The 109259-nt window shown below is 68.2% G+C and carries 112 protein-coding genes and 1 tRNA gene (2 of these 113 running past the window's edge); 68 read left to right on the top strand and 45 right to left on the bottom strand.

The genetic code is table 11. From position 1 onward, the window contains the following. Nucleotides 1-392, top strand: the 3' portion of a protein-coding gene (locus tag C1O66_RS17860) for a Crp/Fnr family transcriptional regulator (protein WP_102769126.1). Its footprint begins 226 nt before the window's first position; only the last 392 of its 618 coding nucleotides appear in the window; the start codon falls outside the window, past its left edge; its stop codon occupies nucleotides 390-392. On the opposite strand, the gene C1O66_RS17855 is transcribed toward C1O66_RS17860, so the two are convergent. Both C1O66_RS17855 and C1O66_RS17850 read right to left on the bottom strand, forming a co-directional pair. Then, on the bottom strand, nucleotides 382-870 hold the full coding sequence (locus C1O66_RS17855; RefSeq protein ID WP_102769125.1) for a glutathione peroxidase: 489 nt from the start codon (nucleotides 868-870) through the stop codon (nucleotides 382-384). The two genes, C1O66_RS17860 and C1O66_RS17855, sit on opposite strands and share 11 nt — an antisense overlap. 40 nt (nucleotides 871-910) lie before the next feature. After that, nucleotides 911-1813: a DMT family transporter gene (locus tag C1O66_RS17850; protein WP_102769124.1), complete on the bottom strand. Its 903-nt coding sequence runs from the start codon at nucleotides 1811-1813 to the stop codon at nucleotides 911-913. A gap of 370 nt (nucleotides 1814-2183) precedes the next feature. Between C1O66_RS17850 and C1O66_RS17845 the strand changes: the two genes are divergently transcribed. Next, nucleotides 2184-3119, top strand: a complete 936-nt coding sequence (locus tag C1O66_RS17845; protein ID WP_102769123.1) for a hypothetical protein — start codon at nucleotides 2184-2186, stop codon at nucleotides 3117-3119. Nucleotides 3120-3208: 89 nt separating this feature from the next. Here C1O66_RS17845 and lplT read toward each other — a convergent pair whose 3' ends face one another. Then, nucleotides 3209-4489, bottom strand: a complete 1281-nt coding sequence (gene lplT, locus C1O66_RS17840) for a lysophospholipid transporter LplT (RefSeq protein WP_102769122.1) — start codon at nucleotides 4487-4489, stop codon at nucleotides 3209-3211. A 202-nt stretch (nucleotides 4490-4691) separates the two neighbouring features. Between lplT and alr the strand changes: the two genes are divergently transcribed. The 3 genes from alr (at nucleotide 4692) to C1O66_RS17825 (ending at nucleotide 6794) form a co-directional block, all read left to right on the top strand. Beyond that, nucleotides 4692-5807: an alanine racemase gene (gene alr / locus C1O66_RS17835; RefSeq protein ID WP_102769121.1), complete on the top strand. Its 1116-nt coding sequence runs from the start codon at nucleotides 4692-4694 to the stop codon at nucleotides 5805-5807. 21 nt (nucleotides 5808-5828) lie between these two features. After that, nucleotides 5829-6236: an alternative ribosome rescue aminoacyl-tRNA hydrolase ArfB gene (gene arfB, locus C1O66_RS17830; protein WP_102769120.1), complete on the top strand. Its 408-nt coding sequence runs from the start codon at nucleotides 5829-5831 to the stop codon at nucleotides 6234-6236. 141 nt (nucleotides 6237-6377) lie between these two features. Beyond that, nucleotides 6378-6794 (top strand): PspC domain-containing protein, encoded by a 417-nt coding sequence (locus C1O66_RS17825; protein WP_102769119.1) that lies wholly within the window; start codon nucleotides 6378-6380, stop codon nucleotides 6792-6794. An 8-nt stretch (nucleotides 6795-6802) separates the two neighbouring features. On the opposite strand, the gene C1O66_RS17820 is transcribed toward C1O66_RS17825, so the two are convergent. Continuing rightward, nucleotides 6803-7519 carry a hypothetical protein gene (locus C1O66_RS17820; protein WP_133155280.1) on the bottom strand — a complete coding sequence of 239 codons (717 nt, stop codon included), beginning with the start codon at nucleotides 7517-7519 and terminating at the stop codon, nucleotides 6803-6805. A 262-nt stretch (nucleotides 7520-7781) separates the two neighbouring features. Between C1O66_RS17820 and fumC the strand changes: the two genes are divergently transcribed. Further along, complete coding sequence (gene fumC, locus C1O66_RS17815; protein WP_102769117.1) at nucleotides 7782-9185, top strand: class II fumarate hydratase; 1404 nt, start codon at nucleotides 7782-7784, stop codon at nucleotides 9183-9185. Nucleotides 9186-9268: 83 nt separating this feature from the next. On the opposite strand, the gene C1O66_RS17810 is transcribed toward fumC, so the two are convergent. The 4 genes from C1O66_RS17810 to C1O66_RS17795 form a co-directional block, all read right to left on the bottom strand. Continuing rightward, on the bottom strand, nucleotides 9269-9784 hold the full coding sequence (locus C1O66_RS17810) for a PEP-CTERM sorting domain-containing protein (RefSeq protein WP_133155279.1): 516 nt from the start codon (nucleotides 9782-9784) through the stop codon (nucleotides 9269-9271). A gap of 135 nt (nucleotides 9785-9919) precedes the next feature. Further along, complete coding sequence (locus C1O66_RS17805) at nucleotides 9920-10576, bottom strand: PEP-CTERM sorting domain-containing protein (protein ID WP_102769115.1); 657 nt, start codon at nucleotides 10574-10576, stop codon at nucleotides 9920-9922. A gap of 177 nt (nucleotides 10577-10753) precedes the next feature. Next, nucleotides 10754-11644, bottom strand: a complete 891-nt coding sequence (locus tag C1O66_RS17800) for a DMT family transporter (protein ID WP_102769114.1) — start codon at nucleotides 11642-11644, stop codon at nucleotides 10754-10756. A gap of 91 nt (nucleotides 11645-11735) precedes the next feature. Then, nucleotides 11736-12365, bottom strand: a complete 630-nt coding sequence (locus C1O66_RS17795; RefSeq protein ID WP_102769113.1) for a LysE family transporter — start codon at nucleotides 12363-12365, stop codon at nucleotides 11736-11738. Nucleotides 12366-12500: 135 nt separating this feature from the next. Here C1O66_RS17795 and radA point away from each other — a divergent pair, with 135 nt between their 5' ends. Beyond that, a complete protein-coding gene (gene radA, locus C1O66_RS17790) occupies nucleotides 12501-13868 on the top strand; it encodes a DNA repair protein RadA (RefSeq protein WP_102769724.1) in 1368 nt (455 codons plus the stop codon). A gap of 10 nt (nucleotides 13869-13878) precedes the next feature. On the opposite strand, the gene C1O66_RS17785 is transcribed toward radA, so the two are convergent. The 3 genes from C1O66_RS17785 to C1O66_RS17775 are packed head-to-tail and all read right to left on the bottom strand — an operon-like array spanning nucleotide 13879 to nucleotide 17172. Next, the gene (locus C1O66_RS17785) at nucleotides 13879-14406 is read right to left on the bottom strand and encodes a hypothetical protein (protein ID WP_133155278.1); all 528 of its coding nucleotides are present in this window, start codon (nucleotides 14404-14406) and stop codon (nucleotides 13879-13881) included. A gap of 34 nt (nucleotides 14407-14440) precedes the next feature. Next, complete coding sequence (locus C1O66_RS17780) at nucleotides 14441-16393, bottom strand: sensor domain-containing diguanylate cyclase (protein ID WP_102769111.1); 1953 nt, start codon at nucleotides 16391-16393, stop codon at nucleotides 14441-14443. Next, on the bottom strand, nucleotides 16390-17172 hold the full coding sequence (locus tag C1O66_RS17775) for a substrate-binding periplasmic protein (protein WP_207795982.1): 783 nt from the start codon (nucleotides 17170-17172) through the stop codon (nucleotides 16390-16392). The genes C1O66_RS17780 and C1O66_RS17775 overlap by 4 nt, the downstream gene beginning before the upstream one ends. 227 nt (nucleotides 17173-17399) lie before the next feature. On the opposite strand from C1O66_RS17775, the gene C1O66_RS17770 reads away from it, so the two are divergent. The 11 genes from C1O66_RS17770 (at nucleotide 17400) to C1O66_RS17720 (ending at nucleotide 25383) form a co-directional block, all read left to right on the top strand. Next, nucleotides 17400-17801: a hypothetical protein gene (locus C1O66_RS17770; protein WP_102769109.1), complete on the top strand. Its 402-nt coding sequence runs from the start codon at nucleotides 17400-17402 to the stop codon at nucleotides 17799-17801. 85 nt (nucleotides 17802-17886) lie between these two features. Then, nucleotides 17887-18093 (top strand): zinc-finger domain-containing protein, encoded by a 207-nt coding sequence (locus tag C1O66_RS17765; RefSeq protein WP_102769108.1) that lies wholly within the window; start codon nucleotides 17887-17889, stop codon nucleotides 18091-18093. 5 nt (nucleotides 18094-18098) lie between these two features. After that, nucleotides 18099-18551: a YybH family protein gene (locus tag C1O66_RS17760; protein ID WP_102769107.1), complete on the top strand. Its 453-nt coding sequence runs from the start codon at nucleotides 18099-18101 to the stop codon at nucleotides 18549-18551. 26 nt (nucleotides 18552-18577) lie between these two features. Then, a complete protein-coding gene (locus tag C1O66_RS17755) occupies nucleotides 18578-19603 on the top strand; it encodes a YheT family hydrolase (protein WP_102769106.1) in 1026 nt (341 codons plus the stop codon). A gap of 136 nt (nucleotides 19604-19739) precedes the next feature. After that, complete coding sequence (locus tag C1O66_RS17750) at nucleotides 19740-20741, top strand: ABC transporter ATP-binding protein (protein WP_102769105.1); 1002 nt, start codon at nucleotides 19740-19742, stop codon at nucleotides 20739-20741. Continuing rightward, the gene (locus C1O66_RS17745; protein ID WP_102769104.1) at nucleotides 20738-21508 is read left to right on the top strand and encodes an ABC transporter permease; all 771 of its coding nucleotides are present in this window, start codon (nucleotides 20738-20740) and stop codon (nucleotides 21506-21508) included. Before C1O66_RS17750 ends, C1O66_RS17745 begins: the two co-directional genes overlap by 4 nt. Before the next feature lie 39 nt (nucleotides 21509-21547). After that, nucleotides 21548-22108, top strand: a complete 561-nt coding sequence (locus C1O66_RS17740; protein WP_102769103.1) for a DUF2946 family protein — start codon at nucleotides 21548-21550, stop codon at nucleotides 22106-22108. Nucleotides 22109-22230: 122 nt separating this feature from the next. Further along, on the top strand, nucleotides 22231-23106 hold the full coding sequence (locus C1O66_RS17735) for a TraB/GumN family protein (RefSeq protein WP_102769102.1): 876 nt from the start codon (nucleotides 22231-22233) through the stop codon (nucleotides 23104-23106). Further along, complete coding sequence (locus C1O66_RS17730) at nucleotides 23093-24187, top strand: sensor histidine kinase (RefSeq protein WP_102769101.1); 1095 nt, start codon at nucleotides 23093-23095, stop codon at nucleotides 24185-24187. Before C1O66_RS17735 ends, C1O66_RS17730 begins: the two co-directional genes overlap by 14 nt. Further along, the gene (locus C1O66_RS17725; RefSeq protein ID WP_102769100.1) at nucleotides 24184-24915 is read left to right on the top strand and encodes a LytR/AlgR family response regulator transcription factor; all 732 of its coding nucleotides are present in this window, start codon (nucleotides 24184-24186) and stop codon (nucleotides 24913-24915) included. The genes C1O66_RS17730 and C1O66_RS17725 overlap by 4 nt, the downstream gene beginning before the upstream one ends. A gap of 78 nt (nucleotides 24916-24993) precedes the next feature. Then, nucleotides 24994-25383: a DUF2845 domain-containing protein gene (locus C1O66_RS17720; RefSeq protein ID WP_102769099.1), complete on the top strand. Its 390-nt coding sequence runs from the start codon at nucleotides 24994-24996 to the stop codon at nucleotides 25381-25383. 15 nt (nucleotides 25384-25398) lie between these two features. On the opposite strand, the gene C1O66_RS17715 is transcribed toward C1O66_RS17720, so the two are convergent. Then, entirely contained in the window at nucleotides 25399-26190 is a 792-nt protein-coding gene (locus tag C1O66_RS17715; protein ID WP_133155277.1) for a type 2 periplasmic-binding domain-containing protein, read from the bottom strand. Between the two features lie 196 nt (nucleotides 26191-26386). After that, nucleotides 26387-26941: a c-type cytochrome gene (locus C1O66_RS17710; RefSeq protein WP_102769097.1), complete on the bottom strand. Its 555-nt coding sequence runs from the start codon at nucleotides 26939-26941 to the stop codon at nucleotides 26387-26389. Nucleotides 26942-27097: 156 nt separating this feature from the next. Here C1O66_RS17710 and C1O66_RS17705 point away from each other — a divergent pair. Further along, nucleotides 27098-27172: transfer RNA gene (locus C1O66_RS17705), tRNA-Arg, on the top strand. 106 nt (nucleotides 27173-27278) lie between these two features. On the opposite strand, the gene C1O66_RS17700 is transcribed toward C1O66_RS17705, so the two are convergent. Together C1O66_RS17700 and C1O66_RS17695 are read right to left on the bottom strand one after the other, a co-directional pair. Next, the gene (locus tag C1O66_RS17700; RefSeq protein ID WP_102769096.1) at nucleotides 27279-27944 is read right to left on the bottom strand and encodes a hypothetical protein; all 666 of its coding nucleotides are present in this window, start codon (nucleotides 27942-27944) and stop codon (nucleotides 27279-27281) included. Nucleotides 27945-27950: 6 nt separating this feature from the next. Beyond that, complete coding sequence (locus tag C1O66_RS17695) at nucleotides 27951-28172, bottom strand: hypothetical protein (protein WP_102769095.1); 222 nt, start codon at nucleotides 28170-28172, stop codon at nucleotides 27951-27953. Between the two features lie 346 nt (nucleotides 28173-28518). On the opposite strand from C1O66_RS17695, the gene C1O66_RS17690 reads away from it, so the two are divergent. Continuing rightward, a complete protein-coding gene (locus C1O66_RS17690) occupies nucleotides 28519-29394 on the top strand; it encodes a DUF1521 domain-containing protein (RefSeq protein ID WP_102769094.1) in 876 nt (291 codons plus the stop codon). A 189-nt stretch (nucleotides 29395-29583) separates the two neighbouring features. Here the strand turns inward: C1O66_RS17690 and C1O66_RS17685 are convergent, their stop codons facing one another. Then, nucleotides 29584-30279, bottom strand: coding sequence for a hypothetical protein (locus tag C1O66_RS17685; protein WP_102769093.1), 696 nt, complete (start codon nucleotides 30277-30279; stop codon nucleotides 29584-29586). A gap of 64 nt (nucleotides 30280-30343) precedes the next feature. Continuing rightward, entirely contained in the window at nucleotides 30344-31444 is a 1101-nt protein-coding gene (locus C1O66_RS17680; RefSeq protein WP_102769092.1) for a hypothetical protein, read from the bottom strand. 253 nt (nucleotides 31445-31697) lie between these two features. Here C1O66_RS17680 and C1O66_RS17675 point away from each other — a divergent pair, with 253 nt between their 5' ends. Beyond that, entirely contained in the window at nucleotides 31698-32786 is a 1089-nt protein-coding gene (locus tag C1O66_RS17675; protein ID WP_165794665.1) for a LysM peptidoglycan-binding domain-containing protein, read from the top strand. Nucleotides 32787-32910: 124 nt separating this feature from the next. After that, on the top strand, nucleotides 32911-33612 hold the full coding sequence (locus C1O66_RS17670; protein WP_165794664.1) for a lysozyme inhibitor LprI family protein: 702 nt from the start codon (nucleotides 32911-32913) through the stop codon (nucleotides 33610-33612). Between the two features lie 20 nt (nucleotides 33613-33632). On the opposite strand, the gene C1O66_RS17665 is transcribed toward C1O66_RS17670, so the two are convergent. The 4 genes from C1O66_RS17665 to sctU all read right to left on the bottom strand — a co-directional run bounded on the left by C1O66_RS17665 (nucleotide 33633) and on the right by sctU (nucleotide 38118). Further along, nucleotides 33633-34277, bottom strand: coding sequence for a DUF6683 family protein (locus C1O66_RS17665; protein ID WP_102769089.1), 645 nt, complete (start codon nucleotides 34275-34277; stop codon nucleotides 33633-33635). 246 nt (nucleotides 34278-34523) lie between these two features. Then, a complete protein-coding gene (locus C1O66_RS23975; protein ID WP_165794453.1) occupies nucleotides 34524-35720 on the bottom strand; it encodes a hypothetical protein in 1197 nt (398 codons plus the stop codon). Nucleotides 35721-35891: 171 nt separating this feature from the next. Beyond that, nucleotides 35892-36584 carry a hypothetical protein gene (locus tag C1O66_RS17655; RefSeq protein WP_133155276.1) on the bottom strand — a complete coding sequence of 231 codons (693 nt, stop codon included), beginning with the start codon at nucleotides 36582-36584 and terminating at the stop codon, nucleotides 35892-35894. Nucleotides 36585-36810: 226 nt separating this feature from the next. Beyond that, nucleotides 36811-38118: a type III secretion system export apparatus subunit SctU gene (gene sctU / locus C1O66_RS17650; protein WP_243392841.1), complete on the bottom strand. Its 1308-nt coding sequence runs from the start codon at nucleotides 38116-38118 to the stop codon at nucleotides 36811-36813. A 272-nt stretch (nucleotides 38119-38390) separates the two neighbouring features. On the opposite strand from sctU, the gene C1O66_RS17645 reads away from it, so the two are divergent. From C1O66_RS17645 to C1O66_RS17550, 21 genes are all read left to right on the top strand, one after another. Beyond that, nucleotides 38391-39293 carry a lytic transglycosylase domain-containing protein gene (locus tag C1O66_RS17645; RefSeq protein ID WP_102769087.1) on the top strand — a complete coding sequence of 301 codons (903 nt, stop codon included), beginning with the start codon at nucleotides 38391-38393 and terminating at the stop codon, nucleotides 39291-39293. Further along, nucleotides 39290-41320, top strand: a complete 2031-nt coding sequence (locus tag C1O66_RS17640) for an FHIPEP family type III secretion protein (protein ID WP_102769086.1) — start codon at nucleotides 39290-39292, stop codon at nucleotides 41318-41320. Before C1O66_RS17645 ends, C1O66_RS17640 begins: the two co-directional genes overlap by 4 nt. A 15-nt stretch (nucleotides 41321-41335) precedes the next feature. Beyond that, nucleotides 41336-43174 (top strand): type III secretion system outer membrane ring subunit SctC, encoded by a 1839-nt coding sequence (gene sctC, locus C1O66_RS17635; RefSeq protein ID WP_133155275.1) that lies wholly within the window; start codon nucleotides 41336-41338, stop codon nucleotides 43172-43174. Next, complete coding sequence (locus C1O66_RS17630) at nucleotides 43171-44433, top strand: SctD/MshK family protein (RefSeq protein WP_102769084.1); 1263 nt, start codon at nucleotides 43171-43173, stop codon at nucleotides 44431-44433. Before sctC ends, C1O66_RS17630 begins: the two co-directional genes overlap by 4 nt. A 51-nt stretch (nucleotides 44434-44484) precedes the next feature. Next, a complete protein-coding gene (locus tag C1O66_RS17625) occupies nucleotides 44485-44781 on the top strand; it encodes a hypothetical protein (RefSeq protein WP_207795981.1) in 297 nt (98 codons plus the stop codon). After that, on the top strand, nucleotides 44778-45230 hold the full coding sequence (locus tag C1O66_RS17620; protein WP_102769083.1) for a hypothetical protein: 453 nt from the start codon (nucleotides 44778-44780) through the stop codon (nucleotides 45228-45230). The genes C1O66_RS17625 and C1O66_RS17620 overlap by 4 nt, the downstream gene beginning before the upstream one ends. Nucleotides 45231-45239: 9 nt before the next feature. Continuing rightward, nucleotides 45240-46019: a type III secretion system inner membrane ring lipoprotein SctJ gene (gene sctJ / locus C1O66_RS17615; protein ID WP_102769082.1), complete on the top strand. Its 780-nt coding sequence runs from the start codon at nucleotides 45240-45242 to the stop codon at nucleotides 46017-46019. Then, nucleotides 46012-46608, top strand: a complete 597-nt coding sequence (locus C1O66_RS23765; protein ID WP_133155274.1) for a hypothetical protein — start codon at nucleotides 46012-46014, stop codon at nucleotides 46606-46608. The genes sctJ and C1O66_RS23765 overlap by 8 nt, the downstream gene beginning before the upstream one ends. Continuing rightward, nucleotides 46605-47252 carry a FliH/SctL family protein gene (locus tag C1O66_RS23760; protein ID WP_133155273.1) on the top strand — a complete coding sequence of 216 codons (648 nt, stop codon included), beginning with the start codon at nucleotides 46605-46607 and terminating at the stop codon, nucleotides 47250-47252. The genes C1O66_RS23765 and C1O66_RS23760 overlap by 4 nt, the downstream gene beginning before the upstream one ends. Further along, nucleotides 47252-48595, top strand: a complete 1344-nt coding sequence (locus tag C1O66_RS17605) for a FliI/YscN family ATPase (protein WP_102769080.1) — start codon at nucleotides 47252-47254, stop codon at nucleotides 48593-48595. The genes C1O66_RS23760 and C1O66_RS17605 overlap by 1 nt, the downstream gene beginning before the upstream one ends. Then, the gene (locus C1O66_RS17600) at nucleotides 48592-49107 is read left to right on the top strand and encodes a hypothetical protein (RefSeq protein ID WP_102769079.1); all 516 of its coding nucleotides are present in this window, start codon (nucleotides 48592-48594) and stop codon (nucleotides 49105-49107) included. Before C1O66_RS17605 ends, C1O66_RS17600 begins: the two co-directional genes overlap by 4 nt. Continuing rightward, nucleotides 49098-49835 carry a hypothetical protein gene (locus tag C1O66_RS17595; protein WP_102769078.1) on the top strand — a complete coding sequence of 246 codons (738 nt, stop codon included), beginning with the start codon at nucleotides 49098-49100 and terminating at the stop codon, nucleotides 49833-49835. The genes C1O66_RS17600 and C1O66_RS17595 overlap by 10 nt, the downstream gene beginning before the upstream one ends. After that, complete coding sequence (locus C1O66_RS17590; protein ID WP_165794663.1) at nucleotides 49822-50508, top strand: GNAT family N-acetyltransferase; 687 nt, start codon at nucleotides 49822-49824, stop codon at nucleotides 50506-50508. The genes C1O66_RS17595 and C1O66_RS17590 overlap by 14 nt, the downstream gene beginning before the upstream one ends. Further along, the gene (locus C1O66_RS17585; protein ID WP_102769076.1) at nucleotides 50505-51443 is read left to right on the top strand and encodes a hypothetical protein; all 939 of its coding nucleotides are present in this window, start codon (nucleotides 50505-50507) and stop codon (nucleotides 51441-51443) included. The genes C1O66_RS17590 and C1O66_RS17585 overlap by 4 nt, the downstream gene beginning before the upstream one ends. Before the next feature lie 12 nt (nucleotides 51444-51455). Continuing rightward, on the top strand, nucleotides 51456-52628 hold the full coding sequence (locus C1O66_RS17580; RefSeq protein ID WP_165794662.1) for a sensor histidine kinase: 1173 nt from the start codon (nucleotides 51456-51458) through the stop codon (nucleotides 52626-52628). Between the two features lie 6 nt (nucleotides 52629-52634). Further along, entirely contained in the window at nucleotides 52635-53327 is a 693-nt protein-coding gene (locus tag C1O66_RS17575) for a response regulator transcription factor (protein ID WP_102769074.1), read from the top strand. Further along, complete coding sequence (locus C1O66_RS17570; protein WP_102769073.1) at nucleotides 53321-54223, top strand: hypothetical protein; 903 nt, start codon at nucleotides 53321-53323, stop codon at nucleotides 54221-54223. Before C1O66_RS17575 ends, C1O66_RS17570 begins: the two co-directional genes overlap by 7 nt. Beyond that, a complete protein-coding gene (gene sctR, locus C1O66_RS17565) occupies nucleotides 54220-54864 on the top strand; it encodes a type III secretion system export apparatus subunit SctR (protein WP_271010004.1) in 645 nt (214 codons plus the stop codon). The genes C1O66_RS17570 and sctR overlap by 4 nt, the downstream gene beginning before the upstream one ends. Nucleotides 54865-54875: 11 nt before the next feature. Next, nucleotides 54876-55145: a type III secretion system export apparatus subunit SctS gene (sctS, locus tag C1O66_RS17560; protein WP_102769071.1), complete on the top strand. Its 270-nt coding sequence runs from the start codon at nucleotides 54876-54878 to the stop codon at nucleotides 55143-55145. A 15-nt stretch (nucleotides 55146-55160) separates the two neighbouring features. Continuing rightward, nucleotides 55161-55964, top strand: coding sequence for a type III secretion system export apparatus subunit SctT (sctT, locus tag C1O66_RS17555; RefSeq protein WP_102769070.1), 804 nt, complete (start codon nucleotides 55161-55163; stop codon nucleotides 55962-55964). Nucleotides 55965-56108: 144 nt separating this feature from the next. Beyond that, the gene (locus C1O66_RS17550) at nucleotides 56109-59021 is read left to right on the top strand and encodes a serine/threonine-protein kinase (protein ID WP_102769069.1); all 2913 of its coding nucleotides are present in this window, start codon (nucleotides 56109-56111) and stop codon (nucleotides 59019-59021) included. Between the two features lie 18 nt (nucleotides 59022-59039). On the opposite strand, the gene C1O66_RS17545 is transcribed toward C1O66_RS17550, so the two are convergent. After that, nucleotides 59040-60473 (bottom strand): M56 family metallopeptidase, encoded by a 1434-nt coding sequence (locus C1O66_RS17545; protein WP_165794661.1) that lies wholly within the window; start codon nucleotides 60471-60473, stop codon nucleotides 59040-59042. Then, nucleotides 60466-60864 (bottom strand): BlaI/MecI/CopY family transcriptional regulator, encoded by a 399-nt coding sequence (locus tag C1O66_RS17540; protein ID WP_102769067.1) that lies wholly within the window; start codon nucleotides 60862-60864, stop codon nucleotides 60466-60468. The genes C1O66_RS17545 and C1O66_RS17540 overlap by 8 nt, the downstream gene beginning before the upstream one ends. A gap of 309 nt (nucleotides 60865-61173) precedes the next feature. Here C1O66_RS17540 and C1O66_RS17535 point away from each other — a divergent pair, with 309 nt between their 5' ends. Then, a complete protein-coding gene (locus C1O66_RS17535; RefSeq protein ID WP_102769066.1) occupies nucleotides 61174-61794 on the top strand; it encodes a hypothetical protein in 621 nt (206 codons plus the stop codon). A gap of 12 nt (nucleotides 61795-61806) precedes the next feature. Here C1O66_RS17535 and C1O66_RS17530 read toward each other — a convergent pair whose 3' ends face one another. Further along, a complete protein-coding gene (locus tag C1O66_RS17530) occupies nucleotides 61807-63408 on the bottom strand; it encodes a mechanosensitive ion channel family protein (protein ID WP_207795980.1) in 1602 nt (533 codons plus the stop codon). A 304-nt stretch (nucleotides 63409-63712) separates the two neighbouring features. Here C1O66_RS17530 and C1O66_RS17525 point away from each other — a divergent pair, with 304 nt between their 5' ends. The 4 genes from C1O66_RS17525 (at nucleotide 63713) to C1O66_RS17510 (ending at nucleotide 67880) form a co-directional block, all read left to right on the top strand. Further along, the gene (locus C1O66_RS17525) at nucleotides 63713-65140 is read left to right on the top strand and encodes a circularly permuted type 2 ATP-grasp protein (protein WP_102769065.1); all 1428 of its coding nucleotides are present in this window, start codon (nucleotides 63713-63715) and stop codon (nucleotides 65138-65140) included. Between the two features lies 1 nt (nucleotide 65141). Then, nucleotides 65142-66110, top strand: coding sequence for an alpha-E domain-containing protein (locus C1O66_RS17520; RefSeq protein WP_102769064.1), 969 nt, complete (start codon nucleotides 65142-65144; stop codon nucleotides 66108-66110). Nucleotides 66111-66263: 153 nt separating this feature from the next. Next, the gene (locus C1O66_RS17515) at nucleotides 66264-67094 is read left to right on the top strand and encodes a transglutaminase family protein (RefSeq protein ID WP_102769063.1); all 831 of its coding nucleotides are present in this window, start codon (nucleotides 66264-66266) and stop codon (nucleotides 67092-67094) included. Between the two features lie 54 nt (nucleotides 67095-67148). Further along, complete coding sequence (locus C1O66_RS17510; protein WP_102769062.1) at nucleotides 67149-67880, top strand: proteasome-type protease; 732 nt, start codon at nucleotides 67149-67151, stop codon at nucleotides 67878-67880. A gap of 22 nt (nucleotides 67881-67902) precedes the next feature. On the opposite strand, the gene C1O66_RS17505 is transcribed toward C1O66_RS17510, so the two are convergent. Then, on the bottom strand, nucleotides 67903-68622 hold the full coding sequence (locus tag C1O66_RS17505; protein WP_102769061.1) for a YebC/PmpR family DNA-binding transcriptional regulator: 720 nt from the start codon (nucleotides 68620-68622) through the stop codon (nucleotides 67903-67905). A 23-nt stretch (nucleotides 68623-68645) separates the two neighbouring features. Here C1O66_RS17505 and C1O66_RS17500 point away from each other — a divergent pair, with 23 nt between their 5' ends. Both C1O66_RS17500 and C1O66_RS17495 read left to right on the top strand, forming a co-directional pair. Then, on the top strand, nucleotides 68646-68843 hold the full coding sequence (locus C1O66_RS17500; RefSeq protein ID WP_102769060.1) for a hypothetical protein: 198 nt from the start codon (nucleotides 68646-68648) through the stop codon (nucleotides 68841-68843). Between the two features lie 95 nt (nucleotides 68844-68938). Next, nucleotides 68939-69133, top strand: coding sequence for a hypothetical protein (locus tag C1O66_RS17495; RefSeq protein ID WP_102769059.1), 195 nt, complete (start codon nucleotides 68939-68941; stop codon nucleotides 69131-69133). A gap of 91 nt (nucleotides 69134-69224) precedes the next feature. On the opposite strand, the gene C1O66_RS17490 is transcribed toward C1O66_RS17495, so the two are convergent. Further along, a complete protein-coding gene (locus C1O66_RS17490) occupies nucleotides 69225-70259 on the bottom strand; it encodes an SdiA-regulated domain-containing protein (protein ID WP_102769720.1) in 1035 nt (344 codons plus the stop codon). Between the two features lie 48 nt (nucleotides 70260-70307). Next, the gene (locus C1O66_RS24480) at nucleotides 70308-71015 is read right to left on the bottom strand and encodes a lamin tail domain-containing protein (protein ID WP_102769058.1); all 708 of its coding nucleotides are present in this window, start codon (nucleotides 71013-71015) and stop codon (nucleotides 70308-70310) included. 199 nt (nucleotides 71016-71214) lie between these two features. Between C1O66_RS24480 and C1O66_RS17480 the strand changes: the two genes are divergently transcribed. The 3 genes from C1O66_RS17480 (at nucleotide 71215) to C1O66_RS17470 (ending at nucleotide 74541) form a co-directional block, all read left to right on the top strand. Further along, entirely contained in the window at nucleotides 71215-71979 is a 765-nt protein-coding gene (locus tag C1O66_RS17480) for a ParA family protein (protein ID WP_102769057.1), read from the top strand. Between the two features lie 177 nt (nucleotides 71980-72156). After that, on the top strand, nucleotides 72157-72948 hold the full coding sequence (locus C1O66_RS17475) for a substrate-binding domain-containing protein (protein WP_102769056.1): 792 nt from the start codon (nucleotides 72157-72159) through the stop codon (nucleotides 72946-72948). Nucleotides 72949-72987: 39 nt separating this feature from the next. Then, the gene (locus C1O66_RS17470) at nucleotides 72988-74541 is read left to right on the top strand and encodes a methyl-accepting chemotaxis protein (RefSeq protein ID WP_102769055.1); all 1554 of its coding nucleotides are present in this window, start codon (nucleotides 72988-72990) and stop codon (nucleotides 74539-74541) included. A gap of 103 nt (nucleotides 74542-74644) precedes the next feature. On the opposite strand, the gene C1O66_RS17465 is transcribed toward C1O66_RS17470, so the two are convergent. From C1O66_RS17465 to C1O66_RS17455, 3 genes are all read right to left on the bottom strand, one after another. Further along, entirely contained in the window at nucleotides 74645-75145 is a 501-nt protein-coding gene (locus C1O66_RS17465; RefSeq protein ID WP_102769054.1) for an FxDxF family PEP-CTERM protein, read from the bottom strand. Nucleotides 75146-75324: 179 nt separating this feature from the next. Beyond that, nucleotides 75325-76191, bottom strand: a complete 867-nt coding sequence (gene nadC / locus C1O66_RS17460) for a carboxylating nicotinate-nucleotide diphosphorylase (protein WP_102769053.1) — start codon at nucleotides 76189-76191, stop codon at nucleotides 75325-75327. A 44-nt stretch (nucleotides 76192-76235) separates the two neighbouring features. Beyond that, entirely contained in the window at nucleotides 76236-76937 is a 702-nt protein-coding gene (locus C1O66_RS17455; RefSeq protein WP_102769719.1) for a fumarylacetoacetate hydrolase family protein, read from the bottom strand. A gap of 109 nt (nucleotides 76938-77046) precedes the next feature. Between C1O66_RS17455 and C1O66_RS17450 the strand changes: the two genes are divergently transcribed. The 6 genes from C1O66_RS17450 to C1O66_RS24475 all read left to right on the top strand — a co-directional run bounded on the left by C1O66_RS17450 (nucleotide 77047) and on the right by C1O66_RS24475 (nucleotide 83623). Then, entirely contained in the window at nucleotides 77047-78096 is a 1050-nt protein-coding gene (locus C1O66_RS17450; protein WP_341476785.1) for a septal ring lytic transglycosylase RlpA family protein, read from the top strand. Between the two features lie 123 nt (nucleotides 78097-78219). Further along, the gene (locus tag C1O66_RS17445) at nucleotides 78220-79419 is read left to right on the top strand and encodes a GGDEF domain-containing protein (RefSeq protein WP_102769051.1); all 1200 of its coding nucleotides are present in this window, start codon (nucleotides 78220-78222) and stop codon (nucleotides 79417-79419) included. After that, nucleotides 79416-80591, top strand: coding sequence for a GGDEF domain-containing protein (locus tag C1O66_RS17440; RefSeq protein WP_102769050.1), 1176 nt, complete (start codon nucleotides 79416-79418; stop codon nucleotides 80589-80591). The genes C1O66_RS17445 and C1O66_RS17440 overlap by 4 nt, the downstream gene beginning before the upstream one ends. A gap of 118 nt (nucleotides 80592-80709) precedes the next feature. After that, on the top strand, nucleotides 80710-82197 hold the full coding sequence (locus C1O66_RS17435; RefSeq protein WP_102769718.1) for a PhoX family protein: 1488 nt from the start codon (nucleotides 80710-80712) through the stop codon (nucleotides 82195-82197). Nucleotides 82198-82234: 37 nt separating this feature from the next. Then, entirely contained in the window at nucleotides 82235-82822 is a 588-nt protein-coding gene (locus C1O66_RS17430) for a PEP-CTERM sorting domain-containing protein (protein WP_102769049.1), read from the top strand. Between the two features lie 33 nt (nucleotides 82823-82855). Next, nucleotides 82856-83623, top strand: coding sequence for a DNRLRE domain-containing protein (locus tag C1O66_RS24475; RefSeq protein ID WP_102769048.1), 768 nt, complete (start codon nucleotides 82856-82858; stop codon nucleotides 83621-83623). 42 nt (nucleotides 83624-83665) lie between these two features. On the opposite strand, the gene C1O66_RS17420 is transcribed toward C1O66_RS24475, so the two are convergent. The 3 genes from C1O66_RS17420 to C1O66_RS17410 form a co-directional block, all read right to left on the bottom strand. Next, a complete protein-coding gene (locus C1O66_RS17420) occupies nucleotides 83666-85339 on the bottom strand; it encodes a tetratricopeptide repeat-containing diguanylate cyclase (RefSeq protein ID WP_102769047.1) in 1674 nt (557 codons plus the stop codon). A 58-nt stretch (nucleotides 85340-85397) separates the two neighbouring features. Beyond that, nucleotides 85398-85892, bottom strand: a complete 495-nt coding sequence (locus C1O66_RS17415; protein ID WP_102769046.1) for a GrpB family protein — start codon at nucleotides 85890-85892, stop codon at nucleotides 85398-85400. Between the two features lie 76 nt (nucleotides 85893-85968). Further along, complete coding sequence (locus C1O66_RS17410; RefSeq protein ID WP_102769045.1) at nucleotides 85969-87495, bottom strand: CoA-acylating methylmalonate-semialdehyde dehydrogenase; 1527 nt, start codon at nucleotides 87493-87495, stop codon at nucleotides 85969-85971. A 95-nt stretch (nucleotides 87496-87590) separates the two neighbouring features. Here C1O66_RS17410 and C1O66_RS17405 point away from each other — a divergent pair, with 95 nt between their 5' ends. Next, entirely contained in the window at nucleotides 87591-88598 is a 1008-nt protein-coding gene (locus tag C1O66_RS17405) for a LysR family transcriptional regulator (protein WP_102769044.1), read from the top strand. A gap of 169 nt (nucleotides 88599-88767) precedes the next feature. After that, nucleotides 88768-89607: a YecA/YgfB family protein gene (locus C1O66_RS17400; protein WP_133155272.1), complete on the top strand. Its 840-nt coding sequence runs from the start codon at nucleotides 88768-88770 to the stop codon at nucleotides 89605-89607. Nucleotides 89608-89617: 10 nt separating this feature from the next. Here C1O66_RS17400 and C1O66_RS17395 read toward each other — a convergent pair whose 3' ends face one another. The 4 genes from C1O66_RS17395 to C1O66_RS17380 all read right to left on the bottom strand — a co-directional run bounded on the left by C1O66_RS17395 (nucleotide 89618) and on the right by C1O66_RS17380 (nucleotide 95417). Further along, on the bottom strand, nucleotides 89618-92077 hold the full coding sequence (locus C1O66_RS17395) for a S9 family peptidase (RefSeq protein ID WP_133155271.1): 2460 nt from the start codon (nucleotides 92075-92077) through the stop codon (nucleotides 89618-89620). A 72-nt stretch (nucleotides 92078-92149) separates the two neighbouring features. Beyond that, nucleotides 92150-93460: an Hsp70 family protein gene (locus C1O66_RS17390; RefSeq protein ID WP_102769042.1), complete on the bottom strand. Its 1311-nt coding sequence runs from the start codon at nucleotides 93458-93460 to the stop codon at nucleotides 92150-92152. Between the two features lie 85 nt (nucleotides 93461-93545). Then, nucleotides 93546-94826, bottom strand: a complete 1281-nt coding sequence (locus C1O66_RS17385) for a D-amino acid dehydrogenase (RefSeq protein ID WP_102769041.1) — start codon at nucleotides 94824-94826, stop codon at nucleotides 93546-93548. 24 nt (nucleotides 94827-94850) lie between these two features. Then, a complete protein-coding gene (locus C1O66_RS17380; protein WP_243392840.1) occupies nucleotides 94851-95417 on the bottom strand; it encodes a LysE/ArgO family amino acid transporter in 567 nt (188 codons plus the stop codon). A gap of 145 nt (nucleotides 95418-95562) precedes the next feature. On the opposite strand from C1O66_RS17380, the gene C1O66_RS17375 reads away from it, so the two are divergent. Continuing rightward, nucleotides 95563-96489 carry a LysR family transcriptional regulator ArgP gene (locus C1O66_RS17375; RefSeq protein WP_102769040.1) on the top strand — a complete coding sequence of 309 codons (927 nt, stop codon included), beginning with the start codon at nucleotides 95563-95565 and terminating at the stop codon, nucleotides 96487-96489. Nucleotides 96490-96499: 10 nt separating this feature from the next. Here the strand turns inward: C1O66_RS17375 and C1O66_RS23755 are convergent, their stop codons facing one another. Beyond that, nucleotides 96500-96685, bottom strand: a complete 186-nt coding sequence (locus tag C1O66_RS23755; RefSeq protein ID WP_133155270.1) for a hypothetical protein — start codon at nucleotides 96683-96685, stop codon at nucleotides 96500-96502. Between the two features lie 290 nt (nucleotides 96686-96975). Between C1O66_RS23755 and C1O66_RS17370 the strand changes: the two genes are divergently transcribed. Further along, complete coding sequence (locus C1O66_RS17370) at nucleotides 96976-97191, top strand: hypothetical protein (protein WP_133155269.1); 216 nt, start codon at nucleotides 96976-96978, stop codon at nucleotides 97189-97191. A 14-nt stretch (nucleotides 97192-97205) separates the two neighbouring features. Here the strand turns inward: C1O66_RS17370 and C1O66_RS17365 are convergent, their stop codons facing one another. The 4 genes from C1O66_RS17365 to C1O66_RS17350 form a co-directional block, all read right to left on the bottom strand. Further along, nucleotides 97206-97628 (bottom strand): universal stress protein, encoded by a 423-nt coding sequence (locus tag C1O66_RS17365; RefSeq protein ID WP_102769038.1) that lies wholly within the window; start codon nucleotides 97626-97628, stop codon nucleotides 97206-97208. Between the two features lie 91 nt (nucleotides 97629-97719). After that, nucleotides 97720-98517 (bottom strand): metallophosphoesterase, encoded by a 798-nt coding sequence (locus C1O66_RS17360; protein WP_102769037.1) that lies wholly within the window; start codon nucleotides 98515-98517, stop codon nucleotides 97720-97722. A 35-nt stretch (nucleotides 98518-98552) separates the two neighbouring features. Then, nucleotides 98553-99332, bottom strand: coding sequence for a YecA/YgfB family protein (locus C1O66_RS17355; RefSeq protein ID WP_102769036.1), 780 nt, complete (start codon nucleotides 99330-99332; stop codon nucleotides 98553-98555). Next, complete coding sequence (locus tag C1O66_RS17350) at nucleotides 99329-100309, bottom strand: LysR family transcriptional regulator (RefSeq protein ID WP_102769035.1); 981 nt, start codon at nucleotides 100307-100309, stop codon at nucleotides 99329-99331. The genes C1O66_RS17355 and C1O66_RS17350 overlap by 4 nt, the downstream gene beginning before the upstream one ends. 128 nt (nucleotides 100310-100437) lie before the next feature. On the opposite strand from C1O66_RS17350, the gene C1O66_RS17345 reads away from it, so the two are divergent. Next, a complete protein-coding gene (locus tag C1O66_RS17345) occupies nucleotides 100438-100686 on the top strand; it encodes a hypothetical protein (protein ID WP_102769034.1) in 249 nt (82 codons plus the stop codon). Between the two features lie 117 nt (nucleotides 100687-100803). On the opposite strand, the gene C1O66_RS17340 is transcribed toward C1O66_RS17345, so the two are convergent. Beyond that, nucleotides 100804-102672: a phosphoenolpyruvate carboxykinase (GTP) gene (locus tag C1O66_RS17340; protein WP_102769033.1), complete on the bottom strand. Its 1869-nt coding sequence runs from the start codon at nucleotides 102670-102672 to the stop codon at nucleotides 100804-100806. Nucleotides 102673-103014: 342 nt separating this feature from the next. On the opposite strand from C1O66_RS17340, the gene C1O66_RS17335 reads away from it, so the two are divergent. Together C1O66_RS17335 and C1O66_RS17330 are read left to right on the top strand one after the other, a co-directional pair. Beyond that, nucleotides 103015-103587, top strand: coding sequence for an MOSC domain-containing protein (locus C1O66_RS17335; protein WP_102769032.1), 573 nt, complete (start codon nucleotides 103015-103017; stop codon nucleotides 103585-103587). Nucleotides 103588-103717: 130 nt separating this feature from the next. Further along, nucleotides 103718-105721: a S9 family peptidase gene (locus C1O66_RS17330; RefSeq protein ID WP_102769031.1), complete on the top strand. Its 2004-nt coding sequence runs from the start codon at nucleotides 103718-103720 to the stop codon at nucleotides 105719-105721. 3 nt (nucleotides 105722-105724) lie between these two features. Here the strand turns inward: C1O66_RS17330 and C1O66_RS17325 are convergent, their stop codons facing one another. Beyond that, nucleotides 105725-106801: an alkene reductase gene (locus C1O66_RS17325; protein WP_102769715.1), complete on the bottom strand. Its 1077-nt coding sequence runs from the start codon at nucleotides 106799-106801 to the stop codon at nucleotides 105725-105727. A gap of 134 nt (nucleotides 106802-106935) precedes the next feature. Between C1O66_RS17325 and C1O66_RS17320 the strand changes: the two genes are divergently transcribed. Then, a complete protein-coding gene (locus C1O66_RS17320) occupies nucleotides 106936-108174 on the top strand; it encodes a hypothetical protein (RefSeq protein ID WP_102769030.1) in 1239 nt (412 codons plus the stop codon). 70 nt (nucleotides 108175-108244) lie between these two features. Next, nucleotides 108245-109102: a 23S rRNA (adenine(2030)-N(6))-methyltransferase RlmJ gene (locus C1O66_RS17315; protein ID WP_102769029.1), complete on the top strand. Its 858-nt coding sequence runs from the start codon at nucleotides 108245-108247 to the stop codon at nucleotides 109100-109102. Nucleotides 109103-109115: 13 nt separating this feature from the next. On the opposite strand, the gene C1O66_RS17310 is transcribed toward C1O66_RS17315, so the two are convergent. After that, nucleotides 109116-109259, bottom strand: partial view of an NAD(P)-dependent oxidoreductase gene (locus C1O66_RS17310; RefSeq protein ID WP_102769028.1) — the 3' end only. 498 nt of this gene lie beyond the right edge of the window; 144 of the gene's 642 nt are visible here — the last part of the coding sequence; its start codon lies beyond the right edge, outside the window — the gene reads right to left on this strand; its stop codon occupies nucleotides 109116-109118.

The raw sequence follows: 109259 nt of genomic DNA, 5'->3' as shown, positions 1-109259 counted from the left end.
GCGAGCGCAATCTGGCGTTCTACCCGGAGCAGCAATGGCTGGGGCTGCCGGGCGCGCCACAAGCCAGCGCAGTCACCCTGGAGGCGCTGGAGCCCAGCCGGGTCTGCGTCCTGCCCTATGCCGAGCTGCAGCGCTGGCAGGCCGAGGAGCCGACCCTGGCCGAGCTGCTCTGGCAGGGTTTGAACGCCCAGCTGCAAGGCCAGCTGCGGCGGGAACAGCAATGGCTGATGCTGGACGCGAGCCAGCGCTATCTGCGCTTTCTGGCCGAGCAACCCGCACTGGCCCGGCGCCTCAAGCAGCGCCAGCTGGCCAGCCATCTGGGCATCACCGATGTGGCCCTGTCACGCATCCGACGGCGCCTGCGCGAGCAGGCCGAGGGTCTCAAGCCTTGAGCGCAGCCTCGATGTCGGCGCTGATCTTCTCGGGTGCGTCATTGGGCGCATAGCGCTTGATGACCTGGCCATCGCGGCCGACCAGGAACTTGGTGAAGTTCCATTTGATGCCCTCGGTGCCCAGCAGGCCGGGCTTCTCGGACTTGAGCCACTGCCACAGGGGGTGGGCTTCGGCGCCATTGACCTTGACCTTGGCCATCATGGGAAAGCTGACGCCGTAGTTCAGCTGGCAGAAGGAGGCGATCTCGCTGTTCTCGCCCGGATCCTGGCCGCCGAATTCATTGCTCGGGAAGCCCACCACCACCAGGCCCTGGTCGCGGTAGCGCTGCCACAAGGCTTCCAGGCCGCCGAACTGGGGCGTGAAGCCGCAGGCGCTGGCGGTGTTGACGATCAGCAGCACCTTGCCGCGCTGGCTGGCCAGGTCGGCGGGTTTGCCGTCGATGGAGAGGGCCTGAAAGTCGTAGACGCTGGCGGCCATGGCGAGGTTCCTTGTGATTCTTGGAAGGCGGAAATTCGCCTCAAGCCTGCATGGTAGCCGGGCTGGCCGGCGCTTGCTGAGCCGGCTTTTGCGAGCGCTCCAGGGCCGAGAGCAGGGCAGCCGCCAGGATGCAGGCGCCACCCACCGCGGTCTTGAAATCCAGCTGCCCGCCGCCCAGCCACAGCGCCGACAAGGCCGCCACCGGCACCTCGATCAGCATGACGATGGCGGTGACATTGGCCGGCAGACGCCCGGCGCCGTACTGCAGCGAGAGGTTGGACAGACAGAACAGCACGGCCATGCCCGCCAGCGGCAACAACCAACCGACATGCGGCAAAGCCGGCCAGGCCACCAGGCCCGCGCCCGCCATGGCCGCGGCCGCGCCGCCGGCCACAAACACCCCGCCGCTGAACATGGCCAGGGCCCGGGCATGGGCGCCGCGGGCCGCCTCGCGGCGCAGCATCACATTGTTGAGGGCAAAGCAGAAGCCACCGAACAGGCCCAGGCCGTCGGCCAGGCTGCGCGGCCAGGGTAGGCCGCCGCCCTCGGGCGCCAGCACAAAGGCCGCGCCACCCAGGGCCAGGGCCATGCGCAGGCCGGCCAACAGGGTCAGGCGCTCACCCAGGATCAGGCGCGCCAGCAGCACCGCCCAGAGCGGCATCAAATAGAAGAGCAGCACCACGCGCAGCACATCACCCAGGGCCACGCCCCAGTTGAAGGCGGTGTTGGTCAGGCCGGCCGCCAGCATCACCAGCCAGAGCGAGGGCGTGCCCAGGAACTCACGCCAGGCCTGGCGCTGGCTGAAGGACACGGCCAGCAAGGACAGCAGGTAGAGGCAGACCGTGGTCCACAAGGGGTGCAGGCCGGCTGCCTGGAACTGGCGGAAGGGCCACCAGGACAGGCCCCAGACCAGGGCGTTGAACATCAGGGCAAGAACGGGCATGGCAAGGAGAGCGGGCCGCGGTCAGGGCGGCCGAGAGGGGTCGGAATGAGGGAGAGGGAGGCGGCCGCGGGCGCAGCTTTCATGACAAGCCGGCGACGCAGCGCGGCAGGAGGGCCAGGCGAACACAGGCTCGGTTGGGCGGCCGCAACAGGCCGGGAAAAAAGGGCTGGAAAGCGCCGAAAACAACTGGCAAGAAGACCGCTCGCCAGCCAACAATGCCCAGGGTTTATAGCATGGCGAAACAAGGCCGCCTGGCTTTCAATCGCAAGCAATCCGCAGGGGGTGTTTCACGCGTTGGAAGCCACCGTCTGCCCGTCCGCAAGCTCGAGTTTTCTTGTTGTCGTTGTTCGCTACAAAGGGAGAGTCTTCCTTGGATCATCTGGCCTGCTTCAAGCCGGGGGACCTGTCGTCCACCTCGGCGCCCGACCTGACAAGCTACCGCTGGCGCCTGCTGGCCCAGGGCGACTCCTGGTTCTCCACCTCAGCCGCCAAGCTGAACGCCCATGCCAATCTGCTCCAGGAAATGGTGTTCAAGGACCCGGCCTGTGCCGTCAACTGCGCCGGCTCGGGCGAGGCGCTCAGCCATATGGTGGACCTGGAATCGGCCGCCGATTTCGTCAGCCTGCTCAGCGACGATGGCGCGCCGGTCTGGGACGGCGTGCTGCTTTCGGTCGGCGGCAATGACCTGATTGCCGCCGCCCAGACCCCTGCCCATGCGGCCGACGGCAGCGATGTGCCTCTGCACCTGCGCCTGATCCGCCACCAGACCGAGTGGGGGGCCCCATCCGCCGGGGTGGCGCGTTATTTTTCAGAGCCCGGCTGGCAGACCTACAGCGACTACCTGCGCACCAATGTCCGCCACCTGCTGACCCTGCGCGACCAGGGCCCTTCGGCCGGCAAGCCGGTCTTCATGCACTGCTATGCCGTGCCCATGCCACGCCCGGCCGGCGCCGACGACAGCGGCCTGGGCGCTTCCGGCCCCTGGCTCTACCCGGCCCTCAAGGCCTATGCCCTGCCCAGCGCCGACTGGGCCGCGGTCAGCCGACTGATGGTCTTCCACCTGGCCCAGCTGCTCAAGAGTATGGCCGCGGACAAGGAGCAGTTCCCGGGCCTGCATGTGTTTGACTCGACCACCGTGCCCCTGGCCCCGGCAACACCCGGCACCAGCGGCAGCAGCGGCGACTGGCACAACGAGATCCACCTCAACCACAGCGGCTGCTTCAAGATTGCCCGTGCCTGGTCGGAGCACATCGAGGCCGTGCTCAGCGGCGTCAAGACCGTCGAACCCGTGCGCAAGCGGCCCTGAGCAAACTCGCCCGCCAGGGCGCCGCACAAAAAAATCCCGCCGGGGCGTACAGCCTGCGGCGGGATTGTTCTTTTCAGCCTTCCGGCGACTCAGTGGCACTCGTCACAGCGCGCCAGCACCAGCAGGCGCTCCACCTCTTCGCGGTGCTCCACGCAGTTGCGCTCATGCCAGCGCTTCACCAGCCACATGGTCACGGCCACGATCAGGCCGAGGATGGAAATGGCGATATAGGCCGACAAGCCGATGCGGGTCATGCCGGTGTAGAGCGCGCCCAGGCCCAGGATGCAGGCCTGTTCGTTGAAGTTCTGCACCGCGATGGAGCGGCCGGCGCCCATCAGGTTGTGGCCGCGGTGCTGCAGCAGCGCATTCATGGGCACGACCAGGTAGCCGCCGATCATGCCCAGCACGATCAGGAAGGGAATCGCCGCCCACAGATGCGTGATGCCGTTCAGCACGATGATGAGCACGCCCATCAAAATGCCCAGCGGAATGACCTTGGTCGCACGGTCCAGGCGCATGTAGATGGAGGCCACCACAGCACCCACCGCCGTGCCCACCGCCACCACGCCGCCCAGATTGGAAGCCTGCGTGGTGCTGTAACCCAGGGCCAGCGCCGCCCACGAAAACACAATGATGCGCAGATTGGCCGACACGCCCCAGAACAAGGTCGTGGTGGCCAAGGAGATCTGGCCCAGTTTGTCCTGCCAAAGGCGGGAGTTGCAGGAGGCGAAATCACGCACCAGTTCCACCGGGCTGTGCGCCAACGGCTGCAGCGGGGCCTGGGTGCGGGGGATGCTCAGATTGAAGAAGGCCGCGATCAGGTACAGGATCACCAGGCTGCTGATGGCCGCCTCGGGCGCGGTGTCAATGCCGGTGTTGATAAATGGCAGATCCAGGCTCAGCAAGATCGGCGAGAGATGCGGCCCCACCAGCTGTCCGCCGAGCAAAATGCCCAGGATGATGGATGCGATGGTCAGGCCCTCGATCCAGCCATTGGCCTTGACCAGCTGCGAAGGCGGCAGAAGCTCGGTCAGGATGCCGTACTTGGCCGGCGAGTAGGCCGCAGCACCCAGGCCCACCACGGCATAGGCCAGCAGCGGGTGGGCGCCGAACAACATCATCAAGCAGCCAAAGATCTTGATCAGGTTCGAATAGAACATGACCTTGCCCTTGGGCACTGCATCGGCAAACGCGCCCACAAACGGCGCCAGCACCACATAGAACAGCGCAAACATCGGGCCCAGAGCCGGAATCTGCCAGGCCGGCGCAGCCGTGCTCTTCAACAACTCGATGGCGCCGACCAGCAAGGCCTGGTCCGCCAGCGAGCTGAAGAACTGCGCCGACATGATGGAAAAGAAGCCTTTTTTCATGAACCCAATCGGTACTGCGGGGAAATGTCGAGCAATGAGCGAGACGACGGATGCGCGCCGACGGTCAAGCTGGGACGGTTGATTCCGGGTTTTCCCCAGGCTGCAGCCACGCCCGTGGCCGCGCCCGGTTTATAGCACGCAGCACTTTCACCGAACTTTTGCCATCCCGCGAAGCACAGGCGCGGGTGCCACAATATCGGGCATGCCACGTCCGATCGAAGCCCTCATCCACCTCCCCCACCTGGCCCACAACCTGGCCCGCGCCCGCGCCTGCGCGCCGGACGCCCAGGTCTGGGCCGTTGTCAAAGCCAATGCCTACGGCCACGGCATCGAAAACGTCTTCGAGGCCTTCCGGGCCGCCGACGGCATTGCCCTGCTGGACCTGGACGAAGCCCAGCGCGTGCGCGCCCTCGGCTGGCGCGGGCCCATCCTGCTGCTGGAGGGTTGCTTCGAAGCGCGCGACCTGGAGCTGTGCTCCCGCCTCAAGCTCTGGCACGCCGTGCACTGCGAGCAACAGATCGACTGGCTGGCCATGCACAAGACGCACGAGCCGCACCGCGTGTTCCTGAAGATGAACAGCGGCATGAACCGCTTGGGCTTCACCCCGCAAGCCTTCCGCGCCGCCTGGACCCGGCTCAACGCCCTGCCCCAGGTGGACGAGATTTCTCTGATGACCCACTTCTCCGACGCCGATGCCCAGCGCTTCGGCCAGGACGGCATCGCCCATCAGGTGGCCGCCTTTCAAACGGCCACCGCCGACCTGCCCGGTGAGCGTTCACTCTCCAACAGCGCCGCCACCCTGCGTTACAACCAGCTGGGCCATGTGCGGGCTGACTGGGTGCGCGCCGGCATCATGAGCTATGGCGGAGTGCCCGATTACCCCGAGCATGACGCCACACACTGGGACCTGAAGCCCGGCATGAGCTTGCGCGCCAAGGTCATCGGCGTCCAGCAATTGCAGCCCGGCGACACGGTCGGCTACGGCAGCAGCTTCACCGCCGACAAAGCCATGCGCATCGGCACCGTGGCCTGCGGCTATGCCGACGGCTACCCTCGCCATGCTGGCACCGGAACCCCGGTGCTGGTCGATGGCCTGCGCAGCCGCACGGTCGGCCGGGTCTCCATGGACATGCTGGCGGTGGACCTCAGCGATCTGCCCCAGGCCGGATTCGGCAGCGAAGTGACGCTTTGGGGCCAGAGCAGCCGAGGCGCCGTGCTGGGCATCGACGAGGTGGCCAAGGCCGCCGGCACCATCGGCTATGAACTGATGTGCGCCCTGACCAAGCGCGTGCCCGTCACCGTGGTGCACGGTGACTGAGGCCCAGCAGGCGGGGCAGCGATGAACCTCGCCTGGACACCCGCCGACTGGGAGCTGGATTTCAGCTTCATCCGCGCCAGCGGCCCGGGTGGGCAGAACGTCAACAAGGTGTCGAGCGCCGTGCATCTGCGTTTTGACATCCAGCGCTCCAGCTTGCCACCGCTGATCAAGCAGCGCTTGATGGCTCTGTCGGACCAGCGCATCAACGGCGAGGGCGTGGTGGTCATCAAGGCCCAGGACTCGCGCAGCCAGGAGGCCAACCGCGCCGAGGCCGTGGCCCGGCTGCAGGAGCTGGTGCAGAGCGTGGCCCACACGCCCAAAGCCCGCAGGGCCACCAAGCCCACCTGGGGCTCGCAGCAGCGCCGCCTGGCCGGCAAGGCCTTGCGCAGCGGCGTCAAGGCGGGGCGGGGGCGGGTCCAGGGCGACTGATACCTAGGGTTCACCCTCGGTGCGTGCAGCTGGGTCGACGCAGTTTGCAGTTCGTCGCAGCCCTCTGGCCCGGGGCGGGCTGCTTGCGCACACTGGCTTCCATGGCAGCTCGCCATGCAAGCAAGACCGGAGCCCACCATCATGTCCCTCAGCAACGAACTCGAACGCCTGGCCGAACTCCATCAACGCGGCCAACTGTCCGACGAAGAGTTTCAGCGCGCCAAGGAGCGGCTGTTGCAGGGTCAAGCGGCCAGCCCCGAAGCTGGCGCACAGAACCGCAGCTCGTCCGCGGCCGACGCCGGCCTGGGCTCAGCCATCAACCGCCTGCAACGCAGCCGCGAGGAACGCTGGCTGGGCGGCGTCTGCGGTGGCCTGATGGTCGTCAGCGGCACGGCCGCCTGGATCTGGCGCCTGCTCTTCCTGGCCTTGCTGTTCTGCCACGGCGCCGGCCTGATCACCTACCTGGTGCTCTGGCTGCTGGTGCCCGAAGCACCCAAGCCCGTCCCGGGCCTGGGCTGGCACAACGACGAGAGCACTCGCAAGGCGCCCTCGCTCTGAGCCCCAACTCAGTCGACGCGGAAGGCGAACTCCTGCTCGAAACGATGGTTGCCCGGGCAGACGTAATGCTCACGCAACGTGCCATCCACCGCCGCCATCAGCAGGCGGCGGGTCTTGGCATCCATCGCGCCGCGCGCGAGCAGGACTTCGGTGGCCACCACCCGGCCCTCGCGCACGGTGGCCAGGATTTTGAACACCGCCTCACCCGTCCAACTGACGGCCGGCAGCTCGGGCCGGGCCATCTGGGTGCAGACCATGCCGGCCTGGCGAATCGCCGGCTCGGCCACCGGCGGGTTCAGGACCGGCTCGACCACGGCCGGCCGCGGCGTGAAGTCCACCACCGGCGGTCCGTCGTAGCGGGTCACGATGTCGTTGGGGCTGGGGTCGCGCTGGATCACGAATTCAGGCACCGGCACCTGGGGCGGCAAAGGGATGTCGCGCAGCTGCTGAGGCAGATCCACCGGCACCGGCTGCCGCACGGGGTCGGGCGGCTTGGGCGTGTCGATCAGCACCTGCACATCGGTCTGGGCCGGTGGCTTGGGCAGGCCGGGCCGGGCAAAGCCCTGGATCAGACCCACCACCAGGGCCACGTGCACCAGGGCCGCAAACCCCAAGCCGGTGTAGCGGGCCAGACCGGGCTGAGGCTTCAGCCCCGCGTCGAACACCGTCAAGGTGGAAGAGGACGTAGAAGAGGAATCGAACTGCGGGGCATGCTGCGGAATCATGAGAGCCATCCTTTCGATCAAAGCAAACGCGTCTTCAAGCCAGGGCCGCGGCTCTTCGGAACCGCCGGCCTGAACCCAGGCTAAAGACCCGCCCGGCCTGGCGTCAACGGCGAAAGCGGCCGCGCGCTGCGTCTGTAGCCGCACACAAACAAGCGCGGCCATGACCTCCGGGACCCTGGCGCCCCTGTGCCAAGCTCGGGGGTGCGCCGCCCCCGCTTTCGCTGCCGCAAAGCCCGTGGCGCCCATTTCTGGAGCGCCCACCATGCCCGACACCCACACCGCAGCCCAGCGGCTTGAGCACGACAGCTTTGGCGACATCGCCGTGCCGGCCGATCACCTCTGGGGCGCGCAGACACAGCGCTCGCTGCAGTTCTTCGCCATCTCCACCGAACGCCAGGCCCCCGAGCTGATCCATGCACTGGTGCTGGTGAAGAAGATCAGCGCCCGCGTCAATGGGGAGTTAGGTCTGCTGAGCGCCGACAAGGCCGCCGCCATCGTCGCGGCCGCCGATGAAGTGCTGGCCGGGCGCTGGGCCGAGGAGTTTCCACTCTCGGTCTGGCAGACCGGCTCGGGCACGCAGACGAATATGAATGTCAACGAGGTGCTGGCCAACCGGGCCAGCGAGCTGCTCGGCGGCGTGCGCGGGCCGGCGCGGCGGGTGCACCCGAACGACGAGGTCAACCTCGGCCAGTCCTCCAACGATGTCTTTCCCACGGCCATGCACATCGCTGCCGCGCTGGCCATCGAGCAGCAGCTGATGCCGGCCCTGGACGAGTTGCGCGGCCAGCTCGACCTCAAGGCCCAGGCCTTTGCCGACATCATCAAGATCGGCCGCACCCATCTGCAAGACGCCACGCCGCTGACCCTGGGCCAGGAGTTCTCGGGCTATGTTGCCCAGCTGGAGCAGGGCCGCTTGCATCTGCAGGCCGCCCTGCCCCACCTCTACCAGCTGGCCCTGGGCGGCACGGCAGTTGGCATCGGCCTGAACGCCCACCCGGCCTTTGCCGCCCGGGCCGCGGCCGGCATCGCCGAGGCGACCGGCCTGCCCTTTGTCAGTGCGCCCAACAAGTTTGAGGTGATGGCGGCGGCCGATGCGCTGGTGCACGGCCACGGCGTGCTCAAGACGGTGGCCGCGAGCCTGATGAAAATTGCCAACGACATCCGCTGGCTGGCGAGCGGCCCGCGCTGCGGCATCGGCGAGCTGCAGATTCCGGAGAACGAGCCGGGCTCCTCCATCATGCCGGGCAAGGTCAACCCGACCCAGAGCGAGGCGCTGACCATGATCTGCTGCCAGGTCTTCGGCAATGACGTGGCGCTCAATATCGGCGGCGCCAGCGGCAACTTCGAGCTCAACGTCTTCCGGCCCATGATGGCCCACAACTTCCTGCAAAGCGCCCGCCTGCTCAGCGACGGCGCGCGCAGCTTCGCCCGCCACTGCGTGGCCGGCATCGCGCCGCGACGTGCGCGCATCGAGCAGCTGCTGAACGAATCCTTGATGCTGGTGACGGCGCTGGCGCCGCACATCGGCTACGACCGGGCCAGCGCCATCGCCAAACACGCGCACGCGCATGGCCTGAGCCTGCGCGAGGCGGCCCTGCAACTGGGCGAGCTCAGCGGCGAACAGTTCGACCAATGGGTGCGGGTCGAGGACATGGTGGGGCGCTGAGCTGAAACGAAAAAGGCGAGCCGCCCGGTGCGGGCGCTCGCCTCGTGGCCTGCGATCGGCAGGCTTGAATGCAGGTTTCTCGATCAGGCCGAGGTGGCGACGCCACGGCGACGACGGCTCAGTGCACCCAGACCTGCCAGGCCCAGGGCCATGTAGACATAAGTGGCAGCTTCAGGCACGGCCGTGACGGAGAAACTGATCGGAATCTCGATCGCCTGACCGTCGATCACTTGCAAGTCGAAGTGCTGGCCTTCGAAAAAGTACACATTGAAGTGGCCGGCATCGCCGCCGCCCACGTCGAACAGCAGACCCGCTTCGCTGAAGTAAGCGCCATCGTTGACGAACTTGTTGTCGTAGAGGAAGTTGCTGTCTTCCCCCAGCGGCACCAGGCCGAGGATGGTCTGGCCATTGCGCGTGCCGCTGATGCTGAGGATGTCCTCGGGCACCAGGGCGGCACCGCCGGTGGTCAGGGTGCCGGACGCGGTCACGCCCGAGCCGCTGTAGGACCAGGCCCAGACCGTGTCCGCGTGGGCCAGGCTCGAGGCCAGCAACGCGGCACCACTCAGCAGCAGAGCTGCAGCTTGCTTGAACAATCTCATGACTTTTCCTTTGTTTCAGACGGCCTCACGGCCCGTGAGCACTCAACAACAAAAACCCCGGTCCCAAGGTAGGCCGGGGCATGGGCAGCGTCAAGCGGGCAAAGCCGGAGAGGGCTTGCCCGGGGGTGTCGGCGATCAGCCTTCGCGGCGGCGGCGTGCCATGAAGCCGAGCACGCCCAGACCCGACAGCAACAGGGCATAGGTGCCCGGCTCCGGCACTGCGGCGACCGCGGCCAGGGTCAGGTTGTCGGCCGTGGGCCAGAGGAAGCCGGAGGCCGGTTGCACTGCCGCCAGGGTGGCCGACAGCAGCGGGCCATCGGACACAAAGCCGAGGAAGCTGCTGGTGGTGGCGCCGGTGATGGACTGGGTGTAGGTGCCGCTGGCATCGGTGGCGGTCAGCACCACATCGCCGGCCGCGAACAGACCCGCGATGTTGGAGCCAAAGAAGTTGCCACCAAAGGCGCTGACGCCGCCGGTGAAGTTGTTGAAGGTGATGGTGTCGGTGGCGGTGTTGGTGGACAGCCAGGGATTGGCCGTGGTGCCGGCGCCGAAGAAGGAGGTGGTGGTGACCGAGGCGGTGTAGCCGTAGGCGCCCGCACTGCGGGTGATGGGGCTGGGCGTAGAGCCGGTGATGGAGAAGCCGGTGAAGGTGTCGACGCCGGGCGCAGTCACCGCCGCCAGAAAGGCGGCCTGCGAGGTGTAGACGGTCACGGAAGCTTGCGCAGCGCCGGCGGCGGCGACCAGTGCGGCCAAAGCCAGAGGCTTGATCAGGAATTTGGAGGTGAGCGACATGGACAGTTCCCTTGAAGTCATTGCGTGGTGTTCGCGATCCGAGGCGTCACAGGCAAGCGGCGCTTCGTGGCTTCAGTGTCAGCAGCGTGACAGGCGCTCACAAGACTGCGAGCTAGGGGGAACTGTCCCGGTCAAGAGGCTCGGGCCAACCCTGTGTGCCAGAGTGGCACGAGCCCTTTAGCGCACGGGTCGCGTGGCCAGATAGATGCTGCCCAGGCACAAAGCCATGCCGGCCAGCGAGAGCAGGCTGGGCGCCCAGCCCTCCAGCGCCGCCGAGATCACGAGGGCGATCACCGGGATCACCACCCCGGTCAGCGCGGCGCGCGCCGGCCCTTGCAACTGCGCCAGCTTGAAATACAGAACAAAGGCGGTGACCGAGCCGAACACCGCCAGGTAAAGCAGGCTCAGCACATAGGGTGCATGCCAGTCGAAATGCAGGCCCTGACCGCTGAACAGCGACATCAGCAACAGAAAGACGGCGCCATAGCCCATGCTCCAGGCGAGGATGGGCACCAGGGGCAGGCCGCGCCGCGTCAGCGTCAGGGTCAGCACATTGCCGATGCAGGCGGCCAGCACGGCCAGCAGCCCCAAGCCCAAGCCCAGGGCGGCCGTGGGGCGCGCGCCGGTCTCGGCGATCTCGGGCCAGAAAATCAACACCACGCCGACCACGCCACCGCTGGCGCAGAGCAAGAAGCGGCGGGTCACCGTCTGACCGAAGAAGATTCGGCCGCTCAGCGCGTTGCCGAACACCATCAGGCAGAACAGCACTGCCACCAGGCCGCTGGGGATGTGACGCTCGGCCTCGTAGACCGAGTAGTAATTGCCGCTGTACTGCACGATGCCGGTGGCCAGCATCAGCAGATGGGCCGAGCCTGGCATGGCCAGGGACTCGCGCCGCCAACGCGCCAGCGCGAACAGCAAGGCCGACGCGATGGCAAAACGCCAGCCCACCGAATTGAGCACCGGCACGCCGCTGTCCAGCTGGTAGAGGATCACATGCCAGGTGCTGGCCCAGATCAGCGTGGGGCCCCAGAACAGCCAGCGGGTGGAAATCGCAGAAGTCGACATGACAGCTCGCCAAAAAAGCAAAGGCCGCCCGGAACAGGCGGCCTGCGGAAGATGAATCGGAGCAGAGGTGGCTCAGGGCAGGCGCGGCGCCTCAGACACTGCGCTTGAAGCTGGCCAGCAAGGCCCCGGCGGCGACAAAGAGGCCGCCGAAGGTGCGGTTCATGGCCTTGATATGCGCCGGTGAACGCAGGGCCGAGAGCACCCTTGCGGCCAGCACCGTGTAGCCGGCCATCACCACCAGATCGGTGAAGCCCAGGGTGGCCGCAATCACCAGGTACTGCTGCACAAGGCTGGCCTTGAGATCCAGAAACTGCGGCACCACCGCCAGCAGGAAGACCGTGCCCTTGGGGTTGACCGCGTTGATGGCCCAGCCGCGCAGCACCAGTTGGCGTCGCGTCACCTGGGCCGCGTCGTTGTCGGCCGCCACCATGGGCGTGGCTGGCGCGCGCCATTGCTGGATGCCGAGGTAGACGAGGTAGGCCACGCCCAGCCATTTGACGATGGCAAAGCCGATGCTGGAGGTGGCGATCAGGGCGCCCAAGCCCGCGCCCACCAGCAGGATCTGGGTCAGGATGCCCAGGATCAGACCGAAGGTGGTGAAGTAGCCGCGCCGAAAACCGTGGTTGAGGCCCGAGCTCATGGCCGCGATCGCGCCGGCACCCGGCGACAGGCTGATGGCCCAGGAGGCGGCAAAAAATGCCAACCAGGTCGAAAACTCCATTGACTGCTCCTTCGGGCCTGCACACGACGTCGGCCAGGCCGACATTCTGGCACCACGGGCCAGCGCCTGCTTGGGGCGAGCATCGCCCGCGCAAGCGCCGCCGAGGTGGCGACGGTGAACGAGGACAATCGCACCATGGCCAAAGAAAAATCCATCTACACCTGCTCGGACTGCGGCGGCATCAGCCCCAAATGGCTGGGCAAATGCCCCAGCTGCGGCGCCTGGAACACCTTGATCGAGGGCGTGGCCGAGGCGCCCGGCGCGGGCGGCAAGAACAACCGCTACCAGGCCCTGGCCAAGAGCCAGCCGGTGGCCACGCTGAGCGAGATCGAGGCCACCGATTTCGAGCGCACCCCCACGGGCCAGGACGAGCTGGACCGCGTGCTCGGCGGCGGCATCGTCGCTGGCGGCGTGGTGCTGATCGGCGGCGACCCGGGCATCGGCAAGTCCACCCTGCTGCTGCAAGCGGTGGAAGACCTGTCGCAGAAGCTGCCCGTGCTCTACGTCACTGGCGAAGAGTCGGGCGCGCAGATCGCCATGCGCTCGCGCCGCCTGGGCCTCTCGGGCCACAAGGTGCGCGTGCTGGCCGAGATCAGCCTGGAAAAAATCCTGGCCACGCTGGAGGCCGAGACGCCGGCCTTCTGCGTCATCGACTCGATCCAGACCCTGTACTCCGAACACCTGAGCTCGGCCCCCGGCTCGGTGGCCCAAGTGCGTGAATGCGCGGCCCAGCTGACGCGCACGGCCAAGGCCAGCGGCTGCGCCATGGTGCTGGTCGGCCATGTCACCAAGGAAGGCTCACTGGCCGGGCCGCGCGTGCTGGAGCACATCGTCGACACGGTGCTGTACTTCGAGGGCGACACCCACAGCAGCTTCCGCCTGGTGCGGGCGATCAAGAACCGCTTTGGTGCCGTCAACGAGATCGGCGTCTTCGCCATGACCGAGAAAGGCCTCAAGGGCGTGGCCAACCCCAGCGCCATCTTCCTGAGCACCCACGGCGAGCCGGTGCCCGGCAGCTGTGTGCTGGTGACGCTGGAGGGCACACGGCCCCTGCTGGTCGAGCTGCAAGCCCTGGTCGATGGCGGCGGGCCCAGCCCGCGCCGGCTCTCGGTCGGCCTGGACCGCGACCGCCTGGCCATGCTGCTGGCCGTGCTGCACCGCCATGCCGGCGTGGCCACCCAGGATCAGGATGTCTTCATCAACGCCGTCGGCGGCGTGCGCATCAACGAGCCGGCGGCCGACCTGGCCGTGCTGCTGGCCATCCAGAGCTCGCTGCGCGGCCGTCCCCTTCCCAAGGGCTTCATCGCCTTCGGCGAGGTCGGTCTGGCCGGTGAGGTGCGCCCCGCACCGCGGGGCCAGGAGCGCTTGAAAGAAGCCGCCAAGCTGGGCTTCAGCGTCGCCGTCGTGCCGAAGGCCAATGCGCCCAAGAAGCCCATCGAAGGCCTGACCGTGCATGCGGTCGAGCGCATCGAGGAAGCGATGGACTGCGTCAGGGGGCTATAAAGCTCTTGAGTCAAGAACTCTGCAACACCATGTCAACGTATTCCCAGTAGCTTTGAGTTGGGTTGGGAGGTCTTTTCCGCAGTACCTCTTTACACGACTCGCGATAGCTCTGATCCGCTGTGCTGCTATCTACGGGAATTCCGAGCCGAGCAAAAAAACTCTCTCGACCCTTTTTATCGAAATAGATTGGCAACAAGCAGAATTTCGACCAATCGTTGGTAGGCTCATAGCTCAAGAACGCAACTTTCCGCTTTAGGGTTGCAGCCTTGATCTCGTTCTTCCAGATCAAGTCTTCTCCCTCGCCCAGCCCGATCTCTCGAACTGCCTGAATCAAGTCCGGTATCGCTTCCCGATACATATCAAGCTTGTTTTCGACCCCATTTTTTGCTTTTGTGTCGGGACTGACTCCCAAACCCCGAACTTCAAATACTGCCTGTAAGAAGTCGCGTGTTTCATCCGCACCCCATGGACCAGGAGTGGACATTAGCTCACCCCAACTCGCCCGAAATGCACTCCAAACCGCTTCTGCTGAACTCATTGACCCTCCGCTCCTTGGTCTGCGCATTGTAGGGTTATGTTTGAAAACGGCCTCGATTCAGCGGGCGCGCCAAGTCGTCTCGCAGCCAGGGACGGCCCGCCCGTTTGTTGCGGTACATGGCGTCGTCGGCGCTCTTGGCCAGGCTCAGCTCGTCCTGGCCGTCCTCGGGGAACAGGGCCAGGCCCAGTGAGCAGGTGATCTCCAGACGCACGCCGCCCAGCTCCATGGGCTGGGCCACCTGGGTGTAGATCTTGTCCGCCACGCCCTGAGCCGATTCGCGGCTGAGGGCCCCGCTGAGCAAGACCACGAACTCATCGCCGCCGATGCGGCCCACGGTGTCGGTCTCGCGCACCGCAGCCTTGATGCGGCGCGCCACCGTCTGCAAGAGCTGGTCGCCCACAGCATGGCCGAACTGGTCGTTGATGGGCTTGAAGCGATCCAGGTCCAGCAGGATCAGGCCCACCGGCTCGTGGTAGCGCCGGGCATGGGCCAGGGCGAAGCGCAGGCGCTCGTCGAAATGCGCGCGGTTGGCCAGCTCGGTCAGCGGGTCGTGCAAGGCCATGAAGCGCACTCGCTCCTCGGACTGGCGGCGGGCATTGATGTCCGACAGCGTGCCGATCATGCGCAGGGGCTGCTGCTGGCGATTGCGCTCGACCACGGTGCCGCGAGCCAGCACCCAGTTCCAGCGGCCCACACCGCCAGCCACCCGGTACTCGGTGGAGAACTGCGCCTGGCTGCCGTCCAGGCAGGCCTGGGCCTCGCTGCGCACGCGCGGCAGGTCCTCGGGGTGGATCAGGCTCCAGAACTGCTCCATGGGCAAATCGGCCGGCAGCGGTGGCAAACCCATCAGCTGCTTCCAGCGCACCGAGCTGCTGAGCCGGCCGTGCGGCAGGTCCCAATCCCAGACACCATCGCCCGCACCTTCTACCGCAAAAGCCCAGCGCTGCTCGCTCTCGCGCAGGGCGCGGGTCATCTGCTCGGCCAGGGCCTGGGCGCGCTCGCGGGCATGACCCAGCATCCAGGCCAGCAGGCTCAGCAGCACGCTCAGCAGCACGCCCATGCGCAAGACATTGGGCGCGTAGTCGGCGCCATGGCGGGCAGCGAAAGCCGGGCCGGCGGACAGTTGCAGGGTCCAGGTGCGACCGCCCAGCACCAGATACTCACGCGCCTGGCGATCACTTGCCGGCGGCGCCTGCACGCCGGCTTGGGCACTGCGCTGCCAACTGGCGTCGGCACGCCGGTAAAGCAGATGGCGTTCCAACAAATCCTGGCCGTCGTACAGCGCCAGCGAGAGCGCGGCCGGCAGCTCACCGTAGAGGCTGGCCATCAGCTCGCCTGCCGCCACCGGCGCCAGCACCCAGGCCTTGAGCGCCTCGCGGCGGGCAGCGGGCGTGTCGGGCAAGGCCACACCGCGGTAGACCGGCAGCGCCAGCACAAAGCCGGGCTGGGCGGGCAGCCCCAGATCGGCCAGATTGAGACGGGCCGACAAGGCCAGGTGGCCGGACTCCTGCGCCTGCTGCAGCAGCTCGCGCAGCGCCGGCTGGGCAGCCAGATCCAGCTGCAAGAGGGCCTGGTTGCGCGCCACGCCGGGCTCCATCTGCATCACCCGGTAGGCGGGTCCGCGCGGCCCGGGCTGGGCCTGCACCCAGGCCAGACCTTGCACCCCGGCGAAATCCGCCCCCAGGGGCAGGGCCTCGACATAACGCCGAAAAGCCTGAGCATCGACTTGAGGGCTGGCCGCGAGAAAGCCCTGTGCACCTTGCAACAGGTGAGCATGGGCGGCCATGCGCTGCTCGATGCGTTCGCTGACGTCGCGCAGGCTGGCGTCAAAAGCCTGGCGCTGCACGGCCTGCTCACGCCTTTGCTCGGAATGCCAGAAGCTCAAGGTCAGGCCCAGACTGATCAGGAACACGGCCAGCGGCAGGCCGCGCCAACGCAGCCAGCGCGCTTGCGAATTCAGTCCCGGCAGGGTCCAGCGCAGCTTCATGGTCGCGCCACCATGGCCCGCGCCAGCTCGGGCTTGAAGTACTTTTCAAAGATGCGCAGCAAACTGCCGTCGGCCTGCATGTCCTGGATCAAGGCGCGCCAGCGTGCTTGCTCGGCGTCGCTCAAACTGGCGCGCGACATGATCAAGCCATGCTGCACCGGCGCATCGCCGAACTCCAGCACCTGGGTCTGCTCGCGTATCCGGGCTGACTCCAAGCTCGGCAGGTCAAAGGGCTCAACGATCATGGCTTGGATCTGGCCGGCCACCAGAGCATCGAACAGTGCCGTCAAGCCGTTGGCGTGAACCAGACGCTGCTGCTCGGCCAGGCGGTCGACCAGATGGTTGGCGCTCTCGCTGTAACGAAAGCTGCGGATCACACCCAGCTGCAGCTTGCGCTGGCGTTCAAAGTCTTCGAGCGTGCGCACCTGAGCGTCACGCCGCAGCAGCAGCTGGTAACGGTTGCGAAAGCACCAGGCAAAGCTGGCGAACTTCTCGCGCTGCGGATTGCTGATGCCGGAAAGGCTGAAATCGAGCGCCCCGCTTTCGATCAGCTGCCAGATGCGCGCACGTGGCATCAGCGAGACGAAGAACTTGCAACCGCTGCGCCGGGCCATTTCGTCGGCGATGTCCTTGTCGATGCCGCTGCCGGTGGCCGCCGAGTAGAGCAAGCCGTGCTCATGCAAGGCCAGGCTGAATGGGCGCGAACAATCCGGCCCCGGGGTCGGTGCTTGGGCCTGCACGGCCTGCCCGATCAGGCCGAAACCGAGGGCCGCAAACAAGCCGTCGGCCCACAGCCGGCGCCGCTGCCTCGACCCTGAACTCCGTAAGCGCCACCTCACCGTGCGGACTCCCTCATGCCGTCGTTCCCGTGGTCGCTCTTTTCCTGCCGGCGCCTGGATTCGGGATTTCCCTTAGGGGGACTGAGGATACGCCAAAGCCATGACTTGCCCAAGCAGCTTGTGCGAAATCACGGCCGTCCGGGCGCCTTGCACTACCATGCCGGCCCATGAATACATGGATTGGAAGCGCCCTGGCCCTGGTGGCCCTGGTAGGCGGTGGCTTGTTGTACGGCTGGCAAGGGGTGATCCTGGCCCTGACGGTCGTGGTGTTCTGGCTGCTGCTGCAGTTCTCGCGCCTGATGCGGGTGATGCGCGCCGCCTCGGAGGCGCCGGTCGGTCGGGTCGAGAGCGCCGTCATGCTCAATGCCAAGCTGCGCGCCGGCATGAAGCTGGTCGATGTGCTGCCGCTGACGCGCAGCCTGGGCCAGAAGATCAGCGAGCAGCCCGAGGTCTATGGCTGGACCGACGCCGGCGGCGTGCGGGTCGAGCTGCACATGGAAGGCGGCACGGTGCGCAGCTGGAGCTTGCTCCGCCCGGAGGACGCTCCGAAAGAGCAACAAGCCTCGTAAAATCAGGGTCTTTGCCGCCGGCGCCCGGGTGCGCTGGCCCGGCCCTCACCTCCCGCCCCTGTTGTTGACACGAAAGAAACCTCCCATGAGCGAAGCCAAATCCATCGTCGAAGTCACGGCTCAGGATGTGCAGGGCCCGGGCGTTGTGGCCTGCCCCAACCCCAAGATGACGCAGTGGAGCAGCCACCCCAAGGTCTTCATCGACCTGAGCCATGAAGGCCAGGGCAAGTGCCCCTACTGCGGCACCGTCTACAAGCTGAAAGCCGGCGAAACCCTGCACAGCCACCACTGAGCCGCATGCAGTCGCGCAGCAAAGCTCAGGCCGCCGCCCTGCTGGCCTCGCCCGAGGACACCGAACAGCAGTTCTACGAAGCCCTGCAGCAGGCCGATCTGGACCGGCTGATGGAGGTCTGGGCCGACGAGGAGGAAATCTCCTGTGTCCACCCCGGCGGCCCGCGCGTCGTGGGCCTGGGCGCGATCCGCGCCGCCTTCGAGACCGTCTTTCTGCAAGGCGCCATCCCAGCCCACCCCGAGCGCGTGCGGCGCCTGCACACCGGCGACACCGCCATCCACCAGGTGCTGGAGCGCGTGCAGGTGGACGGCCCGGACGGCCAGCAAAGCGCCTGGGTGATCGCCACCAATGTCTACCTCAAGACCGCCTTCGGCTGGCGCATGGTGCTGCACCACGCCAGCCCGGGCAGCGCGCATGACATCCAGGAAGTGATCGAAGAGCCTTCGGTGCTGCACTGAAGGCCGACACCCCGAACCGTTCCGAGATGCAGTACTCCGCGCCGCGCTGGCTGCCCGGCGGCCACGCCCAGACCATCTGGTCTGCCCTCTGGGCCCGCCACCACGGCGGCCCGGCCCTGCGCTTCCAGCGCCAGCGCTGGGACACACCGGACGGCGATTTCATCGACGTCGACTGGCTCAACTACGCCCCGCCCGAAGCCGGCGACGACGCCTTCTGGCCCCTGCCCGCCATCCCGCCCGAGGGCACGCCACGGCCGCCGCTGCTGGTGCTCTTCCATGGCCTGGAGGGCAGCTCGCAAAGCCAGTACGCCCAAGCCTTTGCCACCGTCGCGCGCTCGCGCGGCTGGGCCTGCGCCCTGCCGCATTTCCGCGGCTGCTCGGGCGAGCTGAACCATGCGCCACGCGCCTACCACTCGGGCGATTTCGAAGAGATCGCCTGGATCCTGGCCCGTTGCAAGCAGCAGCATGGCGGCCCGGTGCTGGCCGTGGGCATCTCGCTGGGCGGCAATGCCTTGCTGCGCTGGGCCGAGGAGCATGGCCAGAGCGCCGCCCTGACCGCCCGCGCCGTGGCCGCCGTCTGCTCGCCCATCGACCTGGCCGCCTCGGGCCGGGCCATCGGCAGCGGCTTCAGCCGCCTGGTCTACACCCGCATGTTCCTCAAGACCATGGTGCCCAAGGCCCTGCGCAAGCTGGAGCAGCACCCGGGCCTGTTCGATGGCGAACGCCTGCGCCGCGCCCGCGATCTCTACGAGTTCGACAACATCTTCACCGCCCCGCTGCACGGCTTCCGCGACACCGAGGACTACTGGGCGCGCGCCTCGGCCAAGCCGCATCTGCGCCGCATCGGCATCCCGGCCCTGGTGCTCAATGCCCGCAACGACCCCTTTGTGCCGGCGCACAGCCTGCCGCAGGCGCGCGATGTCGGCGCCTTCGTCACGCTCTGGCAGCCGGCCCACGGCGGCCATGTCGGATTCACCCACGGCAAGCCGCCGGGCGAGGTCTTCACCATGCCCGAGCAGGTCTGCGACTGGCTGAGCCGGGCGCTGGGTTGAGTCGCCACGGCAGCCATTCATTGCGGACTTCCTGCCATTCAACGGCGTAGCAGCCTGCTCGTCCGGCCCAGGCTGACACCGTCAAGTTGCGCCCTTATGCTGCCTCCGACCCGATCAAGGGCAGGAGGAACAGGGCATGGACCCAGAACGGTCGACGAACGACACAACAGCCGGACTCTTGCTGCAGCTCCAGCAGGCCAGCAAGCACTACACACGGGGCGGCGGCTCGGTCCAAGCGCTGGACCAATTTGACCTGGAGCTGAAAGCCGGCGAAGTGATCGGCCTGCTCGGGCCGAATGGCTCGGGCAAGACCACCTTGGTCAAGATCCTGACCGGACTCTGCGACGCCGACCAGGGCGAGCTGCGCTGGCGCAAAGACCCCGCTCGGGCGGCTGGTCAGCCCGGCCCCCATTTGCGCGAGATCGGCGTGTTGCTGGAGGGCCGCGGCGCCGCCTACGAGCGCCTGACCACCCTGGAGAACGCGCGTTACTTCTGCGAGCTGCGCGAGCAGCGCTTCAGTCTCGATCGCTGCCGGCAGATGGCCGATCTGCTGGGCCTGAGTGATCTCGACACACCGATCCGCCAGCTTTCCACCGGCAACAAGCTGCGCGCCGCCCTGATCGGGGCCCTGATCCACCGGCCGGCCCTGGTGCTGCTGGACGAGCCGACGCTGGGCCTGGACCTGGAAGGCGTGGAGCGCCTGCACGCGCTGGTGCACCAGGGCGCGGCCGAAGGCCAGACCTTTCTGATCGGCTCGCACGATCTGCATTTCATCGAGCGCCTGTGCCCGCGCATCGTCTGCATCCACCGCGGGCGCAAGCGCTTTGACGGCGCTCGTGAGGCCTTTGTGCACCAGGACTACCGCTACCGCTTGGTGGTGCGCAGCGAGCAGGCCTGCCCGCCGCCGCCCGAATGGCTGGGCCCGAGGGACTGGCAAGCAGCGCCGGGCGAGGCCGGCGGCTGGAGCCTGCCCTTGCGCGACCCGCCCGAGGCGGCCCGACTGATGGCCGAATGGGCCGCCTGGCTGGGCCGCTGCAGCGCGCTGCAGCTGCGCGCGATCGAGCTGCGCGAGCATTACCTGGAACACCTCGGCCTGTCCGCCACTGAAGCCTCCATCGAGGGAGCACCCACCCCATGAGCACCCGCCGCCCCTGGATTCGCCATGGCCTCAACGAGGCCCGCCGCAGCCTGGCCCTGGCGCGGCGCTACTGGGTCGAGGCCGTGCTGGGCATCGGCTTCATCTTCAGCCTGTTCGGCGGCCTGGTCTTCGCCGTGCTCAAGGCCAGCGGCCAGTCCCTGGATTCGGGCCAGGCCGATGGGCTGATCATCGGCTTTGCCCTGTGGATGTTTGCCAGCGGCCTGGCCCATGGCAGCGCCCAAGAGATCGTCGAAGAGACGCAGCAGCGCACGCTGGAGCAGCTGCAGCTGGCACCAATGAGCCTGGGCCAGCTGTTGACCGTACGACTGTTGCTGCAAAGCGTGGTGGGCCTGATCTTGCTGGTGCTCACGCTCGGTGTGATCGCCTGGCTGACCGACGGGCGCGTGCAGCTGAGCCTGCCTGCCCTGGGCCTGGCCGTGCTGGGTGCACCGTCCATGGCCGGCCTGGGCTATGCGCTGGCGGGCCTGAGCCTGCTGGTCAAGCGCGGCGAGCTGCTGATGATGGCGGCCTATCCTTTGGTGATCGGCCTGGTGTCACTACCGGCGCTGCCGCTCTCGGGCTTGTCGGCCCTGCCCTATGCCCTGGCCGCCGCCGCAGCACGCGCGGCCGCGGGCGGCCAGACCTTTCCGGTCGAGGTCTGGGCCTGGGTGGCGCTGAACAGCGCCGTGTTCCTGGCCGCGGGTCTGGCGATCTTTCGGGCCTGCCTGCGACAGGCGCGCCATCTGGGCGTGCTGGGTCACATCTGAACGAGGCGCGGGCCAGTCCGCCGAACCTACACTGGCGGCATGGATGCAATCGTCGAAGCGGCCCTGAAAAAATGGCCCAATGTGCCGCACTGCTACGGCTGGCTAGCCCTGGATGCCCGGGGCGATTGGTATATGCGCGACGAGCGCTGCCAGGCGGCGGGCCCGTTTCCGCAGGTCAAGGGCAGCCGCGTCACGCACGAGAAGCTGCGCGAGTTCATCGCCCGCAATTACGCGGCCGACGCGCGCGGCGCCTGGTTCTTTCAGAACGGCCCGCAGCGCGTGTACCTGCAGCTGGAGGCCGCGCCCTGGGTCTGGCGCGTCGATGCCGCAGCCCTGCAGCCGGGCGGCACGGTGCAGAGCCACACCGGCTTGAGCACCACCGTCAGCGCCAGCTGGCTGGATGAGCAGGACCGCCTGTTCCTGAGCACGCCGCTGGGCCTGGGCCTGGTGCACAGCCTGGACATGGACTGGGCCGCCCAGGCCGTGGAGCAGGGCCTGTGGGCACCCGAGTTCTGCCGCCATGCCGATTTGCTGCAGCGCTGTGGCGTGTGCCTGGCGCCCGAGGTGAATGTGGCCGCAGGGGCCGCAGCGGCCGGCTGACCGTTCGGCCTGGCTTTGCTGCCGCTGGCCCTGAAAGCAGGCGACAGGCGCGAAGGTGACCGGCACAGTGCAGCCGGCTGACACCCCCACAGCGCCATGTTCGACCCTCTTTCACTGCCTGATTGACCGCACGATTCACCGCCCATGAAACCGCTCCGCCTCGCCATCGCCTGCCTGCTGCCCCCGACACCCCGCCTGCCGCGCAGGCCGATTACCGACCCGCCCTGTGGTCGGTGGAGCATCAGGGCCGGCGCTCCTGGCTGTTCGGCGCCCTGCCCTGGAGCGAAGCCGGCGTGACGGCACTGCCCGGCCCGGTCCAGCAGGCGCTGACCGAGAGCGATCAGCTGGCCAGTGAGCTGCGCATGCCGGTGGCACCCAGCGAGGCCGCCCCCTTGCTGGCCGCCCTGCGCAAGCCCGACGCTTCCTTCCGCACCACCCTGCCGGCCGATCTGCTCGGCGACTTTGATCAGCTGTGCAAGCAGCAAGGCCTGCCCTGCAACGCCCTGGACAGCCTGCCCCCCTTCTTCGTGGTGGCTGCCCTGCACAAGCTGATGGCCCAGAAAGCCGGCCTGCAAAGCCAGGAACAGCACAGCAGCATGAACCTGGTGCACCGGGCCATGAAGGACAAGCCCTTGCTGGAGCTCGAAGGGCTGCAGGCCGGATTCCAGCTGCTGCAGTCCATCCCCGAGGCCGACCAGCAAGCCCTGCTACGCCGCCTGCTGATCAGCCAGGGCCAGGACAGCGTGCAAAGCTACGCCGCCTGGCGCCGCGGCGATATGGCGGCCATGCAAGCCAGCTTCGAGAGCTCGGCCTTCACACCGGCCACGCGCGAGCGCATCCAGCGCGAACGCGACCAGGCCTGGAGCCTCAAGATCGCCCAACGCCTGCGAGAAGGCCAGCGCCTGTTCGTGGCCGTGGCGCCCGCCCATCTGGGCAGCGAGGGCCTGCCGGCCCTGCTGCAGGCCCAGGGTTTCAAGGTGACGCGTGTCGCGTACTGAGACCCTCACTCGCGACACCGCCTCCAGGGCCTGGCCCCTGTGGCGCCAGGCCGGTTTGCTGCTGTCCTTGTGCGGACTGCAGGCGCTGCTGATCCTGCTGATCCAGTTCGCCCTGTTCGGCGACCCGGGGCTGCGCCCGGGCACGGTGCAGCGCGTCGGCCTGATGGCCTTGCTGCGCTGGGGCCTGCTGGGCCTGCTGGTCAGCCAGGCACGGCCAGGGCAGCCCTGGGCGCACCGCCTGCCTTTGCTGGCCGCCCTGGCCGCCATCGACGCGCTGTGCATCCACGCCCTGACCCAGTGGCTGGGCAGCGGCGTGCCCCTGGACCCCCAGGCCCTGAACCTGAGCCCCGTGCAGCTGCGTTGGATCAGCCAGGGCGGCAGCTGGGTGGTGGCGCTGGCCCAGTACCTGCTGTTCAGCCTGGCCTGGCAAAGCCACCTGGACCGCCGGCAGCGCACCGCGCTGGAGCAGCAGGCGCGCGCGGCCCAGCTGCAGGCCTTGCAGAACCAGCTCAAGCCGCACTTTCTGTTCAATGCCATGAACACCGTGCGCGGCCTGATCTTCGAGAACCCCGAGCGCGCCGCCCATTTGCTGACCGAGCTGTCCACCCTCTTGCGCGCCAGCCTCGAACAAAGTGGCAGCCTTTGCCGCCTCGACGAGGAGTGGCAGCTCTGCCAGCGCTACCTGGCCCTGGAAGCGAGCCGGCTCGAAGATCGATTGCAGCTGGACATCCGCCTGCCGCCCGCGCTGATGGCCCAGCGCCTGCCGCGCTTTGCCCTGCTGGGCCTGTGCGAGAACGCGATCAAGCATGGCATTGGCGCTCGCCGTGAGGGCGGCTGCCTGCGCATCCATGCGGCGCATGAGGCCAGCAGCCCGCTGTGGACCCTGCGGGTAGAGAACCCGCTGGCACCGCAGGCCGGCCCTGCCGCGCGCACCGGCCTGGGCAGCGGTTTGGCCCATCTGAGCGAAAGCCTGCGCCTGCAGCTGGGCAGCACGGCCACATTGCATGCCGGCCCGGAGGCCTCGGGCCCGCACTTCCGCGTTGAACTGCGCCTGCCCTGGCAGGACGCCTGCACCCCATGACGATGATGAAGCCCTCTCACTTGCGCCTGCTGCTGGTGGACGACGAACGCCTGGCTCGGCTGGAACTGCGCCGCCTGCTGGCCGCGCATGACGATGTCGAGGTGCTGGCCGAGGCCAGCAGTGGCGAAGAGGCCCTGGCCCTGCACGCCCAGCTGCAGCCCCATGCCCTGCTGCTCGATGTGCAGATGCCCGAGCAGGATGGCCTGGCGGTGGCCCGTGCCCTCAACGCCGAGGCGCGCATCATCTTCTGCACCGCCCATGCCAGCTTTGCGGTCGAGGCCTTCGACCTCAATGCCCTGGACTATCTGGTCAAGCCGGTCGCGGCCGAACGCCTGGCCCAGGCGCTGCAGCGCCTGCGTGCCGAGCTGCACCACGCCAGCGGCCCCTATCTGCCCGACGAGCACCGCGTGCTGCTGCGCCGCGGCGATCAGATGGCCCTGATCCGCCTGGGCGACATCGCCCTGATCGAAAGCCGCGACAACTACCTGGAGCTGCACACGCCACAAGGCGTCTTTCTGCTGGCCGGCAGCCTCAGCCGCCTGCTGCCGCGCCTGGACCCGCAGCGCTACCAGCAGATCAACCGCCAGGCCCTGGTGCGCCTGGATGCCATCGCCCGCCTGCAGCCCGGCGACGACAGCAGCCTGCAGCTGCAACTGCACAGCGGCCCCTGGTTGACCGTGTCGCGCCGGCAAAGCCAGGCGCTGCGGCAGCGCTTCAGCCTTGGTTGAGGAGGCCCAAGGCCGGCCTCGGTCAACGCCCGCAGCCTGGCGCGCGTTGCACAGGACTGCCGCTTCCCGGGGATTGCCATGCCACCGCTGTTTCGCTCGCCCATGCACGCCCGCAAACCCTGCCTGGCCGCGCTGGCCTTCAGTGCGCTGCTGCTGACCCCCTCGGCCTGGGCCTTTCGCTGCAACTCTTTTGTCATTGACGCCGGCATGGCCAAGCCCGAGGTGCTGCGCAAATGCGGCACGCCCAGCCTGCAGGAGCAACGCCTCGACCGCCGCGTCATCCGTCTGCGCGTGCCCGCCGCGCCCAACAGCGGCCTGCCACCCGGCAGCACGGTGGAGTTGGAGCGCGAACGCCAGGTGCTGATCGAAGAATGGGTCTACAACTTCGGACCCCAGCAGTTCATGCAGCAGCTGGTGTTCGAGGACGGCCGTTTGGTGTCCGTCAAGGACCTCGGTTACGGCAGCTGATCCTGTTGCACCGACTCAGGGCGCTGTGCGATGCGCCTCGGCCTCGCGCAGCTGGGCAATCGCCGCCCACCAACGCTCCATCAGTGCCGCCCGCTCGGCACCGGCATCCTTGCGCTGCACGAGGTAAATGTCCATCTGCAGCAAGGGCTTGCTCAAGACGGCCAGGCCGTGCAGGCTTTGCGCATCGGGTGACAGATTGAGCTCTGGCGCTGCAACTACCGCCAGATCGACGCGACCGGCGCGCAACTTGGCCAGCAACTGCGCCATGCTGTGCGCGGAATCCTCGACGCGCAGGCCGAGACCGAGCAGGGGCTCCGCGGTGATGCGCACCCCAGCCCGCACGCCGATCACGGGCACCTTCCCGCCAGCGCCGAGTCCCCGCAGAGCCTGGCCATCCCAGTCGAGCGTGGAATCCTCGCGCTTGAGCCAGACCAGATGGAGTTGCATCAGGCTGCGTGACGCATCCAGCTGCCCGGCCCGCAGAGGGAACTGCAGTTCCTGCAGATTGACCGGCGTGGGGCCGGCGAGCGCTGCCTCGATCTGCCCCTGATCCAGCATCAGGCGGCAACGACGCGGTGGCAGCCGCAGCAACTCCAGCTCCAAGCCCTGCTGGCGCGCACTGTCCTGCAGCATGCGCTCTACCGTGCCGGGATGCTCCGCCTGGTTGTTCAGGAACGGAGGCGCTTGAAGGTCGGTGACACACACCCGCCAGCGCGTGGGCAGGCCCGCCGATTCGGCCGCCCGAACGGCGGCCGGCCCAGCCGCACACAAGGCCAGGATCAGCATGAGCGGAGCAAGCCGGTTCATGGCCTTGAGCTTACTGCAGGCTACCACCGGCAGGCCAGCCGCCCCGGCACAAGGCGTCGCGCGCAAGACCTGGCCCCGCGGCCCGAACGGCAGGCGCGCACAAAGCCAAAAACACGCGGCGAAAAAAAGCCGACCCGAGGGTCGGCTGTCGGTGCGGCGCATGCTCGGGACATGCCCGAGCTCGCCACATTGCGCATCAGTTGGCGGCCGAAGCTGCCGCGGCCGGGGCCTTGGGCTCGTCGAACTTGGCACCGCCCTGGTTGGCCATGTAGACCACGGCGCGGGAGATTTCGAAATCGCTGAAATCGCCACCGCCCTGTGCGCCCATGGCGCCCTTGCCCTTGAGGGCCGAGGTCAGCAGTGCGTCATAACCAGTCTTCACGCGCGGGCCCCAGGCGGCTTCGTCGCCCAGCTTGGGGGCGCCGGCAGCGCCGGTCGAGTGGCAGGCCGCGCACTGGGCCTGGAACACCTGCTCGCCGGTCTTCAGGGCGGCGACATTGTTCATGTCCTTCAGCTCGATCGCGCCGATGGGCTGGATGCGGGCGGCCACAGCCTGTGCTTCCAGGGCCTCGGTACCGGCAGACGGCTTGGAGTCGCTGGTCACATAGTTGGCCAGCAGAATGATGACGATGACAGGAACGACAAAGGCAAAGAACACGGCCCAGGCCAGTTGCTTGGGCGTCTTGATCGGGCCTTCATGGGCTTCGTCAGCATGATCGTGCTCGTGTGCGTGATTCTGGTTTCCGCTCATGAAATCCTCGTTGGCGTCGGCAAGGGAAGATGCAATGCCCGGCGGTTCACCGGACGCAAAACCGGCAGATTATATCTGTCAGCACCTGGGGCTGACTGCAAGGATTGACGCTCGTCACGGCGGGCGCGGCCGCTGAGGTTAGAATGCGCGCTCCCGGCGACCGTGGTGAAGTGGATATCATTGGGCCCTCCGAAGGCTTAGGCGCAAGTTCGATTCTTGCCGGTCGCACCACCGGATACCTCTCCCTGTCAGCAAGCCCCGATATTGCGGCGCTTGCTGAAGACCCGCCGCAAGCTGCGGCGCGGCCCCGATCTCCCCCACACCCAGAACCCAATGTTCAGCGCGAGCCCCAGCCGGCCAGTGCGCTGAGCCCATGAGCTCGCGCCGGCATGGCGCCAAGCACCTGCTGGCACAAGGCATCGGGCGACTGGCCCTGGGCCCAGGCTTCGGCGAACCGCGTCAGCATTTGGCGTGCATGACGGGACAGGCCGCCTTCCACCGGATCGGCCGCCAAGGCCTGCAGGCGTTGAATGTAAAGCTGCCGAGCCGCCTCGCTGCTGTTGATCAGGCGCAGCAAAGCCTGCCCCTGGCGCAGGAACTCAGGCTCAGCCAAGCCCGCCCCCCGAGGCTCATCCTGGCTCAGACAGACCCAATACTCCAAGGGCCCCAGGGAACGCCAGGCACCAAACTGTTGAGCAGCCAGCGAGGCGGCCGAGCCGGAGTGGCTCGGCGCGCCCCAGGCCTGGCGGCGGCCGCTGGGCAGGCGGCCGGTCTGCAGCCCGGCCAACAAGGTCTGGGCCAGCACCGCGCAGGCCTGGGCATCGCCGCGCTCCCCGACTACGGCCAGCAGGTTCAAGAAATCGGGATACAGGGCATCGCCCAAGCTGCGGCAGACCTGGTCCAGCAAAGCCAGACGCAACTCCTCGTCAGGCAGATCCACACATCCGGACAGCAGGGCTTGGGCTGCGGCCGTCCAGTCGGGCTCGCGGCGCGCGTCGGCCATGGACGCTCAACCCTGAGTCCGCATGGCCGCCAGCACGCGCTCGGCATGGGCTTGCACCGAGAGCCCGCGCGCCTGCGGCTCGACCTCGGCGCGCAAGAGTGCCGCAGCCCCACCCATGGACGGAGTCGAAGGCGAACCCAGGGAGGCCAACCCTGCCGCGGGCGCAGCCACAGGCAGCGCCCCGTGAGGGAGGCTGAAGGCAAACGCAGAGCTGGCAAGCGTGTTCATGAATGAAGAGGGGCTGGGTGCATCGTTCGAGGCCCGAAGCCTAAGCCGGCAGAGCTGCTTTGGAAATTGCGGCTGTTCCTAATCGCCCGCCGCTGCGGCACTGCATTCGATCGATTGCGGACAGCCCTAGTTGCGGTCATCCGCATTGCGAACGCCCCCAACTTACGCGTCGGCTTGCAAATCGTTTCAATGACCAGGCAGTTGATCGCGGGTGGCTACTGATGCCACTGCGACGCCCAAACCTTGCATCCCGACGGATGCAAAACGGGCGAGGTTCCAAAAACCATGAGTCATTTCACGCACTCATTCATCCATCCACTGAACTTATTGCAAGGAGAGCCCGACCATGTTCACCAACTCTGTTTCGTCGGCCAGCGCCGGTATCGCCATCGGCGGCTGCGGCCCCGTCGACCGCAGCAACCCCAGCCACGCCAGCACCTCGATGCAGGGCGGCAAGGCGGTGTTCGAGAACGACAACTACCGCATCACCGCGGCCGATGCCAACCGTGTGGAGATCACCAACAAGAAGACCGGTGAAAACTATGTGGTCTGGGGCGACCCGCATGTCAATGTCGATGGCCAGCATGCCTTTGACTTCTGGGGCACCACCACCTTCAAGCTCGATGACGGCACCAAGCTGACCTTCGAAACCGTGCCGGCCGGCAACGACATGACCCTGCCCAGCAAGCTGACCATCACGAATGGCGACTACGGCGTGCGCATCAGCGGCATCGACACCAACCAGCGCGGCGACCTCAAGATCGACGAAGCCAAGGGCTGGGGCCAGACCCTGGACGGCGTCACCGACGACGGCAATGTGCTGCTCGAGAACGCCAACGGCAAGGGCTTTGTCGCCGTGGACGGCAATGGCAAGCTGGTGCAGGTGAACCAGAACTACATCAACGGCACCGACCTGCAAAAAGGCGGCGCCGCCGCCGCAGCGGCGGCCCAGCAACAGCAGCAGTTGCAGCATCTGGCCCAGATCTTCCAGGGCGCCTTCCAGGCCATGAGCAGCATCCTCAGCATCAGCCTCAGCGGCGCCCTGCTGCGCAATCTGCTGGGCCAGGACAGCGAAGGCTCGCGCGCCAACACCGGCGTGGCCGGCGGCGGCCGCGCCTGGACCGGCGGCACGGTCAACTTCAACGAAGCCGCCAACCCGCAGGGCTGGGCCCTGAGCGCGCAGCTGAGCTTGAACCTGACGCTTACCCGCTGGCAGGCCTGAGCCGCCATACCGGCCCCGCGGCCGCCAGCCTTCGTCGGCGGCCTTCATCGGCGATATTCACGGGGCTTGCAGCCCGCTCACCGCACTGGGGAGCGGGCGTTTGCGTTTGGATGGGCGAACCCGCAAGACTTGAGGATGGGCAGCCCCTTCATTTCAGGTGCAAGCCCGAACACCGGCGGCCGCAGCGCTCTAGAACACGCGTTCGTAGGCCCCGCTGCGCGCCTCATGGACGAGTTGGGCCCAGCCATTCATCCACTGCAGACTGGGGCTGTCGGGCTCGCGGTAGCGATGGACGACGAGGGCCTCGACATCCAGCTGCACCGGGGGCATCGAGGCATCACCGGCAGCGGTCGAGGTTGGCAGGAACTGCAGCACCGGCCGGCGCACGCTGTCCATGCCGTCCAGCAGATTGCCCTCATCCAGATCCAGCGCCCACTGAAAGGCCGGGCGGCGGATCAGGATCAGCTCGCCCAACAGCAGCGCCAGATCCATCAGCAGGGAATACACGATCTCCGGGCCACGCCGATCGCTGGCCAGCCAGACCTCGTCACGCGCCAGCTGCGGCGCGGCTTTCTGGAGCGCGGGAAACACACGCAAGCTCCAGCGGTGCAGGCCATCCAGCAGCGCCGCCGGCTCAGCACCGGCCAGAGCCACCGCCACATCGACCCCGGCCTCGGTGTGCAGGAAGTCGCTGGCGATGCGCAGCCGCGTCGGGCGCTGAGTCTGCAGATATTCGAGGTTCTCCTGAGCCTGAGCCAGACTCAGCAACTGCCCATCTCGACGGTAAGCATGGGGCGCCGCATAGACGGGATAGCGCTCACGCAGGCGCTGCAGCAGCGCCTGGCCTTCAGAACGCTCGGTTTTTCGTGTGAGCCAGGACCACATGGAAGGCATCATGCCATGGGGTGCGCGGCGCGGGACCCGGCTCCGATGCAAGCGAATCGCGGCATCAGAACCAGGACTTGAGCGTGTCGAACAGCCCGCGGCCGGCCTGGTCGCCGACCACAGCGCCGGCGATGCCGCCGACAAGGCCGCCGATCACCGTGCCCACGCCGGGGAAGATGGCTGTGCCCAGGGCTGCGCCGCCGACGGCCCCGCCCCAGCCGCCAGCCGCCCCACCGGCCAGGCCGGAAGCGGCGCGGCCGGTGTGAACCCCGACGCGGTCGCCATCCTTGCGGAAGGCGCTGCCGACCTCGACGGCGTCCATCACCAGACCAAGCGGTCGTGCCACCTTGCCCACGCCCTCGAGCACGTGGCCGGCGCCACGCAGCAGGCGGTTCTCGCGAAGGGCTTGACCGTCCAGCGCGGCCTGGCGGGCCAGGTCGGAGTCCATGCTGTTGCGACCGACCTTGGATTCGATCTCCAGACGCTGGCTCCGGCGCGGATCCGCAGCCGGGCGATCCACCACCACATCGACCACCCGTGCGCCACCCTGGCGCGGCTGCTCGATCTCCACCGGCATGCCCTGGGCACGCCAGCGGTCCGCAATCGCATCGCGTGCCAGGTCGCCGTTGCGGTTGTTGGCCAGGGAGGCTGGGACCCCGGAGCTCTTGCCGAGCGAGCCCGGCGGCACCGGGTTGGCCAGGCGTTCCACGGTGATGCCATGACCCTCGAGCATGGCACGCAGGCCATCGGTGAAACCGCTCTTGCCCGTCCAGGCACTGGTGGTGGACACCCACTGCTTGACGAGGATGGGGTTGTCGACCAACAAGCGTCGGCCCTCGCTGGCCCAGGCATGGCCTGCGGCCGCCAGACCGTTCGGCGTGGCCTCAGCCAAGCCCGCCACCGCGGCCACCACGTCCTGGTTGAAGCGCGCGAGCTCGCCGGCATCGCGGCCGGTCAGTTCGGTCTCGATCGCGGCATGGGCGGCCGAGGCCTTGCCAAAGTCCTGCTGGCTGGCCTGCGCCACCCAGCCGGCCAGGCGCCGCGTGTCCAGCTGACCGCTGGCAGAGTCGCGGGCCAGGCTCAGCAGTTCACCGGCGGAGCCGGTTGCCGACGCGGCGCTGCCGGACCTGCCAGCACTGCGGCCGGTGTCGATGGTGGTACTCATGATGATGGACCCTTCTTGCGTGTGCGTGTGTGTTGGCATGTCACTGACCGAAGTCAGCTCGCATCGCTGCGATTGCAGCCCGTCTCGCTGACTCGCGATAGCCGGGGCCGCTCCCAGCTAGTAACGCCCCTAATCGGCGGCATGGGCTCCAGACCCGATTGCGGATGGTCCCGTCTTTCGCCGGCAGCGCACTTCTTCTCCAATGCATGGCATCGGGGCACCGCCCCAAGAGCCAAGGCCAAGGAGCCCAGACATGAACCTCACGAACCCGAGCTACCGCGTGCACAGCGGCGACACCCTCAGCCGCATTGCCAAAAACCATGGCATCAGTGCCGAAGCCTTGATGCAAGCCAATGGCATGGATCCGAAGCTGGCCGACGGCCGTGTGGGCAGCAGCCCCCGCGACCCGGACCGCCTGCGCGTCGGCCAGGTCTTGCGCATCCCGGTGGCCACGCCGGGGCTGGAGCGTGAGCACCGCGTCGTGCCCGGAGAAACCTTGCCCGGCATTGCCGAGCACTGGGGTGTGGATCTCAAGAAGCTGCTGCTGGCCAACCCCTTGGTCGAAGCCGTCAATTCCCTGCTGGCAGGGCTGGAGGCCCCGGCTGCCTCGGCACAGGCAGCAGCAGCGCCGTCTGCCGAACGACCCGCGGCAAACAACAACGGCGGCGGCCTCAACGCCGATACCGAGCTGGGCAAACTCAGCGCTCGCTACGAATCGGGTCGCCGTGGCAGCGCGGCCATTGGCTACGACAACACCGGCGGCTGGTCCTACGGCAAGTACCAGATCGAAACCCAGCGCGGCACCATGGCCAAGTTCCTCGACCACGCCGCCACGCACGCGCCCGAGATGCATCAGGCGCTGACAGCGGCAGGCGGCCTGGAGGCCGCTCGTGCGGGCACGGCAGAGTTCAAGAAGGCCTGGGTGAGCTTGGCCGCGGACCCGGGCTTCGCAGCCCTGCAGCACAGCTTCATTGCCAGCCGGCACTACGAGCCACTGGCGGCCCGACTCAAGACGGAGCAGGGCCTGGACCTGTCGCAGCGCTCAGCAGCGCTGCGCGATGTGGTCTGGTCGGTGGCGGTCCAGCATGGTTCGGGCTCCTCGGTCATCGCCAAGGCGCTGGCGGGACGTGATGTCAGTCAGCTCAAAGATGCCGACATCATCAATGCCATTTACGATGAGCGTGGCGCCGAGAAGCTGGACAAGTCCGGCAAGACGGTGCTGAAGTACTTCTCCAAATCCACGGATGATGTGCAGGCCGGCGTGCGCCATCGCTTCGAGCAGGAGCGCAAGCAGGCCTTGCAGATGCTGTCGCCTTTCCCGGCGGCGCCGCATCGTCCTTGACCCCGGCGATCGCCGCTTCCCACACATGCTTCTCACTGCCGCCCGCCCTTCTGCCTCCAGCTCAGCCCGATCGTGTCGCTGGGGATCACCGCTCAGCCGGAGCTGGCGCCTGAAGCCACTGGGTTTGCTGCTGCTCGCGCATGCCGCTGCCCTCTCGGCTTCGGCCGTGGGGGCCGCTGCAGAGTCAAGCGCGAGCTCAGGCCCGGCCTTCGACTGCCGCAAGGCCAGCAGCGCAACCGAAAAAGCCATCTGCGCCAGCGCCGAGCTGAGTCGGCTGGACCGGCAGCAGCAGAAGGCCTGGAAGGCCATGAACAGCGCCCTGCAAGAGCATCCGCAGCATGGCGCGCTCAAACAGGACCAGCTGGCCTGGCTGAAGGCGCGTGATCGCTGCGCGGCCGATGCGGCCTGCATCACCGAGGCCTACCAGGGGCGCCTGAGCCAGCTGCAGGGCGGCGGCTCGCTGCCCTGGGCGGGGGTGTTCGAGCTGCCCGGCACGGGCAGCCTGGCCCTCTACCCGGTGCTGGCCACGCCAACCGGGCCGGCGGCTGCGACGCGCTACCGCGTCAGCCTGCAGACGGCCGAGCCCAAGACCGCGCGCTGGACTTGCGAATGGCAGGGCGAGGCCGATCTGCTGCCTGCCAGCGCCACGCAGCCTGCCCGGCTGCATCTGCTCATGCCCGGCGCCAAGCCGGTGGCCGCCAGCCTCCAGGCTGACGGCACGCTGGAGATCGCCAACGACGCGGCCACCCAAGCCGCGGCCGATTCGCTGTGCGGCAACGGCGGCAGCTTTGCGTTTCGCTACCGCCGCAGTTCAGCGGCTCGCTGACGAGTCGCCCCGCCCAACAGTCACTGCCACACCAAACCGTTCGGCCCCAAGCTGAGGCGCTCGGGCTCGCGGCCCAGCACCCGCTGCAGATTGGCGCGGGCGGCATCGCGCAGATGCTGTTGCTGCGCCGCGGGTTGGGGGTTGGCCTTCTGGCTCAGCTGGGCCAGGGCCATGAAGGTGCCGACCATGGCGCATTGCTCGTAGAGGCCGCGCAGGGCTTGCGGCGTCTGGGCGCCCAGGCGGGTCACCATGTCCGGCTGAGCCGCCAGCTGCTCGGCCAGGGCCTGGGTGTGGGCATCGCTGACCTCGACGCCCCGCATCACCATGTAGTTGCCCACGATGAACGCCGCCATCGCACCAGCCACATCGTTGCGCGGCCAGCCCAGGCGCTGCTCGATCTGCACGAACACATCCTTGCTCTGCAGATAGGCCTTGCGCATGCGGTCCTGATGGGCGGCCGGGAACACCTTGGACAGCTGCTCGGCATTGCTGTGCCACTGCTCGGCGCCATCGGCCGCCAGGCGCAGGCCCGAGGAGATCGAGAAACCAGCAATGGGCATGCGCGAATCCGCGCCAGCCTCGGCGGGCGCCACTGGAATCAAGACCTGGGCCTGGGCCTGCTGTGCCAGCAGCACCGGCAACGCGAGGGCCAGGCGCCAAATCAAGGCGTGGGCTCGAAGCTGGAGACGAAGAGGCCTGACTTGCCGAGACCTTGGACTGGCGGAAGGCTTCAAAAAACGCATGGACAACATGATGGGGCTTCCCTCTCGCGCTGGCGGGCTTGTTCAATTCGTGGGCGTCTGCATAGGTGCCGACACTCAGCGGTACGCTGCCTCGGCCGCAGCGCGCCTGGGCTCGGCATCCAGGCTCAAACCCTGGCTCCCGAGACGCAGCCGATTCAAGCGCAGGGATCAGAACCAGCTCAACAGGCCACAGCTGTACACCGCCTCGCGCCCGCCTCCCGTGCTGGCGGCACGCAAAGCCTTGTCGCTGTCACGAACGCCATCGATCAAGGTGGGCGTGGAGGCCGTGGCAGACACGGCATAGGCCAAGGGGCATCCGCTGACGCCCAGGCCGCCGCCGTAGCGGTCATCGCCCACCTGCGCGACAAAGCTCAGCCATTGACCGTCCGCCGACCAGGACAGGTCGAGCATGGACAGACGCACCGGATCATCGATCCGCTCCGGGCTGGCTTGAGCGACCACGCTCACAGCACCACCCAACACCGGTGCACGATAGAGCACCGGCACCTCACGGGTCTCACCCTTGCTGTTGCGCAGACCCGCCCATTTGACGACGGCCAGGGTCTTGCCGTCCGGGCTGACCGCCAGGTTCTCATTGCCGGCACGCGCCTCCGGCGGAAACTGGATGGCCACAGCGGCCGACTGATTCTGAACCGGGTCGTAGATCAAAACCTGGCCCTTCTCGAAGTACGCGAGGCGACCGTCCGGCAACCAGTCAAAGCCACCGCCACCATCCGCCTCTTGATAGGAGCCGGTCAACAGAATCTGGCCCTGACGATTGAAGACCAGCGCCCGCGTCTTGCGAGAGGAGTTGGTGGCAAATTCATAGGCCGCCAGGTACTTGCCATCGTGCGACATGCGCAGGCGCAAGAGCTTGGCCTTTTCGTCGGGGCTGGTCTGCGTCGCGAGCTTGAAACTGGCACCGAGTGTGAGCGCGGGCCAGTTGAAGATGTCCACAGTTTCGGCCCCGTCTTCACGGATCAGTTCCCGTGTGGGCCGACTGACCGCCCAGGCATCTGACACGCCAAGCGCCTGCGCCCGCGCGCTGCGCGGCAGGTCGATCTGTTGCCCCGTCGCCAGATCCAGCACCTGCGCATCGACACGCGTGTCCGCCGGGTCACGCACCAGCAGGCCAAGCACACTGGGCGAAGCAGGATCGGGCGCAGGCGCAGGCGCAGGCGCGGGTGCGGGTGCGGGTGCGGGTGCGGGTGCAGGAGCTGGGGCAGGGGCCTCGCCGCCACCGCCGCCTCCACAGGCGCTCAGGGCCGCGAGCAGGGCGACGACCACCAGCCGCGAACCCGGCTTGTTGGGCATCGAGGTGCCCTGCCTGGGCGCTGGGGCTGAACCGAAGGCTTGGACTTGCATGACAAAACTCCCTCACTCTGGATTGAAACGGAACCACAGCACACACATGAAACCGCGGCCACACGCGCGCCACAAACACCAACGGCGAAGAGAGCCAAAGCTCCCTCCGCCGCAGGGCCCCCTCGCGGGCGCCCACACCCGGGGCCAAGAGCCCCGGGCTTGCTCGCAGACTTACTGCTTGCGAGCCATCGAAGACAGGGCTTCGCCCAGCGACTTGATCGCGGTCGAGAACACGCTGTTCAACATGCTGTATTCCTGACCGGTGGCCTGGAACTCGGTCATGGTCTTGTTGAACTCTTGAGCGTTCTTGCCGTCTTCTTCCTGCTTGACCTTGGGGTCGGTGGCCGTGGACTTGGCTTGCTGCAGATCGGTCATCTTGGCCGACAGCTCCACCAAGTGCTTGGCCTTGTCGCCCAGGGCTTGGCCCATGGCCTTGGCAATGGCTTGCAGCCAGCCGCCGGCGCCGTCGGACTCTTCGCCACTGCCCTGGGCCTTGCGGTTGCCCAGCACGGACTGCACGAAATCCTGCTGGAAGTCAGCCTTGAACTTGGCAATCGCGCCGCCGAACTGCTGCTGAGCCAGGCTCTGCATATCGGCCGGAACGGCGTTGTTGCGCAGGCCGCCGAGGACGTTGTCGGCACGGTCCTTGATCAGGTCGCCCAGGAACTTGGGCATGCCGTGCTGCTGTTGCAGCTGGTTGATGCCGTCCTTGATGGCATCGCCGATGGCCGACTGGACCAGGTTGCCCACGGCTTGGCCGATCATGGCGCCCAGCGGGCCGCCAAACGCACCACCGATGACGCTGCCGATGCTGCTCAGCAGACCACCACCGCCACCCACCACGCTGTTCAAAGCTCCAGACATTGCAATTCTCCTGAGGGGGCCTTGGCCGGTCGTTTGCTTAAGAAGACCTGGTGGCAAGGCCGGGTTTGAAAACAAAGGTTCACTTCCTGTCGGAAGCGAGCTGCTTGAGGGCCGCTGCCTTGAGTCCACGGATCGCCGGTTGGTGACTCGTGGGCTTGGCTTGCAGTGCCGACGGAATGAATTTCACGCCTTTCAACTCGCTTTCGTAAGTCAGGACCATCGGCAGTCAGGAACGGCCCCAACTAGGGTTGTCCGCATTCGCAGCAGCGGCAGCAGGCTCCGGTCGATAACGGCCACGCAGTGCGGCATAGGGCGTCAGGTCTTCACCGGGGACCGGGCTGCGCCTCGCGGTGGCGTCGGCCTCGGCGCCCGGCCCGGTCTGTGCGCCTGCGGCCGGCTCCGAAGCCCGCGCCAGGTCCTCACGCACCTCGGCGGCCCAGAGGATGACCTCGGCGATGATGTCGAACAGATCGGGCGGGATGGCCTCGCCCACTTCGGCGCGGGCCAGCAGATCGCGGGCCAGGGGCACATTGCGCACGATGGGCACACCCGCCTGCTCGGCGGCGGCGCGCATGCCGGCGGCCACATCGCCCTCGCCCTTGGCGCTGATCAGGGGCACGGGGCAGCGCTCGCGCTCGTAGTCGATGGCGATGGCCACATGGGTGGGGTTGACGATCAGCGCATTGGCCGTGCGGGCGGCCTGGTTCGAGTTCTGCTGCGCCCACTCGGCATGGGCCTGGCGCCGCTGGGCCTTGATCATGGGATCGCCCTCGTTGTCCTTGTACTCCTGCTTGATGTCGCGCAGGCTCATGCGCATCTTCTTGGTGAAGGAGTGGCGCTGCCACAGCAGGTCCAGCAAGGCCACGATCAAGAAGGCGCACAAGGCCCAGGCACACAGCCGCCAGCTGGCATCCCAGAGCAGGGCCGCCAGGGGCCGCGGGTCTTCGCCGCCCTGGCGTGCCAGGCCCAGCCACTGCGGCAGACGTGAGCGCAGCAGCAGCCAGGCGAGAAACAGCAGCAGGCTGGCCTTGATGATGTTCTTGAGCAGCTCGATCAGGCTGTCCATCGAGAACATGCGCTTGATGCCGGCCGCCGGGTTCAGGTGCTCCATCTTGGGCGTGACCTTGTCCATGGCCCAGATCGCGCCCACCTGCAGAAACTCGCTGAGCAGACCCACCGCCACCACGGGCAGCAGCAGGAGCAGGCAGATCCAGAGCAGGCTCTCCAGCGCCGCCCCGCCAAGGGAGCGCGCCACCAGGATGAAGCCACCAGCATCCCAGCCCTGTGCGAGGGCATGGAAGAGCTGCTCGCTGAGCGCCTGCAGGCGCTGGGCTGCAGGGTGCAAGAGAGCGGCAAACAAACCCAGCCACACCAGCAGGGTCAGCGTCGTGCCCAGGTCGCGGCTCTTGGGCACATCGCCCTTCTTGCGCGCGTCCTGCAATCGCTTGGGTGTGGGCTTCTCGGTCTTGTCGCCGCCGCTCTCGGCCATCTCATGCTTTCTGTGCGCTTGCCAGGGGCTGTTGTCGCTGCTCAAGCGAGGCAGAGCCAGGACCGACCCCGCGCAGAAGCGCGTGAACAAACGCACACTTTGAAGCAGGGCCGACAGGCTGCCGATGACAGATCCGTATCTTTTGTAAGCAACTATGTCCTAGGGGGGATGTACAGCTAACCCGCTATTTACACACCTGAAGGCGAAGTCTCGACCCATCCGCTGACGCTCACACTTGATTACAAACTCCGCTTCCGGGTCTTGAAGCCAGCACATCGCGCCGGGATAGTGCGAGGCATTCAGGGAGTGGTCAAAAAATGCAGTACCCACAAGACAGCGGTCACCCGGTGGACCGCGAGCATGGTCGCCTGGCCATGCCGGAAATGCCTTCAGCCTCCAGCGCACGACGCTGCGGTCTGCAGCCATTGCGAGCCCTGCTCGCTGTGTGTCTGGGTGTCACCCCACTGACCCTCCAAGCCATGAGCTGCAGCCTGCCTTCGACGGCCGATGCCATCGCCGCGCCCAGCCGCCGCCAGTTCCACGCCGGCAGCAAATTCCGCCTGATCGAACAAAGCTGTACCGAACTGGCACAGACCGAGCCCACGCCCGCATCGGCCGCTGCGGCCAGCCGTTCGGCCCAGCTGGACCTGTATGAGGGCGGCCCGGTCTCCGGCATCTTGCAGCTGGGTTCCTTGCAGACGAACACCCAGCCCCAGTCCGAGGCCCCCGTCGCCGCGACCACGCACCTCAGCCGCCGCGCGCCCATCACCACCAGGAACGGCCATTCCGGCCAGACACAGCGCATCGTCGGTGTGGCCGGCACCCTGAGCGCCGCTGCCGAGCGGCACGACATCGACCCCCTGCTGCTGCATGCGATTGCCCATGTGGAGTCGCGCCACAACACGCAAGCCGTGTCGCCTGCCGGGGCGCGCGGCCTGATGCAGGTGATGCCGGCCACGGCCAAGCGTTTCGGCCTGAAAGACCCGGTGCGCGAGCTGATGCAGGCACCGCTGAATGTCGAGGCCAGCGCGGCCTATCTGAAAACCCTGCAGGCCCGCTTTGGCAATGACCTGCGCCTGGTGCTGGCGGCCTACAACGCCGGTGAAGGCGCGGTGGAGCGCCATGGCCGCAGGGTGCCGCCCTATGCCGAGACACAGGCCTATGTGCAGCAGGTGCTGGGCGCCTACCAGGGCCTGCGGGACTGGGCGGCCGCGCCATGAGCGCCCTGCACGCCTACCTGCGCCAGGGCGCTGGCGCCGCGGCGCCGGGCGAGAACAGCCTGCTGGCGCGTTACGTCGACCTGCTGCTGGTGGCGGGCGTGATCGCCATCATCGCCCTGATGGTGCTGCCCCTGCCGCTGTGGCTGCTCGATCTGCTTGTGGCGGCCAATATCGCCATGGGCGTGGTGCTGCTGCTGGTGGCCATCTACATCAGCAGCCCGCTGGAGTTCGCGGTCTTTCCCAGCGTGCTGCTGATCACCACCTTGTTCCGGCTCTCGCTGTCCATTGCCACCACGCGCCAGATCCTGCTGCACGCCAACGGCGGCCACATCATCGACACCTTCGGCAAGCTGGTGGCCGGCGGCAATCTGGTGGTGGGCCTGGTGGTGTTCCTGATCATCACCGTGGTGCAGTTCATCGTCATCGCCAAGGGCGCCGAGCGGGTGGCCGAAGTGGCGGCGCGTTTCTCGCTGGACGCGATGCCCGGCAAGCAGATGTCCATCGACTCCGACCTGCGCTCGGGCCTGATCGACAAGGACGAGGCCAAGCGCAAGCGCCGCACGCTGGAGATGGAATCCAAGCTGCACGGCAGCCTCGACGGCGCCATGAAGTTCGTCAAGGGCGATGCCATCGCCGGCATCATCATCATCGCCATCAACCTGCTGGGCGGGCTCTCGGTGGGCGTGCTGCAGCAGGACATGAGCCTGAGCCAGGCCATGCACAGCTACTCCATCCTGTCCATCGGCGAGGGCATGGTGGCGCAGATCCCGGCCCTGCTGGGCGCCATGGCCGCCGGCCTGATCGTCACCCGCACCGCCGACGAAGACGAACGCCACCTGGGCGATGCCATCCGCCGCCAACTCAGCGCCAAGCCGCGCGTGCTGGTGGTGGCGGCCGGGGTGTGCATGCTGTTCGCCACCGTGCCCGGCTTTCCGGCCGCCGTGTTTCTGCTGCTGGGCGCGCTGCTGATGGCCGCAGGCCTGCTGCTGATGCCCGAATGGGCAGCCCGCTGGCAGCGCGCCAGCGGCCGCGCCCTGCCGCAGCTGCAGGCCGCCCGGGCCCAGGCGGCCAAGCCGGTGGCGGCCGCCCCGCAAGCCCAGCTGCCGCCGGCCCTGCCCCTGCTGCTGCTGTTGCCGCCGGCAGCCTTGCAGGGCGAGGCCGGCCAGCGCCTGGCCCAGGAGCTGGGCGAGATGACCGAGCAGTTCCAGCTGGCCGCCGGCCTGCAGCTGCCACGCATCGCCCTGCATGGCCGCACGCCCCGCATCGCAAGCGCCGATGCGAACGGGCAAGCGAACGCCGGCCAGGCCGAGCCCGGCTGGCAGCTGCTGGCCTACGAAGTGCCCATCGCCCAGGGCCCGCTGCAGGAAGGCATGGACCGCCAGGCCCTGCTGGCCCAGCTGCAGCAGGTGCTGCGCCGCCATGCCCAGCTCTTCCTGGGCATCCAGGAGACCACGGCCTTGCTGACCCGCGCCTCCACCGAGCTGCCCGATGTGGTCAAGGAGGTGCTGCGCAGCCTGCCCATCCAGCGCGTGGCCGAGGTGCTGCGCCGGCTGGTGGCCGAGGAGGTGTCGATCCGCAATCTGCGCGATGTGCTGGAGTCGCTGGCCGAAACCGGTCAGCGTGAAAAAGACGTGCAGACCTTGACCGAGTTCGCCCGCATTGCGCTCAAGCGCCAGACCAGCCACCGCCTGGCGCCCGAGGGCCGCCTGCCCTGCCTGATGCTGAGCCCCGCGCTGGAGGACCTGCTACGCCAGGCCATCCGCGTCAACGGCGGCGTGGCCCAGCTGGCCCTGGACCCGCAGCTGGCCCAGCAGATCAGCGCCGCGCTGCAGGCCAGCCTGGCGCGCAGCGGCGCGCGCGCCATCGTCACCGCCGTCGATGTGCGCTGGCATGTGCGCCGGCTGATCGAGGCCGAGTGCTTCGACCACCCGGTGCTGTCCTTCCATGAATTGAGCCCCAACCTGCAGCTCGATGTGGCGGAGCGGGTGGACCTGCCCCAGGCGCCGCTGCTGCAAGAGGCGGCCTGAGCGATGAAACCCTCCATGTTCTCCTTCTTCCTGCCCCCTCTCTGCGCCTCGGCTTCGGCTGGCCGCGCCCTGCTGCTGGGCCTGCTCGTGCTGGCCGGCCCGGCCCAGGCCGTGCCCTGGCCGGTGGGTGATCGCCTGGTGACCATCTCGGCCCGCGAGCAAGGCCTGGACGCCTTTCTTGAAGACCTGTTCGCCCAGGTGGAAGCGCCGGTGGCGCTGAGCGCCGGCGTGCGCGGCCAGGTCAACGGCCGCTTCAGCCAGATGCCGGCGCAGCAGCTGCTGCGCGAGATCGCGCGCGCCTACAAGCTGCTGGTTTTCCACGACGGCAACACCACCCACATTGCCAGCGCCCGCGAGGCGCAGCAGCGCAGCTTCAGCCTCAACGCCCTGGCCGCGCAGAAGCTGCTGCGCAGCGCCGAAGAGCTGCAGCTCGTCGACGCCCAGAACAGCCTGCGCCGCAGCGCCGATGGCGCCATCCAGGCGCGCGGCCATGCCGCTTTCATCGAGATGGTGGCCGAGCTGGCGCGCGCCCTGGACCCGGCCCAGGCCCCTGCCAAACCCAGCGTCGGACGCGAGGACTTCCGCGTCTACTACCTGCGCTACGCCTGGGCCCAGGATGTGAACATGGCCATGGCTGGCCGGAGCCTGACCGTGCCCGGCGTGGCCAGCATCCTGCGCGCCCTGGTCGGCGCGGCGCCCAGCGGCGTCAACCACAGCAGCAGCACCAGCCGCGAGCGGCCCAGCAACCAGGCAGGCCTGCGCGGCCAGGGCCTGGCGGCCCAAAGTCTGCAAGCCGGCAGCGGCACCCTGGGCCTGCCGCCCACGGGCGCTGGCAACGCCGCAACCAAGGACCGCGATGCCGATGCACTGAAGACCGCCTTGGCACCACGCAGCGCGGCGGCCGAGCCCAGTGCGGAAAGCGCCGGCCCCGGCCCGCGCATCGAGGCCGACCCACGCCTGAACGCCATCATCGTGCGCGACCAGCCCGAGAAGCTGGAGCGTTATGCCGCCCTGATCCAGGCCCTCGATGTGGAGCCGCAGGCGCTGGAGATCGAAGCCACCGTCATCGACATCAACACCGACCGCCTGCGCGAGCTGGGCATCAACTGGCGCTGGTCGGGCGGCGGCGGCAGCGAGCTGCTGTTCGGCCGCGGCACGGCCAGCGATCTGGCCCTGCGCGGCGACCGCGATGTCACGCCCAGCGGCCGGGGTGGCTTTGTCTCGGCCGTGCTGGGCAACCGCAACCAGTTCGTCGCCCGCATCAATGCCCTGCAGGGCAGCGGGGCGGCCAAGGTGGTGTCCAGCCCGCAGGTGCTGACCCTGTCCAATGTCGAGGCGGTGTTCGACCACAGCTCCACCTTTTACGTGCGGGTGGCCGGGCGCGAGCAGGTGGACCTGTTCAACATCACGGCCGGCACCTCGCTGCGGGTGATGCCGCATGTCTTCGTGGACAAGGAGCGCACCCGCATCAAGCTGCTGGTGCAGGTGGAGGACGGCAGCGTGACGCCCAACCAGGTGGACCAGATCCCCGTGGTCGAGCGCGCCACCATCCAGACGCAGGCCCTGATCGGCGAAGGCGAAAGCCTGCTGATCGGCGGCATGGTGCGCGACAGCAGTTCCAGCGGCCAGGACAAGGTGCCGGTGCTGGGCGATCTGCCCCTGCTGGGCTCGCTGTTCCGTAGCCAGAGCGAGAAAGGCTCGCGGGTCGAGCGCATGTTCCTGATCACGCCGCGCCTGGCCTCGGCCGGCCGCCTGGCTGCGGCCGAGAGCGCACTGGGCCGGGCCGCCGAGCCCAGCCCGGCGCCGGCCGCCAGCGACAGCACCCTGCCCCCCGCCGGAGGCAGCCAGCCATGAGCCGCCCCGCGCAGCCCCACGCCCAGGAACCCAGCTTCGCCGCCCTGCCGGCGCTGGAGCTGCGCGTGCTCGGCGGCGCGCAGGCGGGCGCGCGGGCCGATCTGCGGCCGGGCCGGGCCCTGAGTCTGGCGGCCGGCCCGGCCCTGCACTGGCCCGAGGCCGAATCGGCCGATCTGCTGCTGCAGGCGCGCGAGCCCGCCCTGCTGCGCCTGCAGCTCGAAGGCCCGATGTGCCGCGCCGAGCTGCTGCAAGGTCAGGCCTTGCTCGGTGAACAGCGTTTGCAGGCCGGCGACGCCTTCGACTGGCCGGCCCACTGCGCCCTGCAGCTGGGGCCGGATCTGGTGCTGGCTTTTGGCGAGCGCACCGCCGCCATCTGGTCGCTGCACCCGGTCAACGCACGGGCCGAAAGGATGGACGATCCCCTGGTCTTGCCGGAGCTGAGTGCCGATGCGGGCCACGCAGCGCCTCCCGCAGGCCCGGCGCGTCGCCACGAACTCTGGCTGGCCGCGGCCGGCGCCGGCCTGGCCCTGGCCGGCCTGGCCTGGGCCTGGCAGGGGCGGCCCGCCGCGCCCGCGCCGGTGCGCGACCCCATGCCCGCCTTGCAAGCCCTGATCAGCCAGCTGCAGCGTGAGCCCGAGTTCGCGGCCCTGCAGCTGAGCCGCGATGCCCAGGGCCAGCCGGTGTTGAGCGGCCGTGTGGCCGGCCAGAGCCAGCAGGCGCAGCTGCAACAGCGCCTGCTGGCTCTGGGCCTGCGGCCGCCCCTGCCCTCGATGCAGGCGCTGCAGGTCGACAGCCAGCTGGCCGCGGCCGTGGAGGAACTGCTGCAGATGCAAGGCTTCCAAGCTCGTGCAAACGTTTTCGGCCTCGGCCAGGTGCGGCTGGAGCCGGCCGCGCCCGCGGCCTCCGGCGCCCTGTCCGGCCCCTCGGCTGAAGCCTGGCAGCAGGCCCTGGCCCAGCTGCGCAGCGCCCTGCCCCAGCTGCGCAGCCTGGAGCTGAGCACACCGCCCGCCCCGGCGCGGGCCGACGCCAGCGCCCAAGCCGCCAGCGACAGCCGCCTGCCCACCCTGCCCTCGGCCGGTGCTGAGCCGGGCAAGCGCATCGTCGCCCTGGTCAGCCAGGGCCTGCCGCATCTGATCACCGCCGATGGTGCGCGTTACTTCGTCGGCGCCGTCCTGCCCAGCGGCCACCGCCTGGTGGCTGTGCAGCCCCAGGCCTTGTTGCTGGAGCGCGAAGGCCGCACCAGCCGCATCGACTTCTGAACCGCCTTCACCCCCACCCCAGAACCACAGCCCTTCACGAGGACCACGATCATGAGCAACAACATCCAACGCAGCAGCATCAACAACACCTCTTCCATCGCCGGCGGCAGCAGCAGCGGCAACGGCAGCTGGTTCGAAGCCATGGCCGACGCCTGGGGCAAGGTGCTGGACGCCAAGGCCGACGCCATCAGCACCAAATCCGCCGCCATGGACCAGGGCCAGGACAAGCCGGCCGATGTGACCCAGCTGACCGCCATGTCCATGGAGATGGGCTACCTCAGCAATGCCTCGCACACCGCCCTGGCGGCCGTGGGCTCGGCGCTGGAAACCATGGCGCGCAAGCAATGAGCAGCCTGGCCATCGCCTCCTCGTCCGCGGCACTGGCGGCGCCGCTGGGCGCCGGCCCCACCCTGGGGCTGGGCGCACCCAACCCGGGCCTGTCTACCGGCCTGTCCGCCGGCTATGGCTTGTCGCTGGCCGACCTGGGCGGCTTCGAGCAGGCGCTGCAGCGCGCCCAGCTGAAAAGCCAGGGCTCGGCCCTGGGCCCCGAGCCGGTGACGGCCCCGTCCACGGCCGTGGCCCAGGTCTTCAAGCCCTTCGACCACATCAACAGCGAAGCCAGCAGCCTGGCCCAGATGGCCGAAGCCGCACGCCAGGCCGGCGCCGATCTGAGCCCGGGCGAGGTGGTGCAGCTGACCCTGCGCTGCCAGGAGTTCATGTTCCATTGCCAGCTGACCTCGAACATTGCCAACCGCAGTTCGGACGGGCTGCAGCAGCTGTTCCGCCAACAAGGCTAGGAGCCCGATATGCGACGCCCTCTGAGCGCTTTGCTGATCTGCCTGCCCGCCCTGCTGCCCCTGGCCGGCTGCCAGGAGCAGACCCTGTATGCCGACCTGAGCGAACGCCAGGCCAACGAGGTGGTGGCCGCCTTGCGCGAGGCCGGCATCGAGGCGCAGAAGCTGCGCGAAGAAAAAGCCTACGCCGTGCAGGTGCAGGCGGCGGACTTTCCGCCCGCCGTGCGCCTGCTGCGCGCCCAGGGCCTGCCGCGCGAGAGCTTCGACAACCTGGGCCAGGTCTTCAAGCGCGAGGGCTTTGTCTCCACGCCGCTGGAGGAACGCGCGCGCCTGCTCTATGCCCTCTCGCAAGAGCTCTCGCACACGGTGGCCAGCATCGACGGCGTGGTGGCGGCGCGCGTGCACCTGGTCGTGCCCGAGAAGCATCCGCTGATTGACAAGCCCCAACCCTCGGCCGCTTCCATCTTCATCAAGCACCGGCCCGATGCCGACCTGGCCCTGCTGGCGCCCAAGATCCGCGCCCTGGTGGTGAACAGCGTGGAGGGCCTGCCGGCCGAGAAGGTGACGGTGGCCCTCTTTCCCGCGAGCCCGGCCCAGCTGGGCCCGGCCGCCGAGGCGCCGGTGGCCACGCAGGCCTCGGCCCTCTGGCCCCTGAGCCTGGGCCTGGCCGGTCTGAGCCTGGTCGGTGGTGCCTGGCTGCTGCGCCAGCGTCGCAGTGCGGCCACCCGCCAGGAGCCCAGCGCCGAGCTGGCCTTGCCCACCAGCGCCCCCGGAGGCACGCCCCATGCCTGATCGCCACCCCCATCTGCACGACCGCCGCCGGCTGCGCGAGCACCAGGCCGCCCTGGCCCGCCTGGCCCTGCGCCTGATGCGCAGCGCCCCGCGCGCCACGCCCCAGCTCAGCTGGCAGGCGCTGGAGACCGCCCCGGAATGGCTGGCCCGCCCCGAACCCGAGCTGCGCCAGCTGCAGATGCAGGTGGGCGCGGTGTTCTGCGCCCCGGCTCTGCGGCGCTGGATCTGCCGCACGCGCGTGCAGGCCCTGCTGCAAGCCCTGGGCCCGAGCTTTGTGCAAGCCCTGCTGCAAGAGCCCGACCGGGCGCGCGATGCCAGCTTGCCGGCCGAGCTGCCCGACTGGCCGCTGAGCGAGCCCAGCCCCCAAGACCCGGCGGCCGTGGCCGAGCTGCTGCGCAGCTGTGGCGCCGCCGTGCTGATCGGCACCCTGCCGCACGGCGCCCTGCGCCATGCCGCCAGCCAGGCCCTGGCGCCGCTGGCCGAGCTGATGATGCCGGCCGCCCATGCCCAGGCCCTGCTGCAGCGCGCGCAGGCGCTGGCGCAAGGCCTGACCCTCTCGATTCCGGACAGCCCGGGAGACTCGCGATGAGCTATCTGCTGTGGCATGAGCACGCCCCCTCGCTGGCCAGCCCGCGCCGCCTGTTCGCGGCCCATGAGCTGCCCGAGTTCGAAAGCCTGCAAGCCCTGCGCGAGCGCCTGCTGGAGCTGGCCCGCGAACAAGAGCAGCGCTGCCAGCAAGCCCATGCCGATGCCCAGGCCCTGGGCCTGGCCCAAGGCCTGCAGCAAGGCCGCCAGGCCGCCCTGGCCGCCGTGCAGCAGGAATGGGCCGCGGCCCTGCAAGCCTGGGAGCGCAGCCAGCAACAGGCCCTGCACAGCCGCCGCGAGGACGTGGCCTTGCTGGCCCTGCAGGTGGCGCGCAAGCTGATCGGCCAGCTGCCCGAGGCAGAGCAACTGGCCCGCCTGGCGCAGGAAGCCGCACGCAGCCTGCTGCCCGAGGCGGCGCCGGTGCTGCTGCGCGTGCACCCCGCGCATGAACAGGGCTTGCGCGAGCTGCTGGCGCCCAGCCTGGCGTCTGGCCAGATGCAGCTGCTGGCCGACGCCGCCCTGCCGCGCGAGGCCTGCCGCCTGAGCTCGGCCCTGGGCGAGGCCGATGCCGCCCTGGCCACCCAGCTGGCCCGCATCGCCGCCAGCTGGGGCCTGGGCGTGGCGGTGGACATCGAGGTACAGCCCTGATGGACACAGCCACCCTGCCCGCAGCCGGGGCCCGCCCCACCGCGCAGCTGCTGCACCAGCTTCAGCATGCCCAGGCCGTGGCCGAGCAGGGCCGGGTGGTGCAAGCGCTGGGCACCTTGCTGCGCGTGCGCGGCCTGCGTGCGCGCATCGGCCAGAGCTGCCGCGTCTTCGACCCGGCACGGCCCGAGCATCCAGCGCTGTGCGCCGAGGTGGTCGCTTACCTGGACGGTGAACTGCTGCTGGCGCCTTTTGGCTCGCTGCAAGGCCTGCCGGTGGGCGCCCTGGTGCAGGTGGCGGCCGAGCAGGCCAGCCTGCCCTGCGGTGCCGGCCTGCTGGGCCGGGTGCTGGACAGCCTGGGCGAGCCCATGGACGGCCGCCCCCTGCCGGCCGGGCTTTCGCGTGTGCCCCTGATGCGCCCGGCGCCCCACCCGCTGACCCGGCGCATGGTGTCCCAGCCCTTCTGCACCGGCGTGCGCGCCATCGACGCCCTGCTGACCGTGGGCGAGGGCCAGCGCGTCGGCGTGTTCGCCATGGCCGGCGGCGGCAAGTCCACCCTGCTGGGCATGCTGGCCCGGCATGCGCGCGCCGATGTCAATGTGATCGCCCTGATCGGCGAGCGCGGTCGCGAGGTGCGCGAGTTCATCGAGGACGCGCTGGGCCCCGAGGGCCTGGCCCGCTCGGTGCTGGTGGTCTCCACCTCGGAGCGGCCGGCCCTGGAGCGCGCCCGCGCCGCCCTGGCTGCCACCGCCCTGGCCGAGGGCTTCCGGGCCCAGGGCCAGCGGGTGCTGCTGATGATGGACTCGGTCACACGCCACGCCCGCGCCTTGCGCGAGCTGGGCCTGTCGGCCGGCGAGCCGCCGGTGCGGCGCGGCTACCCGCCCTCGGTGTTTGCGGAGCTGCCCCAGCTCTTCGAGCGCGCCGGCAATGACGATCAAGGCTCCATCACCGCCTTCTACACCGTGCTGGCCGAGGACGAAGACGGCGAGGACCCGATCGCCGAGGAGGTGCGCTCCATCCTCGACGGCCATGTGCTGCTCTCGCGCAAGCTGGCGCAGCAGCAGCATTACCCGGCCATCGATGTACTGGCCAGCGTCAGCCGCGTGTTCCAGCGCGTCACCACGCCCGAGCAGCAGGCGCAGGCCGCCCATCTGCGGCGCCTGCTGGCCCGCCATGCCGAGGTGGAGTTCCTGCTGCGCGTGGGCGAGTACCGGGCCGGCGCCGACCCACTGGCCGACGAGGCCATCGCCCGCCTGCCGCAGCTGCAGGCCCTGTTGCGCCAGCCGCCGCTGGAGGCCAGTCGCTGGGAGCAGACCCAGGCCGCCTTGCGCGAGGCCCTGGCATGAACCCGAGCGCCTCCCCGCACGGTCAGTTGCGCGAGCTGCGCCATCTGCAGCTGGAGCCCGCGTCTGCCCAGCAGCTGCTGCAACTGCGCCAGCTGCGGCGGCGCCGCGCCGAAAGCGCCTGGGCCCAGGCCGCGCAGGCCCTGGCCGAGGCGCAGGAGGCCGTGCAGCAGCGCCAGCGGCGGATCGAGCAGCGGCGCCGCGAACGCCAGCAGCTGCAAGAGGACCTGGGCGGCCCCCTGGCGCCGCAGCTGCCGCGCTGGAGCGCTCAAGCCGGCGCCCGCCAGGCCCAGCTCGATGAATGGCTGGAACGTGAGGAATACGCCTTGCTGGACGACGAGCACGCGCTGGAGCGGGCGCAGGACACGCTGCGTGCGCGCCAGCAAGAGCTGGCCCGGCTGCAGGAGCGCGAGGACCTGGCCCAGGGCCTGTTGCAGGCCCAGCGCCAGCAGCGCCTGGCCGCTCAGGAGAAGCGCCGCGAACTGGCGCTGGAGGAACGCCGACCATGCGCCTGAGCCCCGCCTCATCCGAAACGCCGAAGGACACCGGCGCCCCGGAGCGTTCGTCCTGCACCGAGCCCGGGACCGCGCTCGACAGCCTGGCCCTGCGCTTTGAGCGCAGCCTGCGCCAGCGCCAGCAGCCGCCGCGAACGCCGCAGCGCGAGTCCGCGGCCGCGACACCTCGCAGCCACAAGCGCGCGGCAAGCGAGGAAGAAGCAGCCCGCCTGCCCGCCGAGGCCCTGGCCCAGCTGGCCCTGCCGACCTGGTCACCACCGGCCATGCCTCGCCCTATCCCAACAGAAGCCCCGCCCGCCGCCAACGAGGGCCCGGCGCTGCTGCGCCCACCGGCGCCCGCCGAGCCGGCAAGACCTGGCCCCAGCGCCGCAGCTCTGCCCGAGCCGGCGCGCCCGATGCTGCCCGACGCGCCCAGCTCCGCGGATGCGAAGCAGTGGCAGCTGGAGCTGAACCCCCAGCCCTTGCACAGCGGCTGGCTGCTGCAGGCCGAGCGCCAGGCCCTGGCCGCGGGCGGCGGCAGTGCCTGGACCCTGCAGCTGGCCGCGCCCGCGCTGGCCCACACGGCCGGGCAGGAGCAGCGCCTGCTGCTGCAACAGCAAGGCCAGGCGCTCAGCGAGCGCCTGCGTCGCAAAGGCCTGCAGCTGGAGGGCCTGAGCCTGCAGGGCCGCGCCCCGAGCCGGGCCGATGAAGACAACAGCGCCGAGGAGGACGCGCATGGACACGATTGAGGCCGACGCCCGCCCCATGCTCACGCCGCTCCTGTTGCCCAGCCCGTTGCCCAACCAACGGCCCGAACCCTGGCTGCGCGGCCCACGCCTGGCCCTGCGCGAGTTCTGGGGCGAGGACTTGATGGACCTGGTGGCCATGCACCAGGAGCCGCGCCTGCGCGCCTGGCTGCTCGACGATGCCGCCCTGGACCAGGGCATGGTGGCCTGGCGCTTTCTGCACAACATCCAGGCCCTCTACCGCCAGCACGAGGGCCTGGGCATCTGGCATGCCTCGACGCCGCAGGCCGAGCCGGGGCTGACGCCGCGTTTCATCGGCTGGTTCAACCTCATGCCCCTGCCCGCCCGTGGGCCGGAGGCGGTGGAGCTGGGCAGCCGCCTGCTGCCCAGTGCCTGGGGCGGTGCCCTGGCGCTGGAAGGCGGCGAGCTGCTGCTGCGCCATGCCTTCGAAGGCCTGGGCCTGGCGCGCGTCTGGGCCACCTGCCACCCGGACAACCGTTCGGCCCGGGCCTGCCTGGCTGCCCTGGGCTTTGCCGAGCAGGGGCTGGACGCGTACGAAGGCCAGACAGCCGTCTACGCCCAGCTGGAACGCAGCGCCTGGCAGGACAGCCTGGCCCTGTCGCCGCGTGCGCGCCGTGCCCGCGGCTTGCGCGCCCATCGCGAGGGGCGGGCATGAGTGGCGTCGAAGGACTGGCTGCGGTGGGCGGCCTGAGCCCTCTCGACCAAAGCCTGCGCATGAGCGCGCTCTGGCGCAGCGCGCAGGAGGGCCTGGGCGCCAGCAGCCCGATCACCAGCACGGTCGGCGGCGCGGACGGCAAAAGCGCCGAGCCGGCCGAACAAGCCCAGCTTCCGCCCGAAGCCGCCGCGGCCCAGGCCGTGGCGCCCAGCCAGCCCCTGCGCCTGAGCAGCCTGCTGGCCGACCCGACCCAGCTGGCGCGCACACGCCCGACACCGGTGCAGGCCGAGCTTGAGGAAGAGGAGGAGCAGGAACACCGCGCGGCGAAAGAACACAGAAGCCCGGCCCGCCCCGGCGCGGCCGAAGAGGCCGAGCCAGCCGACTGGCGACCCCTGCTGCTGCGGCGCTGGCAGCAATCGAGCCTGCCCGAGGCGCGGCTGATCCTGCAGCGTGCGCGCGAGCAATGGGCGCTGGGCCGGCGTGTGCTGCTGGCCTGCCCGGCCGAGTCCCTGGCCACGCAAGGCTCTGAGCTCGGTGCCCTGGCCGGCTGGGCGGCCCTGCTGCATGGGCAGGCTGGGCCCACGGGCTTGAGCCTGGGCGGCCCGCGCTGGCGGGTGCAGATGCAGTGGCGCCATGCCGCAGCGGCTGGCCGCACTGACGCGGGCCCGGCCACCTGCCTGATGGCCCATGCGGTGAAAGAAGCCCCCTCGCCCGGCCTGGCTTGGCAGCTGCGCCCCAGCCCCGAGCCCGGCCAGGCGCGCGCCCGCATCGCCTTGCAGCTGGGCCCGCTGTGCGAGGCCGGGCAGCGCTGGCAGGACCTGGGCCTGCGCCTGGATGCGGCGCGCGCCTTTCGCAGCGCCCTGGGCCCGCAGTGGAGCGTGTGGCTGCTGGCCAGCCCGGAGCCCTGGATGTGCAGCTCGACGGACTGGAATTGAACGAGGATGACGATGAACGCTGCTGTTTGTGACACCCACACCGACGCCGAAGCCGGGAGCGAGCACCTCTCGGCCGACAGCCTGAGTCTGCTCAGCCGCCTGGGCGAAACCGCCGCGCTGCTGGAGCAAGGCCGCCTGGTCTGGGCCTCGCGCACCTGGCAGGCCGCCTGGCCCAGCCTGCCGGAAGGCAGCAAGCTGGCGGTGCTGGACGCAGCCCTGCCTGGCCTGCTCTTGGCCCTGCAGGCGCTGGCGCCGAGCGGCCTCTTGCAGCCGCTGAGCCTGAGCCCGGCCGCGCAGTGGGAAGCCAGCGCCCTGCCCCTGGCCCCGGGCCGCTGCCTGCTGCGCCTGAAGGACCGGCGCGAGCGCGCCCGCGTGCTGCAGCGCCAGCTGGACGACCGCGAGCAGCTGCTCTTCACCTCGCGCGTGATCTCAGTCGGCGAGATGGCCACCACCCTGGCCCATGAGCTGAACCAGCCCATCGGCGCGGCCAGCAATCTGCTGCGCGGCCTGCGCATGCGCCTGGCGCGGCGCGCGGCCGAGAAGCCCGCCGCCGCGCTCAGCAGCGAGGAAAGCGGCGCGCTCGAACGGGCGCTGGAACAGCTGAGTTTTGCGGCCCGGGTGATCACGCGCATCCGCGAGTTCACCCATTCGCGCCAACCGCGCCTGCAGCGCCTGGACCTGGCGGCCCTGCTGCGTGAATCGCTGGGCCTGCTGGACTGGGACCTGCAGCGCAGCGAGGTGCAGCTGAGCCTGGACCTGCCCAGCCAACCCCTGCTGGTGCGCGGCGACGCGGTGATGCTGCAGCAGGTGCTTGTCAATCTGATGCGCAACGCCCTGGACGCCATGCGCCAGCCTCCCGCCCAGACGGTACCGCGCCTGGGTCTGCGCCTGCGCAGCGAGCAGGGCCAGGCCCTGCTGCAGGTGCAGGACAACGGCTGCGGCCTGAGCGAGGCGGCGGAGAAAAACCTGTTCGTGCCTTTCGCCTCGACCAAGCCCTCGGGCATGGGTGTGGGCCTGGCCATCTGCCGCTCCTTCATCGAGCTGCACCAGGGCCGGCTCTGGTTCAGCCGCAATCCCGAGCGCGGCTGCAGCTTCCACATCGACCTGCCGCTCGACAGCGGCGCCCCCGCCAGCGCGGCGGATCGCTTGGCCGCGCCCTCTCCCCAACCCATCCGCCTGGAGTGAAGCCCGATGTCCCAGCCCTCACCCACCATCTACCTGATCGACGACAACGCCGATTTCCGCGCCTCGGCCGAGTTCTGGCTCGATGCCGCCGGCTACCAGGTGCAGGCCCTCGGCGACCCGGAGCAGGCGCTGCAAGCCCTGGGCCGGCATCCGAGCGCCGAGCGCGGCTGCGTGCTGATGGATGTGCGCATGCCCGAGATCTCGGGCCTGGATCTGCATGACCGCATGAACGAGCGCGGCCTGGACCTGCCCGTGGTCTATATGAGCGGCCATGCCGATGTGGCCCTGGCGGTGCGCGCCATGCAAAAAGGCGCGGTCAGCTTTCTGGAAAAGCCGCTCGACGAGGAGGCCCTGGAGCGCGCGCTGCAAGCGGCCTTTGCCCGCATGGAAGCGCGGCAGCAGCAGGCCAAGCAGATCGCGCCGGAGGACGAGGCCGGCCCGCACAGCAAGGCCGAGGCCGGCGACAGCCCCGGCGCGCAGGAGTTCCGCCGCCGCGAGGCCACGCTGGCGCCGCGCGAGCGCGAGGTGCTGGGCTGGGTGATCCAGGGCATCTACAACAAGAACATCGCCGACCGCATGCAGCTCTCGGTCAAGACCATCGAGCTCTACCGCGCCCGCGGCATGGGCAAGATGGGCGCACGCTCGGTGGCCGAGCTGACGCGCATGATGGTCAGCCGCCAGGTGGAGGGCGCATGCTGAGCCCGGCCCCGCAAGCACCCGCAGCGCGGGGCGAACGCCTGCACGAGCCTGCGGCGGAGGGCCATGCGACCCGGCTCAGCCTGGCCGCCGACAGCCCGAGCGGCCCCGTGCAGCTGCTGCTGCCGCCCGAGCTGCACAGCCCCGCCCAGGCCGCCCTGCTGCTGCACCGCGCAGCCACCTGGCTCGATGCGCTGGAGGACTGGCTGGCCCCGGGCGAGCTGCTGCACTGGGCACCGGCCGAGGCGGCGGGCCCCGGCACCGCACCGGGCCGGCTGCGCGCCGCCATCGCCTGGGGCCACCGGACCGACGAGTTCGGCGGCCCGCAAGGCCTGGAGCTGGAGGCCGCGCCCCTGTTCCAGCGCCCCGCGCCGCCGCCCCTGCTGGGCCTGCAATGGCCGGCCCTGGCGGCCGAGCTGCTGCTGGGCCGGCAAGACCTGCCCCCCGAAGACCTGGCCGGCCTGGCCCTGGGCAGCGTGCTGCTGATCGAGGCCAGCTTCTGCAGCGATTGGCAGGCCTGGCTGCGCCTGCCCGCCGCCTGCACCGCCATGGCCCCGACCTGGGGGCGCAGCCTGTGCGCCGGCAGCGAAGCCAGCTGGTTCGACCGCCCCAGCGGCCTGGCCGCGCGCGCGCCGGGCAGCGGCGTGCTGGAGTTCCGCCAGGCCCTGGCCGAGCCCCTGCCGGCCGAGCGCCTGTTCGGTTGGGCGCCGCTGGCCACGGCCTTGCTGCCCTCCACGCTCATCAGCCTGTGGTGGGTGGACCGCAGCGGCCAGCAGCCCGACTGCGAGTTGGCGCGCGGCGAGCGCCTGGCCTGGGGCCGAGGTCAGGCCTTGCGGGTGACCGAGCTGTGCGCGCCCGAGCGCTGCGCCCAGCTGCAGGCGGAGCGTGCATGGACCTGAATCAGTTCTCGCCCGCCTCGGCCCTGCTGACGGTGGTGCTGCTGTCGCTGGCGCCCTTCGTCGCGGTGATGGTGACCTCCTTCACCAAGCTGGTGGTGGTGTTCGGCCTGCTGCGCAATGCCCTGGCCTTGCAGCAGACCCCGCCCAATATCGTGCTCAATGGCCTGGCCCTGGTGCTGAGCGTGTATGTGATGTACCCGGTCGGGGTGCAGATGCAGCAGCGCATCGGTGACAAGCCCCTGGGCAGCAATGCCCAGGCCATGCTGGCCGCGGCCGACCAGGCCAAGGAACCGCTGCGCGAGTTCCTGATCCGCCACACCCGGCCGCTGGAGCGCGCCTTTTTTCTGAAGACCGCGCAACGCTCCCTGCCCCCCGATGCGGCAGAAGCCCTGAGCGAGCGCGACTTCATCGTCGTGGTGCCGGCCTTCACCGTGAGCGAGTTGTCGGTGGCTTTCGAGATCGGCTTCTTGATCTTCCTGCCCTTTCTGGTGGTCGATCTGGTGGTGGCCAACATCCTGATGGCCATGGGCATGCAGATGCTCTCGCCCACCACCGTGTCCCTGCCCTTCAAGCTGCTGCTGTTCGTGCTGATCGACGGCTGGGTGAAGCTGGTGCACGGCCTGATCCTGACCTACCACTGAGGCCCAAACCCATGAACAACGAAGTGATCCAGCTGACGCAACAGGCGCTGTGGTTTGTGCTGCTGCTGTCGGCACCGCCGATCCTGGTGGCGGCCGTGGTCGGCTTGCTGGTGGCTTTTGTGCAGGCGGCCACGCAGCTGCAGGAGCAGACCCTGCCCTTTCTGCTCAAGTTCCTGGCCATTGTGCTGACGCTCTTCGTCACCGCCTCGCTGCTGGGCGGCGGGCTGTACCAGTTCAGCGACCGGGTGTTCAGCGACTTCGCCAGCCTGGTGCGGCGCTGAGCGCGGGCGCGCCGCATGGACTTTCTCGCCACCCTGGATCTGGGCCAGGCCCTGCTGCTCTGGGGTCTGTGCGCCGCGCGCATCGCCACGGCCTTCCTGCTGCTGCCCCTGTTCAGCCAGGATGTCGTGCCCAGCCTGGTGCGCAATGCCATCTTCATGAGCCTGGCCGGCCTGGCCATGGCCTTGCAAGGGCCGGCCCTGCTGCAGGCGAAGCTGCCCTGGGGTGATGCCTGGGGCCTGCTGCTGTGCCTGGGGCGCGAGGTGTTCATCGGTGCGGCGCTGGGCTTCTTCTGGGCCCTGCTGCTTTGGGCCTTTGAGGCGGCGGGCCAGATCATCGACACCAAGATCGGCGCCACCACGGCGCAGATCGTCGATCCGCTGGGCGGGCACCAGACCTCGCTGAACGGCGCCCTGCTCTCGCGCCTGGCGGGCTGGGTGTTCATGAGCAGCGGCGGCTTCATGCTGATGGTGGGCAGCTTGCTGGACAGCTATGCCCTGCTGCCCCTGCATGGGCAAGACCTGACCCTGTGGCCCGGCGGCGCGCGCCTGTTCGAGACCGGCTTCGGCCGCCTGATGGCCTTGAGCCTCTTGATCGCAGCGCCCGCCCTGCTGCTGAGCTGGGTGATGGACATGGCCATGGGCTTGATCAACCGCTTTGCGCCACAGCTCAATGTGGCCTCGGTGGCCAGCTCGCTCAAGAGCGTGGCGGTGGTCTGGCTGCTGTGGCTGCAGCTGGCCTTTCTGGCCGAGCAGCTGGGCGGCCAGCTGATGCAGCAGCCAGCGGCCTTGAAGGCCCTGCTGCTGCAGCTCTGGCGCTGACACCGGCCACGGTCGGGCCGGTGCGGAGCGGGGCTCATGGCTAGGGGCAAGTGGGGGGTTCGGCCGTCACAAGCTTGGCGTACAGTCGCCCAGCCCTTCCCCTGATGTTCCTGCTGATCCGGCCTTGCGCCCCTCTACCCACCCATGTCTGCCGATCGTGCCCAATGGCAACGCCTGTCCGCCCTGCTCAATGAAGCGCTGGATCTCAGCGCCGGCGCGCGGCAGGCCTGGCTGACCCGGCTGCACCAGGAAGATGCAGAGCTGGCCCGGCAGGTGGCCGATCTGCTGGCCAATGAAGCCACCTTGCCCAGCGTCGGGCCACGGGTGACTGCAGCCCCTACCACCAGCCCGCGCGAGCCGGCACCGAGGCCGGCTGCCGCCGTATCGGTCGATCGCGAGCCGGCCACGCACGAAGCCACGCCCACCACCCCGGTGCCCGCCCCGCAGACGCCGGCCCAGCGTCTGGGCGCCTGGTCTTTGCTCTCGCGCATCGGCCAGGGCGGCATGGGCGAGGTCTGGCTGGCCGAGCGGGCCGATGGGCTCTATCAGGCCCGTGCCGCCATCAAGCTGCTGCGCAGCGACCTCGATGCCCGCCAGCTGGGCGCCCGCTTTGCGCGCGAACGCGCGGTGCTGGGCCGGCTCAACCACCCCGGCATTGCCCGCCTGCTGGACGCCGGCATCGGCGCCCAGGGCCAGGCCTATCTGGTGCTGGAGCATGTCGAGGGCCGCGCGCTCAACGACCATGTGCTGCACCAATGCCCGCGCCTGACCGAGCGCGTGCAGCTGCTGATCCGCGTGGCCGAGGCGGTGGACCACGCCCATGCCCAGCTGATCGTGCACCGCGACCTCAAGCCCACCAATGTGCTGGTGCAGGCCGATGGCCAGCCCAAGTTGCTGGACTTCGGCATCGCCGCCCTGCTGGAAGACGAGCCGGGCGACGCCAACCACGACCTGACCCGCCAGGCCGGCCTGAGCCTGACGCTCAACTACGCCGCCCCCGAGCAGCTGCTGGGCGACCTGATCGACACCCGGGCTGATGTCTTCGCCCTCGGCGTGATGCTGTTCGAGCTGCTCAGCGGCAGCCTGCCCTTCGCGCCGCGCGGCAGCAAGCGCACCGCCACCGAGCGCGCGCTGCTGCATGATGAACCGCTGCGCCTGGCCGTGGCCGCGGAGCACACGGGCGCGCACTACGACCCGGCCAGCCCGGGCCTGCCGGCCGATGCCCAGCTGGCCCAGGGCGATCTGGAGGCCATCGTTGCCAAGGCCTTGCGCAAGAAGCCGGCCGATCGCTACGGCAGCGTGCGCGAGCTGATCAACGACCTGCAGCGCTGGCTGGAGCACCGCCCGGTGAGCGTGCGCCGCGAAGACTGGCGCCATCGCACCCGCCTGCTGCTGCGCCGCAATGCCTTGGCGGTAGGCGCGGGCAGCCTGGTGCTGCTGAGCCTGGGCGCCGGCCTGGGCGTGGCCACCTGGCAGTGGCAGCGGGCCGATGCCGCGGCGCGCCAGTCCGACCAGGTGACGCGCTACCTGACCGACCTGCTGGCCACCGCCACGCCCGAGGCCCATGGCGGCCAGTGGCCCACCGTGCTGCAGTTGCTGATGGAAAGCCGCGACGAGCTGCCGCAGAAGTTCGCCAACGACCCCGACACCCGGCTGCGCCTGCTCGAGGTGCTGAGCAACACCTTTGGCGCCCTCAACCATTTCGACGCCGCTTTCCCCCTGGCCGAGCAATGGACCCAGCTGGCCCTGGAGCGCCACGGCGCCGGCAGCCCGCAGGCCCTGCAAGCCCAGCTGGGCCAGGCCTGGCTGTGGCAGATCAGCGGCCACCATGTGGAATCCATGGCCTTGCTCGAGCCCTTGCGCGGCGCCATCGTCAAGACCTTCGGCGAGATCTCCGAACCGCACAGCCTGACCCTGCAGGTGCTGGCCGCCAATGCCATGCACCTGGGGCGGCTGGACGACGCCGAACGCATCCTGACCCAAAGCGGCGCCCTGCAGCAGCGCCTGCACCCGGGCGGCGCGCTCGAGCGGGCCGACTACCTCAACAACCTGCGCGTGCTGCGCAACGAGCAAGGCCGGCCACGCGAGGCCCTGGCCGCGCTGGAAGCCACGCGGGACCTGTGGGACACGCGCGATCCCAAGCTGGCCATGCAGATGCTGGTGATCCGCCAGAACCACCTGACCGATCTGCTGCGACTGAACCAGTTCGAGGGTGCGCTGCAAACCCACCGCAAGCTGATCGATGACATGAACCGTGTGCTGGGCCCGGGCAATGACCTGAGCTTCCTGGAGCACCGCGGCTTCATCCCCGAATACTTCCTCGCACGCGGCCAATACGGCGAGGCGCAGCGCGAGGTGCAGAGCCTGATCGACACGGCAGCGCGCGACAAGACCTGGCCCGAGAGCGCGCAGCTGCGCCTGCTCAGCATGGCCTTGATCGCCCAGACCCGCCACCAACTGCAGACCGCCGGCGGCAGCAACAAGCCGCCGCAGGCCCGCAGCGAGGTGCCAGCCATGCCAGGCCGCACGCGGCAGGAGCTGATGCAGCTGCTCGATCGCCTGCGCCAGAACAGCAGCCTGACGCAAAGGCAGCGCAGCGGCATTGCCCTGGACCTGGCCGAGGTGGCCCTGGCCTTCGACGAGGCCGCGCTGGCCGAGCTCTGCATGCAGTCCATCGACGCTAGCAACCGCCGCGAAGCGCATGGCAGATCACGCCTGCTGATGGTGGAGGCCCAGCTCGCGCGCGGCCAGGGCGATTTGGCCCGCAGCCGCAGCCTGCAGGACAAGCGCGTGGCGGCGCTGGAAGCCAGCACCGACCCGGCCACCGCCTTCAGCTGGTCGGCCCATCTGGACCTGGCCTACACCCAGCTGCTTCAGGGCGAGACCCAAGCCGCCCAGGCCAGCCTGGACCGTGCCCTCACACGCCGCCCCGCCACCCTGCCCAGCGGCCACCCGCTGGACAGCCTGGGCGCCAGCCTGCAGGCCTGGATCCAGGCCGGCAAGCCACCATCGGCCCGGCCGCGCGCTTCACTGGGAGCGGCCTTCATCAGCTCGTAAAGGTGGGCCGCACAGCGCTCAAGGTTGAGCGCGGTCCACCACGGCCTTCACGATGCTCAGGTTCTCCGAAATCACCCAATGGGTGTTCAAGTCCAGGCGCAGCACCTGGCCGTCCTTGTCGTCGCTGACCTCGATGCGGGCCGGCTCGCCAGCCTTGACGATCAGCGCCGGCTTCGCAACCACGCGCAGATTGCCGTGCCAATCCTCACCCGAGGCGTAGGGCACGCTGGCGTCTCCGCGCAGGATGACCAAGTCGAGACGGAATTTGTCATCGGCCAGCGTTGTGGGTTCCATGCGGATCAACCACGACGAGTCCTGACGCGATTCACCCGGCTTGTCGGTGAAAAAGAAATTGGGTTTGGACTGCCAGGTGGTGCCGCGCAGGGCACGCTTCAACTCGCCATTGATGCGGATGTCGATGTCGGTCTCCACCAGGTGATAGCCCGCCTGCACCGGCGGCACGGCAGGCTTTTTGGCGGCCGTGGCCGGCGCGGGCTTCAAGGCATGAACCAGGCCGGCGCTGCCGAGGCTGAGCCCCAGGGTCAGGGCCAGGGCCAGGCGACGGCGCCATTGAGGCAGGCGGTGGTGGGCTTTCAACATCTGAACTCTCTCCAGCAAAGGGTGTTGGGCCTGCCAGCTGCAGGCCAGGGTACTGCCACGGAAATGGGGCGTCAGGGACTGCAGGTCCTGGGCCTTGAGCAAGGCGCTGGCGTAGGCGGCCAGGGCGGCGCGCGGCTGCGCTTGCAGCACACGGGCATCGCAGGCCAGCTCCTGGTCGGCGCGCAGGCGGCGCAGGCCCCACCAGACCAACGGGTTGAACCAGTGCAGGGCGCAGATCAGATGAGCCAGCAAATGGCTGAGGTTGTCGCGGCGCTGCTGGTGCACGGCCTCGTGCGCCAGGATCAAGCGCTGCTCGGCGGGGCTGAAGCTGGACTCAAAATCCTCGGCCAGGCACAGGCGCGGGCGCAGCAGGCCCACCAGGGCCGGGCCGGTGCCGGCCGGTGAACGCCAGCAGCCGCCCTCGGCATCGAAACGCAGACCCGCCATCAAGCGGGCATGACGCGCGGCCAGCAGGCCCAGGCACAGCAGCACCCCAAGCGCCCAGATCAGGACGAGCAAGACAGGCCAAGCGAAGCCGGCGCTGTCGCCCGCCGCCTCGGGCAAGGCCGACCAGTCGAGCAAGGAGTCCGGGCTCCAGGACCCCAGGGCCTGGGCTTGGAGCCGCAGCACCACCGCGGGCACGAAGGCGTCGGAGCGCGGCCAGGCCATGCCGAGCAGGAGCAGCGGCAGGGCCAGCCAGGCCGCGTAGGTGGCGCCTGCGCCCAGCAGGCGCAGCAAAGCCGGCCGCAGCAGCCACAGCAAGAGCAGAGCGCCGCTGAGCACCAGGGTTTGCAAGCCCAGGCTGGGCAGCAGCTGTGTGGCCAGGGCGGCCCAGGTGGAGGCCTCAGTCATTTTCATAGTCCTGAATCAATTGCTTGAGCGCCTTCAGCTCGGCCGCGCTGAGCTTGCGCTGGGCCGAGAAATGGGCCACCAGCGGCGTCAGCCGGCCCTGGAACAGGCGGTCGATCAAGCCCAGGCTCTGGCTGCTCAGCCAGTCTTCGCGGCGCAGCAGGGGGCTGTAGAGGTAGCGCCGGCCGTCTTTCTCGGCGCTGATGGCGCCTTTGGTGAACAGGCGGTTGACCAGGGTCTTGACGGTGGCGAGCTGCCAGTCCTGGCGTTCGGCCAGGGCCTCGGCGATCTCGTCGGCGCCTTGCGGATGCCGCTGCCAGAGCACCTCCATGACCAGGGCTTCGGCGTCCGAGATGCTGATCGGTGGCGGCAGGGTTGCGTCTTTCTTGGCCATGGCAAGCGGGCTCAGTCGGGATGTCGAGTTACTGGTTGATCGATTACTTTCGTAAACGAAGCGTATGTTTACCGATGTAATCGAATTCGTCAAGCAGGGCGGGCAGGCTCGATCTGCAACGAGTCGCAACAACAGGGCCTCCAGTCGCGCCATAGCAACATCTGACACCCCTGGCAAGCCCTGATATGCGGGTGTCACAGAGCCCTCTTAGACTCGCGGCCCGAAGCGTGAACAAAGTCACATCCTCAAGACAAGGGATGCTTGTCAACGCAACGCGGTTTTTCAACACCCCAGGGAAGGGACCTGCTCGTGGAACTGCTCGATACCTCGGCCTTGTTGCGCATGCTGGCCCTGTACACCCATGTATTGGCCTGTTTTGCGGCGGCAGCCAGTGTGGTTCTGGGTGATGTGGCCATCTTCATGCCCAAACGGGTGGATCGGGTGCTGCTGCGCAAGGCCTCGCGCCTGGTCTTTCTGTCTCTGCTGGCGCTGTGGGTCTCGGGCCTGGTGCTGATCGGCATCGACACCGGATTCGATCTGACCGTCATCCTGGACAAGCCCAAGCTGCTGGCCAAGCTCAGCGTCGTATCCATCCTCACCCTCAATGGCTGGGCCTTGCACCGCTGGGCATTTCCACGCCTGGCATCGCCTCAGGAAGCGCCGCACAAGGCCGCCGGCCTGCCGGCCCTGCTGGGTGGTGTGAGCAGCGCGTCCTGGCTGTTTGCGGCCTTCCTGGGTGTGGCCAAGCCCCTGGCCATCGTGCTGCACTACCCCGGTTTCATGGCGCTCTATGCCGCCAGCCTGGCCCTGGCGATCGCCATTGCCCTGGGTCTGATGCGGCAGCGCCTGGCGCGCCAGTTGCTCATCAGCGACGACGACACCATCTACAGCGTGCTCCAGGACGAGCCCCGGGGCATGCCAGCAGCCTGAGGCAGCCCGCCCTCACCGGGCTGGCTGCGCCCCTTCGGGCCTGGCCGGCGCGCTGAACCAGGCGCTGCGCGGCACAAACTTCGGGCTGGCCGGGTCGCCCAGGTAGTGCGGCGACATGATCTGCACGCCGTACTCGTTGAACACATCCTGGATGTTCGCGTGCAGCTGGCTCAGCACCTCGGCGCGCGGGCGTGGCTGGCTGGGTGCGGCCTGGCAGACCAGGCGGTACTCGGGGTAGAAATCCGACAAGGCGGTCTGGAACACCCGGGCCGGCGGCAGCTCCAGCACGCCGGGCGTGCGCCGGGCCGCCTCCAGCAGCATGGCCTCGACCTGACGCCAGGGCGTGTCGTAGCCGATCGTCACCGTGGTGTCGACGACATAACCGACGCCCTGCACGGCGCGCGAATAGTTCTTGGTGACCGAACCCATGACCAGAGAATTGGGCAGGGTCAGCTCCTCGCCCAGGCCGGTGCGGATGCGGGTGGTGAACATGCCCAGCTCGGTGATGGTGCCCTCATGCTCCTGCACCCGCACATACTCACCCACGCGGATGGTGCGCGAGAACATCAGGATCAAGCCACTGGCGCCCTGGCCGACGATGCTGGAGGCGCCGAGGGAAATCATCAGGCCCAGCAGCACCGACATGCCCTTGAAGGCCTCGCTGCCCGAACCCGGCAGGTAGGGATAGGCCATCACCAGGGCAAACAACCAGATGCCGGTGTTGATGATGCGGCGCGAGGGGCGCACGGTGTCGCGGTCCATCCAGCCCAGGCTGGCCTGGCCGGCCTCGATGCGGTCGAACACCGGCTTGAGCAGGCCGGTGGCCGCGCGCGCCATGGCAAAGATCACCAGCGCGATGAAAAGATCGGGCAAGGCATGCAGCACGCCGCTGCCGATCTTGAGCAGCACCGCCAGCAGGTAGGCGCTCAGCTGCTCGCCCCAAGGCCGGGTGTAGGGGAACTGGCTCAGCACCAGGCTCAGCCACTGGTAGCTGATCAAGGCCATCAAGCCCCAGCCCAGGCCCAGCACCAGCCAGTGGCTGAAGCTCAAGAGCTTGTCGCGCTGCAGCAGCGGCGTGCCGGCCAGGTGCAAGGCACCGCTGCGCGAGGCCATGCGGGCCGCCAGGCGTGCATCGAGCGCCCGTTGGCCGCGCCGCACGGTCCAGAGCAGGCCGACAAAGACCAGGCTGGCCGCCAGGCTGTAGAGCGCCGCATGCCACAGCCGGCGCTGGTCGCGGCTCTCGCGCGTCTCGGCGATCAGCTGCTCCAGCTGGCGCTTGGCCTCGGCCACCGTGCTGTCGAGGGTGGCTCCGCTGGCTACATCGACATCCTCGGGCGTCAGGATCAGGGCCATCTCGCCGTCCAGCATCAGCATCTGGCCCTGAGCTTCCTTGCGCACCGTCACCTCGCCAGCTCCTGAGCGGGCCAGCACCTCGTTCATGTAGAGATGGGTGCGGCGCGCCCGCTCGGCAGGGCTGACGCCAAGAAAGGGCGCGCGGTACTCGGCAATGCGGCGGTTCAGGATCTGCACCGGGGCGCTGGTCGCCGCGGTCACTGCGGATGCGGGTGGCGCCGGTGCCACCACCTGGGCCGAGGCGACCGCGCCCGTCAACAAGAGCAGGAGCGACGCGTGCAAAGGCCAGGGCCGCAAACGGCAGCCCCCGAAACGGAACACGTGCATCAACTCGGCTTCTCCCTCGTTCACATGGCCTCGCAAGCATAGCCGCAGCGCCGCGCGCACCAATCTGCGGCAAGCCCCATGCACCACGCCCAGGCAGGCCCGCGCCGCGCACCAAAGCGGCGCATGATCGGGCGAGACCGTGCGCAAGCCAGCGCCAGCCGCCTCGGCCAGCAGCGATCCCAAACGGGCACAGGGCTTGCATTCAGCCCCCCACAAAGGCCACGGAGACGACCACGCCATGCACGCCCTCACCCTGCCCGCCCCGGGCCATTACGACGAGATGCTGCTGCCCAGCGGCGCCCTGCGCCCGCATTACCAGTCCTTCGCGCACTGGTTGCATGCCCAGACCCCCGAAGCCCTGGCCAAGAAGCGGGCCGAGGCCGACCTGCTCTTCCACAAGGTCGGCATCACCTTCGCCGTCTATGGCGACGAGGCCGGCGCCGAGCGCCTGATCCCCTTCGACACCGTGCCCCGCATCGTGCCGGCCGAGGAGTGGCGCATGTTGGAAGCCGGCCTGCGCCAGCGCGTCAATGCGCTGAACCGTTTCCTCTGGGACATCTACCACGACCATGAGATCGTCAAAGCCGGCCTGGTGCCGGCCGAGCAGGTCTTCGCCAACGCCCAGTACCAGCCGGCCATGCAGGGCCTGGATCTGCCGCACGGCATCTATGCCCACATCACCGGCGTCGACCTGATCCGCCACGCCGACGGCGGTTATTACGTGCTGGAAGACAACCTACGCGTGCCCAGCGGCGTCAGCTACATGCTGGAAAACCGCAAGATGATGATGCGGCTCTTCCCCGAGCTCTTCGCCAAATACCCGGTGGCGCCGGTGGCCCACTACCCCACCCTGCTGCTCAACACCTTGCGCCATGCCTCGGTGGCCGAGAACCCGACCGTGGTGGTGCTGACCCCGGGCCCCTTCAACAGCGCCTACTTCGAGCATGCCTTCCTGGCCCAGCAAATGGGTGTGGAGCTGGTCGAGGGCCAGGACCTGTTCGTCAAGGACGAGTTTCTCTACATGCGCACCACGGTCGGCCCCAAGCGGGTGGACGTGATCTACCGCCGCATCGACGATGCCTTCCTCGACCCGCTCGCCTTCCGTGCCGATTCGATGTTAGGCGTTCCAGGGCTCTTGTCCGTCTACAAGCAGGGTCACCTGATCCTGGCCAATGCCATCGGCACCGGCGTGGCGGACGACAAGTCCATCTACCCCTATGTGCCGGACATGATCCGCTTCTACCTCGGCGAAGAGCCCATCCTGCACAACGTGCCGACCTGGCAATGCCGCAAGCCGGCCGATCTGGACCATGTGCTCACCCACATGGCCGAGCTGGTGGTGAAGGAAGTGCATGGCGCGGGCGGCTACGGCATGCTGGTCGGCCCGGCCTCGACGGCGGCCGAGGTGGCCGATTTCAAGCAACGGGTCAAGGCCAACCCCGCCAACTACATCGCCCAGCCCACCCTCTGCCTGTCCAGCTGCCCAACCTTTGTCGAGGCCGGCATCGCGCCGCGCCACATCGACCTGCGCCCCTTCGTGCTGACCGGCCGTGAGGTGAATATGGTGGCCGGCGGCCTGACCCGCGTGGCCTTGAAGCAAGGCTCCCTGGTGGTGAACTCCTCGCAAGGCGGCGGCACCAAAGACACCTGGATCCTGGAGAACTGACATGCTGTCGAGAACCGCCGCCCAGCTCTACTGGATGAGCCGCTATGTCGAGCGCGCCGAGAACCTCGTGCGCATGCTGGACGTCACCCATTCACTTTCCCTGCTGCCGCAGTCGCGCGGCGCCATGACCGAGCTGGCTGCGCCGCTGGCCGTCACCGGCACGCTGGAGGCCTTCACCGCCAGCCAGCAGCCCCTGGAGGCTGAGCGCCTGTTCAACTTCATGGCCCTGGACCTGAGCAACCCGGCCTCGGTGCTGAGCTGCCTGCGCCAGGCGCGCGAGAACGCCCACGCGGTGCGCGGCCAGATCACCGCCGAGATGTGGGAGGCCATCAACAGCACCTGGCTGGAGGGGCGCGAGTTCCCCAAGCGCGGCATCGCCAGCGTCTCCAGCTTTTTCGACTGGGTGAAGGAGCGCTCCCACCTGTTCCGCGGCGCCACCTACGGCACCTTGCAGCGCAACGACGCTTACTGCTTCATCCGCCTGGGCACCTTCATCGAGCGGGCTGACAACACCGCCCGCCTGCTCGATGTGAAGTCGCAGCTGATCGAGCCGGCCGTGGACAGCCTGATGCCGCTGGACATGCCCACCGAGAGCGCGCCCGATTTCTACGCCTGGAGCGCGCTGCTGCGCTCGCTCTCGGCCTTCGAGGCCTATCACGCGGTCTACCGCGACGCGCTGGACAGCCGGCGCGTGACCGAGCTGCTGATCCTGCGCCCCGATGTGCCGCGCTCGCTGCGCGCCTGCTGCGACGAGATCCGTGAGATCCTGCCCCTGATCGAGGCGCGCAGCGGCGCGCTCGACGCCGGCCGCCAGGTCAAGCTGCTGGCCGGCCGCCTGGCCCTGCGCCTGGCCTATGGCGAGGTGGGCGAGATCCTGGCCACCGGCGTGCACCGCTGGCTGACCGGCTTTCTGGAGGAATCGGCCCAGCTCAGCGACGCAATCCGCCTGGCCTATCTGGAGGCGAACTGAGTCGTGGGGTGAACGAGTGAACAGGTGAACCAGTGAACTTGTGAATACCAAGCGAGCACCTGCGACAGCACCCTCTCACCATTCACCCATTCACCCATTCACCCATTCACCCATTCACCTGTTCACCCGTTCACCTGTTCACCTGCCCCCACCATGCACCTCGCCATCCACCACGAAACGGTTTACCGCTACCAGCACCCGGTGCAGCGCAGCACCCAGGTTCTGCGCCTGACACCGACCGATGGCAGCCGCCAGCGCGTGCTGCGCTGGGAGCTGAACCTGCCGGCCGCGGCCAGCCGCGGGTTCGATGCCTACGGCAACACCATGCATGTGCTGACCCTGGACCGGCCGCACAGTGAGATCCACCTCCATGCCTGCGGCGTGGTCGAAACCGACGACGGCCCGCCCACGCCCGACCCGCGCGACGGCCGCTTCCCGCCCGAGGTCTTTCTGCGCGACTCGCCCCTGACCCAGGCCGATGCGGCCCTGCGTGACTTCGCCGCCGCCCATGCCGCCGCCGTGTCGGCCGACGCCCGCGAAGGTCTGATGGCCATGCTGCAGGCCCTGGCCCTGCACATGCCCTACACCCCCGGCTCCACCGACGCGGCCACGCCGGCGGCCGAGGCCTTTGCCGCCCGCCTGGGCGTCTGCCAGGACCATGCCCAGGTCTTTGCCACCTGCGCGCGCCTGCTCGGCATCCCCACGCGCTATGTCAGCGGCTACCTTGCGGCCGACACCGAGCATGTGGCCAGCCACGCCTGGGCCGAGGCCCGGCTGCCGGGTTCGGCGGAAGAAGGCGGTGGCTGGCTGGGCTTTGATGTCAGCAACCAATGCCTGGCCGACGGCCGCTATGTGCAGCTGGCCATGGGCGCCGACTACCTCGACGCCTGCCCGGTGCGCGGCATGCGCCTGGGCGGCGGGCAGGAGGCGCTGCGCGCCGCTGTGCGCGTGGCACCCACACCCGCGCCGGCCGAACAGCAGTGAGCCCACGGCGATAATCGCCCCGCCCCTGCTCTGACCCACCTCCCGGGCTGCACCATGACCTACTGCGTTGCCATGCGTCTCGACGCCGGCCTCTTGTTCGCCTCGGACTCGCGCACCAATGCGGGCGTCGACCACATCGCCACCTTCCGCAAGATGAATGTCTTCGAAGCGCCCGGCGAGCGCCTGATCGTGCTGCTGAGCGCCGGCAACCTGGCCACCACGCAAAGCGTGATCAGCCTGCTGCGTCAGCGCCTGGAGCATGAGGGCGAGCACCTGCTCAACCGGCGCTCCATGTACGACGTGGCCGAGCTGGTCGGGCGCACGGTCAAGGAAATCGTCGCCCGCGATGCCAATTCACAAAGCCTGGGCCAGGGCGTGGATTTCGGCGGCAACTTCATCGTCGGCGGCCAGATCCGCGGCGAGGAGCCACGGCTTTTCCATGTCTATGCGCAGGGCAACTTCATCGAAGCCTGCGAGGACACGCCCTACTTCCAGATCGGCGAATCCAAGTACGGCAAACCCATCATCGACCGCGTCATCAACACCGGCACCTCGCTCAAGGAAGCGGCCAAGTGCACGCTGATCTCGTTCGACTCGACCATCCGCAGCAACCTCTCGGTCGGCCTACCCATCGACATGCTGCTCTACCGCGCCCACAGCTTTGCCCCGGCCGCACCGCACCGCGTCACCGCCGACGACCCCTACTTCAACAAGCTGCGCCGCGGCTGGGGCGAAGGGCTGAAGCGGGTGTTCGCCAAGCTGCCGGACGAAGACTGGTTCGCCTGAGAGCCGAGCGGCTCAACCGGCGTCAGCCCGCCAGGCCGACGTAGACCTCTTGCACATCGTCATGCTCGTCGATGGCGGCGAGGAAAGCTTCGACCTCTTCCAGCTCGGCGCCGCTGAGGCTGACGGTGTTCTTGGGCCGGTAGCCCAGCTTGGCCGAGACGACATTGAAGCCATGCTGCGGCAGGGCACGGCAGACCAGGTCCAGATCGGCGGCATCGCTGAGGAAGACGGTGGGGGCCACTTCACCGTCCTCATCCGCCTCGCCGAGCTCGAAGTCCTGGGCGCCGGCCTCGATGGCGGCGAGTTCGGCATCGGCCCCAGGCTGCGCCGGCGTGGCCTCGATCAGGCCCAGATAGCTGAAGTCCCAGGACACCGAACCCGCCGCGCCCAGCTGGCCCTTGCGGAACAGCACGCGGATCTCGGACACGGTGCGGTTGATGTTGTCGGTCAGGCATTCGACGATGACCGGCACACGGTGCGGGGCAAAACCTTCGTAGGTGACACGCTCGTAGTGCACCGCATCACCCAGCAGGCCGGCGCCTTTCTTGATGGCACGCTCCAGGGTTTCACGCGGCATCGAGGCCTTGCGCGCCTGCTCCACCACCATGCGCAGGCGTGGGTTCAGGTCGGTGTCGGCGCCGCTGCGGGCGGCCAGCTGGATCTCCTTGGACAGCTTGCCGAAGATGCGACCCTTGGCATTGGCCGCCAGGTCTTTGTGTTTGGCTTTCCACTGTGCGCCCATGCGGCTGTGTCCTTGTTGGCTGGATGAATCTGTTGTTGATCAGCCGCATCGACACGGCCGCGAAGGCCTTGATTGTCGCGGACGCGCAAGCCGCCCCCGGCGGTATCGAAAAATGCGCACCACGGGCGCTTGTGGTGCATGCAGCGCACCTTCGGGGGGCAGGTCTTGCCTCGGGGCGGCCTTGCAAACCCGAGTTCGGCGTGCAGTTTGACAAGTTTTGAAACAAATCAAACCCGCATGAGGAATGGCATGGCGTGCGCCAGCGGCGATATTGGCAACCATGTCATCCCACCCCAGCTGAACCCAGGAGCCAGCCATGAACACCAGCGGTCCCGCCGCCCCCAGTTTTCTCTACCGCAGCGAGGCATTTGCCGAAGACCTGCCTGACTTGCCCGTGTGGAGCGAGTCGGAACGCCGGCCCCGCCGCGTGCTGAGATCGCTGTGGGTCGCCGCCGCCCTGTTCGTCGGCGCCGGCAGCACTGCCCTGGCCTGGATCGGCTACCGCATCTGAAGCCGGGGCACAAACGCCACCTGGAATGGACAAGGGGCTGCTCACGCAGCCCCTTTTGCTGTCACTTCGGCGCCCTCAGCGCCTCAGGTCTTCAGACCTTGCGACGGCGCTTGGCGACAGCCAGCAGACCCGCCAGGCCGAGCGCCATCAGCGCATAGCTGGACGGCTCCGGCACCGGGGCCGTCGCTGACAGCACGATCAGCTGGGACTGCGCGCCTGGCAGGGCTGAGCCGGTCTGGTCTTGTTCGGCCACCAGATAGATGGTGCCTTTTTCGTCGATGGTGACACCTTCGATGCCGTTGTTCGGCAACACCTGGCTGAGATCCAGGCTGCTCAAGACCTGACCCTGGCGGTTCACCTCGACCAGCTTGCGCGAACCCAGGCTCAGCAGCAGCAGGTTGTCGGCCGCCGAGCTGCCAGCCAGGTGATCCACGCCCGAGAGCGTGGCCACATCGGACAAGCTGCTCAGACCCAGCGAGGCTGGATTGAACAAGGCACTCATCGCCGCCACGCCTCCGCCGGGCGGGGTCGAGCCGTCGCCCGAGCTGGACGGCGGGTTGCCGGTGGCCGCCGCAAAGCTCAGGCTGCCGGACAAGACGTTCTGCGGCGACTGCTGCTTGACGCTGATGAAGCTGCCGCCGTTGCGGGTGTCGTAGGCCAGACCCTCGATGCCGTTGTTGCCGACCGAATTGTTGGCGATCGAGACGAAGTTGCTCTTCAGGACGGCGCTGCCACCATTGACGAAGCTGAAGCGGTAGACATCTTGCAAGCGCTCTTCGCTGACGGCCAGCATGCCGCCGCCCAGGTAGGCCAGGCCTTCCGTGTCGCGCTTGGTGCTGCCGGTGCCGCTCCAGTTGAAGGCCATCTTGCCCAAGGTCTGGCCGGTCAGCGAGATTTCGACCACGCCGGTGCCTTCATCACCGACATAGAACAAGGTGCCGCGGTCGCGGGCGTAGCTGACGGCCGAGGCCTCCAGGCCCGAGACCTGGTTGGCGCTGCTGCCGCCCAGCAGATCCAGGGCATAGCTGGCCTTGACCTGGTAGTTGCCGAGATCGAGGCGATCGCCGGCCTGGGCCAGGCCGCTGGCGGCGGCCAGCAAGGCGAGAGCAAGGGATTTGAGTTTCATGTTCAGCTTCAAGGAATAGGTTTCAGATCGGGCGCGTGCAGCGACAGCTCAGCGCGGGCGCTTGCGCGCCACAGCGGCCAGCAGGCCAAGGCCGGCCAGCAGCAGGGCATAGCTTTCGGGCTCCGGCACCGGGGCGGCAGCGATCAGACCGGGCGAGCCGATTTCCTGGCCATCGGCCGACCGGAAGGCGCCGTTGACGCCGACCACGCTGAGCTGGCTGATCAGGGCGTTGTTCAGGCCGGCTGCGTTGTCAAAGGTCTGCAGGGGCGCTGTGGTGCTGGACACACCGAACTCCACACGGGCCTGCAGCACGCCGCTGGCGTTGAAGATATTGACCGCATCACCGCCGGTGCTCAGGCCGACACCGGCCCCCTTGTACAAGCCGATCTGCAAGCCCACCGGCGCCTGGGCGCCGAACCAGGTGCTCAGGAAGCTGGCCGTGACGTCCTTCTCGGTGAAGATCACCGTCTCGCCCGCGGCGATGCTGGCGATGCCGGTCAGGGCCACCTTGGCCGTGCCGTTGGAGTTGTCGTCCATGGTCCAGCCGCTCAGGCTGATGGCGGTGGTGCCCAGATTGCTCAGCTCGAACCAATCGGCGCCGTAGGCGGAGTTGCCGCTGGACCAGGCCGAGACCTCGGTGATCCTCAGCTGGGCCAGGGTCGGCGTGCTTGCCAGCGCCAGCAAGGCTGCCACAGGAGCCACCAAAGGAGCCGCCCGAGGGGAGAAGCGGAAAGAGAAGAAGCGCGCTGCGTTCATGGGGTCTGCCTTGTCGAGTCGTTGCGAGGGTGGAGGAGAAAGCCGCGCGCCAGTGTCTGCAGGCCGTATGACAGGCCGATGTGGACAGACCACCTGAACACGGGGGGCTGGGCGTTGCAGCCGGCATGAAACAGGGGGCATGCGGCGCGCAATGCTGCAGTGCACAATAGACCCGTCTGCAACAAGCCAGGGGTCAGGGATGCGCCGTGTTGTGTTCAATCAAAAAGGCGGGGTCGGCAAATCGACCATCACCGCCAACCTCGCCGCCATTGCCGCGGCCCAGGGCCGACGCACCTTGCTGGTGGACCTGGACCGGCAGGGCAACTCCAGCCGCTACCTGCTCGGCGAGGGCGCCGATGAAGCGCCAGCCGGTGCGGCCGAGTTCTTCGAGACGACGCTGGGTTTCAGCGTTCGCAAGCCCAAGACCAGCGACTTCATCGTCGAGACGCCCTGGGAACAGCTCCACCTGATGCCCGCCAGCCCCCTGCTCGACGAGCTGCACAGCAAGCTGGAGAGCCGCTACAAGATCTACAAGCTGCGTGACGCCCTGGCCGAGCTCGGCGAGGACTACGACGAGATCTGGATCGACACCCCACCCTCGCTGAACTTCTACACCCGCTCGGCCCTGATCGCCGCGCAGCGCTGCCTGATCCCCTTCGACTGCGACGAGTTCTCACGCCGCGCGCTCTACGAGCTGCTGGACAACGTCAAGGAAATCCAGGCCGACCACAACCGCGAGCTGCAGGTCGAAGGCATCGTCGTCAACCAGTTCCAGGCCCGCGCCGCCCTGCCGCAGCGCACCGTCCAGGCCTTGATCGACGAAGGCCTGCCGGTGCTGGCGCCTTACTTGAGCGCCAGCGTCAAGGTCAAGGAGTCCCACGAGCTCTCGCGGCCCATGATCCACCTCGACCCGCGCCACAAGCTGACGCTGGAGTTTGTCGAGCTGTACCAAGGCCTGGCCTGAGGCGCGGCGCCGCCCGGCGTCGCCAAACCCGCAGAAACACCGGCCAGCGCCCGCCGCTGTCACGGTTGCGTCACAGAGCGTCCAAAGAATGGGCCGCAGGTCATGGCGGGGGTGCCATTGCGCACACCCCGCAGCTCCGGCCTGCGCCCCTTGTTTGCCCCACTCTGAGGACCTTGCATGCTGTCTGCACTCCAACTCAAGCTGGGCATGCGCCTGGCATCCGCCCTGCCCGCCGCGCTCTTCCTCGCGCTCTCGACCGCCCAAGCGCAGGTCGTGGAAGTGGCGGGGTCATCGACCGTGGCCAAATCCATCGTCGAACCCAGCCAGGCCAAGCTGCGCGACGCCACGGGCATCGAGCTGAAGATGCTGTCGGTGGGCACGGGCAAGGGCATGCAGATGCTGTTTGACGGCAAGGTCAAGGTGGCGGCCGTGTCTGCCTCGCTGGACGAGGCCGTGGACGATGCCAAGAAGGCCGGCGCCAGCGCAGCACCGACCGGGCTCAAGCTGCACACCTTGCTGACGGACCAGCTGGTGCCCATTGTTCACAACGACAACCCGGTCAAGGAGCTGAGCCGCGAGCAACTGCGCGGCCTGCTCAGCGGCAAGTTGCAGAACTGGAAAGAAGTGGGCGGGCCCGATCTGGCGGTGCTGGTGGTGACCGGTGCCCCCGGCTCGGGCACGCGCGGCGTGATCGAAAAGCAGTTGCTGGCCGGCCAGGCCTTTGCCAGCACAGCCAAGGAGCTGCGCACCAGCGCCGCCGAGCTGTCCGAAGTGGCCCGCGAGAAGGGGGCGCTCGGCTACGTCGGCTCGGGCACCGCCGAATCGGCCAAGGGCAAGATCAAGGAAATCAAAGCGCCCACCGTCTCTCGCCCCCTGGGCCTGGTGACCGTCGGCGACCCCACGCCCGAGGTGCGCAAAGTGCTGGACTACCTGCAAAGCGCGGAGGCCAAGAAGCAGTTCCTGCAATAACAACACAGCCTCAGCCGGTTCGGATCCAGGGAGTTCAACATGACCAACAAAGAGACCACGATCCAACACACGCTGCTGACGGCCTTTGCTGCGGTCATCCTCAGCCTCTCGGCCTTGGCGGGCCTGGCCTTGTGGCAGGTTCACGCGCTCAGCGCACAGCTGCAATCGGCCACCCAGAATTTGGTGGCCAAGCTGGCCTCGGTGGCCAGCCTCGAAGCCGTCAACCTGAGCCGCGCCATCACCGTGCGCGACCTCGCCCTCAACGAGGACATCAAGGTTCAGGCACAGCTGCAAGCCGAGCTGAAGACCCAGGCCGAGGCGCTGAGCGCGCTGAACGCCGAGCTGGACCAGACGCCGTGGACCGCCGAGCAAGCCGCGCAATGGGCTCGCCTCAAGGCCGGCACGCAGACCATGGCGACTCTCACCAGCCCCCTGCCCGGCATGATCGATGAGGGCCGGTTTGATGAGGTCAAAGCCCTGGTGGCCGACAAGGTGCGGCCGGCCCAGCTGGCGCTGAACCAGGTGACCGCGCAGCAGCGCCAGCTGGTCAATCAAGAGGCCCAGCAGGTGCGCGCGCAGGCTGAGGCCGCCATCCACGCTGCCGAGCGCTCACGCACCGGCATCGTCCTCGGCCTCCTGCTGCTGGCCAGCGCCTCCATCGGCATCAGCCTCTGGGTGTCCCGGCGCATCAGCCGCCAGCTGGGGGCCGAGCCGCAGGCCTTGATGCGGGTCTGCCAGGCCCTGGCCACGGGCGACTTCAGCGTGCCGCTGCAAGGCCGGCCGGGCAGCGTGATGGACAAGCTGGAACACACCCGCCAATCGCTGGCGCAACTGGCTGGGGGCATCGCGCAAGCGGTACAAAGCATGAGCCTGGCGGCGCAGGAGATCAGCGCCGGCAACCACAGCCTCAGCGGCCGCACCGAGCAGCAGTCTTCCTCGCTGCAGCAAACCGCGGCGGCCATGGAGCAGATGACCGGCTCGATTCGCGAGGCGGCCGACCATTCGCGCTCGGCCACCCAGATGGCCGACTCGGCCCGCAGCGTGGCCGAGCTGGGTGGCCAGCATGTGCAGCAGGTCGTGCACACCATGAACGAGATCGCCGGCGCCAGCCACAAGATCGCCGAGATCATCGGCGTGATCGATGGCATTGCCTTTCAAACCAACATCCTGGCGCTCAATGCCGCGGTGGAGGCCGCCCGCGCCGGCGAGCAAGGGCGTGGCTTTGCCGTGGTGGCCAGCGAAGTGCGGCAGCTGGCCCAGCGCAGCACCCAGGCCGCGCGCGAGATCAAGTCGATGATCACCAACTCGGTCGAGCGGGTCGAGCGAGGCAACCGCCTGGTTCATGAGGCCGGGGCGTCGATGGAGCGCATCGTCGACGAAGTGCGCCAGGTTTCAGCCCGCATCGCCCAGGTCACCCGGGCAGCAGAAACCCAGAGCCGGGACATCTCGCAGATCAATGCCTCGGTGTCCAGCATCGATGCCGGCACGCAGCAAAACGCCGCCCTGGTCGAGCAAACCGCGGCGGCGGCGGAGAGCCTCAAGTTCCACGCCGAGAAGCTGGCGCAGGCGGTGGCGGTGTTCCGCTTCGCCTGATGCGGCCGAGCCGGGCATGAAAAAGCGGGCCGGGCCCGCTTTTCTTCTTCGCTGTGTGCGCTGGCTTCAGGCCGGCGCAAGGCAGGCCTGGAGCCAAGCCGATTCAGCGCTTGCGGCTGCGCCGCGCCATGAAGCCCACCACCCCGAGGCCGGCCATCAGCAAGGCATAGCTGCTGGGCTCGGGCACCGGCGTCACGTCGATGCCGAAGGTGTAAAAGCTGTTGGCGCGGTTGGAGATGCCGCTGACCGTGATGGTGTAGTTGCCGGCGATGGCGTCACCGGCACCTTCCAGAATCTGGAAGGAATTGCCAGCCGTCAAATTCAGCGCCTCGGGGCCGGGGAAGGCTCCGCCGCTGATGGTCGCCTGGAAATTGCTGAAGGCGAACTCGGGGCGCGAGAAGTTGGCGCTGATCAGCACCGCCACATCGCTGTAGCTGCTCAGCGTGAAGTTCCAGGTGTCGCTGAAACTGACACCGTTGGCGAAAGCTGCTGAGTTTTGCAAGGCGCCGGTGGCCGTGATGTCACCGAGGTTGTAGGTGGTGGCCTGCGCCGCACCAGCGCCCAGAGCCAATGTGGCCGCCAAAGCCAAGGTCGAGAATTTCATGCCGTAGCCCTTCTTTCTCTGTCTGACGGTGTCGGGCTCGTTTGCGTCCCGCGCCACCCGTCGCTGCGGCAAAACAGCCGCGGTCTGTGGGCCAAGAATATCGCAGCGGCAAAAACCTGGGATCCGCAAAAACGGGGGGGATGGGAAAACACGGAGCCGGCCCGCCCCGCGTGGCTCGATCAGACCGGGCCGTCCACCCGCATCGAGAAGTCCACGGCCTTGATGTCCTTGGTCAGGCGGCCGATGGAGATGCGATCGACACCGGTGGCGGCGATCCAGCGCAGCTGATCGAGAGCCACGCCGCCCGAGACCTCCAGCAGGGCCCGGCCGGCATTGAGGCGCACCGCCTCGATCATCTCGGCCTCGCTGAAGTTGTCCAGCAGCACGCTGACGGCGCCGGCGGCCAGGGCCTCCTGCAGCTCGGCCAGAGATTCAACTTCGATCTGGATGTCAACGCCTGCGTTCAGCGCCTGGGCGGCGCGCAAGGCCTCGGACACACCGCCGGCCGCGGCGATGTGGTTTTCCTTGATCAGGATGCCGTGATACAGCGCCAAGCGCTGGTTGGCGCCGCCGCCCACGCGCACCGCGTACTTTTGCGCCAGGCGCAGCCCGGGCAGGGTCTTGCGGGTGTCCAGCACCACGCAGCCGCGCGGGTTGCTGCTGGCGCCGGCAATCGCGTCGACATGGGCGCGGGTCAGCGTCGCGGTGGCCGAGAGCAGTTGCAGAAAATTCAGCGCCGGGCGTTCGGCCGTCAGCAGCAGGCGGCCGTCTGCCTCAATCTGGCACACCAGGGTGTCGGCGGCCATGCGCGCGCCTTCCGCATACAGCCACTCGATGCGGCTGCTCGGGTCGAGGGTGGCAAACACCGCCTCGAACCAGTCGCGGCCGCACAGCACGGCGTCCTCGCGCACCCGCACATGGGCTTTGACGCGCCGGCCGGCCGGCACCAGCTGGGCCGTCCAGTCGCACACGCCGACATCCTCGAACAGGGCGTCGCGCACATTGCGCTGGCGGGCTTGGTCCAGGGTTTCGTTGTGGTCAAACATGGCGGGCGGCCTCGATCCGGTGCAAAGAAAGAAAGGGCGACAGTCTAGTCCGGCTCGCCAATGCGCAGGCTGAGCGGCGGCAAGCCGTCGATGTGGCCGCTGATCTCATCGCCGGGCCGCACAGCGCCGACGCCGTCCGGCGTACCGGTGTAGATCAGGTCGCCCGGCTGCAGGTGGTAGTACTGCGAGAGGTTGGCGACGATCTCGGGCACGCTCCAGATCATGTCGGCGATGTCTCCGCGCTGCTTCTGCACGCCGTTGACGGCCAGGCTGATGGTGCCGCCCTGCAGCACGCCGGTGTCGCTCACGCGCACCAGCTCGGTGATCACGGCCGATTGCTCAAAGCCCTTGGCCGTGTCCCAGGGCCGGCCGTTGGCCTTGGCCTCGGCCTGCAGGTCGCGGCGGGTCATGTCCAGGCCGGCGGCATAGGCCCAGACGGCGGCGCGTGCCGCCTCGGGCGTGACCTTGAACACCGGCGCGCCGATGGCGATCACCAGCTCCATCTCGTAGTGATAGTTCTGCGTGCCGGGCGGATAGGGCACGGTGGAGCCCGAAGGCACCAGGGCGCTGGCCGGCTTGCTGAAGTAGAACGGCGGCTCGCGATCGGGGTCCGAGCCCATCTCGCGCGCATGGGCCGCGTAGTTGCGGCCGACGCAGAAGATGCGGCTGACGGCGTAGCGCGCCTGGCTGCCGCGCACGGCCACGCTGGGCTGCTCGGCGGGGGGGAAGATGTAGTTCAAGCTCATGGCCAATCGGTCCTGCAGTGCCGGTGTGAGGGTGCCAAGCATACGACCGCGCCGGCCCGCTACACGTCTGCACTTGGCAAAGGTGGGCGCCCTGTGTAGGGTGGCGGCCATGTCGATGTGCCGCGCACCCCTGCCCCTCCAATTTCTTCTGCCTTTTCGGCTGCCCTGGGCCCAGGCCCTGAGCGCCTGTTGCCTCGCCACCCTGGTCGGCTGCGCCAGCACGCCCAGTCCTGCGCCACCGGGCAGCGGCAACAAGGCCCGGCCCGTGCCCAGCAACCCCGAGCGCGACGGCCCCGAGGCCGTCATCCCGCCCGGGCTGGATCAGGTGCCCGACGCCACGCCCAAGCTGGAGCCCATCCGCAAGGGCGGCCCCAACAAGCCTTACGAGGTCTTCGGCCAGCGCTACGAACCCATGACCGAGGACCTGCCCCTGGTCGAGCGCGGCCTGGCCTCCTGGTACGGCAAGAAGTTCCATGGCAAGCCCACCTCCAGCGGCGAGATCTACAACATGTACGCCATGACCGGCGCCCATGCCACCATCCCCATCCCCGGCTACGCCCGCGTGCGCAACCCGGCCAACGGCCGCGAGGTGCTGGTGCGCATCAACGACCGCGGCCCTTTCCACCGCGGCCGCATCATCGATCTCAGCTACACGGCGGCGCTCAAGCTCGGCATCCTCAAGGGCGTGACGCCGGTCGAGGTGGAGCGCATCACGTTCGAGGACATACGCACTGGCGCCTGGCAGCGCAAGGACAACAAGCCCGCGCCGGGCAGCCCGCCCCTGCCCGACAGCAACCCGCCGGTCTATGCCGCGGCCGGTGCCGCCGGTGCGGCCGAGCTGGAAAACACCCAGCAGCTCGCCCTGGCCGAGGCCGCGCGCCCGGCGGCCGAGCCACCCCTGCCGGCCGCGCCACGCGCCGCCAGCCGCGGCTTCTGGGTGCAGCTGGGCGCTTATTCGCGCATGGACGGCGCCGAGGCCATGCGCCGCCAATTGCTGGCCGAACTGGACTGGCTGGCGCCCTTGCTGGCCGTGTTCAAGGACAGCGGCCTGCACCGCCTGCAGGCCGGGCCCTACGCCTCACGCGAGGATGCCCGCCAAGCGGCGGAGAAGGTGCGCGGCGCCCTGGCCATGAATGCAGTGGTGGTGGAGCGCCGCTGACGCGGGAACAACAGGGCAAATTGCCGCCTGTTCGGGCCGGCGGGCCATTGTGTCGCCCCAGGGGCTCGGCGATCATGAGGGCCGGCCCCGCCTCGCGCGGGTCGCGCCCCTACCGAGCCGTTGATGACGCAGTCCCTCGATGCCAACACCCTGCTGCAGGTGAACGCCGTGTTCCACGGCTTCACGGCCCTGGTATGGCTGATCATGGCCCAGGTCTTTCGCATCGCGCCGCGCGCCGCCCTGCTGCTGGCCACGGCCTATCTGTGCATCATCCCGGCCCTGCTCTGCCTCGACTGCCAGGCCTGGTGGCCGGCCGCGCTGCAGGGCTGGGTTCAGAAACTGCTGAGCCTGGTGGGCTTCGCGCTCATGACCCTCGGCATTCGCCGCATGATGCGGCTGCGCATGCGCTGGCTGGACATCGCCGGTGTCGCCGGGCTGGCCGCTGCGGCCATGCTGGCCCTCAGCTTCAGCGGGCACGCAGCGGCTGCCCTGGCCCTGAACTCGGCCGGCATGGGCGCACTGACCTTGTTGGCCGCCCGCGATGTGCTGACCGGCGGGCGCGCCACCTTGCTGCCCTGGGTGCGCGCCTTCATCGTCGTGCCGTATGCGCTGATGGCGCTGATGCTGCTGGGCCGCAGCCTGAGCCTGCTGTGGCTGAACGAGCACCGGCCCTTTTTCGTGCAAGGCCAGCATGCCAGCGCCGCCCTGGCCTGGGCCTATCTGCTGCTGACCCTGGCCATCGGCATCGGCCTGGTCGGCATCGTCGTGACGCGCCTGATCGACCGCATCGAGTACATGACCCTGCGCGACCCGCTGACCGATGCGCTCAACCGCCGCGCCCTGAGCGCCGAGCTGGCGCAGCTGCAGGCGCAGGTGGAGCGCGGCCAGACCCACAGCCTGGTGATGCTGGATGTCGATCATTTCAAGCAGATCAACGACAGCCTCGGCCACGCCGGCGGTGACGCCGCCCTGCTGCACCTGGTGGCCGTCCTGCGCACCAGCATGCGCGATCTCGACCGCCTGGGCCGCTTAGGCGGCGAAGAGTTTTGCGTGCTGCTGCCGCACACGCCCTTGCCAGACGCGGCGCGCGTGGCCCAGCGCATGTGCGAGGCGCTGCGCCGCAGCCCCCTGATCTGGCGCGATCAACGCCTGCCGCTGACGGCCAGCTTCGGCGTGGCGCCCTGCCAGCCGGGCGACCCACAGGGCGACAGCAGCCTGGCCATGGCCGACTGGCTGGTCTACCGGGCCAAAGCCCTGGGCCGCGACCGCATCTGCGTGGCCGAGCCGGGCCGCAGCCTGGGCCGGGAGCTGCCAAGCTCATGATCATCGCCAGCACCCCCACCCATGCCGTGACCTTGCTGACCGCCATCGTGCTGGTGTTCGCCGTGGCCAGCCTGTTCTGGTGGGTGATGGCCCAGGGCGCGCGCCTGGCGCCGCGGGCCTCGATGGGCCTGGCCCTGGTCAATGCCCTGCTGGCCGCCTCCCTGGCCCTGCATTCCCTGCGCGGCGAAGCGCCGCATTGGATGAGCTACTGGGCCTCGGACGTGCTGTCGATCGCCGCCTTGGGCGTGCTGCGCGCCGTCATGCCCACCCTGGTGCGCGGCCGCCTGGCCTGGCGCAGCGCCCTGGCCCTGCTGCTGCCGGCGGCGGCGCTGCTGGGCGCCCTGCCCTACAGCGGCGATATGCGGACGGAAACGCGCGTGGTTTTTGCCAGCCTCAGCACGCTCTCGCTGATGAGCGCCCTGGACACCTGGCGGGCGCTGCGCCAGCGGGTGTCGCTGGCCATGTCGCTGCTGCTCTCGGGGCCGCTGTTCGTGATCAGCGTGCTGCTGCTGGGGCGCCTGATCGAATCCCTGGTCCTGCCCGGCAACAACACCGACATCCTGGGCTCGGGTGACTTCAACATCGCCTGGCTCTGGTCCATGCTGGCCATGAATCTGGTGCTCAACACCACCATGGCTTTTCTGATCCTGGCCAAGCTGATCCGGCGCATCCAGCGCCTGACCCGCCACGACCCGCTGACCGATGTGCTGAACCGGCGCGCCCTCAGCGAGGCCATCGACACCGAGCATGCCCGCCTTCAACGCGGCAAGCCCTATGCCCTGGTGATGATCGACATGGACCGCTTCAAGCAGCTCAATGACAGCCTCGGCCACGCCGCCGGCGACGCGGCCCTGCAGCGCCTGGTCGAGGTGCTCAAGCCCTGCGTGCGCGAGGTCGATGCCCTGGGCCGCCTCGGCGGCGAAGAGTTTTGCGTGCTGCTGCCCCTGACCGACATTGCAGGCGCCGCCCTGGTGGCCGAACGCATGCGCCTGAATCTGGAAGAAAGCGAGTTCCTCTGGCAGGGCCAGAGCTGGCCGCTGACCGCCAGCTTCGGCATCGCCGAGGCGGAGCCCGGCGACATCAGCGCCGACGCCGTGCTGAGCCGCGCCGACCGCGCCATGTACCGCGCCAAGGCGCAGGGGCGCAATGTGGTGCAGGCGCTGGATGCCTGAAGACCATGAGCCGAATGGCTTACAGAAACGTGTGAGGGCTTCCACGGGGCTGTCGTGATGGCTGAACAGAATGCGCCGGGCTTTCAACCACCTGGTCGCCACGCTGCCACCCCCCATCATGTCCGAACAAGAATTCGCCCCCTCCCGTCGCCATCTGCTGAAGAGCGCCTCGGCGGCCGCCGCGCTGCCCTTCATCGCCACCCTCGGCGCCCTGCACAGCCGCGAGGCCCAGGCTGCCGGCAACACCCAGCTGATCGACAGCCCCTACGGCCCGATCGCACCGGTCAATGACCTGAGCACCGGCCTGCCCCTGCTGCAACTGCCGGCCGGCTTCAGCTACAAGAGCTATGGCTGGACCGGTGATGCCATGAGCAATGGCAAGCCCACGCCGCGCGCCCACGATGGCATGGCCGTGGTGCAAAGCCGCCGTGTGGGCCGCAGCACCGAGCTGGTGCTGATCCGCAACCACGAAGTCTCGACCGGCCCGGACGCCAGCTACTTCGGCGCGCCCGCGGTGTACGACACCGGCATGTCCGGAAGCAACTACTTCAACGGCGGCACCACCAATCTGGTCTTCCGTGATGGCAACTGGGTGCGCACCGACGCCAATCTGGGCGGCACCCGCAGCAACTGCGCGGGCGGCCCAACGCCCTGGGGCAGCTGGCTGAGCTGCGAGGAGGTCAGCTCCGACAGCATGAGCAGCCAAGGCAAGAAGCACGGCTATGTGTTCGAGTGCGCCGCCGACCCCAGCCAGACCACCGGCCAGCCCATCGTCGGCATGGGTCGCTTTGGCCACGAGGCGGTCGCCATCGACCCCGTCTCGGGAATCGCCTACCTGACCGAAGACCTGTCGGGCAAATCCGGCTTCTACCGCTACATCCCCCTGGTCACGCCCGGCAGCCTGGGCAGCCTGGCGCAAGGCGGCCGCCTGCAGATGGCCAAGGTCAAGGGCCAGAACAACGTCAACATCGCTCCGGCTCAGCTGGAGCAAAGCTATGAGCTGGAGTGGGTGGACATCGCCGATCCCGACCAGAACCGCGGCACCGCCAGGGGCTTGAACGGCGTCAACATCAACGACTGCGCCGGCCCCTTCGTGCAGGGCTGGGCGCAGGGCGCGCTGCGCATGAATCGCGGCGAAGGCATCTGGCACCACGCCGGCAAGATGTATGTGATGGACACCTCGGGCGGCAACGTCGGCCGTGGTGCCATCTGGGAACTCGATCTCGCCACGCAAACCCTGGTCTGCATCTACGCCAGCGCCTCTGAGCTGGTCGGCGATGCCGGCGACAACCTGACCGTCAGCCCGCGTGGCGGTATCGTCATCTGCGAGGACGGCGGCGGCGCCACCGACAGCTTTGGCTTCGGCAGCCGCCTGATGAGCCTGACCCCGGAGGGCGACACCTTCATCCTGGTCAAGAACAACGTCAATGTCAGCGCCGCCCAACTGACTGCCGCGGGCAAGCTCAGCAGCCTGGCCGGTGACCGCCGCAGCTCCGAGTTCTGCGGCGCCTGCTTCGACCCGACCGGCCGCTACCTCTTCGTCAACATCCAGACCCCCGGCATCACCCTGGCCATCACCGGCCCCTGGGGCAAGGGCCCGCTCTGAAGCCGCCCCGCCCATTCACCGAACCCAGGACCCTTCCATGAACAAGATTTCCTCCATCGCCGCAGCCGCCCTGTTCGCCCTGGCCGCTCAGGCCCAGGCCGCCGTCTACACCGGCAGCAGCGCCAACACCGGCGCCGCCAGCGTGGACAGCAGCTTCGCCAGCGCCAGCCAGCTGTTCTTCGACCTGAGCTTCGCCCGGCAAGGCCAGGTCACGCTGAACTTCCTGGTCGAGGCCCAAGACCTCGGCCAGACCCTGAGCTTCAACGCCCTGGTCAGCAACCTGTCCGGTCTGGGCTTTGAGGCCGCCAGCGTGCGACTGAACGGCGCGCGCTTTGCCACGCCGGCCGGCACGGTAAGCACCGATGGCTTCCAGCCGGTGCTGGCCTCGGGCCACAGCGCTGACAGCCTCTGGGCGCAGTTTGGCGGCCCGGGCGTGACCACGCAGTTCTACATCGGCAACCCCTTGCTCGAAGCCGGCGCCCAAGACTGGTCGCTGGACCTGAGCGGCCGGCAGGTCGGCGAGACCTTCAGCATCACCGTGGCAGTGCCGGAGCCGCAAACCTATGCCCTGCTGCTGTCCGGCCTGGCCGTGCTCGGCTGGGCCGCACGCCGCCGCAGCGTTTGATCCCGAGTTCCAGAACCCACCGAACGCACCGTCATGAAAACCACCCTCGCACTCACCACCGCCCTCTTGCTGGCCCCATGGGGCCAGACCCTGGCGGCCGACGCGCCCGTCACGCTGAAGTTCCAGCAAGGCGTGAACGGCTACACCGGCACGCAAGACGCCCACATCCGCAGCAATGAAACCAGCGGTGGCGACAGCCGCGGCGTCAACTACGGCAGCCTCGATCACCTCAGCATCGACGGCGACGACGGCAGCCCGGGCGCCAAGCCCAACCAAGGTCTCATCCGTTTCGAGCAGCTGTTCGGCACGGCTGCCGGCCAGATCCGCGGCGGCGACACCATCGTCTCGGCCACCCTTCAGCTGCAGGTCTTCGACGCCGGCAGCGGCTTCACCGTGCACCAGCTGCTGCGCGATTGGAACCAATCCACCGTGAGCTGGAACCTGGTCGGCGCCGGCATTCAGACCAACGGTGTTGAAGCCGGCACCAGCAGCCTGGCCACCGTGGGCGCCAACAACAGCAATGCCAATATCGGCACCGGCCTGTTGAGCATCGACGTCACCGCTTCGCTGCAAGCCATGCAGGCCGGCACGGTGGCGAACCATGGCTGGTTGCTGCAGCCATATGCCGCCGGCAGCAACGGCATCGACTTCCACAGCAGCGAAGCCAGCAACGCCAGCCTGCGCCCCCTGCTCAGCGTGCAGCTGGTGTCCAGCGTGCCCGAACCGCAGAGCTGGGCCCTGCTGGGCGCCGGCCTGATGGCGATCCTGGGCCTGCAAGGTCGTCGCAGCCGCCGACACTGAGACCGACCGGGCTCAGGCGCGGCCCGTGCCGCGCGCCGTCCCTCAGGCCAAGGCCACGCGGTTGCGGCCCAGGTGTTTGGCGCGGTACATCGCGCTCTCGGCGCGCGCGACCAACAGATCGGTGGCGTAGGGCGGCGCATTGGCCAGGCCGATGCTCAGGGTGACATCCAGGCCCTCGGCCAGCTGCGACCAGGGGTAGAGCTCGACGGCGCTGCGCAGGCGTTCGCAGACCTCGACCGCCCGATCGGCCACCGTGTCGGGCAGGGCGACCAGGATCTGGTCATCGGCCAGGCGCAGCAGCAGGTCGCGCGCCCGGGTGTTGTCGCGCAGCATCTGGGCCAGCACCTGCAGCACCTGGTTGCCCACGTCCAGGCCATGCTGGCGGGTCAGGGCGGTGAAGCGATCGACATCGATCAAGGCCAGGGTCAGGGGCGCGGCCGTCAGCTCGGCGGCGCGCACCAGGGCCGGCATGCGCGCCGCCATGCATTCGCGGTTGCCCAGGCCGGTCAGCGGGTCGCGCCAGGACGCGTCCGGCGGCTCGGCCACTTCGCTGCCGAGCGCGGCCTCGCGTCCGCTGGCCGGAGGGGGGCGCCGCTCTTCCAGCGAGCGCTCCGCCTCGACCCGGGTGACAAAGAAACGCGCCTGGGCCGCCAGCTGGGCCACAGCGCGGCTGCGCGCCACGGCCAGGTGTTGCTCCAGGTGGTGCAAGGCCTGGGCGGCGTCGCCCAAGGCTTGCATGGCACGGTAGGCAGCATGGTGCAAACGCATCAGCAGCTCGCTCTGCGCCCGCCCGGCGGATTCGGCCAGCACGGCCGCCAGGGCCTGGGCGGCGCCTGCCGCATCGCCACGCGCCAGCTGCAGCTCGGCCAGAGAGCAACGCGCCCGCCATCCCAGGCCCAGATAGCCATGGGCATCGATGTCGGCCAAGGCCTCGTGCAGCACGGCCTCGGCTTCGTCCAGTCGGCCGAGATGGAGCAGGATCTCGCCGCGGTTGCTGTCGCTGATGGCCAGCACAAAACACTCCCCCACCGCCAGGCCATGGGGCCGCGCCGCCAAGGTGTGCTGCAAGGCGCGCGAGAGTGCATCCTGGCCTTCGCGGCGCTGCTCAGGCGACTGGCTGTGGCGCAGCAGCTTGTAGTGGCTCAGGCCCACGGTGGCCAGATTGTTATGGGCGATCAGGCGCTCGGTCGGACCGGCCTGCTCGGCCACCAGAGCGGCCGCCTCGTTCATCAGGCGCTCGGCCTGCCAGGGGTCGCCCATGCGCTCCAGCACGGCACCCACGGCATTGAGCGCCAGCGCCACCAGCTTGGGCTCGGCCAGCTCGCGGGCGCGCGCCAGGGTTTCGTTGACATGGGCCAGGGCCGATTCGAAGTCGCCCATCTCGGCGGCGGCAAACGCCATCCAGCGCAGCAGCTCGCACAGGGAGGCACTGCTGCCCTGCTCGCGAAAGGCGGGCATCAGCTGCTGGGCCGCCGCCAGCATGCCGGCCATCTCGCCCCGGCGGTACATGTAGAAGCAGCGCCAGCGCCCGGCTTCCAGGTATTCGCTGAACTGGCCCTGGCTGCTGGCCACCTCCCAGGCTCGCGTGGCGGCGGCAAAACCAAGGCCCAAGTCGGCCTGAGCCTGTGCGCGCGCCACCGCCAGCCAATCCGCCAGGGTCTCGCCACCAACCGCCGCCGCGGCCGCATCCTCGTCGCTGTGCAGTACTGCTTGCATGGGCGTCTCAAATCAATGGAGGCGCAAGCGTAGCCGATCTGGGCGCGCCTGCGCCCCCTCAGGCGAGCGGTGGGGTGGCTTGGCCTTGCAGCACGCGGGCGATGAAATCGCTCTTGGCCGCACGGTAGGCCGCCTCGCCCGAGCTGGCATGGGCCTGCTTGATGGCGTTGTATTGCTGCACCAGCTCGGGATCTGCCAGCAAGGCGTCGCGGAACTGCAGGAAGTCCTCGAACTCCGAGCCCGCGGCCACCACCTGCACCGCATGCTCGGGCAAGGCGGCGGGTGCAATCAGCATGCACAGCTCAGGCGTGCGCAAGGTGTCCTGCTGCTCGACATAGCCCTGGGCCTGCAAGCAGGCCACGGTGTCGGCATGGGCGGCGGCCGGCACGATCAGGCAGAGGTCGAGATCGCCCTTGGACACGGCGCCGGGCACGGCCGAGGAACCGATGTGCTCCAGCCGCCCCTCGGGCACCCAGGCGCGCAGCGGGGCGGCTACGGCATCGAAACGCGTCGCCAGGGCGGCCTGGTAGGCATCAGCCGGAAAGAGTTCCATGGTGTGAGAAGAGGGCAAAGGTCCTCCATCTTCGCCCAGCTCGGGCCGCGCCCGGCATGGCCAGGGGCTCCGCCGATCAACGGCTGGTCGGCATCACGAACTCGGCGCCCTTGGCCACGCTGGCCGGCCAGCGCTGCATCACGCTCTTCTGCTTGGTGTAGAAGCGCACGCCCTCTTCGCCATAGGCATGCATATCGCCGAACAGGCTCTTCTTCCAGCCGCCAAAGCCCTGCCAGGCCATGGGCACGGGGATGGGCACATTGATGCCCACCATGCCCACCTGGATGCGGCGTACGAACTCGCGGGCGATGTGGCCATCGCTGGTGTAGCAGGCCACGCCGTTGCCGAACTCATGGGTGTTGACCAGATCGACCGCCGCGGCGAAATCGGGCACGCGCACGCAGGCCAGCACCGGGCCGAAGATCTCCTCGCGGTAGATGCGCATCTCGGGCCGCACATGGTCGAACAGGGTGCCGCCGGTGAAGAAGCCGCCTTCCAGGCCCGGCACTGTGAGGCCGCGCCCGTCCACCACCAGCTGCGCGCCCTCTTCCACCCCGAGGGCGATGCAGCGCTCGATGCGGTCGCGCGCTTCGCGGCTGACGATGGGGCCCATTTCCGCATCGAGTTCCATGCCGTTCTTGATCTTGAGGCGGCGGGCCCGCTCGGCCACGGCCGGAATGATGCGATCGGCCACATCGCCGACCAGCACCGCCACCGAGATCGCCATGCAGCGCTCGCCGGCCGAGCCGTAGGCGGCGCCGATCAAGGCATCGACCGCCTGCTCGACATCGGCATCAGGCATCACCACCATATGGTTCTTGGCCCCGCCCAGGGCCTGCACGCGCTTGCCCTGGGCCGCGCCGTTTTGGTAGATGTACTGGGCGATGGGGGTGGAACCGACGAAGCTGAGCGCCTTCACATCGGGGTGGTGCAGCAAGCCGTCCACGGCCAGCTTGTCCCCCTGCAGCACATTGAAGACGCCATCCGGCAGGCCGGCGCGTTGCAAGAGCTCGGCCACGAACAGGCTGGGCGAGGGGTCGCGCTCGCTGGGCTTGAGGATGAAGGTGTTGCCGGTCACCAGGGCCAGCGGCGCCATCCACATGGGCACCATGAAGGGGAAGTTGAAGGGCGTGATGCCGGCCACCACACCGAGCGGCTGGCGCAGGGTCCAGTTGTCCATGCCGGACGAGACCTGGTCGCTGAAATCGCCCTTGAGCAGCTGCGGTGCCCCGCAGGCGAACTCGACGATGTCGATGCCGCGCGCCACCTCGCCCTGGGCGTCGGTGAAGACCTTGCCATGCTCGGCCGTGATCATGGCGGCCAGCTCGTCCTTGTGCGCATGCAGCAGCTCCAGGAACTTGAACATCACCCGGGCGCGGCGCAGCGGCTGCGCATCGGCCCAGGCCGGGAAGGCGGCTTGTGCGGCGGCCACGGCGGCCTCGACATCGGCCGCGCAGGCCAGCTGCACCTGACGCGCCACCTGGCCGGTGGCCGGGTTGTAGACCGGCTGGCTGCGCGCGGCGCTGGTGACGTGCACGCGGCCGTTGATGAAGTGGCCGACATCGTCGCGGCGCTCGAAGGGCGGAACAGGGTTGTGGCTCATGGCGGGGCTCTCCAGGGGATGGCTCAGTCTAGGCAGAGCGGACCCGGCTGCCAATCCAGATTCGGCAACTTGATTGTTCGGTAAAGTGAACAATCATGAGCACCACACCGCCACCCACCGAGGCCCGCCCCGATCAGCTCTGGGGCCAGCTCCACGCCCTCAGCGTGATCGCCCAGCTGGGCAGCTTCACCAAGGCAGCGCAGCGCCTGGGCCTGTCCAAGGCCGCGGTCAGCCAGCGCATCGCCGATCTGGAGCGCCAGCTGGGCCAGAGCCTGGTGGCACGCACCACACGCTCGGTGCGCCTGAGCGAGGCCGGCCAGCGCCTGGTGGCCGAAACCGCCGCGCCGCTGGCCCAGATCACGGCCGCCCTGGGCGCCAGCCGCGACGCCGTCGGCCAGCCGCGCGGCCGCCTGCGCCTGAGCGCACCGGTGGCCCTGGGGCGGCAGCATCTGGCGCCGCTCTTGAACCGTTTTTGCCAGGCCTACCCCGAAATCCAGATCGAGCTCGATCTGTCCGACCGCCTGGTCTCTCTGGCCCAGGAAGGCTTCGACCTGGCCGTGCGCCACTGCAGCGCGCCGCCCGACAGCCACGTCGCCGTCAAGCTCTGCGACAGCCGCGCCCTGCTGCTCGCCAGCCCGGCCTATCTGCGCCAACACCCGGCGCCGCAAAGCCCCGAGGATCTGGCGGAACACGCCTGCCTGGCTTACTTGCGCCCCGGGCCGGCGCAGTGGCTGTTCGAGCGGCAGGACGACGGCGCCGAGGTGGAACGCGTGAAGGTGCAGGTGCAAGGCCCGCTGCGCGCCGGCAACAGCGAGATCCTGCGCGAGGCGGCGCTGAGCGGCCTGGGCCTGGCCCTGCTGCCTGATTTCAGCGCTGCCGAGGCCCTGGCCCGTGGTGAGCTGGTCGAGCTGCTGCCGGATTGGCGGCCGGTCGGCTTCTTCGGTGACGCCATCTACGCCCTGCGACCCTGGAGCAGCGCCACGTCGCGGCCGGTGCAGCTGCTGGTGGCGGCTTTGCGCGAGGCGCTGGCGGGTGGCTTTGCCGCTGCGCCCAACGGGACCGGTCAAAAAAAACGCCCACCAAGCAAGCCGGGTGAGCGTTGAAAGTCCTCGAAAGGACGTCGTTGGGACGGTTGCAAGAGGCCGTGAGCCACTCGCTTGACGCGTACTCTAGAGGGCCGACGCCCGACGCGGTATCCCCAATGGGTAGGAGTCGCTCAGGCTTGACTTGCACGGCACGCCACGGCTACCGGTTCGGCCGGACAATAGCGGCATGAGTTCAAACAAGCCGTCCCGCCCGCGTTCGTCCGCCGCCCCTGCGCGCCCGGGCTCCAGCCACCGTTCCGGTCCGGGCCCCCGGCCGGGCCCCGGCGCATCAAGCCCAGGCGCCGCCAGCCGCCCCGGCCCGCGTGGCAGCCACGCAGCCCCGGCCGCCAAGCCGCCCCTGGCCAAGCCGCAAATCCAGCCGCTCAGCGAGGCCGAGCTGGATCAGCTGCAAGCGCTGCTCGACCAGGTGCCGGCGCCGCTGGAACCGCTCGATGTCAGCATGCTGGACGGTTATCTGGTCGGCGTGCTGCTGCAGCCCAAGGCCGTGCCGGCCTTTCAGTGGACCCGCCATGTGCTGGACAGCGAAGAAGGCCGAAGCCCGCCCGAACGCTTCGACAGCCGGCCGCTGCTGGCCCTGGTCAAGCGCCGCTACCAGCAGCTGAACCAAGCCATCGTCGACCGCCAGTGGTTCGATCCCTGGGTGTTCGAGATGCAGGGCGAGGATGAAGACGAAGAGGCCGAGCCCTCCGAGGTGGTCTTCCCCTGGGTGGCCGGCTTCGCCCTGGCCACCGAATTGTTCCCCGAGCTGATGCGCGAGGACGCGGCCGATCTGCTGGAGCCCCTGGCCGCCCTCTTCATGCACTTGGACCCGGACGACCTCGAGGACGCCGACGACTTGCTCGAGGAGATCGAGTCGCTGGAGCCGCCCAAGGATCTGGAAGAGGCGGTCGAGGGCCTGGTCAGCGCCTGCCTGATGCTGGCCGACGTCAGCCGGCCGCAAGCGAAACCTGCCGCCCCGCAGCGCCCGCCGGCCCGGCGCGGCCCACCGCCGCGCAGCCGCTACTGAAAAAGCCGACTCAGGGCTTGGGGGCCCGCGGATCGCGGGTCTGGCGCTTCATCCAGTCGCTCATCTCGCGCAGCACATGGCCTTGCGACTCGCGTGCCGCATAGCCATGGGACTCCAGCGGCAGGGTCACATAACGAACATTGCCGCCGGTGCCAGCCAGGGCCTGGTACAAGCGCTGGGTTTGCATCGGGTAAGTGCCCGGGTTGTCGTCGTTCTCGCCGTGGATCAGCAGGATGGGTTCCTTGAGCTTGTTGGCGTAATTGAACGGTGAAAGGCGCAGGTAGACGTCTTGCGCCTCCCAGTAGGTGCGGCGCTCGCTCTGGAAACCGAAGGGCGTGAGCGTGCGGTTGTAAGCGCCGCTGCGCGCAATGCCAGACTTGAACAGATCGGTGTGGGCCAGCAGATTGGCCGTCATGAAGGCGCCGTAGCTGTGGCCGCCCACCACCATCTGTGAGCGCTCGCTGACCCCCAGCTCCACCGCCTTGTCGATGATGGCCTGGGCATTGGCGGTGATCTGCTCGACAAAGCTGTCGTTGACCGTCTTCGGATCGCCGACCACGGGCATGGTGGCGTCCATCATCACCACATAGCCGTCGAGCAGCAACATCAGCGGGCTGGTGCCGCCGAAGGTGTTGAAGCGCGTGGCCGAGCCGCTGACCTGACCGGCGGTGGAGGCGTCGGTGAACTCCAGCGGGTAGGCCCAGACGAAGGTCGGGCGCGGCTCACCCTTCTTGAAATCGGGCGGCAGGTAGAGCCAGAAGCTCAGCTCCACGCCATCGGCGCGCTTGAACTTGACCAGCTCGCGCTGGATGTCGCGCAGCTGCGGCGTCGGGTCGCGGTGCTGGGTCAGGGCCTGCATCTGGCCGAAATCGGCACCGCTGCGCAGCACCAGATTGGGCGGCTCGTTGAAAGTCTCGCGGCTGCTCAGCAGGCGGCCATCGGCCAGCAAGGTGATGGGCCGCTCGTAGTGCGTGGGGCCGGACTGGAACAGGCGCTCGGTCTGGCCGGTCTTGAGGCTGAGGCGGTCGATGAAAGGCCGGTCACCGGCCGGGCTGGCGCCTTGGCCGACCAGCAGCAGGCGGTCTTCGGCATCCAGGCGCGCGACGCTGTGGCCGTTGGGCAGCACGCGGGTCAGCGGCTGGCCGGGGTCTTTGTAGCGGTCACGCTGCGAGCGATCCTGCAGGCGCTGCGGCGGCGCGCTGCCGTCCAGCGCCAGCAGGTCGACGCTGAGCCAGCGGCGGTCCCGGTCGTACTCGGCCACCAAGGCACGAGGCTTGGCCTCGACAAAGCTCAGGTTGACCAGGCGGCCGGCGGTGCGATGCACTTCGCGCGCCTCGCCCTGGTAGGGCGCATCCAGGCGCATCAGGCGGTCGCGGTGGCTGACCTTGGTGTTCGGGTCGCCGCCGTCCAGGGCTTCCACCCAGTAGACGGCGCCATCGGCCAGGGGCGAGGCCCAGTAGTCACGCGGGCCGGTGATCACGCCCTCGACCGGCACGCCCTGGCGGATCTTGACGGCGCCGAGGCTGCGCAACAGCTTTCCCTGGGCGTCGCGCAGCTCGACTTCGCGGCCGAAGTCATTGGCGCCGACCTGGTAGCTGAAGGGCGGCACCAGGCGCTCGACCAACAGCGTGCCCTGCGTGCCCACGGTCTGCACCTGGGCGATCAGGCCCGGCGCACCGATCTCGCGCGAGGCGCCGCTGCGCAGGTCCACCCGGCGCAGCACGGCGCTGGCCTGGTGCTGGAACAGGGCCTCGTCCTGGCGGTTCTTGAGCAAGTCCTGGCGCGTGAACTCGGGCGAGGTCTGGCCCATGGACTCCTGGATGGACGGGCCGCTGGGCACGCTGAACTGCGGTGCCGGGCCGCGCTGGTCGGGCACGGCCACGGCCACCAGCTCGTCGGCATTGAGCCAGGCCACATTGCGCTCGAACATGGGGTTCAGGCGCAGGCCGCGCAGCGGCTTGAGCGCGCCGCTGGCGACATCACCAACCCAGAGCTCGATGGCCTTGTCGGTGCGGCGGTTGAGCAGGAAGCGGCGGCCGTCCGGCGACCAGCGCAGCTGGTGGAAAGCACCACCAGCCGGCAAGCGCACCTCGCGCGCCGGCGCTTCGGGCCGGGCCAGGTCGCGCAGCTGCAGCGATTCGATCGCGGTGATCATCTGCGGGCCGCCGGCCGCAGCGTCGTAGCGGCCACCGGCCAGGCGGTGGATGGGGCGGGCCAGATCGGCAATCGTGCGGTGGCGCTGCAGCTGGGCCACGGCCAGGGTTTTCTGATCGGGCGAGAGCTGGTGGGCCGGCAGGCCCGGCGCATCGAGAACGGCGCGCATGGCCGCAGAGGGCTGCTGATAGCCCTCAGCACTCGCCGGACCGGCGGCCGCGGCTTGCGGTGCCTGTGCGAACGAGGCGGTGTTCAAGCTGCCCAGGGCCAGGGCGATGGCCAGGGGCAAAAGACGAGGAACGGGGCTGAAGCGCATGGTGAGGTGTCGCCGTTTTGAAACGAAGCAACGACTCTAGCAGCGCCCGCCCCGGCGCCGCGCCCGGCCGGCTTATTGGCTGAACAGGCGTGCGGCGTGCAGACCCAGGCCGGTGGCGACCGAGGCAAATCGGTCGCCGCGCACATGCTGGGCTTGCGGGTAGTCGGCAGCGATCTTCTCGGCCAGGAAACGCAGGCCGGTGGAGCCGCCGGTGAAGTAGAGCGCATTGATCTGATCGGGCCGCAGGCCGGCCTGGGCCACGGCCTCGCGCCCGGCCTGGACGATGCGGCCGATGTCAGCCTCCAGGGCCTGCACCGCCACCGTTTCGCTCAGGGCGACCTCGAGGCCGCTTTCGACCAGGCCCAGGTCGATGACGGTGTCGCCACCGCCGGAGACGGCAATCTTGGCACCCTCGGCACGGCCGGCCAGCTCGTGCCCAAGGTGATCCTCCACCACCGTCATCAGGCGCTGGTGGTGCTTGAGGTTGCCGTAGAAGCTGCGCATCTGGCGCAGCTCGGCCACGCGCTGCGGGCTGTAAACGGTGTTGATCAAATGCCAGGTGGCGAGGTCAAAGTAGACGCCGCTGGGCACTTCGCGCGGCGGCGAACCGGCGCGCTCGGGGCCGAAGCTGCGGTAGCCAAACTCACGCAGGATGCTGGCCAGCTCGATGTGGCGGTCGAAATCGGTGCCGGCGATGTGCACGCCGTGGTTGGCCAGGATGTCGTCGCGGCGGTCCAGGCGGTTCATGCGTTCGGGGCCGACGCGCACGACGGAGAAGTCGGAGGTACCGCCGCCGATGTCGGCGACCAGCACGATCTGTTCACGGTCAATTTGATGCTCAAAGTCGAAGGCCGCGGCGATGGGCTCGAACTGGAAATGCACCTCGTCGAAGCCGACCTTGTGGGCGGCCGCCTCCAGCGAGGCCTGCGCTGCGGCGTCACGCGCCGGTTCGCCATCGACGAAGAAGACCGGCCGGCCCAGCACCAGCTTGTTCAGCGGGCCCGGCGCGCCCGAGGCCAGGGCGGTGTTGCGCAAGCGCTTGAGGTAGCCGGCCAGGATGTCCGAGTACTTGACGCCACGGCCGCCGCCGACATCGGTGGTCTGCTCGATCAGGCCCGAGCCCAAAATGCTCTTCATCGAGCGCATCAGCCGGCCGTCCGCCCCCTCGACGTAGGCCGCCACGGCGGCGCGACCGAAGGCGCGCGGCGGGCCGTCGGCGTCATGCCGGCCTTCCACGAAGTAGAAGACCGCCGTCGGCATGGTGGTGTGCTCGCCCTCCAGCGCCACCAGGCGCATGCCACCGCCCTCCGCCGGCACGGCGATGGCCGAGTTGGAGGTGCCAAAGTCAATGGCGCAGAAAGACGGGGCGGAGGCGTGGCTCATGGAGAAGCGGCTGTGATGAGCCGAACGGCAGGGGGGCGCGGATTGTACCGGGCCGCCCTGAATCGCCCGAAGCGCGGGCGCAGGGTCAAGCCACCGCGCCGTAGAAATTGAACGCCATGGGCGGGCGGCGGCCGGCCATCAACTCGGCCAGGGCGTGACCGGAGCCGGCGCCATGGGTCCAGCCCAGGGTGCCGTGGCCGGCATTGAGCCAGAGGTTGGACGCCTTCTTGCTGCGGCCGATGTAGGGGATGTTGGTCGGTGTGCTCGGGCGCAGGCCGGTCCAGTAGTTGGTTTCGCTGAGGTCGGCCACGCCGGGGAAGAGTTCTTCGTAGCGCTTGACCAGGGCTTCGCAGCGGGTGCGCGAGGTCGGGCGATTGAGGTCGCTGTCGAAACCGCAGAGCTCGGCCGTGCCGGCGATGCGGATACTGTCACCCAGGCGCGAAATGGCGATCTTGCGGGTGTCGTCGAGCAGGCTGACGACGCTGGCCTGCTCCGGCTTCTTGAGCTTGAGCGTGGCGGAGTAGCCCTTGGCCGGGTAGATGTTGAGGAACTCGCCCAGCGGCTTGAGAAGAATGGGGGTGTAGGAGCCCATGGCCGCGACGAAGGCATCGGCGCGCAGCTCGCGCTTCTTGCCACTGCGCACATCGGCGATCTGCACCGCGTCGATCTGCTGGCCGCTGCGCGAGAGCTGCAGGATGTCGTGCTCGTACAGGAAGGTGGCGCCGCGCTGCTGGCAGAGCTGGGCCAGCTTTTGCGTGAAGACCTTGGCGTCGCCCGACTCATCGCTGGGCGTGAAGGTGCCGCCGTGGATGTTGCGGCCGAAAGCGGCCAGGGCCGGCTCGATCTTCAGCACCTCGTCACGGCCCAGCACGCGGCGGTCCACACCGTGACGGCGCATGATCTCGGCCCCGGCGGCGCCGGCTTCGAAATCGGCCTGCGAGGAGAAGAAGTGCAGGATGCCGCGCTCCAGGCGCTCGTACTCGATGCCGGTCTGGCTGACCAGGGCCTTGAGCGACTCGTGGCTGTAGCGGCCCAGCTGCACCAGCTGCTCGACATTGCGCTCAAACGCGGCGTTCGTGCATTGGGTCAGAAAGCTCAGGCCCCAGATCCACTGCTTGGGGTCCAGGCTGGGGCGGAACAGCAGCGGCGAGTCATCGCGCAGCAACCACTTGGCCACCTTGAAAGGTGCGCCGGCATTGGCCCAGGGTTCGCAGAAGCTGACCGAGATCTGCGCACCGTTGGCGAAGCTGGTTTCCAGCGCCGCATCGGGCTGGCGATCCACCACGGTCACCTCATGGCCTTGCTCCAGCAGGTACCAGGCGGTGCTGATGCCGATGATGCCGGCTCCCAGGACGACGACTTTCATTGCGTGTACTCCACAAGTTCAAATTCAAACGCCAAGGGGACCCAGCAGCAGTTGTAATCCCAAGGCAAACATCAGCAAAGCGATCAGTGCGTCGATGCCGCGCCAAACCAACGGCCGGCTCAAAGGCCCGGCGGCCGCGGCCGCACCGAACCCCAAAACCGTGAACCACATCACGGAAGCCAGTGAGGCCCCTGTAGCAAAGGCCCAACGCAAATCAAGCGGCTGCTGGTTGCCCAAGAGGCCCAGCAGCACGACGGTGTCCAGATAGACATGAGGGTTCAGATAGGTCATGGCCAGCGCGCTGAGCAAGGTGGCCCACAAACCCGCCGAACCGGAAGCGGCCTCCAGCGCACCCGAGCCACGCCAGGCACGCCGGGCGGCCTGAACGCCGTACCAGATGAGAAACAGGGCGCCGCCGTAGCGAAAGGCGTTCATCAACCAGTCACTGGAGGCGATGGCGGCGCCGAGGCCGAAGACGCCGAGGCAGATCAACAACAGATCTGACAGCGCGCACAGGGCCACCACCGGTCCGACATGGCTTCTGAGCAAACCTTGACGCAGCACCAAGGCGTTTTGCGCGCCAATGGCCATGATCAGGCCGGCTCCGCTGAGCCAGCCTTGTGTCAGGGCGCCGAAGGCGCTGGGGCTGCTGTCCATCATGGGTGGCGGATTGTCGGCAGAGTCCGTGCAAACCAGAAGCGCAATTCATATTTGTCGGCGTACATTAGCTGCACTTATGAAAGACCTGGATTCCGCCGGACTGGACTGCCTGGCCGCCCTGGCAGATGAACGCAGCTTCGAGCGTGCCGCTCAGCGCCTGTCCATCACCCAGAGCGCCATCTCCCAGCGCTTGCGCAGCCTGGAAGCGCAGGTCGGCCAGCTGCTGGTGGTGCGCTCGCGGCCGCTGCGCCTGACCGAGCCGGGCAAGGTCTTGCTGCGCTTTGCACGCCAGCTGCAGGCACTGCGCACGGATGTAGCGCGCGAGCTGGGCGCCCAGGTGGCGCCGAACGAGCGCATCGCCATTGCCATCAATGCCGACAGCCTGGCCACCTGGGTGTTGCCGGCGCTGGACCCGGTGGTGCAGGCCGGCCTGCGCGAAGGCTACGGCCTCGAGCTGGTGGTGGACGATCAGGATTTCACCCATGACTGGCTGCGCCAGGGCGAGGTGCTGGGCTGCGTCAGCACGGTCAGCCAGGCGCTGCGCGGCTGCCTGGTGCGACCGCTGGGCGTGATGCGCTATGTGGCGGTGGCCAGCCCTGAGTTTCTGCAGCGGCAGTTGCCCGAGGGCCTGAACGAAGCCAATTTCGCCAGCACGCCCTTCCTGGTTTTCAACCGCAAAGACGACAGCCAGGTGCAGTGGGTGGCCAAGGCCTTCCAGGTGCAGTCACCGCGGCTGCAGGAGCGCTATGTGCCGTCCAGCGAGGCCTATGTGCGGGCGGTCTGCATGGGCTGGGGGGTGGGCGTGGCGCCGGAATTACAGGTGCGTCCACTCTTGCAAAGTGGCGCCCTGGTGGCGCTGCGGCCGGAGTTGAGCGTGGATGTCACGCTGTATTGGCACCAGTGGAAGCTGGTTTCAGATCTGGCACCGGCCCCCGCGCGGGTGGCGCTGCTGGACCAGATCGGTCAGGCCCTGGCGCGGGGTGCGCGCGCGGCCTTGAAATAGGTCAGAAAAGTCAGTCGCGGCCGGCGGCCGATGCGGCCAGGGCCACCGAGGCCACCATGGACTTGGATTCCAGCAAGGCCATGCGCTGCTGGCCCGGCTTCTTGCGATCCTGGATGGAATGCGCAAGGCCAAGGGCGCACACCATGACCAGCGCAACCATGCCCAGGGCCAAATACTTCATCAAAAGTGCGTTCATAGCTGTTCTTGTGGCAGTGGCGTGTGACGCAGTTGGCATCACAGCAGGACCGGCAGAATAGCCATAAACCCGCCGCGCGAACACCCATCTAAGGGGGGATGATCGGGTTTTCACCCTTTATCCCTCGATATGAAGTATGCAAAGGGAAATTTCACCTCCGCGGGAGCGTGTGGTTTTCCCAACTAGACCGCGAAGAGCACCCAGTTCGGGGATTCGTCACCGTCGCGGATCAAGCACACTGGAATCGCCCCTGCAGCATGACTGCTTCCCCTGGATGTGCGAGGTTCGATATGCGATTCACCCCAGCTTTGCGCTTCTTCCGTCGCAATTCGACGCTCCCGCAGGAGCAGGATCCCGCCGACCTGGGTACCGCCTTTGGCATGGAGGCCAGCCTGGAGGACGGCGACGCTTACCGCGCCAGCGTCAGCGAGATCGAGCTGGAGTCGCAGCGCTCCCGCGCCGCACTCGAATCCCCCCTGGCCTGGCTGTCCTCCAAACGCAACTGAGCGTTGCGCTGGCTTCAGCGCACCAACAGCACCGGCGTCGAGCAGTGCGCCATCACCTTGGTGGCCACAGACCCCAGCACCAGATTGCCGATCGCACTGTGGCCATGTGAACCCAGGATCAGCAGATCAAACTTGCCCTTCTCGGCTGTGCTGGCGATCACGTCGGCCGCAGGGCCCACCTTGTTGAGGAACTCAGCCGGCAGCTTCTGCTTGGCAAAAAAGGTGCGCAAGGTCTTGAGCACTTTTTCACCTTCATCGGCGTAGTAGCCCTTCAACAACTCCTTGTCGAGCACCGCAGCTGCGCGCGGCGGCACGGCCGGCACGGCATGCAGCACGGTGTACTGATGGGCGCCACCCAACCACTCATCATGCGCGGCCAGATAAGCCAGCATGCGCTTGGTGTAACTGCTTCCGTCAACGGCAACGAGGATTTTCATCAGGACTCCTTCCGGGTTCATGGGCGCGGGATTGCATCGCGTGCTCGCAGTCTGACACAGACCGCGAGAAAGAAGCTGAGCCACGTCAAGCTCAGGCCGAGAACACCTCGATCAGCATCTGGGGGTCGAACCGAGCCGGCTCGCCCTTGCGGGCATGGCCGCGGGCATTGCAGATGACGCGTGTGGCGCCGTTCGCATGCTCAAAGCGGTAGTCGTTCTGGCAGTGCAAATGCCCGTGCAACCACAGCCGCGCGCCAGGCAACAAGGCTTCGTCGTCATTGCAGAAGCTGGCCGTCCCGGGCTGCTTTCCGTAGCGCGGATCGGCGCTGCGCAGGCTGGGCGCGAAATGGGTGACCACGACCGTGGCATCCCAAGCCGCCGCCTCACTGGCGTCAACTTCACCCTGGCTGAGCTGCTGCGCCAGCCATTCGCGGCAGCGCAAACCCTGCTCGCGAACGGCGACCGCATCGAAACTGGCACCGTTGCGGCTGGCGCCCATGACCCGCTGAAAATAACTGGCAGCCCGCATGGCGCGCTCGCGCTGCGCCGGGCCGAAGGTGTCGAAATCACTCCAGCGCGTGCTGCCAAGAAAGCGCACGCGGCGACCGGCAGCGTCAGGGCGAATGCAGGCGCTGTCGTCGAGCAGGGTGAAACCCAGCTCGGCCGACAGGGCCTGCAAGCCCAAGCGGGCTTGATCGACATCGCGGCCGTCGTACTCATGATTGCCGGGCACAAAAATCACCGGCACCGGCCAATCGCGGAAGCGACGCAGGCCGTCCCAGCGGCTGTCCACATCCCCTGCCAGGATCAGCAGATCAGCGCCGGGAGCGGGCTCAGGATCGAAGGCCTCCGTCTCCAGATGGAGATCGGACAGCAGTTGCAGGCGCATGGCGGCTGCGCCTTTTCAGCAATACGACGCCACGCTCAGTTGGCGCCGTGGCACTGCTTGTACTTGCGACCGGAACCGCAGTGGCAGGGGTCGTTGCGGCCGAGTTTGGGGCCTTCGCGGCGCAGGGTTTCGACGCGGTAGCGCTGCTCTTCGGTCAGGTCGCGCAAATCGGCCACGGTGACCACCAGCTCTTCAATCGCCTCGTCCAGGTCCTTGAGCGGGTGCTCGCGGTCCAGGGTGGCGACCACTTCCTTCTCTTCCGGCGTTTCGGCCGGCAGGTGGCGGTACAGGCGGGCCAGGGCCGTCATCACGGCATCGTCAGGCATGTCGGCCAGATCGGGGAAACACAGGGTGGCATGCTGGAAGCCAGCGACCCAGGGCATCAGGGTGCGAGAGATCAGGCTCATGCCGGCATAGGTGACGCGGGCCTGCGCGTCCTCGGCGCTTTCGCCCTCAGGCGCGGCTTCCGCCGCGGCCTCAACGCCTTCGCCTTCAGCCGGTTCTTCCAGGTCCAGCACGACCGGGTCGAACCAGCCGTCTTCCACCATGCTCTTGTTCAGCGCGGTATAGCGGCGCTCCACCAGCTCGCGGATGCGGGCCAGCCAGCTGGCATCGACCTCCTCGGGCAGCACGCCACCGTCGTAATCAAAGATATTGGGCAGCCACTCTTCGATGTCAATCATGCGGGGCTGCACCAGCACGCCGCAGAGATAGCCGTCCAGCATGGAGGCGTCGAGAGCCTGCAGCGGGGCGGGTGTGGTGGCGAGAAGTTCGTCGAGTTCGGCGAACTCGGTGTCGGTCAGATCGATGCTCATGGCCTGATTGTCGCCGCAGTGGCCTCGGGCGCAAGCACGCCCACCGCCTGCGCGCGCCGCGCCGCCTCGATCAAGCGCTCACGCAGCCAGTTCTCGGCGCTGCGCCCTTCGCTGCGCAGATGCCAGAGCATGTCCACATGCACCCGCGACAGAGGCACGGGCAAGGGGCGCTCGATCAGCTGGCTGCGGTAGCCGGTGGCCTCGACAAAGCTGGCTGGCAGCACGGTCAGCAAGTCCGACTGCGCGACCACCCGGCCCGCGGTGAAGAACTGGTTGACCGTCAACACGATGCGCCGGCTGCGGTTCATCGCGCTCAAGGCCTCGTCCACAAAGCCATGCGGCCGGCCGGAGAAGCTGACCAGCAGGTGGTGGGCCGCACAGTAGGCATCCAGATCCAACACCTGTTCCGCCAGCGGATGGCCGCGCCGCATCACGCAAACGTACTCGCTGTCGTAGAGCCGGTGCTGGCGGATCACCGACTGGCTGCCCTGGGCACGAAGCGCCGCCACCGCGCCCGGGAAGTAGCCCACCGCCACGTCGGCCTCACCTTGATCGAGCAGCGCACGCGGATCGCGGGTCGTCAGCGGCAGCACATGGACATTGGCCAGGGCGCGCGCCTGTTCCAGCTGCGCCACCAGGGGCGGCAGGAGCAAGGCCGCCGTGGCGTCGGCCATGGCGATGCGGAAGGTGTAGTCCTCACGCTCGGGCTCGAATTCGCCGGGCGCCAGCAAGACCTGCAAGCGCTGCAGGATCAGGCGCACTTCGGGCCACAGGCCTTCGGCCCGCGAGGTCGGCTTCATGCCGAAGGCCTGGCGAACGAACAGGTCCTCGCCCATGGCCTCGCGCAGGCGCTTGAGCGCATGGCTGACCGCCGGCTGGGTCATGGACAGGCGCTGCGCCGCCCGGGTCAGGCTTTGTTCGGCCATCACGGCATCGAAGACCCGGAGCAGATTCAGATCGAGATGGCGGAAATTCATTGCGGCGCCCGTGGCTCCAAGATATATGACTTGTTTATATCTTCAATTCCAACAATTCATTGGCAATCGCACTAGGGTTTACCCGACAATCACGCATCGGTTCAAAAAACCACCCACCAGGAATTGCCATGAGCATCGCGACCCAAACTTTCGGCCTCCCCGCACGTCAGAACCTGCGTCAAAACGTGCGTCATGGCGGCACCTTCACCGCCATCGGCGCCCGCGTCTGGCTGCGTCTGATCGAATCCGTCAAGGCCCGCATGGCCGCTGCTGCCGAAGCCCGCGCCCAGCGCGAACTGCTGGCCCTGGCCGATTTCTACCAGGACAGCATGCCCACCTTCGCGGCCGAACTGCGCGCCGCCAACTGCCGCCGCTGAGTTCGAGCGGGCAGCCTCGAGCTGCCTACGGACGTAAAAAAGCCCGCTTCTGCGGGCTTTTTGCTTTGCATACCGGCCTTTGCTGCGCTTGCGACAAAGGCCAGGCTCAGAGAGGCATCACTCGGCGGCCAGGCGCGCTTCGATCTTGGCCTTGGTGGCGGGCAGTTCGGCCGGCAGGTGATACGCCAGCTGGGCGAACAGCTCTTCATGCAGGCCCATCTCGACCGCCCAGGCGGCCTTGTCGATATGGGTGGTGATGTTGAACTGCTCCTGGCTGAAGTCCAAACCTTGCCAGTTGATATCCTGGTAGCGCGGAGTGACGCCGAACGCATGCTCCTCGCCCTGGCCCGTGCCTTCGACGCGGTCCAGCATCCACTTCAGCACGCGCATGTTTTCGCCATAGCCGGGCCAGACGAACTTGCCGTCGGCGCCCTTGCGGAACCAGTTCACGCAGTAGATGGCCGGCAACTTGGCCCCTGAGGCTTGCAACTTCTTGCCCATGTCCAGCCAATGCTGGAAATAGTCGCTCATGTTGTAGCCCATGAAGGGCAGCATGGCGAAGGGGTCGCGGCGCACCACGCCTTGCTGGCCGGCAGCGGCGGCGGTGGTTTCCGAGCCCATGGTGGCGGCCATGTAGACGCCTTCCACCCAATCGCGGGCTTCGGTCACCAGAGGCACGGTGGTCGAGCGGCGGCCGCCAAAGATGAAGGCGTCGATGGGCACGCCGGCCGGGTTGTCCCAATCGGCGTCGAGCGCCGGGTTGTTGATGGCCGAGACGGTGAAACGGGCGTTGGGGTGTGCGGCCTTGGCACCGGTTTCCTTGGCGATGGCCGGGGTCCAGTCCTTGCCTTGCCAGTCGATCAGGTGGGCCGGCGGGGTGTCGGTCATGCCTTCCCACCAGACATCGCCCTCGTCGGTCAGGCCGACGTTGGTGAAGATCACGTTCTTGTTCAGGCTGGCCATGCAGTTGAAGTTGGTCAGCGTGTTGGTGCCCGGGGCGACACCGAAGTAACCGGCTTCAGGATTGATGGCGTACAGGCGACCGTCGGCACCGGGCTTGATCCAGGCGATGTCATCACCGATGGTGGTGACCTTCCAGCCTTCAAACGCAGCCGGCGGAATCAGCATGGAGAAGTTGGTCTTGCCACAGGCGCTGGGGAAGGCGGCGGCGAAGTGGTACTTCTTGCCTTCCGGCGAGGTCACGCCCAGGATCAGCATGTGCTCGGCCAGCCAGCCTTGATCGCGGCCCATGGTCGAAGCGATGCGCAGGGCAAAGCACTTCTTGCCCAGCAAGGCATTGCCGCCATAGCCCGAGCCGTAGGACCAGATTTCACGGGTTTCCGGGAAATGGACGATGTACTTGGTCTGGTTGCACGGCCACTTCACATCGGCTTGGCCCGGCTGCAGCGGCGCGCCAACGGTGTGCACGCAGGGCACGAAAGTGCCGTCCTGGCCCAGCACGTCCAGCACGGCACGGCCCATGCGGGTCATGGTGCGCATGTTCACGGCGACGTAGGGGCTGTCGGACAGCTCAATGCCGATGTGGGCAATGGGCGAACCGATCGGGCCCATGCTGAAGGGCACGACGTAGAGCGTGCGGCCGGCCATGGCGCCCTTGAACAGAGCCTTGTCGCCGGTCTGCAGCAGGCTGCGCATCTCGGCCGGGTCCATCCAGTTGTTGGTCGGGCCGGCGTCTTCCTTCTTGGCCGAGCAGATGTAGGTGCGGTCTTCCACGCGCGCCACATCGCTGGGGTCGCTGCAGGCGAGGTAGCTGTTCGGGCGCAGGGCCGGATTGAGTTTCTTGAAGGTACCGGCGGCGACCAACTGGGCGCAGAGGCGGTCGTACTCCTCTTCAGAGCCGTCGCACCAGTACACATCCTTGGCCTGGGTCAGTGCAGCGACCTCGGCCACCCAGGCGATCAAGCGCTGGTGTTTCACAAAAGCCGGCACGTTCAGGCGCAGCCCTTCCATCACGGGTTGGTTCATAGCGTTCCCAATCAATATAAAAGCAGAATTGGGTCAAGCTCGTAAGCATGCACTCACATTTTCAGGAGCGGATGCAAGCCGGGCCTGACCCAATGCCGCTGATGACCAGCACCGGCGTGTCCGGCATTGGCTCTCTCAGGCAACGCCGGTCCTCGTGGGAAAGCGGCGGTTTGGCGTCCAAAACTCCGCCGTTTTCGGCGGGTTGGCAATTGTCACCCCAATGTAACGACACCGTAACTCTCGGAGAACCCGAGGTCATGCATTTCCTGAATAGATTCATGCCTGGGGCGAAATCCAACGGATGCCGCCGGGTCTGGCGCCAGATTTGTCACACTCCGGGGCATGAGCACCCTGACCCGCATCAACATCGCCAAGGCGCAAGCCTTGCGCACCCTCGACGGCCGAGAAACCCTGAGCGGCATCCAGAAGCGCTCGGTCGACGGGCCGGTTGCCCTCACGGCCCTGGGGCTGGCCGGCGATGAGCAAGCAGACCTCAGCGTCCACGGTGGGCTGAGCAAGGCCGTCTACGCCTACCCGCAAGAGCATTACACCTTCTGGCAAACCGTTCGCGCGCAGGCTGGCGTGGCTGAATGGGGTGCGCCGCTGCCGCCGGGCAGCCTGGGCGAAAACCTGACCCTGTCCGGCCTGTTGGAAAGCCAGGTCTGGATCGGCGATGTGTTGCGCTTCGAGCAGGTCGAACTGATCGTCACCGAGCCGCGTTTCCCTTGCTTCAAGTTCAATGCCGTGATGGGCTTCAACAAGGCCGCCAAGCTGATGAGTGAAAGCGGCTGGTGCGGCTTCTACCTGGCGGTCAAGGTAGCTGGCGAGTTATGTGCGGGTGAGACGTTTGAGTTGATTGCGGGGCCACGTGAGGTCGGGGTGACGGAGCTGTTCCGAGCGAAAACCAAGCGCTGAGAAAAGACGAGGGACCACACTCCCTCCTTGGAGGGCCGGGCAAATACCCATCGCCCCAAGGCCCACTACCCCCAAAAATGCGCCCCATTTCCACAAGGACGGGCGACAGGCCCAGGGGGGAGCAGGGAATATGGATAACAAGAATCGTCGCTGGATCTTGAAAGGCATGGCGGGCAGTTGTATTGCTCAACCTGCACTGACGGCTTGGGCTGATACCGAAGCAGTCCCTAAACAGCACCCCATCGAGGCCTTTGCCCGGCGCCCATTGATGGAGCGGATCGCGCTTTCGCCCAATGGTGAACGCCTGGCCGCCATCATCAACAACGGCAGTACCAGCACCTTGATCACGCGCGCATTTACGGGCGGGCCCGTCCAGTCCGTGCTGTCCACTGAAAACTTGGAGTTCAACTTCAAGTGGATTCGCTGGGTCAACAACGATCGCCTGGTGTTGAGCTTGCGGTTCCCGTCACAACGCATGATCAACGTGGTGCAAAGCATCCCGACGATGGAGACACGTCTGATGGCTGTCAACGCGGATGGCAGCAACCTGATCAACCTCGTCAAGGCCAAGATTGGCAGCAACGCCTTGCGTTGGGCCGCCAACCAAGACCGCGTCATCGACTGGCTGCCTGAGGACGGTAAGCACATCCTGATGCACCTTCCCAACAGCGAGCGCAGCTATACCCGGGTCATCTTCAAGATCAACGTGGACACCGGCGAACGCGTGTTCTATTCGGGCGGACGCCCAGAGGCGGTGGGCTGGATCACGGATCGACAACACCGGGCGCGTGTGGCCATGTGCATGGATGAACTGGGCGAGTATTCGATCTGGGTCTGCAACACGGATGGAAGCAACTGGCGTGTGCTCCGACAGTACGCGCCGGGGGCCAACCATGATTTGTCGGTCCTTGGCTTTGGCCTGGATCCCGAGCAACTCTATGTGCTGGCCACGCACAAAGGCCTGTCGGCCGTCCATACATTGGACCTGCGCGATCCCAAGTACCCCTTGACCCTGAAACTCGGCGACGAAGGCTACGACCTGGACGGAAGCCTGATTTATGACGCCAGAGGCGAAGCCGTCGGCATCAACACGACGCGCGAAGGTGATTCGAGCGTCTACTTCTGGGACGCCAAGTACAAGGAATGGCAGAAGGCGCTGGATGAAGCCTTGCCGAATCGGTTCAACCAGATCGGCAGCGTCAGCGGCAATGGCTTGCGCTACGTGCTTCGCTCCAGCAAAACAGGACTACCGGCCACCTGGTATCTCGGTGAGGAAGGTGACAACCCCAGCATCAAGCAGCTTGCGCAGATGTACCCAGAGCTGAATCCAAGCAAGCTGGCTGTCAAACAGCCCATCAGTTACAAAGCGCGAGACGGACTGCTCATCAAGGGCTATTTGACCCACCCCCTCGGCGCCCAAAAGGGCAAACCCCTGCCTTTGGTTCTGTTTCCACATGGCGGACCGATCTCTGATGACGGCCCGGAGTTCGACGAATGGGTCTCCTTCATGGCCGACCGTGGCTATGCCGTCCTACAGGTGAACTTCCGGGGCTCGACCGGCCAAGGGCGCGCCTTTATGGAAGCCGGCCTGCGGCGCTGGGGACTGGAGATGCAGGATGACTTGACGGATGCCGTCGCCGAATTCGTCAAAAGAGGCATCGCCGACCCCGACCGAGTGGCCATCGTCGGCGCAAGCTACGGCGGTTACGCGGCCTTGATGGGTGCGATCAAGACACCCAAGCTGTTCAAGGGTGCGTTCGCATTTGCTCCAGTCACTGATCTGCTGGAATTGACCGAAGAAGACGGTCAGGACTCCAGCAAAGAAACCATGCGGCGACAGCTGGGGCATTACAGAGACGACGCCGAACGTCTGCGCGCCACCTCACCACGTTTCCATGCCGACAAGATCCAGGTGCCGATCTACTTGATCCATGGCACCCACGATCGCCAAGCCATGTACCGCCACAGCGTCTGGATGGCCGAAGCCCTCAAGGCCGCCGGCAAGCCCCATGAGTTTGTGACCCTGGAGAACGGCGACCACCAGCTGAGCCACTATCCCTATCGCCTGCGGCTGTTTGGCGACCTGGAGAAGTTCCTCGCCAAGACCATCGGTCCCGGCCGTATCACCAGCTGAAACTCAGCCGCCCAGAGCCGGATAGTCCGTATACCCCTGCGCCCCGCCGCCGTACATCGTCGCGCGGTCCGGGGTTTGCAGCTCGGCGTTGAGGCGCAGGCGGCGCACCAGGTCGGGGTTGGAGATGAAGGGGCGGCCGAAGGCGACCAGGTCGGCGCGCTTGTCGGCCACGGCTTGCAGCGCCATCTCGCGGGTGTAGCCGTTGTTGACCATCCAGGGGCCGGCGAAGCGTTCGCGCATGGCGGCGTAGTCAAACGGCGCGTAGTCGCGCGCGCCACCGGTCTGGCCTTCCACCACGTGCAAGAAGGCCAGCTTGAGCGGGGCCAGTTGCTCGGCCACATGGTTGAAGAGTGTCTGGGCCTGGCTGTCGGGGCCAGCGTCATTGCTCGGTGTCACCGGGCTCAGGCGCAGGCCGGCGCGGCCGCTGCCGATAGCCTGGCTGACCGCCGTCATCACCTCGATGGTGAAGCGCGCGCGGTTGGCGATGGAACCGCCGTAGTCGTCTGTGCGGTCGTTGATGCTGTCGCGCATGAACTGGTCGAGCAGATAGCCGTTGGCGCCGTGCACCTCGACCGCATCGAAGCCCGCCTCCATGGCGCAGCGAGCCGCATGCACGAACTGGGCCACCACGTCGGCGATCTCCTTGGTGCGCAGCGCACGCGGCGCAGAGTTGGGCACAAACCCCTCTTTCGTGAAGCTCTGGCCCGCAGCCTGACGTGCGGTCGAGGACACCGGCGCCCGGCCTTCGGGCTGAAAGCTGGTGTGGGAGATGCGCCCCACATGCCAGAGCTGGGCGGCGATCTTGCCGCCGGCGGCATGCACCGCGTCGGTCACGCGCTTCCAGCCCGCCACTTGCTCGGGCGTGTGGATGCCGGGCGTGTCGATATAACCCTGGCCTTCAGCGCACACCTGAGTGCCCTCGCTGATGATCAGCCCGGCCGTGGCGCGCTGGCGGTAGTACTCGACCACCAGCTCCCCGGGCACCAAGCCGGGTGAGCGGCTGCGCGTCAGCGGCGCCATGACGATGCGGTTGGCCAGCGAAAGATCGCCGATCTGGATGGGGTCGAAAAGACTGGACATGAGCTGCAACAAACGAGCAAGAAGGACGCGCAGATTAACGCCCCCGCAGCACGGCCCTTCGGCTGCAAGTTCTTGCGCGCTGTGGCAAGGCTCGCTCGGCGCCGGGATGCCGGAGCTGGATAGACTCTGCCGCCATGCCTGCGTATCCCCTTGCCTATCCCCTTGCCTACCCCCTTGCTTGTGCCCAAGCCCAGCTCACGCGGCGCCGCTGGCTGGCCGCCGCCCTGGCCGGCAGCAGTGTGGCGGCCTGGGCGCAGGCGCGGCAAGTGCTGCAAGTCGGCCCGCGCCGCGCGCTGCGCAGCCTCGCCGCCGCCGCACAAGCCGCGGGCGACCACTGCCTGATCGAGGTGGACGCCGGCGAGTACCGGGCCGACGTGGCCTACTGGCCGCAGAACGGTCTGCTGCTGCGCGCCGTGGGCGGCCGGGTGCAGCTCAAGGCCGAGGGCGCCCACATCATGGGCAAAGGCATCTTCGTCACCGCCGGCCAGAATCAGCGCATCGAAGGCTTTGACTTCAGCGGCGCCCGCGTGCCCGATGGCAATGGCGCAGGCATCCGCATGGACCGCGGCTCCTTGCAGCTTCGCGACTGCCGCTTCCACGGCAACCAGACAGGCCTGCTCACCAACAACGAGGCCGACGCGCGCCTGAGCCTCGAAGACTGCGAATTCGGCCCCATCCTGCCGGGCCAGCGCCACAACCACAACCTCTACGTCGGCCGCATCGCCGAGCTGCGTGTCATTGGCTGCCATCTGCACCACGGCCACTTCGGCCACCTGCTGAAAAGCCGCGCCGCCTTCACCCAGCTGCTCTACAGCCGCCTCAGCGACGAACCCGAGGGCCGGGCCAGCTACGAGCTGGAGTTCCCCAACGGTGGCCGCGCCTGGGTGATGGGCAATCTCATCGTGCAAGGCGCGCAGACCGACAACCCGGCCCTGCTGGCCTACGGCGCCGAGGGCCAGGTCTGGCCCGAGAACGAACTGATCCTGGTGCACAACACCCTGATCGACCGGCGCGCCTCGAGTGGCAGCTTTCTGCAGCTGAAAACGCAGAGCGGCCCGGCGCCGGTGCGCGTGCGCCTGCTCAACAACCTGTTCGCCGGCCCCAGCCGCATGGTGCCGGCGCGCGACTGGGAAGCCTCGGCCAACGGCCACGCCGCTTGGGACGATTTCGTCAACGCGTCTGAGGGCGACTACCGCCTGCGCCCCGGCTCGCGCTGGCAGGGTCGGGCCGTGGACGCCGGCCTGGCCCAGGCGCCCAGCGGCCCGCGTCTGATCCTGCGCCCCGAGCGCCAGTTCCAGGCCCCGCACCACAGCGTGGCCCTGGCCGACGACGCCGGCCGGAGCCTGAGCCCGGGCGCCTTTCCGCTCGATTGAGCACGCTTTCCGGGCCTCGCCGAGCCCGGCAAAAACCCCTCGCGCGGGCCGCGCACGCTACAGTTCGCCCATGCTCGCCTACCGCCACGCCTTCCATGCCGGCAACCATGCCGATGTTCTCAAGCACCTGGTTCTGACCCAGGTGCTCCGCTATATGGCGGAAAAAGAGAAGCCCTACACCCTCGTCGACACCCATGCGGGTGCCGGCGGTTACTCGATCGAAGGCAAGTACGCGCAGAAGAAGGGCGAATACGTCCACGGCGTCTCCAAGCTCTGGGATGCCAAAGACCTGCCCGAACCCCTGGCCCGCTATATGGAGCCGGTGCGCCTGTTCAACCCGGACGGCCAGCTGCGCCAGTACCCGGGCTCGCCGGCCATCGCCAATCTGCTGATGCGCGACACCGACCGCCTGCGCGTTTACGAGCTGCACCCGACCGACTACCGCATCCTCGAAACTTACCTTTCCACCCGGCCCAACACCCAGGTCAGCGACAAAGACGGTTTCAGCGCCATGCGCGCCGAGCTGCCGCCGCCCTCGCGCCGCGCCGTGGTGCTGATGGACCCGTCCTACGAGCTCAAGACCGATTACGGCAAGGTCGTCACCGCCCTGCGCGAAGGCCTGGAGCGCTTTGCCGAGGGCGTGTTCCTGATCTGGTACCCGCAGCTGCAGCTGCTGGAAGCGGCGCAACTGGTGCAGCGGCTCAAGGCCGCCGCCGATGCCGGCGCCAAAAAGGGCTGGCTCCATGTGCGCCTGACTGTTGAGCAGCAGGAAGACGTGCGCGGCTTCGGCATGCTGGGCAGCGGCATGTTCGTGGTCAACCCGCCCTTCACCCTGCACGACGATCTGCAGGCCTCCATGCCTTATCTCGTCGACAAGCTGGGCCAGTACGACGGCGCCAACTTCCTGCTGGAGCAGCGCACGTCCTGAGCCTTTTTGCGATTCAGTAGGCCACGGTGAAGCGCTGACGGTGGTGCCGCGGTGCCTCCAGCTCATCCACCAAGGCCACGGCCAGGTCGGCCACGCTGATGCGCGACTGACCCTGCGCATCGCTGAGCAGCTCTTCCCCGCCCAGGCGGTACTGGCC

Origin of the sequence: Paucibacter aquatile, from assembly GCF_002885975.1 — a bacterium.
GTDB lineage: Bacteria > Pseudomonadota > Gammaproteobacteria > Burkholderiales > Burkholderiaceae_C > Paucibacter_A > Paucibacter_A aquatilis.
This window is presented reverse-complemented; position numbering and strand designations above follow the sequence as displayed.

Excerpts from the sequence above, each read along its gene's own strand:
- C1O66_RS17855 (WP_102769125.1), bottom strand. The coding sequence starts at position 870 with ATGGCCGCCAGCGTCTACGACTTTCAGGCCCTCTCCATCGACGGCAAA.
- C1O66_RS17850 (WP_102769124.1), bottom strand. The coding sequence starts at position 1,813 with ATGCCCGTTCTTGCCCTGATGTTCAACGCCCTGGTCTGGGGCCTGTCC.
- lplT (WP_102769122.1), bottom strand. The coding sequence starts at position 4,489 with ATGAAAAAAGGCTTCTTTTCCATCATGTCGGCGCAGTTCTTCAGCTCG.
- alr (WP_102769121.1), top strand. The coding sequence starts at position 4,692 with ATGCCACGTCCGATCGAAGCCCTCATCCACCTCCCCCACCTGGCCCAC.
- arfB (WP_102769120.1), top strand. The coding sequence starts at position 5,829 with ATGAACCTCGCCTGGACACCCGCCGACTGGGAGCTGGATTTCAGCTTC.
- C1O66_RS17825 (WP_102769119.1), top strand. The coding sequence starts at position 6,378 with ATGTCCCTCAGCAACGAACTCGAACGCCTGGCCGAACTCCATCAACGC.
- C1O66_RS17820 (WP_133155280.1), bottom strand. The coding sequence starts at position 7,519 with ATGATTCCGCAGCATGCCCCGCAGTTCGATTCCTCTTCTACGTCCTCT.
- fumC (WP_102769117.1), top strand. The coding sequence starts at position 7,782 with ATGCCCGACACCCACACCGCAGCCCAGCGGCTTGAGCACGACAGCTTT.
- C1O66_RS17810 (WP_133155279.1), bottom strand. The coding sequence starts at position 9,784 with ATGAGATTGTTCAAGCAAGCTGCAGCTCTGCTGCTGAGTGGTGCCGCG.
- C1O66_RS17805 (WP_102769115.1), bottom strand. The coding sequence starts at position 10,576 with ATGTCGCTCACCTCCAAATTCCTGATCAAGCCTCTGGCTTTGGCCGCA.
- C1O66_RS17800 (WP_102769114.1), bottom strand. The coding sequence starts at position 11,644 with ATGTCGACTTCTGCGATTTCCACCCGCTGGCTGTTCTGGGGCCCCACG.
- C1O66_RS17795 (WP_102769113.1), bottom strand. The coding sequence starts at position 12,365 with ATGGAGTTTTCGACCTGGTTGGCATTTTTTGCCGCCTCCTGGGCCATC.
- radA (WP_102769724.1), top strand. The coding sequence starts at position 12,501 with ATGGCCAAAGAAAAATCCATCTACACCTGCTCGGACTGCGGCGGCATC.
- C1O66_RS17785 (WP_133155278.1), bottom strand. The coding sequence starts at position 14,406 with ATGAGTTCAGCAGAAGCGGTTTGGAGTGCATTTCGGGCGAGTTGGGGT.
- C1O66_RS17780 (WP_102769111.1), bottom strand. The coding sequence starts at position 16,393 with ATGAAGCTGCGCTGGACCCTGCCGGGACTGAATTCGCAAGCGCGCTGG.
- C1O66_RS17770 (WP_102769109.1), top strand. The coding sequence starts at position 17,400 with ATGAATACATGGATTGGAAGCGCCCTGGCCCTGGTGGCCCTGGTAGGC.
- C1O66_RS17765 (WP_102769108.1), top strand. The coding sequence starts at position 17,887 with ATGAGCGAAGCCAAATCCATCGTCGAAGTCACGGCTCAGGATGTGCAG.
- C1O66_RS17760 (WP_102769107.1), top strand. The coding sequence starts at position 18,099 with ATGCAGTCGCGCAGCAAAGCTCAGGCCGCCGCCCTGCTGGCCTCGCCC.
- C1O66_RS17755 (WP_102769106.1), top strand. The coding sequence starts at position 18,578 with ATGCAGTACTCCGCGCCGCGCTGGCTGCCCGGCGGCCACGCCCAGACC.
- C1O66_RS17750 (WP_102769105.1), top strand. The coding sequence starts at position 19,740 with ATGGACCCAGAACGGTCGACGAACGACACAACAGCCGGACTCTTGCTG.
- C1O66_RS17745 (WP_102769104.1), top strand. The coding sequence starts at position 20,738 with ATGAGCACCCGCCGCCCCTGGATTCGCCATGGCCTCAACGAGGCCCGC.
- C1O66_RS17740 (WP_102769103.1), top strand. The coding sequence starts at position 21,548 with ATGGATGCAATCGTCGAAGCGGCCCTGAAAAAATGGCCCAATGTGCCG.
- C1O66_RS17725 (WP_102769100.1), top strand. The coding sequence starts at position 24,184 with ATGACGATGATGAAGCCCTCTCACTTGCGCCTGCTGCTGGTGGACGAC.
- C1O66_RS17720 (WP_102769099.1), top strand. The coding sequence starts at position 24,994 with ATGCCACCGCTGTTTCGCTCGCCCATGCACGCCCGCAAACCCTGCCTG.
- C1O66_RS17715 (WP_133155277.1), bottom strand. The coding sequence starts at position 26,190 with ATGAACCGGCTTGCTCCGCTCATGCTGATCCTGGCCTTGTGTGCGGCT.
- C1O66_RS17710 (WP_102769097.1), bottom strand. The coding sequence starts at position 26,941 with ATGAGCGGAAACCAGAATCACGCACACGAGCACGATCATGCTGACGAA.
- C1O66_RS17700 (WP_102769096.1), bottom strand. The coding sequence starts at position 27,944 with ATGGCCGACGCGCGCCGCGAGCCCGACTGGACGGCCGCAGCCCAAGCC.
- C1O66_RS17695 (WP_102769095.1), bottom strand. The coding sequence starts at position 28,172 with ATGAACACGCTTGCCAGCTCTGCGTTTGCCTTCAGCCTCCCTCACGGG.
- C1O66_RS17690 (WP_102769094.1), top strand. The coding sequence starts at position 28,519 with ATGTTCACCAACTCTGTTTCGTCGGCCAGCGCCGGTATCGCCATCGGC.
- C1O66_RS17685 (WP_102769093.1), bottom strand. The coding sequence starts at position 30,279 with ATGTGGTCCTGGCTCACACGAAAAACCGAGCGTTCTGAAGGCCAGGCG.
- C1O66_RS17680 (WP_102769092.1), bottom strand. The coding sequence starts at position 31,444 with ATGAGTACCACCATCGACACCGGCCGCAGTGCTGGCAGGTCCGGCAGC.
- C1O66_RS17675 (WP_165794665.1), top strand. The coding sequence starts at position 31,698 with ATGAACCTCACGAACCCGAGCTACCGCGTGCACAGCGGCGACACCCTC.
- C1O66_RS23975 (WP_165794453.1), bottom strand. The coding sequence starts at position 35,720 with ATGCAAGTCCAAGCCTTCGGTTCAGCCCCAGCGCCCAGGCAGGGCACC.
- C1O66_RS17655 (WP_133155276.1), bottom strand. The coding sequence starts at position 36,584 with ATGTCTGGAGCTTTGAACAGCGTGGTGGGTGGCGGTGGTGGTCTGCTG.
- C1O66_RS17645 (WP_102769087.1), top strand. The coding sequence starts at position 38,391 with ATGCAGTACCCACAAGACAGCGGTCACCCGGTGGACCGCGAGCATGGT.
- C1O66_RS17640 (WP_102769086.1), top strand. The coding sequence starts at position 39,290 with ATGAGCGCCCTGCACGCCTACCTGCGCCAGGGCGCTGGCGCCGCGGCG.
- sctC (WP_133155275.1), top strand. The coding sequence starts at position 41,336 with ATGTTCTCCTTCTTCCTGCCCCCTCTCTGCGCCTCGGCTTCGGCTGGC.
- C1O66_RS17630 (WP_102769084.1), top strand. The coding sequence starts at position 43,171 with ATGAGCCGCCCCGCGCAGCCCCACGCCCAGGAACCCAGCTTCGCCGCC.
- C1O66_RS17625 (WP_207795981.1), top strand. The coding sequence starts at position 44,485 with ATGAGCAACAACATCCAACGCAGCAGCATCAACAACACCTCTTCCATC.
- C1O66_RS17620 (WP_102769083.1), top strand. The coding sequence starts at position 44,778 with ATGAGCAGCCTGGCCATCGCCTCCTCGTCCGCGGCACTGGCGGCGCCG.
- sctJ (WP_102769082.1), top strand. The coding sequence starts at position 45,240 with ATGCGACGCCCTCTGAGCGCTTTGCTGATCTGCCTGCCCGCCCTGCTG.
- C1O66_RS23765 (WP_133155274.1), top strand. The coding sequence starts at position 46,012 with ATGCCTGATCGCCACCCCCATCTGCACGACCGCCGCCGGCTGCGCGAG.
- C1O66_RS23760 (WP_133155273.1), top strand. The coding sequence starts at position 46,605 with ATGAGCTATCTGCTGTGGCATGAGCACGCCCCCTCGCTGGCCAGCCCG.
- C1O66_RS17605 (WP_102769080.1), top strand. The coding sequence starts at position 47,252 with ATGGACACAGCCACCCTGCCCGCAGCCGGGGCCCGCCCCACCGCGCAG.
- C1O66_RS17600 (WP_102769079.1), top strand. The coding sequence starts at position 48,592 with ATGAACCCGAGCGCCTCCCCGCACGGTCAGTTGCGCGAGCTGCGCCAT.
- C1O66_RS17595 (WP_102769078.1), top strand. The coding sequence starts at position 49,098 with ATGCGCCTGAGCCCCGCCTCATCCGAAACGCCGAAGGACACCGGCGCC.
- C1O66_RS17590 (WP_165794663.1), top strand. The coding sequence starts at position 49,822 with ATGGACACGATTGAGGCCGACGCCCGCCCCATGCTCACGCCGCTCCTG.
- C1O66_RS17585 (WP_102769076.1), top strand. The coding sequence starts at position 50,505 with ATGAGTGGCGTCGAAGGACTGGCTGCGGTGGGCGGCCTGAGCCCTCTC.
- C1O66_RS17580 (WP_165794662.1), top strand. The coding sequence starts at position 51,456 with ATGAACGCTGCTGTTTGTGACACCCACACCGACGCCGAAGCCGGGAGC.
- C1O66_RS17575 (WP_102769074.1), top strand. The coding sequence starts at position 52,635 with ATGTCCCAGCCCTCACCCACCATCTACCTGATCGACGACAACGCCGAT.
- C1O66_RS17570 (WP_102769073.1), top strand. The coding sequence starts at position 53,321 with ATGCTGAGCCCGGCCCCGCAAGCACCCGCAGCGCGGGGCGAACGCCTG.
- sctS (WP_102769071.1), top strand. The coding sequence starts at position 54,876 with ATGAACAACGAAGTGATCCAGCTGACGCAACAGGCGCTGTGGTTTGTG.
- sctT (WP_102769070.1), top strand. The coding sequence starts at position 55,161 with ATGGACTTTCTCGCCACCCTGGATCTGGGCCAGGCCCTGCTGCTCTGG.
- C1O66_RS17550 (WP_102769069.1), top strand. The coding sequence starts at position 56,109 with ATGTCTGCCGATCGTGCCCAATGGCAACGCCTGTCCGCCCTGCTCAAT.
- C1O66_RS17545 (WP_165794661.1), bottom strand. The coding sequence starts at position 60,473 with ATGACTGAGGCCTCCACCTGGGCCGCCCTGGCCACACAGCTGCTGCCC.
- C1O66_RS17540 (WP_102769067.1), bottom strand. The coding sequence starts at position 60,864 with ATGGCCAAGAAAGACGCAACCCTGCCGCCACCGATCAGCATCTCGGAC.
- C1O66_RS17525 (WP_102769065.1), top strand. The coding sequence starts at position 63,713 with ATGCACGCCCTCACCCTGCCCGCCCCGGGCCATTACGACGAGATGCTG.
- C1O66_RS17520 (WP_102769064.1), top strand. The coding sequence starts at position 65,142 with ATGCTGTCGAGAACCGCCGCCCAGCTCTACTGGATGAGCCGCTATGTC.
- C1O66_RS17515 (WP_102769063.1), top strand. The coding sequence starts at position 66,264 with ATGCACCTCGCCATCCACCACGAAACGGTTTACCGCTACCAGCACCCG.
- C1O66_RS17510 (WP_102769062.1), top strand. The coding sequence starts at position 67,149 with ATGACCTACTGCGTTGCCATGCGTCTCGACGCCGGCCTCTTGTTCGCC.
- C1O66_RS17505 (WP_102769061.1), bottom strand. The coding sequence starts at position 68,622 with ATGGGCGCACAGTGGAAAGCCAAACACAAAGACCTGGCGGCCAATGCC.
- C1O66_RS17500 (WP_102769060.1), top strand. The coding sequence starts at position 68,646 with ATGAATCTGTTGTTGATCAGCCGCATCGACACGGCCGCGAAGGCCTTG.
- C1O66_RS17495 (WP_102769059.1), top strand. The coding sequence starts at position 68,939 with ATGAACACCAGCGGTCCCGCCGCCCCCAGTTTTCTCTACCGCAGCGAG.
- C1O66_RS17490 (WP_102769720.1), bottom strand. The coding sequence starts at position 70,259 with ATGAAACTCAAATCCCTTGCTCTCGCCTTGCTGGCCGCCGCCAGCGGC.
- C1O66_RS24480 (WP_102769058.1), bottom strand. The coding sequence starts at position 71,015 with ATGAACGCAGCGCGCTTCTTCTCTTTCCGCTTCTCCCCTCGGGCGGCT.
- C1O66_RS17480 (WP_102769057.1), top strand. The coding sequence starts at position 71,215 with ATGCGCCGTGTTGTGTTCAATCAAAAAGGCGGGGTCGGCAAATCGACC.
- C1O66_RS17475 (WP_102769056.1), top strand. The coding sequence starts at position 72,157 with ATGCTGTCTGCACTCCAACTCAAGCTGGGCATGCGCCTGGCATCCGCC.
- C1O66_RS17470 (WP_102769055.1), top strand. The coding sequence starts at position 72,988 with ATGACCAACAAAGAGACCACGATCCAACACACGCTGCTGACGGCCTTT.
- C1O66_RS17465 (WP_102769054.1), bottom strand. The coding sequence starts at position 75,145 with ATGAAATTCTCGACCTTGGCTTTGGCGGCCACATTGGCTCTGGGCGCT.
- nadC (WP_102769053.1), bottom strand. The coding sequence starts at position 76,191 with ATGTTTGACCACAACGAAACCCTGGACCAAGCCCGCCAGCGCAATGTG.
- C1O66_RS17455 (WP_102769719.1), bottom strand. The coding sequence starts at position 76,937 with ATGAGCTTGAACTACATCTTCCCCCCCGCCGAGCAGCCCAGCGTGGCC.
- C1O66_RS17450 (WP_341476785.1), top strand. The coding sequence starts at position 77,047 with ATGTCGATGTGCCGCGCACCCCTGCCCCTCCAATTTCTTCTGCCTTTT.
- C1O66_RS17445 (WP_102769051.1), top strand. The coding sequence starts at position 78,220 with ATGACGCAGTCCCTCGATGCCAACACCCTGCTGCAGGTGAACGCCGTG.
- C1O66_RS17440 (WP_102769050.1), top strand. The coding sequence starts at position 79,416 with ATGATCATCGCCAGCACCCCCACCCATGCCGTGACCTTGCTGACCGCC.
- C1O66_RS17435 (WP_102769718.1), top strand. The coding sequence starts at position 80,710 with ATGTCCGAACAAGAATTCGCCCCCTCCCGTCGCCATCTGCTGAAGAGC.
- C1O66_RS17430 (WP_102769049.1), top strand. The coding sequence starts at position 82,235 with ATGAACAAGATTTCCTCCATCGCCGCAGCCGCCCTGTTCGCCCTGGCC.
- C1O66_RS24475 (WP_102769048.1), top strand. The coding sequence starts at position 82,856 with ATGAAAACCACCCTCGCACTCACCACCGCCCTCTTGCTGGCCCCATGG.
- C1O66_RS17420 (WP_102769047.1), bottom strand. The coding sequence starts at position 85,339 with ATGCAAGCAGTACTGCACAGCGACGAGGATGCGGCCGCGGCGGCGGTT.
- C1O66_RS17415 (WP_102769046.1), bottom strand. The coding sequence starts at position 85,892 with ATGGAACTCTTTCCGGCTGATGCCTACCAGGCCGCCCTGGCGACGCGT.
- C1O66_RS17410 (WP_102769045.1), bottom strand. The coding sequence starts at position 87,495 with ATGAGCCACAACCCTGTTCCGCCCTTCGAGCGCCGCGACGATGTCGGC.
- C1O66_RS17405 (WP_102769044.1), top strand. The coding sequence starts at position 87,591 with ATGAGCACCACACCGCCACCCACCGAGGCCCGCCCCGATCAGCTCTGG.
- C1O66_RS17400 (WP_133155272.1), top strand. The coding sequence starts at position 88,768 with ATGAGTTCAAACAAGCCGTCCCGCCCGCGTTCGTCCGCCGCCCCTGCG.
- C1O66_RS17395 (WP_133155271.1), bottom strand. The coding sequence starts at position 92,077 with ATGCGCTTCAGCCCCGTTCCTCGTCTTTTGCCCCTGGCCATCGCCCTG.
- C1O66_RS17390 (WP_102769042.1), bottom strand. The coding sequence starts at position 93,460 with ATGAGCCACGCCTCCGCCCCGTCTTTCTGCGCCATTGACTTTGGCACC.
- C1O66_RS17385 (WP_102769041.1), bottom strand. The coding sequence starts at position 94,826 with ATGAAAGTCGTCGTCCTGGGAGCCGGCATCATCGGCATCAGCACCGCC.
- C1O66_RS17380 (WP_243392840.1), bottom strand. The coding sequence starts at position 95,417 with ATGGCCATTGGCGCGCAAAACGCCTTGGTGCTGCGTCAAGGTTTGCTC.
- C1O66_RS17375 (WP_102769040.1), top strand. The coding sequence starts at position 95,563 with ATGAAAGACCTGGATTCCGCCGGACTGGACTGCCTGGCCGCCCTGGCA.
- C1O66_RS23755 (WP_133155270.1), bottom strand. The coding sequence starts at position 96,685 with ATGAACGCACTTTTGATGAAGTATTTGGCCCTGGGCATGGTTGCGCTG.
- C1O66_RS17370 (WP_133155269.1), top strand. The coding sequence starts at position 96,976 with ATGCGATTCACCCCAGCTTTGCGCTTCTTCCGTCGCAATTCGACGCTC.
- C1O66_RS17365 (WP_102769038.1), bottom strand. The coding sequence starts at position 97,628 with ATGAAAATCCTCGTTGCCGTTGACGGAAGCAGTTACACCAAGCGCATG.
- C1O66_RS17360 (WP_102769037.1), bottom strand. The coding sequence starts at position 98,517 with ATGCGCCTGCAACTGCTGTCCGATCTCCATCTGGAGACGGAGGCCTTC.
- C1O66_RS17355 (WP_102769036.1), bottom strand. The coding sequence starts at position 99,332 with ATGAGCATCGATCTGACCGACACCGAGTTCGCCGAACTCGACGAACTT.
- C1O66_RS17350 (WP_102769035.1), bottom strand. The coding sequence starts at position 100,309 with ATGAATTTCCGCCATCTCGATCTGAATCTGCTCCGGGTCTTCGATGCC.
- C1O66_RS17345 (WP_102769034.1), top strand. The coding sequence starts at position 100,438 with ATGAGCATCGCGACCCAAACTTTCGGCCTCCCCGCACGTCAGAACCTG.
- C1O66_RS17340 (WP_102769033.1), bottom strand. The coding sequence starts at position 102,672 with ATGAACCAACCCGTGATGGAAGGGCTGCGCCTGAACGTGCCGGCTTTT.
- C1O66_RS17335 (WP_102769032.1), top strand. The coding sequence starts at position 103,015 with ATGAGCACCCTGACCCGCATCAACATCGCCAAGGCGCAAGCCTTGCGC.
- C1O66_RS17330 (WP_102769031.1), top strand. The coding sequence starts at position 103,718 with ATGGATAACAAGAATCGTCGCTGGATCTTGAAAGGCATGGCGGGCAGT.
- C1O66_RS17325 (WP_102769715.1), bottom strand. The coding sequence starts at position 106,801 with ATGTCCAGTCTTTTCGACCCCATCCAGATCGGCGATCTTTCGCTGGCC.
- C1O66_RS17320 (WP_102769030.1), top strand. The coding sequence starts at position 106,936 with ATGCCTGCGTATCCCCTTGCCTATCCCCTTGCCTACCCCCTTGCTTGT.
- C1O66_RS17315 (WP_102769029.1), top strand. The coding sequence starts at position 108,245 with ATGCTCGCCTACCGCCACGCCTTCCATGCCGGCAACCATGCCGATGTT.